Annotated in this window: 98 protein-coding genes and 1 pseudogene (2 of these 99 only partly in view); 58 read left to right on the top strand and 41 right to left on the bottom strand. The window is 37.2% G+C overall.

Features of this window, described 5'->3' with window-relative positions; translation table 11 throughout:
- From ACP3T3_RS15680 to ACP3T3_RS15630, 11 genes are all read left to right on the top strand, one after another.
- A protein-coding gene (locus ACP3T3_RS15680; protein WP_426476753.1) for a patatin-like phospholipase family protein crosses the window boundary here: on the top strand, positions 1-26 show its end. Its footprint begins 1,012 nt before the window's first position; the window shows 26 of its 1,038 coding nt (coding positions 1,013-1,038); its start codon lies beyond the left edge, outside the window; its stop codon occupies positions 24-26.
- A gap of 231 nt (positions 27-257) precedes the next feature.
- Complete coding sequence (locus ACP3T3_RS15675) at positions 258-428, top strand: hypothetical protein (protein ID WP_426476752.1); 171 nt, start codon at positions 258-260, stop codon at positions 426-428.
- A gap of 229 nt (positions 429-657) precedes the next feature.
- Positions 658-2,886, top strand: a complete 2,229-nt coding sequence (locus ACP3T3_RS15670; protein ID WP_426476751.1) for a M14 family metallopeptidase — start codon at positions 658-660, stop codon at positions 2,884-2,886.
- A 125-nt stretch (positions 2,887-3,011) separates the two neighbouring features.
- Positions 3,012-7,157 (top strand): hypothetical protein, encoded by a 4,146-nt coding sequence (locus ACP3T3_RS15665; RefSeq protein WP_426476750.1) that lies wholly within the window; start codon positions 3,012-3,014, stop codon positions 7,155-7,157.
- 16 nt (positions 7,158-7,173) lie between these two features.
- Positions 7,174-7,515 (top strand): hypothetical protein, encoded by a 342-nt coding sequence (locus tag ACP3T3_RS15660; RefSeq protein ID WP_426476749.1) that lies wholly within the window; start codon positions 7,174-7,176, stop codon positions 7,513-7,515.
- A 61-nt stretch (positions 7,516-7,576) separates the two neighbouring features.
- Positions 7,577-9,670 (top strand): hypothetical protein, encoded by a 2,094-nt coding sequence (locus ACP3T3_RS15655; RefSeq protein ID WP_426476748.1) that lies wholly within the window; start codon positions 7,577-7,579, stop codon positions 9,668-9,670.
- Positions 9,671-9,672: 2 nt separating this feature from the next.
- Positions 9,673-10,251: a hypothetical protein gene (locus ACP3T3_RS15650; RefSeq protein WP_426476747.1), complete on the top strand. Its 579-nt coding sequence runs from the start codon at positions 9,673-9,675 to the stop codon at positions 10,249-10,251.
- A 568-nt stretch (positions 10,252-10,819) separates the two neighbouring features.
- On the top strand, positions 10,820-13,168 hold the full coding sequence (locus tag ACP3T3_RS15645) for a M14 family metallopeptidase (protein ID WP_426476746.1): 2,349 nt from the start codon (positions 10,820-10,822) through the stop codon (positions 13,166-13,168).
- A 221-nt stretch (positions 13,169-13,389) separates the two neighbouring features.
- The gene (locus ACP3T3_RS15640) at positions 13,390-14,310 is read left to right on the top strand and encodes a helix-turn-helix transcriptional regulator (RefSeq protein WP_426476745.1); all 921 of its coding nucleotides are present in this window, start codon (positions 13,390-13,392) and stop codon (positions 14,308-14,310) included.
- Positions 14,311-14,363: 53 nt separating this feature from the next.
- A complete protein-coding gene (locus ACP3T3_RS15635) occupies positions 14,364-14,981 on the top strand; it encodes a hypothetical protein (RefSeq protein ID WP_426476744.1) in 618 nt (205 codons plus the stop codon).
- Positions 14,982-15,413: a nucleoside deaminase gene (locus ACP3T3_RS15630; protein WP_426476743.1), complete on the top strand. Its 432-nt coding sequence runs from the start codon at positions 14,982-14,984 to the stop codon at positions 15,411-15,413. It begins immediately after the preceding gene.
- A 124-nt stretch (positions 15,414-15,537) separates the two neighbouring features.
- On the opposite strand, the gene ACP3T3_RS15625 is transcribed toward ACP3T3_RS15630, so the two are convergent.
- The 5 genes from ACP3T3_RS15625 to ACP3T3_RS15605 all read right to left on the bottom strand — a co-directional run bounded on the left by ACP3T3_RS15625 (position 15,538) and on the right by ACP3T3_RS15605 (position 21,547).
- Positions 15,538-16,065: a GNAT family N-acetyltransferase gene (locus tag ACP3T3_RS15625; RefSeq protein ID WP_426476742.1), complete on the bottom strand. Its 528-nt coding sequence runs from the start codon at positions 16,063-16,065 to the stop codon at positions 15,538-15,540.
- 70 nt (positions 16,066-16,135) lie between these two features.
- A complete protein-coding gene (locus ACP3T3_RS15620; protein WP_426476741.1) occupies positions 16,136-16,894 on the bottom strand; it encodes a type III pantothenate kinase in 759 nt (252 codons plus the stop codon).
- 327 nt (positions 16,895-17,221) lie between these two features.
- Positions 17,222-19,060 (bottom strand): M1 family metallopeptidase, encoded by a 1,839-nt coding sequence (locus tag ACP3T3_RS15615; protein ID WP_426476740.1) that lies wholly within the window; start codon positions 19,058-19,060, stop codon positions 17,222-17,224.
- A gap of 214 nt (positions 19,061-19,274) precedes the next feature.
- Positions 19,275-19,745: a DUF1572 domain-containing protein gene (locus tag ACP3T3_RS15610; RefSeq protein WP_426476739.1), complete on the bottom strand. Its 471-nt coding sequence runs from the start codon at positions 19,743-19,745 to the stop codon at positions 19,275-19,277.
- A 110-nt stretch (positions 19,746-19,855) separates the two neighbouring features.
- Positions 19,856-21,547: a DUF6909 family protein gene (locus ACP3T3_RS15605; RefSeq protein WP_426476738.1), complete on the bottom strand. Its 1,692-nt coding sequence runs from the start codon at positions 21,545-21,547 to the stop codon at positions 19,856-19,858.
- A gap of 303 nt (positions 21,548-21,850) precedes the next feature.
- On the opposite strand from ACP3T3_RS15605, the gene ACP3T3_RS15600 reads away from it, so the two are divergent.
- Together ACP3T3_RS15600 and ACP3T3_RS15595 are read left to right on the top strand one after the other, a co-directional pair.
- Positions 21,851-24,046, top strand: a complete 2,196-nt coding sequence (locus tag ACP3T3_RS15600; RefSeq protein WP_426476737.1) for a glutamine synthetase III — start codon at positions 21,851-21,853, stop codon at positions 24,044-24,046.
- A gap of 338 nt (positions 24,047-24,384) precedes the next feature.
- The gene (locus ACP3T3_RS15595) at positions 24,385-25,095 is read left to right on the top strand and encodes a C40 family peptidase (protein WP_426476736.1); all 711 of its coding nucleotides are present in this window, start codon (positions 24,385-24,387) and stop codon (positions 25,093-25,095) included.
- Between the two features lie 175 nt (positions 25,096-25,270).
- Here ACP3T3_RS15595 and ACP3T3_RS15590 read toward each other — a convergent pair whose 3' ends face one another.
- From ACP3T3_RS15590 to ACP3T3_RS15565, 6 genes are all read right to left on the bottom strand, one after another.
- A complete protein-coding gene (locus tag ACP3T3_RS15590; RefSeq protein ID WP_426476735.1) occupies positions 25,271-25,852 on the bottom strand; it encodes a pentapeptide repeat-containing protein in 582 nt (193 codons plus the stop codon).
- A 115-nt stretch (positions 25,853-25,967) separates the two neighbouring features.
- Entirely contained in the window at positions 25,968-27,197 is a 1,230-nt protein-coding gene (gene rodA, locus ACP3T3_RS15585; protein WP_426476734.1) for a rod shape-determining protein RodA, read from the bottom strand.
- A complete protein-coding gene (locus ACP3T3_RS15580) occupies positions 27,194-29,239 on the bottom strand; it encodes a peptidoglycan D,D-transpeptidase FtsI family protein (protein WP_426476733.1) in 2,046 nt (681 codons plus the stop codon). Before ACP3T3_RS15580 ends, rodA begins: the two co-directional genes overlap by 4 nt.
- A complete protein-coding gene (locus ACP3T3_RS15575; protein WP_426476732.1) occupies positions 29,236-29,742 on the bottom strand; it encodes a rod shape-determining protein MreD in 507 nt (168 codons plus the stop codon). Before ACP3T3_RS15575 ends, ACP3T3_RS15580 begins: the two co-directional genes overlap by 4 nt.
- On the bottom strand, positions 29,735-30,589 hold the full coding sequence (gene mreC / locus ACP3T3_RS15570; protein WP_426476731.1) for a rod shape-determining protein MreC: 855 nt from the start codon (positions 30,587-30,589) through the stop codon (positions 29,735-29,737). Before mreC ends, ACP3T3_RS15575 begins: the two co-directional genes overlap by 8 nt.
- A 28-nt stretch (positions 30,590-30,617) precedes the next feature.
- Positions 30,618-31,643, bottom strand: a complete 1,026-nt coding sequence (locus ACP3T3_RS15565; protein ID WP_045491741.1) for a rod shape-determining protein — start codon at positions 31,641-31,643, stop codon at positions 30,618-30,620.
- Between the two features lie 404 nt (positions 31,644-32,047).
- Between ACP3T3_RS15565 and hemA the strand changes: the two genes are divergently transcribed.
- The 4 genes from hemA to hemE are packed head-to-tail and all read left to right on the top strand — an operon-like array spanning position 32,048 to position 36,036.
- A complete protein-coding gene (gene hemA, locus ACP3T3_RS15560; RefSeq protein WP_426476730.1) occupies positions 32,048-33,322 on the top strand; it encodes a glutamyl-tRNA reductase in 1,275 nt (424 codons plus the stop codon).
- Positions 33,309-34,217 (top strand): hydroxymethylbilane synthase, encoded by a 909-nt coding sequence (gene hemC / locus ACP3T3_RS15555; protein ID WP_426476729.1) that lies wholly within the window; start codon positions 33,309-33,311, stop codon positions 34,215-34,217. Before hemA ends, hemC begins: the two co-directional genes overlap by 14 nt.
- Positions 34,218-34,273: 56 nt before the next feature.
- A complete protein-coding gene (locus tag ACP3T3_RS15550; RefSeq protein ID WP_426476728.1) occupies positions 34,274-34,957 on the top strand; it encodes a uroporphyrinogen-III synthase in 684 nt (227 codons plus the stop codon).
- A gap of 47 nt (positions 34,958-35,004) precedes the next feature.
- Entirely contained in the window at positions 35,005-36,036 is a 1,032-nt protein-coding gene (gene hemE, locus ACP3T3_RS15545) for a uroporphyrinogen decarboxylase (RefSeq protein WP_426476727.1), read from the top strand.
- Between the two features lie 87 nt (positions 36,037-36,123).
- Here hemE and ACP3T3_RS15540 read toward each other — a convergent pair whose 3' ends face one another.
- Positions 36,124-36,942: a T9SS type A sorting domain-containing protein gene (locus ACP3T3_RS15540; RefSeq protein WP_426476726.1), complete on the bottom strand. Its 819-nt coding sequence runs from the start codon at positions 36,940-36,942 to the stop codon at positions 36,124-36,126.
- Positions 36,943-37,090: 148 nt separating this feature from the next.
- Between ACP3T3_RS15540 and ACP3T3_RS15535 the strand changes: the two genes are divergently transcribed.
- On the top strand, positions 37,091-37,216 hold the full coding sequence (locus tag ACP3T3_RS15535) for a GNAT family acetyltransferase (RefSeq protein WP_426476725.1): 126 nt from the start codon (positions 37,091-37,093) through the stop codon (positions 37,214-37,216).
- Positions 37,217-37,265: 49 nt separating this feature from the next.
- On the opposite strand, the gene ACP3T3_RS15530 is transcribed toward ACP3T3_RS15535, so the two are convergent.
- From ACP3T3_RS15530 to ACP3T3_RS15510, 5 genes are all read right to left on the bottom strand, one after another.
- The gene (locus ACP3T3_RS15530) at positions 37,266-38,486 is read right to left on the bottom strand and encodes a cysteine desulfurase (protein WP_426476724.1); all 1,221 of its coding nucleotides are present in this window, start codon (positions 38,484-38,486) and stop codon (positions 37,266-37,268) included.
- A gap of 257 nt (positions 38,487-38,743) precedes the next feature.
- A complete protein-coding gene (locus tag ACP3T3_RS15525) occupies positions 38,744-39,397 on the bottom strand; it encodes a 50S ribosomal protein L25/general stress protein Ctc (RefSeq protein WP_426476723.1) in 654 nt (217 codons plus the stop codon).
- Positions 39,398-39,453: 56 nt separating this feature from the next.
- On the bottom strand, positions 39,454-40,392 hold the full coding sequence (locus ACP3T3_RS15520; protein WP_426476722.1) for a ribose-phosphate pyrophosphokinase: 939 nt from the start codon (positions 40,390-40,392) through the stop codon (positions 39,454-39,456).
- An 85-nt stretch (positions 40,393-40,477) separates the two neighbouring features.
- Positions 40,478-42,040 carry a G-D-S-L family lipolytic protein gene (locus tag ACP3T3_RS15515; protein ID WP_426476721.1) on the bottom strand — a complete coding sequence of 521 codons (1,563 nt, stop codon included), beginning with the start codon at positions 42,038-42,040 and terminating at the stop codon, positions 40,478-40,480.
- Between the two features lie 12 nt (positions 42,041-42,052).
- Positions 42,053-43,291, bottom strand: coding sequence for an OmpP1/FadL family transporter (locus tag ACP3T3_RS15510; RefSeq protein ID WP_426476720.1), 1,239 nt, complete (start codon positions 43,289-43,291; stop codon positions 42,053-42,055).
- 435 nt (positions 43,292-43,726) lie between these two features.
- On the opposite strand from ACP3T3_RS15510, the gene ACP3T3_RS15505 reads away from it, so the two are divergent.
- The 6 genes from ACP3T3_RS15505 to ACP3T3_RS15480 all read left to right on the top strand — a co-directional run bounded on the left by ACP3T3_RS15505 (position 43,727) and on the right by ACP3T3_RS15480 (position 51,829).
- Entirely contained in the window at positions 43,727-45,115 is a 1,389-nt protein-coding gene (locus tag ACP3T3_RS15505) for a PSP1 domain-containing protein (protein ID WP_426476719.1), read from the top strand.
- The gene (locus ACP3T3_RS15500; RefSeq protein ID WP_426476718.1) at positions 45,108-45,572 is read left to right on the top strand and encodes a gliding motility lipoprotein GldH; all 465 of its coding nucleotides are present in this window, start codon (positions 45,108-45,110) and stop codon (positions 45,570-45,572) included. The genes ACP3T3_RS15505 and ACP3T3_RS15500 overlap by 8 nt, the downstream gene beginning before the upstream one ends.
- Positions 45,573-45,578: 6 nt before the next feature.
- A complete protein-coding gene (locus ACP3T3_RS15495) occupies positions 45,579-47,957 on the top strand; it encodes a transglycosylase domain-containing protein (protein ID WP_426476717.1) in 2,379 nt (792 codons plus the stop codon).
- Between the two features lie 75 nt (positions 47,958-48,032).
- Entirely contained in the window at positions 48,033-49,574 is a 1,542-nt protein-coding gene (locus tag ACP3T3_RS15490) for a protein adenylyltransferase SelO (RefSeq protein ID WP_426476716.1), read from the top strand.
- Between the two features lie 85 nt (positions 49,575-49,659).
- On the top strand, positions 49,660-50,475 hold the full coding sequence (locus tag ACP3T3_RS15485; RefSeq protein WP_426476715.1) for a T9SS type A sorting domain-containing protein: 816 nt from the start codon (positions 49,660-49,662) through the stop codon (positions 50,473-50,475).
- 76 nt (positions 50,476-50,551) lie between these two features.
- The gene (locus tag ACP3T3_RS15480) at positions 50,552-51,829 is read left to right on the top strand and encodes a DUF6080 domain-containing protein (protein ID WP_426476714.1); all 1,278 of its coding nucleotides are present in this window, start codon (positions 50,552-50,554) and stop codon (positions 51,827-51,829) included.
- A gap of 51 nt (positions 51,830-51,880) precedes the next feature.
- On the opposite strand, the gene ACP3T3_RS15475 is transcribed toward ACP3T3_RS15480, so the two are convergent.
- The gene (locus tag ACP3T3_RS15475; RefSeq protein ID WP_426476713.1) at positions 51,881-52,438 is read right to left on the bottom strand and encodes an SPOR domain-containing protein; all 558 of its coding nucleotides are present in this window, start codon (positions 52,436-52,438) and stop codon (positions 51,881-51,883) included.
- A 184-nt stretch (positions 52,439-52,622) separates the two neighbouring features.
- Between ACP3T3_RS15475 and ACP3T3_RS15470 the strand changes: the two genes are divergently transcribed.
- The 15 genes from ACP3T3_RS15470 (at position 52,623) to ACP3T3_RS15400 (ending at position 70,821) form a co-directional block, all read left to right on the top strand.
- Entirely contained in the window at positions 52,623-53,981 is a 1,359-nt protein-coding gene (locus tag ACP3T3_RS15470) for a c-type cytochrome (RefSeq protein ID WP_047426932.1), read from the top strand.
- 23 nt (positions 53,982-54,004) lie between these two features.
- A complete protein-coding gene (locus ACP3T3_RS15465; RefSeq protein ID WP_426476712.1) occupies positions 54,005-57,064 on the top strand; it encodes a TAT-variant-translocated molybdopterin oxidoreductase in 3,060 nt (1,019 codons plus the stop codon).
- A gap of 25 nt (positions 57,065-57,089) precedes the next feature.
- The gene (gene nrfD, locus ACP3T3_RS15460; RefSeq protein WP_034691792.1) at positions 57,090-58,487 is read left to right on the top strand and encodes an NrfD/PsrC family molybdoenzyme membrane anchor subunit; all 1,398 of its coding nucleotides are present in this window, start codon (positions 57,090-57,092) and stop codon (positions 58,485-58,487) included.
- Complete coding sequence (locus ACP3T3_RS15455; protein ID WP_034691794.1) at positions 58,474-58,995, top strand: DUF3341 domain-containing protein; 522 nt, start codon at positions 58,474-58,476, stop codon at positions 58,993-58,995. Before nrfD ends, ACP3T3_RS15455 begins: the two co-directional genes overlap by 14 nt.
- 1 nt (position 58,996) lies before the next feature.
- A complete protein-coding gene (locus tag ACP3T3_RS15450) occupies positions 58,997-59,686 on the top strand; it encodes a c-type cytochrome (protein WP_167027527.1) in 690 nt (229 codons plus the stop codon).
- Between the two features lie 8 nt (positions 59,687-59,694).
- Positions 59,695-61,026: a quinol:cytochrome C oxidoreductase gene (locus ACP3T3_RS15445; RefSeq protein WP_426476711.1), complete on the top strand. Its 1,332-nt coding sequence runs from the start codon at positions 59,695-59,697 to the stop codon at positions 61,024-61,026.
- 126 nt (positions 61,027-61,152) lie between these two features.
- Positions 61,153-63,135, top strand: a complete 1,983-nt coding sequence (locus tag ACP3T3_RS15440) for an N-acetylmuramidase domain-containing protein (protein ID WP_426476710.1) — start codon at positions 61,153-61,155, stop codon at positions 63,133-63,135.
- Positions 63,122-63,787 (top strand): hypothetical protein, encoded by a 666-nt coding sequence (locus tag ACP3T3_RS15435; protein WP_426476709.1) that lies wholly within the window; start codon positions 63,122-63,124, stop codon positions 63,785-63,787. The genes ACP3T3_RS15440 and ACP3T3_RS15435 overlap by 14 nt, the downstream gene beginning before the upstream one ends.
- 346 nt (positions 63,788-64,133) lie before the next feature.
- On the top strand, positions 64,134-65,333 hold the full coding sequence (locus ACP3T3_RS15430; protein WP_426476708.1) for a hypothetical protein: 1,200 nt from the start codon (positions 64,134-64,136) through the stop codon (positions 65,331-65,333).
- A 3-nt stretch (positions 65,334-65,336) separates the two neighbouring features.
- The gene (locus tag ACP3T3_RS15425; protein WP_426476707.1) at positions 65,337-65,873 is read left to right on the top strand and encodes an adenine phosphoribosyltransferase; all 537 of its coding nucleotides are present in this window, start codon (positions 65,337-65,339) and stop codon (positions 65,871-65,873) included.
- A 228-nt stretch (positions 65,874-66,101) separates the two neighbouring features.
- Positions 66,102-66,809, top strand: coding sequence for a tetratricopeptide repeat protein (locus ACP3T3_RS15420; protein WP_426476706.1), 708 nt, complete (start codon positions 66,102-66,104; stop codon positions 66,807-66,809).
- A 3-nt stretch (positions 66,810-66,812) separates the two neighbouring features.
- The gene (gene ribH / locus ACP3T3_RS15415; protein ID WP_291935633.1) at positions 66,813-67,331 is read left to right on the top strand and encodes a 6,7-dimethyl-8-ribityllumazine synthase; all 519 of its coding nucleotides are present in this window, start codon (positions 66,813-66,815) and stop codon (positions 67,329-67,331) included.
- 167 nt (positions 67,332-67,498) lie between these two features.
- A complete protein-coding gene (locus tag ACP3T3_RS15410; protein WP_426476705.1) occupies positions 67,499-69,577 on the top strand; it encodes an LTA synthase family protein in 2,079 nt (692 codons plus the stop codon).
- A gap of 65 nt (positions 69,578-69,642) precedes the next feature.
- A complete protein-coding gene (gene ypfJ / locus ACP3T3_RS15405; protein WP_426476704.1) occupies positions 69,643-70,503 on the top strand; it encodes a KPN_02809 family neutral zinc metallopeptidase in 861 nt (286 codons plus the stop codon).
- An 18-nt stretch (positions 70,504-70,521) separates the two neighbouring features.
- The gene (locus ACP3T3_RS15400) at positions 70,522-70,821 is read left to right on the top strand and encodes a hypothetical protein (protein ID WP_426476703.1); all 300 of its coding nucleotides are present in this window, start codon (positions 70,522-70,524) and stop codon (positions 70,819-70,821) included.
- A gap of 44 nt (positions 70,822-70,865) precedes the next feature.
- Here the strand turns inward: ACP3T3_RS15400 and ACP3T3_RS15395 are convergent, their stop codons facing one another.
- Together ACP3T3_RS15395 and ACP3T3_RS15390 are read right to left on the bottom strand one after the other, a co-directional pair.
- Positions 70,866-71,723: a GLPGLI family protein gene (locus ACP3T3_RS15395; protein WP_426476702.1), complete on the bottom strand. Its 858-nt coding sequence runs from the start codon at positions 71,721-71,723 to the stop codon at positions 70,866-70,868.
- 12 nt (positions 71,724-71,735) lie between these two features.
- Positions 71,736-72,662 (bottom strand): GLPGLI family protein, encoded by a 927-nt coding sequence (locus tag ACP3T3_RS15390; protein WP_426476701.1) that lies wholly within the window; start codon positions 72,660-72,662, stop codon positions 71,736-71,738.
- A gap of 212 nt (positions 72,663-72,874) precedes the next feature.
- Between ACP3T3_RS15390 and ACP3T3_RS15385 the strand changes: the two genes are divergently transcribed.
- The 6 genes from ACP3T3_RS15385 to sufD all read left to right on the top strand — a co-directional run bounded on the left by ACP3T3_RS15385 (position 72,875) and on the right by sufD (position 77,773).
- Positions 72,875-73,204, top strand: coding sequence for a HesB/IscA family protein (locus tag ACP3T3_RS15385; protein WP_045491822.1), 330 nt, complete (start codon positions 72,875-72,877; stop codon positions 73,202-73,204).
- Between the two features lie 83 nt (positions 73,205-73,287).
- Positions 73,288-74,736 carry a Fe-S cluster assembly protein SufB gene (sufB, locus tag ACP3T3_RS15380; RefSeq protein ID WP_426476700.1) on the top strand — a complete coding sequence of 483 codons (1,449 nt, stop codon included), beginning with the start codon at positions 73,288-73,290 and terminating at the stop codon, positions 74,734-74,736.
- Positions 74,737-74,742: 6 nt separating this feature from the next.
- Entirely contained in the window at positions 74,743-75,246 is a 504-nt protein-coding gene (locus tag ACP3T3_RS15375; protein WP_426476699.1) for a GNAT family N-acetyltransferase, read from the top strand.
- 18 nt (positions 75,247-75,264) lie between these two features.
- Positions 75,265-76,008, top strand: coding sequence for a Fe-S cluster assembly ATPase SufC (gene sufC, locus ACP3T3_RS15370; protein ID WP_426476698.1), 744 nt, complete (start codon positions 75,265-75,267; stop codon positions 76,006-76,008).
- Between the two features lie 30 nt (positions 76,009-76,038).
- The gene (locus tag ACP3T3_RS15365; RefSeq protein WP_426476697.1) at positions 76,039-76,431 is read left to right on the top strand and encodes a four helix bundle protein; all 393 of its coding nucleotides are present in this window, start codon (positions 76,039-76,041) and stop codon (positions 76,429-76,431) included.
- 34 nt (positions 76,432-76,465) lie between these two features.
- A complete protein-coding gene (gene sufD, locus ACP3T3_RS15360; protein ID WP_426476696.1) occupies positions 76,466-77,773 on the top strand; it encodes a Fe-S cluster assembly protein SufD in 1,308 nt (435 codons plus the stop codon).
- A gap of 74 nt (positions 77,774-77,847) precedes the next feature.
- Here sufD and ACP3T3_RS15355 read toward each other — a convergent pair whose 3' ends face one another.
- Together ACP3T3_RS15355 and ACP3T3_RS15350 are read right to left on the bottom strand one after the other, a co-directional pair.
- A complete protein-coding gene (locus ACP3T3_RS15355) occupies positions 77,848-78,771 on the bottom strand; it encodes a DUF3078 domain-containing protein (RefSeq protein WP_426476695.1) in 924 nt (307 codons plus the stop codon).
- Positions 78,772-78,997: 226 nt separating this feature from the next.
- The gene (locus ACP3T3_RS15350) at positions 78,998-79,924 is read right to left on the bottom strand and encodes a DUF3078 domain-containing protein (protein WP_426476694.1); all 927 of its coding nucleotides are present in this window, start codon (positions 79,922-79,924) and stop codon (positions 78,998-79,000) included.
- A gap of 241 nt (positions 79,925-80,165) precedes the next feature.
- On the opposite strand from ACP3T3_RS15350, the gene ACP3T3_RS15345 reads away from it, so the two are divergent.
- The 6 genes from ACP3T3_RS15345 to ACP3T3_RS15320 all read left to right on the top strand — a co-directional run bounded on the left by ACP3T3_RS15345 (position 80,166) and on the right by ACP3T3_RS15320 (position 89,167).
- Complete coding sequence (locus ACP3T3_RS15345; RefSeq protein WP_426476693.1) at positions 80,166-80,933, top strand: rhomboid family intramembrane serine protease; 768 nt, start codon at positions 80,166-80,168, stop codon at positions 80,931-80,933.
- A gap of 876 nt (positions 80,934-81,809) precedes the next feature.
- Entirely contained in the window at positions 81,810-84,038 is a 2,229-nt protein-coding gene (locus ACP3T3_RS15340) for a leucine-rich repeat domain-containing protein (RefSeq protein ID WP_426476692.1), read from the top strand.
- 98 nt (positions 84,039-84,136) lie between these two features.
- Complete coding sequence (locus tag ACP3T3_RS15335; protein WP_426476691.1) at positions 84,137-85,777, top strand: leucine-rich repeat domain-containing protein; 1,641 nt, start codon at positions 84,137-84,139, stop codon at positions 85,775-85,777.
- Positions 85,778-86,014: 237 nt separating this feature from the next.
- Positions 86,015-87,124: a DNA-processing protein DprA gene (dprA, locus tag ACP3T3_RS15330; RefSeq protein ID WP_426476690.1), complete on the top strand. Its 1,110-nt coding sequence runs from the start codon at positions 86,015-86,017 to the stop codon at positions 87,122-87,124.
- A 190-nt stretch (positions 87,125-87,314) separates the two neighbouring features.
- Entirely contained in the window at positions 87,315-88,673 is a 1,359-nt protein-coding gene (gene gdhA, locus ACP3T3_RS15325; RefSeq protein WP_062673086.1) for an NADP-specific glutamate dehydrogenase, read from the top strand.
- Between the two features lie 128 nt (positions 88,674-88,801).
- Complete coding sequence (locus tag ACP3T3_RS15320) at positions 88,802-89,167, top strand: iron chaperone (RefSeq protein WP_426476689.1); 366 nt, start codon at positions 88,802-88,804, stop codon at positions 89,165-89,167.
- A gap of 41 nt (positions 89,168-89,208) precedes the next feature.
- Here the strand turns inward: ACP3T3_RS15320 and ACP3T3_RS15315 are convergent, their stop codons facing one another.
- The 4 genes from ACP3T3_RS15315 to ACP3T3_RS15300 all read right to left on the bottom strand — a co-directional run bounded on the left by ACP3T3_RS15315 (position 89,209) and on the right by ACP3T3_RS15300 (position 92,470).
- Positions 89,209-89,514, bottom strand: coding sequence for a hypothetical protein (locus tag ACP3T3_RS15315; RefSeq protein ID WP_426476688.1), 306 nt, complete (start codon positions 89,512-89,514; stop codon positions 89,209-89,211).
- Between the two features lie 237 nt (positions 89,515-89,751).
- Positions 89,752-90,240 carry a YkgJ family cysteine cluster protein gene (locus tag ACP3T3_RS15310; RefSeq protein WP_426476687.1) on the bottom strand — a complete coding sequence of 163 codons (489 nt, stop codon included), beginning with the start codon at positions 90,238-90,240 and terminating at the stop codon, positions 89,752-89,754.
- Complete coding sequence (locus ACP3T3_RS15305; RefSeq protein ID WP_426476686.1) at positions 90,241-91,212, bottom strand: ion channel; 972 nt, start codon at positions 91,210-91,212, stop codon at positions 90,241-90,243. It lies immediately after the preceding gene.
- Positions 91,213-91,477: 265 nt separating this feature from the next.
- A complete protein-coding gene (locus ACP3T3_RS15300; protein WP_426476685.1) occupies positions 91,478-92,470 on the bottom strand; it encodes a hypothetical protein in 993 nt (330 codons plus the stop codon).
- Between the two features lie 210 nt (positions 92,471-92,680).
- Between ACP3T3_RS15300 and ACP3T3_RS15295 the strand changes: the two genes are divergently transcribed.
- Positions 92,681-93,061 carry a group III truncated hemoglobin gene (locus tag ACP3T3_RS15295; protein ID WP_426476684.1) on the top strand — a complete coding sequence of 127 codons (381 nt, stop codon included), beginning with the start codon at positions 92,681-92,683 and terminating at the stop codon, positions 93,059-93,061.
- Positions 93,062-93,130: 69 nt separating this feature from the next.
- Here the strand turns inward: ACP3T3_RS15295 and ACP3T3_RS15290 are convergent, their stop codons facing one another.
- The 9 genes from ACP3T3_RS15290 to hflX form a co-directional block, all read right to left on the bottom strand.
- On the bottom strand, positions 93,131-94,201 hold the full coding sequence (locus ACP3T3_RS15290; RefSeq protein WP_426476683.1) for a calcium:proton antiporter: 1,071 nt from the start codon (positions 94,199-94,201) through the stop codon (positions 93,131-93,133).
- Between the two features lie 66 nt (positions 94,202-94,267).
- Positions 94,268-94,606, bottom strand: coding sequence for a DUF6122 family protein (locus ACP3T3_RS15285; RefSeq protein WP_426476682.1), 339 nt, complete (start codon positions 94,604-94,606; stop codon positions 94,268-94,270).
- Positions 94,607-94,632: 26 nt separating this feature from the next.
- A complete protein-coding gene (locus ACP3T3_RS15280; protein ID WP_426476681.1) occupies positions 94,633-95,868 on the bottom strand; it encodes a hypothetical protein in 1,236 nt (411 codons plus the stop codon).
- Positions 95,869-97,887 carry a hypothetical protein gene (locus tag ACP3T3_RS15275; protein ID WP_426476680.1) on the bottom strand — a complete coding sequence of 673 codons (2,019 nt, stop codon included), beginning with the start codon at positions 97,885-97,887 and terminating at the stop codon, positions 95,869-95,871.
- A 17-nt stretch (positions 97,888-97,904) separates the two neighbouring features.
- Positions 97,905-98,573, bottom strand: coding sequence for a hypothetical protein (locus ACP3T3_RS15270; protein WP_426476679.1), 669 nt, complete (start codon positions 98,571-98,573; stop codon positions 97,905-97,907).
- 133 nt (positions 98,574-98,706) lie between these two features.
- The gene (locus ACP3T3_RS15265) at positions 98,707-99,423 is read right to left on the bottom strand and encodes a DNA alkylation repair protein (RefSeq protein ID WP_426476678.1); all 717 of its coding nucleotides are present in this window, start codon (positions 99,421-99,423) and stop codon (positions 98,707-98,709) included.
- Between the two features lie 24 nt (positions 99,424-99,447).
- Positions 99,448-100,734, bottom strand: a complete 1,287-nt coding sequence (locus ACP3T3_RS15260; protein ID WP_426476677.1) for a cation:proton antiporter — start codon at positions 100,732-100,734, stop codon at positions 99,448-99,450.
- Between the two features lie 20 nt (positions 100,735-100,754).
- Positions 100,755-101,390, bottom strand: coding sequence for a DUF4919 domain-containing protein (locus ACP3T3_RS15255; protein WP_426476676.1), 636 nt, complete (start codon positions 101,388-101,390; stop codon positions 100,755-100,757).
- On the bottom strand, positions 101,390-102,613 hold the full coding sequence (hflX, locus tag ACP3T3_RS15250; protein ID WP_426476675.1) for a GTPase HflX: 1,224 nt from the start codon (positions 102,611-102,613) through the stop codon (positions 101,390-101,392). The genes ACP3T3_RS15255 and hflX overlap by 1 nt, the downstream gene beginning before the upstream one ends.
- A gap of 192 nt (positions 102,614-102,805) precedes the next feature.
- Here hflX and ACP3T3_RS15245 point away from each other — a divergent pair, with 192 nt between their 5' ends.
- The 4 genes from ACP3T3_RS15245 (at position 102,806) to ACP3T3_RS15230 (ending at position 107,123) form a co-directional block, all read left to right on the top strand.
- Positions 102,806-103,513 (top strand): LytR/AlgR family response regulator transcription factor, encoded by a 708-nt coding sequence (locus ACP3T3_RS15245; RefSeq protein ID WP_426476674.1) that lies wholly within the window; start codon positions 102,806-102,808, stop codon positions 103,511-103,513.
- A gap of 156 nt (positions 103,514-103,669) precedes the next feature.
- Positions 103,670-104,143: a T9SS type A sorting domain-containing protein gene (locus ACP3T3_RS15240; RefSeq protein ID WP_426476673.1), complete on the top strand. Its 474-nt coding sequence runs from the start codon at positions 103,670-103,672 to the stop codon at positions 104,141-104,143.
- Between the two features lie 7 nt (positions 104,144-104,150).
- Positions 104,151-106,700 (top strand): beta strand repeat-containing protein, encoded by a 2,550-nt coding sequence (locus ACP3T3_RS15235; protein ID WP_426476672.1) that lies wholly within the window; start codon positions 104,151-104,153, stop codon positions 106,698-106,700.
- A gap of 6 nt (positions 106,701-106,706) precedes the next feature.
- Positions 106,707-107,123: a hypothetical protein gene (locus ACP3T3_RS15230; protein WP_426476671.1), complete on the top strand. Its 417-nt coding sequence runs from the start codon at positions 106,707-106,709 to the stop codon at positions 107,121-107,123.
- A 106-nt stretch (positions 107,124-107,229) separates the two neighbouring features.
- Here the strand turns inward: ACP3T3_RS15230 and ACP3T3_RS15225 are convergent, their stop codons facing one another.
- The gene (locus tag ACP3T3_RS15225; protein WP_426476670.1) at positions 107,230-107,664 is read right to left on the bottom strand and encodes an META domain-containing protein; all 435 of its coding nucleotides are present in this window, start codon (positions 107,662-107,664) and stop codon (positions 107,230-107,232) included.
- 86 nt (positions 107,665-107,750) lie between these two features.
- Here ACP3T3_RS15225 and ACP3T3_RS15220 point away from each other — a divergent pair, with 86 nt between their 5' ends.
- Positions 107,751-109,955 carry a S46 family peptidase gene (locus ACP3T3_RS15220; protein ID WP_426476669.1) on the top strand — a complete coding sequence of 735 codons (2,205 nt, stop codon included), beginning with the start codon at positions 107,751-107,753 and terminating at the stop codon, positions 109,953-109,955.
- Positions 109,956-110,036: 81 nt separating this feature from the next.
- Positions 110,037-110,477, top strand: a complete 441-nt coding sequence (locus tag ACP3T3_RS15215; protein WP_426476668.1) for a YdeI/OmpD-associated family protein — start codon at positions 110,037-110,039, stop codon at positions 110,475-110,477.
- A gap of 185 nt (positions 110,478-110,662) precedes the next feature.
- On the opposite strand, the gene ACP3T3_RS15210 is transcribed toward ACP3T3_RS15215, so the two are convergent.
- From ACP3T3_RS15210 to ACP3T3_RS15190, 5 genes and pseudogenes are all read right to left on the bottom strand, one after another.
- The gene (locus ACP3T3_RS15210; protein ID WP_426476667.1) at positions 110,663-111,484 is read right to left on the bottom strand and encodes a GLPGLI family protein; all 822 of its coding nucleotides are present in this window, start codon (positions 111,482-111,484) and stop codon (positions 110,663-110,665) included.
- A 110-nt stretch (positions 111,485-111,594) separates the two neighbouring features.
- On the bottom strand, positions 111,595-111,864 hold the full coding sequence (locus tag ACP3T3_RS15205; protein WP_426476666.1) for a hypothetical protein: 270 nt from the start codon (positions 111,862-111,864) through the stop codon (positions 111,595-111,597).
- A 279-nt stretch (positions 111,865-112,143) separates the two neighbouring features.
- Positions 112,144-112,539: pseudogene (tnpA, locus tag ACP3T3_RS15200) on the bottom strand (IS200/IS605 family transposase).
- A 25-nt stretch (positions 112,540-112,564) separates the two neighbouring features.
- Positions 112,565-114,100, bottom strand: coding sequence for a YifB family Mg chelatase-like AAA ATPase (locus ACP3T3_RS15195; protein WP_426476665.1), 1,536 nt, complete (start codon positions 114,098-114,100; stop codon positions 112,565-112,567).
- 436 nt (positions 114,101-114,536) lie between these two features.
- Positions 114,537-115,343: the 3' portion of a T9SS type A sorting domain-containing protein gene (locus ACP3T3_RS15190; RefSeq protein WP_426476664.1), read on the bottom strand. It continues 156 nt past the right edge of the window; 807 of the gene's 963 nt are visible here — the last part of the coding sequence; the start codon falls outside the window, past its right edge — the gene reads right to left on this strand; the stop codon is at positions 114,537-114,539.

The raw sequence follows: 115,343 nt of genomic DNA, 5'->3' as shown, positions 1-115,343 counted from the left end.
AGAAACTCATCAAAAATAAAATATAAGCTTTTAACCTTATAAACGTAAGATATAAGCTCTTGGGATTATATTTAAAAATTAGAAAATCTTTTTAAACACGTCAAGTTTTGTCGTTACGCGCTATTACCTTTGGAGTATCAGAAAGACCCAAAACAACAATCATAAAAACTTTTAAAAAGCCTTTGAATTCAACATTCTCTTATGCTGAACAGCCTGAAATATGTTCAAAATATAACCAACACCTCATCACACAAAACATGGAAACACCAGATCACAAAACAGATATACTCTTCGATGAAGATCTCTATACAATAGAATGGAGCGATATCGAAAATGCTGAGATGGATTATGAAAACTATCTCAATGACATTGAAAATTTCTTCAGGGAAGATTTTGACAATGATATGATTGAACAAAATTCATTTTAAAATATAATTTAATACACGACAAGTTCTGACGCTGTCCGCCATTACCTTTGAAATCTCTATAATACCTATACAGCAGTCTCATTAATTAGCTTCAACACCTTTGAATTCACCATTCACAAAATGCTGGACAGCCAGAACTATGTCTGAAAATGTAAGCACCAGAATGCACCTGTTTCTATAAAAAACGCAGGACACTAAATTTATTAACCAACAAATTACACAACGTTTTATGAAAACAAAACAAGAATTAAAACTCTATTTCGAAAATGGAGATATCCCAAAGCAGGAAGACTTTTGGGAATGGCAGGACTCTTACTGGCATAAGGGTGAAATGATTCCATTAAACAAAATTGAAAACATTGACGCCTTAAGTGTTGGAGGCCTACTAGAGAATATAAAAACAGGAGGTGTTCGCGATTGGGTCCTTGGCTCTTACAAAGCTGGTGAAGTTGTTAAGTATCTTGATGTTTTATGGAAAGCCAAAACAGATATTACAAGTGCTGTTCCAGGTAATAATGCTAATTGGGAGGTTTATTTTCCATTTCCTAAGTCACCGGGTATTTTTACATCACATTCCACCACTTTGACAATTGATGTTGTTACTAATACGGTGAATTTAATTGGGACATCAACAAATAAAATTATTACCAACCAAAGCGTATTTAATGTCCGGGCACAGTCTGTTGATACTTCAGCAAACCCGACATATTATGCAATTGTATATAATACTGTAAGTACAAATGCAAGAGTCGTTACAATTTATGATAATGCTGCAAGACCACTCGGGGTTAATGATTATGTTTTATTTTATGTATTATATTTAAATTCAACACTGCAGGATGTCTTTGGAGCCAAAGGTTACACGTTCATTAATATAGCAGGAACAACTGCTTATCCAATAAAACCTGTCGCACCTGCTGATGTCTTGTATAATAAAACATTTTCAACCTGGCAGGAATCGAGAACGTCAGATGAAAAATTTTGGCTTAGTAAAGCAATCTTAGATGCCGAATTTTATAATGTAAAAGATAATACCGTTGTTACATTATATGGACTTGGGAAAAACGTTACAACCACTAACTCATATCTGGGTTTTATTTATGCAGAAACAGGTAAGCCCGCACTTTTCCTGTATGCAGATGAATTTAACAATGCTTTTTCTATGCCTTATGATCCTGTATTACATGCAGGGGTAAAAACATATTATCTCAGATCGGGGACTAAAAGGGAATCCAATACAACAATATATGGAAAGGTAACAATTGATTGGTCTCAAGTTCCTAACCAGAAGAGAGTAGTTGAAAGTAATTCAGGAGTTAGCAATAATAGTAATTTAAGCAGGACATTATATAAAAGGTCAGAGGTTTTTAATAACCCTTTAGGATTTGTAAAGTTTGCACGGTCCCATAGTTTTAATGACTATTATTCTGCACCAGCGCTAGAGAGTTATGAGGGACCAGATGGATCCGGCATTCCAAGAAAGCCTTATCAGGATTGTAGAGAATGGTCATTAAAGTGGGACGAACTTGTTACTCATGTTCCTCCTGGATATTCAATTATCAAGGAAACGCTTACAACTGATGTTCCTACAGATACAAATGTTGAAAGAAAACTGCCAATTTACGGCTATACTTTCTTACCCAGCAAGTTAACCTCCGGGGATCCCACTGGAAACAATGCCCAGACATTGCCACGTATTATTCTAAACTGTTCAATTCACGGTTTTGAAAAGACACCTTCATTTGTTGCCTATGAGCTCATGAAACAAGTTCTGACAAATTGGAAATCGCATCCGTTTTTAGAATATTTACGATTTAACGTTGAATTCGTGATTATACCGTTCGCAAATCCACATGGATGGAATGCCGGATCCGGCGCAGGAACCCGCAAGAATTTTAACTCGGTTGATTTAAATAGAAATTTTCCGACATTCTGGGCAGGCGGAGGTACTTCTGTTGACTCAACATATCCTGGCCAAGCAGCATTGTCAGAAATTGAATCTCAGGCAATCTATAGATTCATGCAGGAAAAAATCACATCAAACACGATAATGGGTGTGGATTTCCACAATTTCCATGGCACACCACAGGCAGATCCGAAAAACTATAATATGGCATGGGTTGTGAATCTTGGCTCCGAATTAGGTCAAAGTTCAGCAAATATTTTAATGAAAGAACTATCGGCAAAATACAAGACTAAATCTTTACTAATTCCACAATCTGATGATTATTGTATCGGACAGTCGAATAACTATAACGGCCCGGGCTTTAGTGGTTCTGCTATGAAATCTTTGGGCGCTCTTTATGCTTCAACGTTTGAAGTCTGTCAGAACTTCCGGTTCAATCCCGTTTTTAAAAGCCACGACAGTGATGCTATTACTTTTGGCTTGGAAACATTTACCAACTATTTACGAATTTTTCTTGCTGAACATTTAGAAGAATATAACAGGACAAAGTAGGAAATAGTTTCTGTATTTGGTGATTTAGGCCTTGGAGATCCTGGCATTCTGCATACCTAAAACTTATATTAACCCTATAATAATTCATTTACTCTAACTCTTGAGTACACAAAAAAATAAACAAAATGCCAACAAATAATACATCGAAAAAATCCGCATTTACCGTCGGAAAATCCTTAATAGGAGAAGGAATTATTAACTATAAACAAACAAACTTTATGAACACAAACAATCCATCACAAACACTTTTCAGATTCGTAAGCTTAAGAAACCCGCAATTACCTGATGAAGATAAACAAAATAAAAAATTCATTACAATTCCGGATTCTTTAAAAAGCGACAATACATTTTATATCCCTGTAGCTTCAGGAACAAGGCCTAAGCAGGAATTGTTGAAAGAGAGAGCTGCTGTTTTTGCCCAGAATGCCAATTGTATTGCTGATATGGAAGCAATGAAACAAACATATGGTATTGTGTACGACTACGCACTATGGCTTGCAAAAAATAAAAATACATGTACTACCAATCAGTACATGACTAAATCCAGTGAAGTAAAGGCATCTCCTTCGTATGCTTTTCCTAATCTGATCAATTTATGGAATAATTTAATTTATCAGGTAGCCACACAAAAAGATTTTTATTTGAAAGAAGCATTGATGCAGATCTTACTGGCGGCTCATACTCTTCAAACTGCTCCATCTGCCTTTAATGATGAAGAACTTAGGGAACTTCTATCTGCACGAGTAGTTATTCCAAAAGAGCTTATGCTTGATACTCCGGATGCTCATCCCATTGGTATTGCTTCAAAAATGGCAGAACAAGAATCCGGAGAAGTAACATCACCCTCCTCTTATATGGAAAAGCAGCAAAATATCCAGGAGGCCCAGGCTCTTCTTAAGAGATATGAGGTGCTAACAAAAGAGATGTCTCTTATTGAAAACAGCTATAAAAAAGAATATACGAGAGAATATAAAATCAATGAAGAAAAACACAATGAATCCACCCAATCTATCCTTGATGAATATTATGCCCGTGTAGAAGAAGCAAGAAGAAAATATTGTGAGATCAGAAATCCTGAACTCCCTTATAATCCCGAAGATCCCTGTAACAAACCAGAAGAAATTCCTTATCCGAAGCTTCCTAAATTTGAGTTCTCGTTCCGCCCTGAAGTTGATGCAAGAACTCTTGCGAATGCCCTGAAGCCCGATAGTATTGATACCATATTATCTCTTTTAGATTATGATTTTTCAGTACCGGATAAAGCAATGCTTGACAATACTGAAGTAATTGACAGTCTGCTGGCAGGAAGAAATACATTCAATGAATTAAAGGACATTATTTCAAATGCCACAGAAAGAGCCAATAACATTGTTCTGGATAATATCATGGATAATTCAGAAAGCTATACAAGTATTGGTGGAGTTATTCTTCCTGTCTCAAGAGTAGAAACGATTCCTTTTACCTATCAGTTATGCCCAAGGCATATTTTAAGAAATACGTGCCTGGACTTATCTATCGATGTTCCTGATGCTTCCTGGAATGTAGCAAGTATGAGCTATACTTTCTATACCAATGCAGGACCACTTTCCGGCACCTATTTTGAAAAAAGCCGTGTTGGTAATAAGATTTTCTTAAGCAAATTATTAGGAAGCGCAACAACAGACGGTGTTTACATTTCTCAAACGGAGAACTTTACGATGGATGTCAAAATCACCTTTACCAATGGTAAGGTAACAACTTTCTTCCCAAGAATCATCACGATGAAGTCTTGCTATACTTCATCTTTCGAATTTACTAACGAAATTAAAGATCCTATTCAGGAACCTGATGACTCTTATATCCCTTCCGGATTTGGATTTAAGCAAATCGGTATTGCTGATTATCTTAAAGTAGAACAGACTACCCATGCTTACGTAGAAGGAGAAGTGGCACATATTGAAAATGTAATGGCCCGTGAGTACCGTGAAAAGGCGACAAGAAGACTGAGAAGAAGCGAAAACACGACTACCACCTCTTCAGATACTGAAAGGGAAAAACTTACGGATACCACTACTGCAACCAGATTTGAGATGCAGACTGAGATTGCCAAAATGATGCAGGAATCCAGAGATACCAATGTACAGGCACATTTTGATGCCAGCTGGAAAATGACAGGAGGTGCATCTATCAGTACAGGAATTGCAGGCGGATATGCCACCCATTCTTCCAAAGAAGAAAGCACAAGACAGGCGCTTACACAAGCCCAGGATGTTACAGCCAGAGCATTAGACAGAGTGGTAACAAAAGTTCATGAGGAAAGGATTGAAAAAATCATTGAAGAGTTTGAAGAAAACAATAAACATGGTTTTGATAATACAAAAGGTGATAAGCATGTTGTAGGAGTTTTCCGTTGGGTCGACAAACTTATGAAAAACCAGATCTATAATTATGGAAAACGCCTGATGTTCGAATTTATGATTCCTCAGCCTGCAAAGCTTCATACACTAGGAATGACATTGGATAATTCAGCAACGAAAAGTGATCTTGTAAAACCAGAAGACCCAAGAAAAGCAAGCTATTTACCGTTGGAAAATTATACCGCTTTAGGTAACGAAGCTGCCTTAAAATATTGGATAAGTAAATACAATGCTGAAATTGATGAGAGACCTGCAGAGTTTTTTGCTATAAGTAAGTCATTCAGCGGGCGTGATGGAAACTTCGGAGGAAAAGATGATGACAAGGTTCAGATTGTAAACGGAAATGGAGAAGTTGAGGTTCCGGAAGGGTATTTATTAAAAACTGTTGATTATACTTTCCAAACCTATCCACACAGCTTTAAAGGTGCTCACCAGGCTTTCATGACTATTGGAGGACAAGGTACTTCCTGGATCTCTTCACCGATCAGTACACAGGTAAGTGGAATAACGACAACCCTGAATATCAAAAATAAACTGGAATTTAGTTTTGCTACCGGAGAAAGCCCAATTATGCAGGGAACTTTGAAGCTGAACTTAGAACTTACTCCAGAAGCAAGAAATGCATGGCTTCAAAAAACATTCAAAGCAATTATTGACAGCTATGAAAAGGCTTTGGCAATTTACGAACAGAAAATAGCGGAAGAAAAAGCTACCGGCATCCAGATTAAGGGATCCAATCCAGGATTCTACCGTCAGATTGAAAATACGGTACTTCGTAAAAACTGTATCTCTTACATGATCAACAGAGCAGCCAATTCTACTCATGGCTATGGTATGGCAGGACTAACCACCGGAAGCACTTTTACAGATTATGAGACCGACCTGTCAACAAAACTGGATAAATATACTGCCTTCTTAAAATTTATGGAACAAGCCTTTGAATGGGAAAACCTTTCTTATTATCTGTATCCTTATTATTGGGCTAATAAAACAGAATGGACTAATCTTTACCAGACTGAAGATGTGGATCCATTATTCAGAGCATTCCTGCAAAGTGGTATGGCAAGAGTGGTTGCTACCGTTCGTCCGGGGTTTGAAGATGCTGTTCAGTTCTATATGGCAACGGGTAAAATCTGGAATGGAGGCGAAGTTCCTGTCATTGGGGATTCTCTTTATCTATCTATTGTAGATGAAATGAAACAACCTAAAGGTATAAAACAAGGAAAAGCCTGGATCACAAGACTTCCAACTTCATTAAATATCCTTCAGGCTGAAAGCATCGGATTAAAAGTAGCACATGCTTTACCATTCAGTGCCGAAGATCCTAATGAATTTGAAGTACCGGGAGATGTTATCACAGAAAGTAACTTCGTAAAAGATAATTCCTTAATGGGAACTAAGTCAAGCACAAAGCAAATCCAGTTTTCTCTAAAAAAGCTAGACAGAATGAATGATTTTAATACCATTGATGATTTAGACCAGGCCGGTGAGTTTCCAAGAAAATATTACTGTATGGGACAAACCATTGAAATTGTAAGAGATGCCACATGGGCAAAAACAGACTCCTTGATAAAGCTCTATGATGCTTTGGCTGATGGACTTTCTACAATAGATGGCATTGAAGCATTCGCAAACAATGAAAATGGTGTTACCATCCGGGTGGATATAGACAAAATTAAAAATTTCAAATTTGTCAAACCTCCTTATACTGATGCCTCAGATACGATAAGTTTTACCACAGACGGGCTGACTTATTTAAAATTTGGCAATGACAATTTTGTAGGTTCTGCAAACAGACTTTTCGACAAAGATGACAATCTGATTGATTTTCAGGAATATACTGATAAAATCTCCTTGTCAAAATTCTTAATTTAATTCTTAAACTTAAACCATGAGCCGAGTAAAACTCGAGGCTATTTGGCAGCACGATAAAGTGCTGCCTTATATCCTCACAACCCTAAAGGACAAGATTGATGATATTACTGCTGTTGAAAAGATATTTCTTTTTGGAAGCAGAGGACGGGTACCTTTTGATGAATGGAATACTCTCGAAGGAAAAGACTGGGATGTTTTGGTACAAGCTAAATCTAAGCTTAAAAATGTCCACGTACTGGTTGACAAAGATTATTATTTGGACCTTCTCGTTTTTGATGAACAAACAATTAAGGAGCATTATTCCAACAATAAGCTTGCAATGATTTTCCCGGAAAATGAACTCAATTGTAAATCATAATCATTTAAAAACAATCAATAATAACAGGGTTATGCCCTGTTTTTAACCTTAAAATCACAAAATGAGTTTAGATATATTAAATAATAAAGGGAGTAGTAATCTGAACGGATCTAAGCTCCTAACTGAAAATGACATTCAAAATGAATTTTTTAAAGAAACTTTTTTCACCAGTAAGACAACTTCTTTCGATGAAATAAGTGCATTTAAAAACAGTCCATTTGGACAATACTGGAATAAATTTTTGCCAGCATGGGCTGTAGCAGACTATGGTCCTGCCAGAATCCTGAACGAATCTAATTTTAGCATCATAGATCTTTTACAAAAATTCAATAATGCAAAAGCATCATTTTATAATGATTTGATTAGTGAAAACTGGGATGAAATAAAATTTAAAGTGTATGCCAATCCAAACGGTCAGGAGGTTTTAAAACAATATGCTAATACTGATTTTAAACCGAATGATGATGAGGTTCTGTTTCTTATTGAAACTGACGATGGAAAATTTGACTTTGGAAAAATTGTCAGAGTAAAATTAGGAAAGAAAGCAATAGAAAAACTTCAATTTCAATTTCCATTTCTAGGGCAGACTAACGAAGAAAATCTTGCTGAAGAATTTTTAAAACGTCCTTTTGAAATAAGGAATAATTCAAGTTTCGACTTTGTTGAAGCGGGTAAGGAAGTAAAACTTGATCCCAAGGAACTAAAAGATCTTCTGGCAAAGGCCATTAAATATGATTTTCAGCAGAAAAAATTTGATGACATGTCTTTATTTCTTGTATTTCTTCAGGGAAGTGAATATCTGGGATTAAATATTCCAAAAAAAATACTGGAATTTTCACACTGGATGAGATCAAAGAAATATAATGAGGAAAAATACTGGAATGCTCTTTTAAATAAAGGATTTACTCCTGCTTTTCTCCCCAATGTTATCGTTACTCAGAATAGAGAAGAAATAAAAGAGTCTATAAAGAACAAATTAAAAAAACAGATTGATGATGTTTCAAAATTCAATCAAAATGATGCAACTATAGAAAAAATATTTAAAGAGATCCTGAACAATCTTTTATTATATTTGTTTGAAAAATTTTCTTCTTTACTGGATGAAGGATTAAAAAAATTTGATGAGGTTTTACCGGAAGGAGAAATACTGAATGAGATATATAATCTCAATGCTTTTTTAGTTGGTCTTTGGAATGGATGTTTAGAATTTGCCGCAGGACTTATAGATTTAGTTTCTTTAGTCATGATGATTGCCAGAGATGGCCTTGGTTTCACGCTTACCGATGCATTGGGAGAGGCTTTTGAAAATCTTTTAAATGAGCTTGTTTTTAACTTTGAGAATTTCATCAAAAACCTTTGGACAAAACTTATTACCGCATTAAAAGAATTTCCTGACTGGTATTTAAAGTATGGAACCAATCAATATTATTGGTATAAAAAACTTGGAGAGCTTACTCCTGATATACTTACTTTTCTTGTCCCAGCCTTGAAGGCCGGAAGAGCAGCAAAAGCCGCTGAAGAGGCTTCTGTATTAAAAAAAGCAGCGACTACAGCTGAAAAAGATTTAGAGTATCAAAAATATTTGGATGGGTATTATGAATCACTAAGAAAGCAATCAGATGATTTTTCTAAGAAATTAGAAGAGCAGTCAGCAAGACAAGAGGCTAAAGAAGCTTTTGATAATGCAGAGGACGAATTAGATGAAATTGTTAAGGTACCTTTTGAAAATTTACAAAAATTCCATTTAATAACTAATAAATATCCAAATGATCCATTTCCTATAGATGGGAAATTATATGGTATTGCAGAAATAGATAACGGTTTACTAAAAATAGATGGCAAGCTTATATCTTATGATAATGTGAATTTTGTTATAACAGAAAAAGGTGAATTAAGACTCGGATTTAGACATATTTTTCTTGCAAATGGAGATGAGGTTATTGCCGCTGGTGGCCTTAATATAAAAAGAGGTAATATTAAGAATATAACAAATATGTCTGGCCATTTCAGGCCTACATTAGACGAAGCCAACAATTTTCCAGAAATATTTGAAACAATAGGAGTTAATTTAGATAAAACATGGTTACGTATAACATATGAAACATCTGAAACAATTGACGGGACAAAAACTATTCAAAGAAAAATTAAAAAATAATTATGAAAGCAATAAACATCATTGACGATCTACAAAAAAACGATCAAGATTTAGAAAAATATAAGGATTATTTTAAACATCTTGATAAAGCTAGTAGAAAAAGTTTTTGGATAGAATCTTTTTCTATTGATAACATACTTTTAAAAGAAGATCTATTTTTAGATTATCCAGAAATCTGGGTTAATTTTGATAAACAGGATTGGGTAGATGTTTTAAGGAAAAACTCACCTAGACCTCTCATTCTAGAAACATCTGATTCTAAAATATGGGATATAAATAATTTTAAAGATTTAATTGTACTTAATAAGTACCTAAAAATAAATCCATTTTATTTATTATTTGAAAATAAAAGTTCATTTTTAACTGAAGATATAAAAAGTTGCTTTAATTATGGAATCTTATTAAGTGGTTTATTTTATGAACCCGAAGAATATATTAAGGAGTTACTTGAAGACACAAACCTAAAATATTCCAATCTTATAGAAATTTCAAATAATCTAAAATTTCAAGGGTGCCAAGAAAGGTTAAGTGATCCTGAATCACTAAAAAATTGGTTGAAAGAAAAATTGAGTATTATGTGATTATAGTTTTTCATCTTAAATCTAAAGAAAGAATTTCATTTGTTTTTATGAACAGATATGAAAATATGTTGTATTGCTTTAAAAGATGCAAAGTTTAAAAGATGAGAAAGTTCTTCAGCTGCTTATTCCCAGCTGGAGGACTATTTTTTAAACTCTATTTTTTTTCGGGATACAAAAATGTGAAGTATATTAAAATAGTCAGTTTTATTTATGGCCGATGGCAGTCAAGAGAAAATCTTTTGAGAAAAGTATTTTGAATTTTGTTGTCCGCTCATTACTGACTTTTTCCAGTAAGAAAATTATTGAGGGTGAATTTCATTCTTACTTCATAAACCTATCATTAAATAAAACACGTCAAGTTTTGTCGTTTTCCCGCCCTACTTTTGAAGCACAAATAGAGAAACAAAAAACAATCATAAAATTTTGACTAATCCTTAAACTCAGCATTCACGACATGCTGAACAGCCACAACTATGTCTGAGAGTCTAAACCTTGAAACATAGCCGGCTTTAAAGACTGAACCTCTCTAACTTAACCTATTTAATACAAAAAATCACCCAATTTTATTATGAAAACAAAAGAAGACTTAAAACGATACTTCGAAAACGGAGATATTCCAGTACAGGAAGAATTCTGGGAATGGCTGGATTCTTACTGGCATAAAAATGATCTGATCCCATTAAACCACATTCAAAATAGTGATCAATTAATACAGCAAAACAGCAGTTTTAATGATTATATCAATCCAACGCTGGAAGTTGGTGCACTGGCAATTTCCGGATCTGCCGGATTTCCCACAGGATCAACCATAAGAGGAAGAACGGAGTCTTTTTTAGATATCAGCTATGCCGCTCAGATTGAACTTCTGGGAGATATGTTATTGCAAACTATTTTCTATTATACCGATACAAATGTTTTTATTTCAAAACAGGATATAAACGCAAAAACATTTACGCCAACCATTCCTGCAACAGCAAAGAAATGGAAGGTTTCCCTGCATCATACTGACAAAACGCAAACAGTTACCCAACCCGAATTAAATGCAATTAAGATTAATTGTTACTCATCTAAGTCAATCACATTTAATGATATTGTAGAAAATGCAAAAGCTTCTATAAAAGTCATATCAGAATACAATGATTTAGAAATTAATTTAGGAGAAAATATTCCTACAGAAATCGGCAGGATAGCAGTAAATAATGGTTTCAATTCTACCTCTGATACAGGGATAAGAACAGCTTTAATTCCGGTAGTTTCCGGTAAATATTTGATTAGCCAGAAAGCAGGATATAAAATTTCCCGTGTTGTTTTCTATAAGGATGGAATATTCGCTAACCAGAATGTTACGACCAATGACTTTTCAGTAGATAATGCAAGCGCTAATCAGGTGAGACTCGTTTTCGAAAAAAATATTCCAACGGATATTATCACAGAGCAGGAACGTCTTGATTTTACATACGTTGTAAAGAATATCAGTGCCAGTAAGTACGATCAGTTACTAAATGAAAGTAAAAAAAGTAAACCTCTTCCAGCTGCGATTTATACGATCAACGAACAGGTTGGCATCCTAAATACCAATGACACCGACATCAACTTTGATTTAGCTAATCGTAAGATCATAATTTCCGGTGGAGCAGTCATTGACACGGGAAACACAACTGTAGGGAGAATTAGTTTGCCTGCCTCAGCTTCGGGTATAGATATGCCTTCTGCTATAACAGCCGGCGTTGTATTGTATAATAAAACCAACAATACAATCATTGTTCAAAGCCAGACATCTGCACCTTTGTTAAACCATTTGGTTTTATTTACTTACCGGTATAGCGGTTCATTTGCTGGTTTTTACGTTACCGGCCTGAAAAATTATTCTGTAAACGGAGTTCCCGTATCTCAAAAGGATACACGGCAGATGAATAAATTTGCAGTCGATAATTTCGGAATTAAATATTGGAATGCTCCGGTTTATACCGCCTTCAATCCTTTAACTCTTACATCAGATGTACTTTACCCCATGTATGATCGTATAATAGCGCCTTTCTCAAATCATGTTACAAAGACAGTTATCGGTCAGACAGAAGGGCCAATACCTTATGACATTTTGCGGATTGATATTTCATTTAACAGAAAAACGCCGCCAACACAAAGGCGCAGAAAGCCCCGTATATTTGTATGTGCAGGAACACATGGGGGTGAAAAATTATCTGTTTATACAACCTATTTATTCTTTAAACTGTTGCTTGAAAATCCTAATAAGGATGAGATGATAGATGCGTTACGTACTAATTATGACTGGACATGTATTCCACTGGTTAATCCATATGCATTGAACGTTGGAAACGTTGGTGGTACAGAATCAGTAAGATGGAATCATAATGGCGTAGATATTAATAGAAACTTTGATTACCGATGGTCCGAATATGCTGACGGCGGACCTGGCTCACAATCTTATAAAGGTACTGCTCCGTTTAGCGAAAAAGAATCACAATTGGTGAGGGATACTTTTAATGCTGTCAAAACAGATACGGTATTATTTATTGATTGCCATAATTTCGGATCAGGAGTTAATATTGATTATCGGGCTGCCTGGTTTGCGTCATCATTCAATACTGTTCAAAATGCCATATACTCATTGTGCGACAGATTAGATGCTGAAATAAGAAAACGATATAGTTATTTAGCAGATAAAGATCTGCTTGCTTTTTCCGATATTGACGGCAGCTCTCCGATGTCTCAGGCCTGGATGGGAAACCAGCAAATCGTAGCAATGACAATGGAAACAGATCAGGGAGACTTTTACAACCCGACAGATTCCTCATCATTTAACAGCAATGTTATTACAAGAAGCATAGAGACATATGTAAATACATTTTATTCTTTAGGTAAATATGCTGTTGATTTTTATAACAACAGGACATAGTAAATGACGTACCAAAGAAATAAATTCAGATATATTTAAAGTACTACTTTGCAGAATTGTATGATCTGCAGAAGGTTGTACATTGATTACCTTAAGGATATTTTCATATAAAGTTTCCACAAAAAAATAAAACACGACACGTTTTGTCGCATGAACCGCATATATTTGTCTTATAAAACTTTACCATGAATGCAGCCCTGCTGCACCCTAAAAATAGAGAAATGAAAAAAGATTTTTATCTGACAAGATATGCCTTAATTATTAAAAGATTAGAAAGTTCTCCGGCTACTTATTCCCAGCTGGAGGACTATCTTTTAAACTCTTTTGAATTCCAGGATGCAGGAATCAAGAGTTACTCTATCCGTACCCTGCAGAGGGATATCCGGGAAATTTCCGATCTTTTTAACCTCTCTATTCACAACAAAAAAAAGGGTGACAACCGGTATTATATTGAGAGCCGCCCCATTATGGAAGTGGATGAATACAATCAAAAACTTCTGGAATCTTTCCAGGTGAGCAATGCCCTGAATCTACATCCCGATTTTTCAGATTTTATCTTTTTTGAAAGCCGTAAACCTACGGGTGTAGAACATTTTTATGACCTGTTCTTCGCTATCAGAAATAAAAGAGTGGTAAGTTTTGAACACTATAATTACAAAAACAAGTTGATGACTTCCAGAAAAGTGCATCCTTTAGCTTTAAAAGAATCCAAAGACCGGTGGTATCTCATTGCTATTGATACAAAAGACAAAGTTTTAAAATCATTCGGGCTGGATAGAATCAATTATCTTGATGTGGCCAAAAATCAGTTCAGGGAGAAGTATAAATACAACTTCAGGGAGCATTTTAAAAATGCATTCGGAGTGATGAATCTAGCAGAGCAGAAACCACAGAATATTGTATTGAAATGCAGCCGCCATCAGGGAGAATATATCAGAAGCTTTCCTCTTCACCAATCACAGAAAGAGACCAAAGAAACTCCGGAAGAGATCTATTTTGAATTCTTCCTCCATCCAACTTATGACTTTATGCAGGAGCTTCTTTCTTATGGAAAAGAAGTAACCGTTCTGGAACCGAAAGGTTTAGTTGATGAGATCCGCAATCATCTGCAGGAATCTTTGAACCGCTATCTTGAAAGCTGATTATAAAAACCATATTTCATATTTTTTGTTATATTTACATAAATATACCCTTATTGAAAACTTTATTCATTGGCATCAGCTGCTTTATCTCTTTCTTTTGTCTTGCACAGCAGAAAGAAGAGTTCAGACTTGTAAAGAGCTATTATAACCAGCACAGAAATATGCTGAATAAAGAGTTCAAAAAGAAATTTGACGCAGAATCCAGCACAGTAAAAAAGGCTGCGATAAAAGGTGACTTTCTCTTTTTTATGAAAAAAATGGACAGCATTGAAAACAATGCGCTGATCGGAGCTTTATTAAAAGTCAGAAACCTGGAAGATCTCCAGACCATCAAAAATCCCGGATTTACCTCATCTGAGAAGCTTTCAGATGCTGAAAAGATTGCAGATTATCCTGGCGGAATCAATTCGTTAAGGCAGGAAGTAGCCAATCTGCTGTATGTTGACGGGGTATATTCTGAAGAAAAACTGGTAAAAACAGATGTTGCTTTTATTGTAGAAAAAGATGGTACTGTCAGCAATGTTCATGCGCAGGGTAATAATTTCACATTCAACAGGCAGGCAGAAATAGCATTGTATTCTCTGGCAGAAAAATTTTCTCCGGCAATGATAAAAGGTGGTCCTACGATCTATCGCTTTAAACTTCCCCTAACTTTAACGATAACAGACTAAATGTTTACCGACGAATATTACATGAAAATGGCGCTGCAGGAAGCAGAGGCCGCTTTAGAAAAAGATGAGGTTCCTATCGGGTGTGTGGTGGTTTCCAATAACAGAATTATTGCAAGAGCCCACAATCTCACTGAAACACTGAACGATGTTACCGCCCATGCTGAAATGCAGGCCATCACTTCAGCAGCCAATTTTCTTGGAGGAAAATACTTAAAAAACTGTACACTGTATGTAACGATGGAGCCTTGCGTGATGTGTTCAGGTGCACTTTCCTGGTCGCAGATTTCTAAAGTAGTCATCGGAGCGCGTGATGAACAGAGAGGTTTTATCAATAAACATCTTTCTCTGCACCCTAAAACAGAAGTTATCACAGGAATCATGGAAGCTGAATGCTCTTCTATTGTGAAAGATTTTTTTAAAAGTAAAAGATAATCTGCACATCCAACGAAGAAATGATAATAGCAATATAAAGAGGCTGTCTCAAAAGCCAAATAATTTTGGTTTCTGAGACAGCCTCTTTTTTATAGAATCCGGAATAATTTCATATTCCTTCTAATTAATCTTTAAAAACAGAATACCTTACAATATCAAAATATTCTCCGTCTTTTTTCATTTCCTGTTTCAGAACAGCTTCCTTCGTCATTCCTATTTTCTCCATAATTCTTCCTGATGCCGGATTATGGAGGAAATGGGTAGCAAAAATTTTATTAAACTCTAATTTTTTAAAGCCAAAATCTACAATCGCTTTTGCCGCTTCTGTTACCAATCCTTTATTCCAGTAAGGAATTCCGATCCAGTATCCCAGCTCTGCTTTATCATCATCCCTGTCATGCAGCCCAATAGCCCCCATGATCTGGCCTTCCTTATTCCGGATAGCAAAAGTATATCCTGTTTGATTATCAAAAGCTTCTTTTGCCATTTTCAGCCAGGATCTGGCATCATTTTCCACGTATGGATAAGGAATATTGGAGGTAAGATCAGAAAAAATCCTGTGCTGAAGATATTCAACGATAAAAGGAACATCTTTTTCTTCCAGTTCTGAAAGAATCAGTCTTTCTGTTTGTATGATAGGAAATTTTTCCATGATATGAGGTTAAGGTTGTGGGTAAGACTAAAGTATAAGCTGGACAAAATCTCAACCTTAATCATTTAATTTATAAATCTTTTCCGAGGAAATAGAGTCCTTTTAATGTATGGAGCCTGTCCATCACATGAATCTTATCTGTCAGAGGCTTGTAGACATGGGAAACCCCTCCGGTTGCTACTACAAAGCAGTCATCATTCACTTCTTCATTGATGCGGTCTACAAAACCTTCCACCATTCCCAGAAAGCCATACACCATACCGCTCTGCATACAGGTTACCGTATCCAGTCCCAAAACAGATTTTGGCTTTTTCAGTTCAATATCCGGAAGCTGTGCCGTCTGGTTGATCAGTGAATTCAGAGAAGTAACAATTCCCGGAGCAATAATTACCCCCAGAGTCTCCCCTGTTTCCGCTACACAACTCGCTGTAAGAGCCGTTCCGAAATCGATCACTATTTTTTTCCTTCCCGGATACAGATTGTGTGCAGCGACAAGGTTGGCATAGATATCCGTACCCATCTGCTTGGATTTTGCCTGTACCGCTGAAGGAGTATTCCTATCGATGATCACAGGAGTAGTTCCGTGGATTTTTTTAATTCCAGAGCTCATCACTTTGGTCAGCTGAGGGACTACCGATCCGATAATGACCTTATTGATTTCTTTAGGTTCGATTTTATAGGTCTGATAAAGCATCAGCATCTGTACATAAAGTTCATCTGCTGTTCTGTAAGGTTTTGTATTGATGACCCACGAAATATCACAATTATCGCCATTGAAAAGCCCAAATCTGATATTGCTGTTCCCTACGTTGATTACGATTGAATTCATTGACATATTTTTCAGAAGAAATTCATGATATATAATTTGAAATTCCTGCTTGATTTTAAGGGACTAAATTTAATCATTTTTATAAAAACCAGCCTCCAATCTCTTATAAATTAAGCCTATCTTAAAAATTATTCTATAAAAACTTTTTTATACATAAGAGGTTCCGCTTGACAACAGCATGGTAAAAGGTATCAAACCCATTACAGGAAATCAAATACGATGTATTGAAACATGAAACAAGTATTTTTTTAAAAGCGGATAGTCTTTTTAAATTAACCGGCGCGGAAATAAAATTTCCGCGCCGGTTATATTATGATTTTGTATGGATTATTTCACTTCTACAAAATTATTCTCCATATTCACATCTGCAATTCTCTGGCTGAAGTCAATTCCCAGAGCAGACAACTGAGATTTGGTGTAAGGAATGGTAAGGGTATATTCTTTCTGAGTCCATGGCCAGTAAGGCATTGTTTTAAAATCACCGTAAATATCTTTTTCTTTCCATGTATGTGTCATATTCAATGGAATCTGGTAAGTAACAATCTTCTTATCCGTTGTCATCACACTGAAATCTACCGGCATCGGGACCTGACCATTATTGACTAAGGTAATCGTTGTAGATTTTGCATCGTATTTTACCTCTTTAATTCCATAATCAATCGTTTTTGTTGTATTGATCCAATAATTATGGAACCATTTCAGGTCCATCCCGGAAACTTTCTGTGCAATGTGAAGAAAATCCCTGTCTGAAGGATGCTTCATGCTCCATTGATCATAGTATTGTTTTAAGGTTTCCGCAAGATTCTGCTCTCCCATAATATACCCAAGCTGCACCAGGTATAACTCCCCTTTTACATAAGAAGCATAGGTATAAGCTGTACCATTATCATGGTGGTCTCCCAACCACACAGCCGGTTCTTCAATTCCTTTTTTAATAAAGTTTCTGTAGGCATCCACTGTTTTTGCAAACGGATTCGGCAAATCTTCTGGGAATAACTGATACATGGTATATCCTTCCGCATAGCTTGTGAAACCTTCATCCATCCATGGGCGTACAGATTCGTTAGTGGCAAGCATCTGCTGATACCAGGAGTGAGATCCTTCGTGAGCCATTAAACCCATTAAGCCTTTAATATCCTTCGCTTCACCTAAAATCATCGTACACATTCCGTATTCCATGCCGCCGTCTCCTCCCTGGATAAATGCATAGGTTGGATATACATACTTTCCAAAGTGGGCATTCATAATCTGGAAATACTTGGTGATATAAGGCTGTGATTCTCCCCAGGCTTTTGTTTTATCATTTTTCTGATATACCAGATATACTTTCGGTCCTTCGGGAACATTAAAGCTCTCTACGGAATAATCCCTGTCTGCACTCCATGCAAAATCAAGAATGTTTTTTGCCGTCCACTTCCAGGTTGCCTTTTTATCCTTTCCTGTCTTTATTTTAGCATTGGCATCATAGCCTTTTACTTCTGCAGGATTCTCAAGAATACCTCCTGCTCCCACTACATACTCTTTATTGATTGTAATGGTAACATCAAAATCGGAGAACGGTGCGTGGAATTCTCTTCCCAGATAATCAAAAGTTGCCCACCCGTCATAATCGTATTCTGCAATTTTCGGATACCACTGCGTCATCGTCATATCTACACCTTCCCTGTTGTTTCTTCCGCTTCGTCTGATCTGCTGGGGAATCACAGAATCCCAGTCCATCGTAAAGGTAGTTGTGGAATTCGGTTTGACAGGCTCTGCCAGATATACTTTCATAATGGTTTCCTGAACTTCAAACTTCAGATCTTTTCCATTTTGTTTAATCCAGTGGATATTCTGGGCACCTTCCTGGTCTTTAGGAATGGAAGCCAGCCTGGAAACTCCGTCTTTCTGCAGTCTTCCGTCACCATTTTTCCCTTGGGAAGCTACTCTCTGATCCATCATAGAATTCGGTTTGAAAGCATTCCAATATAAATGGAAATAAACCACTTTCAGCTCATCCGGCGAATTGTTGGTGTATTCTATAGTTTGTTTTCCCTGATAGGTAAATTTTTCAGCATTGACATCAATATCCATCTTGTACTTCGCAGCCTGCTGATAATAAGCTCCTTGCTGAGCCTGAAATTGTGAAATGATAAACGCAAAAATGATTGCAGCCGATTTTCTCATTTAAAATTTTATTTTTTTTAAAGGTAGGTAATTTAGACAAAACCCTCAAATAGGAGTTATTCTGGAGTTTTATTCTGTTTGCTGTGGTTTTAGATGGATTTTAATCTGATTTGTTAAATTCATTTTTGAGCTTTCTTGAAATGATCCTTGTCAAGGTTTCAAACCTTGACAAGGATCACCGATTCACAGCTTTCCAAAGATGTTTCGTCTATTTTCAGACGCTTTTTAATAATTTTTTGATTAGAGTAACCTGTCCCAGATGATAATAGCTATGCTCAATCATCCCATCGATATTTCTTCGGTAGGTACCGTATTTTTCATCAACGAAAACCTCATCAAGTTTAGAATCGGGCATCTGTTCTAATAATACGGCAAACTTTTCAGAATCTGCCCAAAGCTTATTCAACAACTCTTCCCATTGATCCTGAGATTCTATGGGAGGAAGATCAAAACTGAATTTATCTTTGATCTCAAGACCGCCGCCTTCAAAAACATTGACAATTCCGGCAATATAATAATCAATATGAAAAGTGAGCATTGCAATGGTGTTTAAAGAATTTATCTTTGTCACTGCCTGTTCCCAGCTTATATCCGAAAGCTGATCTTTAAAATTGGTATTGGCAATCCAGAGACCATCCAGCAGAACCTCTCTGAATCTTTTTGATAATTGTGACACTGAACTCATAGTGATATCATTTTTGTCTTCTAAGATACATAATAATGATTCTCCTCAGACACAAAAAAGCCTCAGGCACAAAATGCATCTGAGGCTGATATTATAATTTTAAATTACAATTATTTTTTAGCAGAAGCTTCTTTTTTACCGCTTCTTAAAATCTTTTCAAGGATTCTTAACGTAATCAGATAAGTCGGTTTTACTCCTGTAAGTCCAAGACCTCCTGAAGATAATGTACTTCCTGTTTCCAACGGATTATCTGATGCATAATAAGCATAACATACAAAAAGATCTGGTGAAATATGATGCCTGATTTTGGAAGCTACCTGAATGGCTTTCTGATAGTGCGCTCCCTCCATTTCAAGACCGATTGCCTTCCAGGAAGTATTCATAAAATAGGAAAGGATATCTTTATTCTGCAGGGAAGTTCCAAGAACAGTAATCATTGGCCCCTCAAACGCCTTCAGCTCATCATCTACAAAATCTTCCAGCTTTAAAGCATTTTCAAAAGGATAATTATCAGCAGTTCCTTCAAAAATATGAGAAGTAGGAATCATGATATCTCCTTTTGCTCCGTTAAGAATACCTGCCTTACCCATGATGGACACAGATTTTACATGCATCATGTATACTTCTCCTTTATGTTCAAAAGGTCTGAGAAGCTCATCCATTACTTCGAAAGCCTGTTCGCCAAAAGCGTAGTCGAAAACCATCATGACATCATCTCCGCCGAACTTGCAATCTGCAAATGGTGTGTTTTTTAAATCTGTTTTGCTGAGGTCAATAATCTGAACATCAATATTACTTCCACTCTTGTCCGCAATATAAATCAATCCTTCATCCAACGCATATTTCAAAACCTTATCACGAAGTTCTTTTTTGTTGGAAATCTCTTCATACAATTTATAGTCTACTTCATGATGCTGTTTCTTTTTAAGTGCATTATTGGCATACAGCATATTTTTCACCGAGTGCATATTGGCAGAAATAATATGCAGCGGACGCATGTGAAGGTTGTTTTCAAACAAAACCTCTTTTACTTTATGGGCCCATTTTTCACCAAAATAATGGTGTCCTACTCTCTCCTTTAATATAGCACTGAAATGAATTTCTCTTTCTCTGCTTCCTTTTGCATCCTCAAGACTTACTTTTGCTAAGTTGTAGATGATTTTGAATAAACGGTCAGGATTATGATCATCCCCGAAAGTATTATAAGCTCTTAACGTTTCATCAAAAGATCTTCCTATTAAAGAAGAAAGATGAATAAGTGCCACCTCTTTTTCTTTTCTGCTGTATTTCTTTTCACCCTTTACTACCTCTTCAATAATTTTGAAGGCACGTGTCGGCTTCCAGTTTTCATCCTGGATAAATGCCAGGTTACGGATTTTATCAGCTTCTATAAACAGGAATGTAAGGTGTGTAAGAATGTCATAAATTTCGGAACGGCCCAAAAGAACCTCAATATTCATCTGGTGTTCGTCTATTCTATAACAGTTTCTTCTTCTTTTCTTGGGAACAATAGGTTCGAAACTTCCTTTATCAAAACCTTCATCAGATGTAAGATGAATAAAAGCACATTCTTCAATTCCTTCAGGAAGCCTGTCCAGTACATACATCAAACCGTCCAGCTCCAGTTTGCTTGGAATATTCATGGTTCCATAAATTTCCGGATTGATGGTCTTTAACAAACTTCTGATACTCTCTCCTGAAACTCCTCCCGGCTTGAAAAATCCTCTATAAAATAAGTGTCTCATAGAGATATATAGTCTTTCAATAGCCTCTGTGGTTTCTCTTGCTCTAGAATTTGTCATAAAATAAATTTCACACAAATATACAAAATCTTTACCCACTTTATTTTAACTGTCTTTTAATAAGTCGCTTAATCCCACAGAATTATTGTAAATTGTACACCATATAATATATTTACTTTATACTGTCCAAAACAAGCTTAGAATCTCACATTTTAAGTATTAAATCTCCAAACACCCCACTCAAAAAACACCAAACAACTGTTTAAGTTGTATAAATTTTCATAACACCCCTTAAATTTTTAGGGTTAAAACATTTTCAATTCATTTTTTTTGTAAATTTGCCCTGTAAAAATCAACCCAATTATGTCAACCTTAAGATTCAAAGCATTAGAAACCCTGCCATTTAAGGATTTCAGAAAAGACAACTCTGTGGAAATCCCTGCGAAATTATCAGAGCTGTTCTGTAAAAATGTTTTCTCAGAAGAAACCATGAGAGAATATTTAACGAAAGAAGCATTCGGTTCTATTATGGATGCGATTAAAAAAGGAACTAAGATCCAGAGACACATTGCAGACCAGGTAGCTGTAGCAATGAAAGACTGGGCAATGAGCAAAGGTGTAACACACTACACGCACTGGTTTCAGCCTCTGACAGGCACTACTGCAGAAAAGCACGACTCATTCTTCACTCCAATTGAAGGAGGAAGAGCTATCGAAAGATTCAGTGGAAACATGCTTATCCAGCAGGAGCCCGATGCATCGTCTTTCCCTAACGGAGGTATCAGAAATACTTTTGAAGCAAGAGGATATACAGCCTGGGACCCTACATCTCCGGCATTCATTATGGGAACTACATTATGTATTCCTTCCATCTTCATCTCTTATACAGGAGAAACATTAGATTATAAAGCACCTCTTTTAAGAGCGCTGAACGCTGTAGATGAAGCTGCAACCAATGTAATGCAGTATTTTGACAAAAACGTAACTAAGGTAACTCCTACTTTGGGTTGGGAGCAGGAATATTTCCTTGTTGATTCAGCTTTATATCAATCCCGTCCGGATCTTGTATTAACAGGTAAGACACTACTAGGACATTCTCCGGCAAAAGGACAGCAGCTGGATGACCACTATTTCGGCTCTATTCCTACAAGAGTAATGAACTTCATGAAAGAGCTGGAAATTGAGTGTATGAAATTGGGTATTCCTGCAACAACAAGACATAATGAGGTTGCACCCAACCAATTCGAGCTGGCACCCATGTTTGAAGAAGTGAACGTTGCGGTAGACCACAACTCTTTGTTGATGGATATTATGGCTAGAGTAGCTCACAAACACCACTTCCACATCCTGTTCCACGAAAAACCTTTCGCAGGAGTAAACGGAAGCGGAAAACACAATAACTGGTCTTTAGCAACAGATACTGGAGAAAACCTGTTAAGCCCTGGAAAGAATCCAAAGAAAAACTTACAGTTCTTAACATTCTTTGTAAACACCATCAAAGCTGTTCACGAGTATGCAGATCTTTTAAGAGCAAGTATTGCTTCTGCAAGCAACGACCACAGACTTGGTGCCAACGAAGCGCCGCCGGCAATTATTTCCGTATTTATCGGAAGCCAGCTGTTCAGAGTTTTGGAAGAACTTGAAAAGGTAACGAACGGAAAATTATCTCCGGAAGAGAAAACAGAATTAAAATTAAATGTAGTTGGAAAAATTCCTGAAATCCTATTAGATAATACGGACAGAAACAGAACTTCTCCATTTGCATTTACAGGAAATAAATTTGAAATCAGAGCGGTGGGTTCTTCTGCAAACTGTGCAGAGTCTATGACGGTAATGAACACTATTGCTGCAAAACAATTAAATGATTTCAAGAAAGAAGTTGATGCTTTAATTGAAAACGGTCTTAAGAAAGACGAAGCAATCTTTAATGTATTGAGAGAATACATCAAGCAATGTAAAAACATTATGTTTGAAGGTGACGGATATTCTGATGACTGGGCAAAAGAAGCTAAGAAAAGAGGATTAAACAACCTTAAAACAACTCCTGAAGCTTTAAAACAGGAAATGGATAAGAAATTCCTGGATCTGTATGAGGAGATGGGAATTTTCAACCACAGAGAAGTTGAGGCAAGAAACGAAATTAAATTAGAAAAGTATTCTACCGTTATTGATATTGAAGCAAGAGTGTTAAGTGATATCGCAAGAAACCACATCATTCCTTCTGCATTAAACTATCAGAACAGATTAATTGAAAACGTAAAAGGTCTTAAAGAAATCTTTGGTGACAAAGAATTCAAATCTTTAGCAAAGGAGCAGATGAGCTTAATTACAAGTATCTCTGAAAATGTTTCTAAAATCAAGCTTGGTGTTGAAGATCTTATCAAAGCCAGAGAAGCCGCAAAAAGCATATCAGACAGCCAGAAACAGGCAGAAAACTACTGTAACAAAGTAAAACCATTATTTGACCCGATCAGAGAAGCTTCTGATTCATTGGAAATGATGGTTGACGATGAGCTTTGGCCAATGACAAAATACAGAGAAATGTTGTTTACAAAATAACACCTGTAAAGTTCCATATTAGTTTAAATTCCTCGGTTTTCCGGGGAATTTTTTTGTTTTATTAACAGTCTTGTAAATGAGGGCTTTAAATTATAAAACCTGATATATAGAAGAAATTCGATTGGGTTTGTTAAAGAATCTTAATAAAAAAAACCGCACACTTACCAAAAACAGGCCGTTGCGGTTTATTTTTCTTTAACATATGTAAATTATATGTTAAAATGTGTTAAAATAAGATCCTGACAATTATCATATCAGGGGTCTTTTGTTCGGAATCTCTACTTTTGTAATGCTTTTGAAAATAAATATTCCTTTTTAACACGGATAATCAAATATATATGAAGAAAAGAGTTTTGTTTTATTTAGTTGCTTTAGTTACTACAGTTTCATTGCAATCGTGTGCTACAAATTATGTGGTTTCAAAACCAGCAACTTACACAAAAGAATACAAAACAGATGCCAAACTAGCTTCTATAGATAACAAAAAAATAGAGCAGGATAAGCAGAGACTTATTGACTCTTTCCTTGCGGAAAAGGCGGCATCTATCGCTAGTGCTAAAAAAGCAGTTAAGAATTCTGAGATTGCAAAAGCAGTCAAATATAATAAAACCATCGACGGTATCCTTGAAGAAGCTGAAACATACCTTGGAACTCCTTACAGATACGGAGGAACAACCAGAAACGGTATAGATTGTTCAGCTTTTGTTCTTTCCGTATTCGGGGCAGCAGCAGGTCTTAGCCTACCAAGAGTAGCGGCATCTCAGGCGCAGGAAGGTGAAAGAATTGAAAAAGGAAATCTGCAGAAAGGAGATTTGATTTTCTTTTCTCATGGAAGAAGAATTTCTCACGTAGGTATTGTAGAAAGTGTTTCTGAAGAAGGAGAGATCAAATTTATCCACGCAGCAACATCAAAAGGAGTAATGATTTCTTCATTGAATGATTCTTATTGGGGACCTAAATTCAGATTCGCTAAAAGAGTGATTAACGAAGAAGGAGAAGCTTACAATAACTTAGCCTCTGCCACTCCCGCTACACCAGCAAATTTTTAATTTTATAAATAATTGATTTAAATAATGAAGCCATCAGAAACCTGATGGCTTTTTTATGTACGTTATGTAGGATAAGTTGTTTCAGCTAACGTCTTGTGGGTAAATTATTAAAAAGACCCACTCCTATTGAATCAATATTTATATTTTATGAGCAATCGATACACGGCCGAAGACATTAGCTGCTCTTATCAATTTCAATATCCAGTTTATACAGCAATCCATATATTTCAGAAAGCGAAAATTTAGCCTTTTTAAGCCTGTTTAAAGCTGGATCTATCGAATAGCTGACCGAAGACCTGAAATCTGCCTTTTCGAGGTTTGTACCGTCAAAAACAGCACCTGACAGATCGCAATTACTGAAAACCGCATTTGATAAATCACATTCAGTGAAATCTACCTCAACCAGCCTGGAATTTTTGAAAATAGTTTTCTTAATAGATGCCTGATAAAAAACCGAGTTATTTAAGGCACTTCCTTCAAATTTAAAAGACAATCCGAACGGATTACAATCTGTAAACTGCAGACCGAACATTTTACATTCTTTGAAAATCACATTATGAAAGGCTGTCTTCACAAGTTTTGCCATGCTGAGGTTGCATTCGATAAATTCACAGTCTGTAAAGCTGAACCCGGACAGGTCTGCATATTCAAAATTACAGTTTCTGAACATACAGTTTTCATACTCGCTCTTTTCTACAGAAGGTTGCGTGAAATCTTTGCTCTCGAAATTTTCATCTGAGAAATAGAATTGTTTCATAAAATGTATTGATGAGATTTATATTTTCTCTCGTTGATTTTGAGATGGTTCCGATTTATTTTGAAATGATTTTTAAACAAAATAATGGCAATCTTCCATCATCCAGCTTCTTTTTCTACACCAAACTGTTCTTATCTGAATAATTAAGTTTAAAGAAAATAAAAGTCATCATCGAGAAAGCCAATAAAGAACTGCCCCCATAACTGAAATACGGAAGAGGAATCCCTACGGTTGGGAAAAGCCCCATAACCATTCCTAAATTGATTGAAAAGTGCATTAACAGAATCGAAGCAAAGCAATATCCGAATACGCGGTTAAAAGTAGATTTCTGCTGCTCTGCCAGATAGTATATCCTGCCGATATACACCATATAACACAGGATAAGCACTGCACTTCCTACAAAACCCCATTCTTCACCTACCGTACAAAAAATATAATCCGTTTCCTGTTCCGGCACAAATTTTCCCTGAGTAACGGATCCCTCACGGTAACCTTTTCCCCAGATTCCACCCGATCCGATAGCTGTTTTGGAATATAACAGGTTGTATCCGGAAGTATCTCTGAATGCCTTTTCACCTTTATAAAGAACCTCAATTCTTTCTCTCTGATGCTTAGGCAGTTTTTCTAAAATATAAGGAGATCCGAAAGCCAGCCCGCATAACAAAAGAATGGATCCTAAAATTCCTGAAATAGAAATCACATCCCAGGACATCCTGTGATAGTTCATAGCAATCAGAACACCGGCAATTACTAAAACCGCTATGGCAACATAAACAGGAGGAACAGCCAATGATATCAGAAAAACACCGGCAAAAATAAATCCGACAGTGAATAAAAGACCGCTCAGCCCTTCTCTGTATAATGCAATGAAGAATGCGATAAACACAAGCATGGATCCTACATCCGGAATGGCAAGAACTACTGCTGCCGGAATCCCAATAATGGCCAGAGTAGTCCATAAAGACTTTCTGTTCTTAAGATTAAAATCAGGTCCGGAAACATAGTTGGCAAGCATCAGCGCTGTTCCTATTTTTGCAAACTCTACAGGCTGCATGGTAAAGCTACCGAATTTGTACCAGTTCTTCTGTCCCAGGATTTCTTTACCAAACGGGAAAAGGCCTATCAGCAGCAAAACTCCGCCGATATAAATAATCCCGGCCATATTCTCAAAGAATTTACTTCTGCTAAAGAAGATGATAAGTCCCACGAATAACGAGATACAGAAAAACACTAATTGTTTTTCACCCAGTTTCTGGTCAACACTGTAAATATTTGCAATCGCAAAAATGCAAAGCAGGAAATACAGCCCAAGGCCCAGTTTATCTATTCCTTCAGTCCATTTCATTGCTTCACAGGTTTTTTAGCAGTTTTATTTTTTTTAGCGTCCTCTTCTATTTTTTTTTGTAGTTTGGCTTTTTGCTGTTTCACCAGCTCCAGACTATCCTTTATTTTTTTCTGTTTAATTGAATCAGGTTTAGGATCAACGTACAAACCTTTACGCTTCAAATCGGCGATCCACTGTCTTTTATATTCCGGCATAAAGCTCGAGGTGATCATTTTTTTGTAAAGATTTTCTCTTTTCAAATCACCGGTAATATACTTTTCAGCAATCACCGTACAGGCCGGTCCTGCCCATGTAGCTCCGAATCCTGCATGCTCCATTACTGCAACGACTACAATTTTAGGTTTTTCAGCAGGGGCAATCAATACAAAGATAGAATTATCCTTTCCCTGTGGCACCTGCGCGGTTCCTGTTTTGGCTAATTGTGTAAAGTCGTTGGATTTCAAGCCTCTTGCTGTTCCTCTCAAAACTACGGCTTCCATACCTTTTAGTACGGGCTCAAAATGTTTTGGATCAACCAACGTTTTATGCTTAACCTTAAATCTTGGATCAGGATTAGGTTTTCCATCAATACCTTTTACAATGTGAGGGGTATAATACCAGCCTTTATTAGCAATGGCTGCAACATAATTGGCCAGCTGGATAGGCGTCACCAAAACATCACCTTGTCCCATCCCGTTATAAATAGCACCGGTAGACATCTCATCCCAGTTTTTAAAATCCTTTCTCTGGGAACCGCTGGCTTTCATGATGGCTTTAAACCTTTTTTCATAAAAATCACCCGATGGTATTCTTCCTCTTGCTCCCACAGCAAAGTCATTATTTAAAAACTCCCCAACCCCAAAACTGCTCATGATCTTTTTCCATTCATCAACACCTTTTGAAGGATTTCCAGGGTACTTTTTGATTATGGCAATAAATGCATAGGTAAAAAAACAGTTACTGGAGACCTGAATGGAAGGAATGAGCGGATCTGCTCCACCATGGCCTTTAATTCTTTTACCTTTATAGAAAAATCCGCCGCCACAAGGGAAAATAGTTTTTTCATCCATTACTCCCATCTGCATTGCAGCCAGGGCAGTCAACAATTTAAAAGTTGACCCCGGAGGATATCCCGCCTGTAAAGAACGATCAAAAGTGGGTTTATTTTCATAAAGCGTATCTTTTGATAAGGCATATAAATTTTTTGACTTATTAGGACCGGTGAAAAGATTCGGATCAATATCCGGTCCGGTTGCAGCAACCAATACTTCCCCGTTATTAGGATCTAAAGCAACAATTGCTCCGTGTTTGTTCACAAGCATTTCTTCAGCAGTTCTCTGAAGGTCATAATCAATAGTTAATGTAATATCCTTACCCGTAACTACATCTTTATCCAAAGCCCCGTTTTTATAAGAACCGATATTCCGGAGTCTGATATCTTTTTGGATATATTTCACTCCTTTTACACCACGAAGTTCTTTTTCGTAAGATTTTTCAACTCCCGTTTTTCCAATGAAATCTCCCGGTAAATAGTATACAGAATCTTTTTTTATTTCGCGTTCATTGACCTCACTGGTATATCCCAAAAGGTTCCCTGAAGTAGAAACTTCATATTGACGCTGAGGCCTTTGTACGATAGTAAAAGCCGGATATTTAAAAATAATTTCCTGAACTCTTGCAATATCTTCTCTGCTCAGATCCTTCAGAAATGTCATTGGAGTCAGCTTGGAATAATACTTCTCCTTTTTAATAACATCAATTCTTTTGATAAAATCAGCTTTGGAGATCTTCATCAGACTACAGAATCCCAATGTATCAAAATCAGGCCGCATTAAAGCCTGTGTAAAAGAGATTTCATAAGCAGGCTGATTTCCTACCATGATTTTACCGTTTCTATCAAAAATAACTCCACGCTGGGGAATGACATATTCGGTTTTGATGGAAGTATTCGCTGCATTTAATGCATAGCGGTCTGTAAATAACTGCAAATAAGCAAGCCTCGCCACAAAAATAAGGGCGATGACAACAAGGATGGAAAAAATTTTTAAATAACGTGTGTTCAAACTTTTTGTTTGATTTTAAATATTAATGCGTAGATGACTATAAAGATAAACGAAATTACGCTTGTCACCAACACATTAAATAATATTTCAAAAAACCTGCTAAACTTAAAGAACTCAATATACTGTACTAAAAGCTGATGCAGGAAAATACTTGAAAATAAAAACAGTAAAAACTGCGTCCATTGAAGGGACTGAAAAGAGAAAAAATCCGTAGAGGTATCTGTAGAGGTCCTGAAAATCAACGTCCTGAAATATGCAATCAGTGTTGTTGCAAATGCATTGATTCCCCATGTAGAAAGAAAGCCGTCAATAGCCAGCCCTATTAGAAAACTCAATGCCAGGAACTGAAATTTATTTCTGAAAAACGGATAGAACATGACAAATACGGGATATAATACCGGAGTATATTTCCCGAATAGCGTAATCCTGTTCAATACAAATATCTGTAATGCAACAAGAAAAATCATGATCAATATATCGGTAAATAAAGTCCTGCTAATCATTTTCTTTTTTTATTACAGCCTGCATAGTATCCTGAATCTTCTGCACTTCTGCTTTCTTAAGATTCTTCACTACATACACTTTACTCAATGCACCCATTTTTTCACTCAGCTCAACGGATATATCCCAGAAGCCGGTTTTATTATCTACAGAATATCCTGCAATAGTACCAATGGTAACTCCTTTAGGGAAAATTGCAGATTTACCGTCTGTAACAACGGTATCACCTACTTTTAGTGCAACATATTTTGGAATGTCTGCAAGGTGCATCACCCTGGAGTTGTCTCCATTCCATGTTAAAGTACCGAAATATCCTGAATTTTTGAGTGCTGCATTAATTCTGATCTTGTTTACACTTAACACGGACTGCACCAGTGCATAACTGTCTGTAGAATTAATCACAATTCCCGCAATACCTCTTGGCGCCATTACTCCCATTTGAGGAAAGACTCCGTCTCTGCGGCCACGGTTGATTGTAAAATAGTTATTTCTTCTGTTGATACTGTTGAAAACAATTTCTCCATCAACAAAAGTATAGATCTGCCCCCCGCCAATGGTATCATGAACTCTCCTGAAAACAGGATTTTTTGATCCGTCTTTTCCATAAAGCTCAGTCATAAGGGCTTTATTCTGAGCTACAAGATCTTCGTTGATCTGTTTTAGCTTCAGATAAGAAACTCCTTCATCAATATATCCGGAAACCCAGGAATTGAAAGCAGCAGTCTGCCCCGCAATCCAGGATTTCTGCATGGCATTTCTGGAGAATATCAAAACCAGAGCAATAATTTGCAGGAATATAAAGAAGACGAAAAGAGTATTCTTCGAAAATAATCTCAGCAAAAATCCCATTCAGATATAAAGTCGTAAAAAGTTAAAATTATTTAATTAAGAAATTGAACTTATCCATATTCTTAAGCGCAATACCTGTTCCGCGAACTACAGCTCTTAACGGATCTTCAGCAACAAATACAGGAAGACCTGTCTTTTTATGGATTCTGTCCGCAAGACCTCTTAATAACGCGCCTCCTCCTGCAAGATAAATACCTGTCTTATAAATATCAGCAGCCAGTTCCGGCGGGGTAAGAGAAAGTGTTTCCATTACAGCATCTTCGATTCTGATAATCGATTTGTCTAATGCACGTGCGATCTCTTTGTATCCAACCATAATTTCTTTAGGCTTACCTGTAATAAGGTCTCTACCCTGTACCGGGATGTCCTCGATATCTACATCAAGATCTTCCACTGCAGAACCTACTTCAATTTTAATTCTTTCAGCGGTTCTCTCTCCGATATAAAGGTTATGGTGGGTTCTTAAGTAATAAGCAATATCATTGGTAAATACGTCTCCGGCAATTTTTACAGACTTATCACATACAATACCTCCCAAAGCTACCACAGCAATTTCCGTAGTACCACCACCGATATCGATGATCATATTTCCTTCAGGTTTCTGTACGTCGATCCCAACTCCAATTGCAGCTGCCATTGGCTCATAGATCAGTCTTACTTCTTTTGCGTTTACTTTCTGAGCAGAGTCTCTTACGGCTCTTTTTTCTACTTCAGTAATACCAGAAGGGATACAGATTACAATTCGTAATGCCGGCTGAATGAATTTACCTTTGATCCCAGGAATTTTTTTGATAAATTCCTTAATCATATGTTCAGAAGCGTGGAAATCAGCAATAACCCCATCTTTCAAAGGACGGATGGTCTTGATATCCTCGTGAGTTTTACCTTGCATATGCTTAGCCTGTTCCCCTACAGCAATGGGTTTACCCGTAGAACGTTCAATTGCGACAATTGACGGTTGATCTATAACAATTTTATTATTATGGATAATAAGGGTATTAGCCGTTCCCAGGTCTATCGCAATTTCTTGCGTAAACATATCAAATAAACTCATATTTTTCTTCTGATTTTAAGTTTACAAAGATATAAATTTAACACTACTAAAGAAATTTCCCACTAACTTAATTTGGTTAAAATTTTATTAAAATTTATAATTCTTTATTAACTTTCAGTTTAGACATTTACAGACATTGAGTTCAACTAAAATTAATGGGATGTTAAAAGGGTAAAAAAGAGCAATCATGAAAGCACAAAAAGGCCGGCAAAGTCATGAGTTTTAAGACAAAAACATCATCAAGTGATAGAGGAAGCTGTTTTACATTTTATCATGCTGTCTTTCTGCCTCACAAACCGTTTGTGGATCTTTGCTTCCCTTAACTTTTATAGTTTTTTACGATAATTATCATATACACTATCAGAGAATGATTAATTAAAAAAATCGTAAATTTGCGACTGCTTATGTTACAGTATTCCAACATTCATCAAACGTCAAATTTTGCCGTGCTTTCAATAAGCTACGAGAAAGCCGACGTAGAAACCAGAGGAAAGTTTGCATTCTTTGATGAGAATATCAAAAACTTCGTTTCCAGGGTCCACCAGGAAGACCTGGGGGATGCATTTGTGGTTTCTACCTGTAACAGGACTGAAATCTACACCACGTCTCCCAATTATCTTTTGGTTGCTGAAGAGTACTGCAAAACGATTGGGGTACAACTTACGGATTTTCTTCAATTTGCCAATATCCTTACAAAAGAAGAAGCATTGATTCATCTTTTCAGAGTTGCTGCCGGTCTTGAAAGTCAGATTATCGGAGACTTTGAAATTATCGGACAGATCAAAAAAGCATACAGCCGTTTCAAAAAAGAGAGACAAAATTCAAATCCTTATCTGGAAAGAGCAATCAATGCAGCTATTCAGATTTCGAAAAGGATAAAAAATGAAACCGGTATTTCCAATGGCGCAGCTTCTGTTTCTTATGCTGCAGTTCATTATATTTTAAACAGCCAGAAAAGGATCACTGAAAAAAATATCCTTCTTTTGGGAGTAGGTGAAATTGGACAGAACACGGTTGAAAACCTGGTAAAACATGTCTATCAGCCGAAAATTAAAATTGCCAACAGAACTCAGGAGAAAGCTGAAAAGATTTCCCAGAAATATAATATTCCTCACGTTGATTATTCTGATTTTGACCAGGAATTAAAAAATACTGATATCCTTATTGTAGCAACAGGAGCGAAGCATCCTATTGTCAACCAGTCGCATTTCCCGAACGGAAAAGAAACGCTGGTCATTGATCTTTCTATTCCCCATAACGTTGAAAAGAATGTTACTGAAAACAAAAATGTAACATTGATTGATGTAGACGAGCTCTCAAAACAGATCCAGGAAACAATTCAGCAGCGCGAAAAAGAAATCCCAAAAGCTGAAAAAATTATTAAGGAACTGATGAAAGACTTTCTTGAATGGGAAAAAAAGAGAAAGCTGGCACCCAATATTCATCATTTCAAAGCGGTTTTAAAAAATATGGAACGCAATGAAATGCATAATTTTTACAAAAAAAATAAATACATAAACATCACGGACATGGAACTTTCTGACAAAATGATCCAGAAAATCACCAACCGTTTTGCAAAATATATCATCGACAATCCTTTAAAAGCCGAAGAAATTAGTAAATTAATGCACGAAATATTAGTTGAACAACCAAACAACGAATTCAATGAAAAGCATTAGAATCGGAACGAGAAATTCCGCACTTGCACTTTGGCAGGCTAGAGAGGTTGCGAGGCACCTTCAGAACAACAATTATTTAACGGAAATTGTTCCTATCGTTTCTTCCGGCGATAAGAACCTTAACCAGCCACTTTATTCTTTAGGAATTACCGGGGTTTTCACAAGAGACCTTGATATCGCCTTATTGAATGACGAAATTGATATTGCCGTTCATTCTTTAAAAGACGTTCCTACTCAATTGCCTCAAAATATTGAGATGATTGCTTACCTGGAAAGAGATTATCCACAGGACATCCTGATCAGAAAAGAATCTGCAAGGAATAAAGAGTTCCATGAGCTTAAACTTGCCACCAGCAGTTTGAGAAGAAGAGCTTTCTGGCTGAGAAATTATCCGACTACTGATTTTTCGGATATCCGAGGAAATATTCAAACGCGACTTCAAAAACTGGAAGACGGAGATTTTGACGCAACCATTTTATCTTTGGCCGGAATCAAAAGAATGAAAATGGAAATCGATTATGAAATGCTTCCATTAATGATTTGCGCTCCATCTCAGGGTGTAATTTCTGTGGCAGGACATACCGGCAAACCGGAGATCAACGAAATTGTACGCCAGATTAATCATAACCAGACTCAGATCTGTGTAGAAATCGAAAGAAATTTCCTGAGCACTTTAGAAGGAGGCTGTACTGCGCCTATCGGAGCATTTGCAGAAATCATCGGCGACCAGATCCGCTTCAAAGCAGCACTTTGTTCTCTGAATGGGAAAAACTGCATTGCTGTGGATGAAAACTTTGTGTATACTCCAACAGAAAATTTTGGAGAAAAGTTTGCAAAAGTTGTTCTTGAAAACGGAGGAAAAGAATTAATGGCAGAAATCAAAAGCCAGATCTAATACTTCAGACTGTAAATTTCTTTAACCGTCCTTTTCATCTTCTTAATTTTACAGACATGAAAATCTTATTTACCAAAAATATAGACCAAGCTATTATACCCAAAGAATTAGGAGGGGATATCCTGGTTGATTGTGTTGAGGTAATTAAGACCAGCCCTATCATAATCAGTCCTTTCGACCTGAAAAACTATTCTCTGATTTTCACCAGTGTCAACGGAGTGATGTCTTTTTTTAAAAACAGATTTAAGCCCAATGAGGATTTCACTGCAAAAAACTACAACAAGATCTATTGTGTTGGTGAAAAGACAAAAAGAGAATTAAGAAAGCATGGCTTTGGCACATTTAAGGTGTTGAAAAATGCTGAAACGCTTTCCAGGTTCATTATTGGAAAATGCCAGCATGAACAGTTTCTTCATTTCTGCGGCAATCTTGCCATCAATGTTCTGGACAATGACCTTCCGCTTCAAAACATTAAGTACAAAAAAGTTACGATTTATAATACTGAGGAAATCAATCCTGTAATAACTGAAAAATATCATGCTGCAGTATTTTTTAGTCCGAGTGGAGTTCGTAGTTTTGCAAGGCGAAATTCTCTGGAAGGGATGAAGCTTTTTTCAATTGGCGAAACCACTTCCGGCGAATTAAAAAATTATACGCAGGAAAAAATTTTCACTTCTGGGGAAAATACCCTAAGTTCAATCTTTGAGCTGATAAGAAAAGAAATCAGAAGTAGAATTTAGAATATCTGTTACCGGAATACTGCCGGTAATATTAGTTTAAATAGATTATGATTAAAAACGACCTATATTTAAAAGCACTTCGCGGAGAAACCGTTGAAAGACCTCCTGTCTGGATGATGAGGCAGGCTGGAAGATATCTGCCGGAATTCATTGCCTTAAGAGATCAATATGATTTCTTTACAAGATGTCAGACCCCTGAGCTTGCAGCTGAGATCACGCTGCAGCCTATCCGTAGATTTCCTTTGGATGCAGCGATTCTGTTTTCTGATATCCTGGTAGTTCCACAGGCAATGGGGATTGATTTCAAAATGAAGGAATCTGTGGGGCCCTGGTTAGATACCCCTATCAGAACAATGGAACAGGTTCAGAATATTGAAACTCCGGATGTGAATGATACTTTAGGTTACGTTTTTGATGCTATTGAGCTTACTCTTCAGAAACTGGACAATGACATTCCATTGATCGGTTTTGCGGGTTCTCCATGGACAATTCTTTGCTACTGTGTGGAAGGAAAAGGAAGTAAGACATTTGATATCGCAAAATCGTTCTGTTTCCAACAGCCTGAAGCAGCACATCTATTGCTGCAAAAGATTACAGATACTACCATCGCTTATTTAAAGAGAAAAGTAGAGAAAGGAGTTTCTGCAGTACAGGTTTTTGATTCATGGGGAGGAATGCTTTCTCCTACAGATTATCAGGAATTCTCTTGGCAGTACATCAATCAGATCGTTGAGGCATTAAGCCCGCTTACTCATGTGGTGGTATTCGGAAAGGGATGCTGGTTTGCCCTGGAAGACATGACCATGTCTAAAGCTTCTGCTCTTGGTGTTGACTGGACTATTAAGCCGGAATTTGCAAGAACACTGACGAATCATACGATGACCCTGCAGGGGAATTTTGATCCTGCAAGACTTCATTCAACGCCTGAAACGATTAAGAAAATGGTGAATGAAATGATCAACCGTTTCGGAAAAGACAGATATATTGCTAATTTAGGGCACGGAATTCTACCGAATGTGCCTGTTGAAAATGCTGAAGCATTCATCAGAGCGGTGGTTGACTGGAAACCGAATTTATAAGATTATTTCTTTTGAAAATATAAAAAAACCTTATAGGATATTCTATAAGGTTTTTTGTGTGATTAAGTTTGCTGCCTGGTTGTCAGCTTATTTCTTGAGAACCTTCTTCTTGAGAACTTCTTTATTAGTAGTGATCATAAGAACATAAGCACCTTTAGGAATATCTGATAAATCATATACATCAGACTCTTTATTAAATGTTTTTATTAGTTTTCCGGACATGTCAGTAATACTGATTTTTTCAATCCTATTTTGAGAGGCTAATGTAATATGAACATTATCTTTTACCGGATTCGGGTATATTTTTACATCATCTGAATGCAAAGCTTCTGAAGCTGCCAAAACGCCACTGGTAATTTTCACATTATCTACTACAACCCCATAGGAATAGTCTCCGGCATCGTCATAAACAAATCTTAGTTTAAAAGCCGCATTGGCGTAGGGCGTCAAATCTATATTTGCTGCCTGGGCATAGGAAGTTATTATGTACGAAAAGGTATTAAAATCAAGATCCCATACTCCTGCTTCACCTGAAACGGTAAAAACCTGAATCCACGAAGTTCCGTTAAACACCTCCACTTTTAAAGTAGAGTCAAGATCATAAATCATATTAGCATAATTAAACGAAAGTTTTGGACTTGAGGCTCCGGTAAGATTAATCACGGGAGAAGTCAGCCTGGCATTCGTATTAACTCCTGTCGGGCCTGCGTCGTCGTCATCAAAAAAAGCCGCCCCATCGGGAAAGCTTGCAAAACCATTCTGTGCACCCACGTTCCAGTTATAAGCAGTATCCGGATTTTCTACCGTCCATCCGGTCGGCAGGGCATTACCGTTGAAGTTTTCAGAAAAAACCTGTGCGTCACATACTCCACAAATGGATAAAAATAAAATAAATAATTTTTTCATAATATATTATTTGATGTTTATATAAAATTAATAAATAATATTTTACAAAATATAATTATACATAAAATCAATGCATTACATAATTTTTAAGAAATATCTAAATTTCATCTATTATTTATACATTTATATCTAACCAAAAAGGTATCACATGAAAAAACTAAACAAAGAAAAAATGAAAAGCATTATGGCAGGAGGAGAAATCTGCCTTGAGTGTGCAATCGGATATTATCAGGTCATTATTGATGGCCGATGTTATTGTGTACCAATGGACTAATAAAAAAGCAGCCATTTGGCTGCTTTTAACTTATATAATAAGATATTGATTAACTCAACATTCTTTGTGCTTTCTTAACCCCTTCTACGAGAATATCAATTTCCTCAAAAGTATTATAAACCGCAAAACTTGCTCTTACTGTTCCTGCAATATTAAAGAAGTTCATAATGGGCTGTGTACAGTGATGCCCTGTTCTTACAGCAATTCCCATCTTATCAAGGATCATCCCTACATCAGAGGCAATCCCCACTCCTTCCAGGTTAAACGAAACAACACCTGTTCTCTTAGCTTTTTCACCATAGATCTTAAGACCTTCTATTTCCAAAAGCTGTTTTTGAGCATATTCTAATAATGCATTTTCATGATTCTGAATATGGGTATGCCCTATTCTGTTCATAAAGTCAACAGCAGCACCTAAAGCAATATTTCCACCTACATTGGGGGTCCCTGCTTCATATTTGAATGGTAGACCTGCATAAGTAGTTCCTTCGAAAGAACATGTTGCAATCATCTCTCCTCCTCCATGGAATGGTGGCAAAGCTTCTAATATTTTACGTTTCCCATATAAAATACCCGTTCCCATCGGAGCATACATTTTATGGCCTGAAAACACAAAGAAATCACAATCAAGTTTCTGAACATCAATCTTGAAATGCGGCGCAGACTGAGCCCCGTCTATAACGATATATGCATCCGTATTTTTTCTTGTTTTTGCAATAATTTCTTCAATAGGATTCACAATTCCTAATGCATTAGAGACCTGGTTTACAGAAACAACCTTTGTCTTTTCACTTAAAAACCGGTCAAAATGATCCATCTGAAGAATTCCGTTTTCATCAATAGGAATCACACGAAGTTTTGCACCGGTTCTTTCACAGAGCATCTGCCATGGAACAATATTGGAATGGTGCTCCAGATATGAAATAATGATCTCATCATCTTTCTTCAGTTTCTGTGTTAAAATATAAGCGATGAGGTTTAGACATTCTGTTGTTCCTTTTGTAAAGATGACCTCAAAATCATGTTCAGCATTAATGAATTTCTGGATTTTCCTTCTTGAAAGCTCCATTTCTTCCGTTGCCAGCTGGCTCAGCGTATGAATTCCTCTGTGAACATTTGCATTAAGTTCGGTATAATATGTATGACAGGCCTCCAAAACCGAATTTGGCTTTTGGGATGTAGCTGCATTATCCAGATAAACCAGGGGCTTACCGTTCACTTCTCTGTCCAATATAGAAAACTGGCTTCTTATTTCCTGAATGTCAAACATTTATTTATTTTTTAAATTAAACCGTCCTTATTTAGAACCCTTCAAATTTACGGCTTTTTTTTCGAAAGGAGGTACGAGGTTAGCTGCTGATATTGTTCAGCTGATAGAAATATTCAATGATGTATAACAAAGAAAGCTATAAAGATAATACTAAAGGAATATAAAGTGGCAAGCTTACTCATCAGCACATTCTTTTTGACTAAAATAAAAGACCCGCCAAAAATTGACGGGTCTTATATTGTTTAAATAAGCAATTCTTATTCTGCAGACTTTTCTTCTGTTGTTGGAACATCAGGAGACTGAGTTGCAACTTCTTCTGCTTCCTCTTCATCTTCATCATCCATTGCAGCTGCACCACCTTTCATTGCATTTCTAGACATCTTAACAGCAACTACTACTGCATTGTCCGGGTGCATGAAAGAGTAACCTTCTGCTTTGATCCCACCGATGTAAAGTTTGTTACCAATTCTTAATGGAGTAACATCTACAACGATTTCGTCAGGTAGGTTAGCAGGGATAGCTTTTACTTTTAGTTTTCTGAAAGACTGACGTAAAACACCACCAGCAACAACACCTTTTGAACGTCCGATAATTCTTACAGGAACCTCCATGATAACTGGCTTATCGTCAGATAACTGATAGAAGTCGATGTGAAGAATTTTGTCAGTGATCGGGTGGAACTGAATATCCTGAAGAACAGCTGGAATTGTTTTTCCGTCAACCTCAATAGATACCGTGTGTGCTTCAGGAGTGTATACTAATCCTTTGAAAGCTCTCTCTTCAGCAGAGAAGTTCAAAGGTGCTTCACCTCCATAAACAACACAAGGAACTAATTCAGCATCACGTAAAGCTTTTGTAGACTTTTTGCCCACGCTTTCTCTTTTTGTACCTTGAATTGTAATAGATTTCATTTATAAAAATTTTAAAAAATTGTTCTGATTTTAATTTGCAAATTACTTAAAATCAATTAAATAATAAACTTACTGCTAATTGATTTATGTTCATGAACCATCGTCATAACGTCTGCAAATAATGGGGCGCAAGATAGCACTTTTATTTTAGATGACAAATTATTTTTAACAGGAATTGAGTCAGTTACAATAACTTCCAACAGTTTTGAGTTCTCAATATTCTCGTAAGCCTTACCTGAAAGCACTCCGTGAGTAGCCATAGCTCTTACTGTTTTTGCTCCTTTTTCAATCAAGATATCTGCGGCCTTACAAAGCGTGCCTGCAGTATCAATCATATCATCAATAAGGATAACGTTCTTACCTGTAACGTCACCGATAAGGAACATTTCTTCTACAACATTTGCCTTTTTTCTTTCCTTATAAGCAATTACTACTTCGGCACCCAGATGGCCCGCATAGTTTTTCGCTCTTTTTGCACCTCCCATATCCGGGGAAGCAATGGTAAGGTTATCAAGGTTCAGAGATCTGATATGGTCTACGAAAACAGTAGAAGCATACAGATGATCTACCGGAATTTCGAAGAACCCCTGAATCTGATCTGCGTGAAGATCCATAGTCATGATTCTTGTTGCCCCTGCTGCAGTAAGAAGGTTAGCAACGAGTTTTGCACCGATCGGCGCTCTTGGTTTGTCTTTTCTGTCCTGTCTGGCAAGTCCGAAGTAAGGAATTACTACGGTAATGCTCTTTGCAGAAGCTCTTTTTGCTGCATCAATCATTAGAAGAAGCTCTAAAAGATTGTCTGCAGGAGGGAATGTAGATCCAATCAGGAAAACTCTTCCTCCTCTTACAGATTCATCCAAAACAGGCTCAAATTCGCCATCGCTGAACTCCTGAAAGTTGATTTTTCCTAATTCTTTCCCATAACTCTGGGCAATTTTCTCTGCCAAGTCCCTGCTGGTTCTTGTACAAAATAGATAACTTAACTGATCGGCCATTTTTACTTTTTAAAAGATTTTGCAAATTTAAAAAAAAACCACAAGATTTACTCCTGTGGTTTCTAAGTTTTTATTTTATCAATTATTAAGGGAACTTAACTCCTGAATATTTGTTCGGATCTACCTGTGGAAGTGTAGACTTGTATTTAGCATTAATCGCCTTAATAAATTCATTGGCAACAATACCATATCCGCGTCCTGTAAGGTGAACTCCATCTAAAGAGAAAGCTCCTCCTGTAACAAATTTCGCAGTATATCTTACTCCGTTAAATAAAATTCCTGACTGCGCATTCAGTTCAACCATTTTACTGTTTGCATCTACAAACGCAAGTCCATAGGAATCAGCAAGCCCTTTTATAGAAGCATTATACGCCGTTGTTGCAGTTTTCACATAGCCGGCCTCTGTTTTTGTCAGCACATGCTGGTTTTGCAATGGATAAGAAATTCCATACACATTTACCGGAGCCGGAGCTCCTGCTGCAGTACTTCCAATCACAGAACTAGTCGTAAGCAAAATATAATCATCTGCTGTTGCCTGTCTTGCCTGTCCGAAGATCTGACCAAAAGCAGCTGCCGTAAGTGCGCCCAGAGATGGAGTTAAAGCAACGGTAAGCTGAGCTGATAAATCCGTCAGAGCAACATCTTTAATTAAAACAGGGTTTGGACCGGTTGCAGATAGTAAATTAATTCTATCTCCAGCTCCAAAAGCAGTAAGCGCCTGCTTCAAAGGACCATACAGGCTTGTGTTAAGAGTTGTCAAGTTTGAACCCAAAACAGCAGGTGTCAAAGGATTATACGGAACTGTTGTAAAAAAAGGTACGGAAGTAACTGAAGGAATGTTAGCAATAACACCTTTTGTTGTTCCTACACTTTTAAGACCGTCTAAAACCGCTTTAATAGATCCGGCAACAAGTGCAGGATCGGAGATATCATTCGATTTATAAGTTGTCGGGTTTGTATTTCCTGTCTGAACCGTGGCAGCAGTATACGTTGTAACCCCTCCTATTGTCTGGGAGTTTGTTCCTCCGTTGGTAGCATAGGATAATACATCATTATTTCCTATCCAAAGAGAGAAGAATGTCGCTTTCTGAGCCATGGCATCAGCCAGCACACTTGTTGTAGCAGAAGAAGCGAATCTTACAAAATAGGGATTAGCCGTGCCGGTTGCAAGACCTGCCTGACTACCATAGCCAGGAGCCACCAAGTGGAATGATTTCGCACCCGGAACCCCCATATTATTATAAGAACCACCGCCAGACAATACATCTAATGCAGCAGCAGGAGCGCTTGGTACCGGAGACAAAGACCCATTAACCACCTGAAGGGTTAACTTTCCAGGAAATCCCGGAAGATTGTTAAATCCGCCTACATCATTAGGCATCAATGGCTGTTTAAAGTCTCCTCCACCCGCAAGCTTCATCTGCGCAGCAATCATGCTTGGATAAGATTCATTCTGGCCGCTGCTGTACAGGGCGCCATCACGATAACCCGAAGTAAGCGAGTTTCCTAATGATATATATTTTGAAAAATCTGCTTCTCCTTTTGTTACCGGAATATCTTTCACATCCGTATCGAAATCCGTATTACAGCTTGTTACTGTAAAAAGAAGTGCAGAAACTGCAATTGTCGATATTATAATTTTTTTCATAGTCTTCTAAAATTAAAATGGATTATAAGATAAACCTAACCCTAAGTAGAATGCTGTTGCTTTAGACTGTCCATAGAAACCTAAATTAGCATTATTTACATTTCTGTATTGAGGCATTGCATATCCTCCGGCGATATCAATTCCGAATTGTTTCAGCTTAAAGCCTATCCCTCCTGTTACCACATACGTATCATACGAAGGTGTTTCCGGAATAAAATTGTCAGTAGTATAAGGTGCTTCATCATAATAAGCTCCTAAGCGCCCGTAGATCATATTGGTAAACGCATATTGAGTTCCCAGTCTGAATGTTTTAGAGTTTCTGAAGTTCTTAGGATTTGTAAGAACAGTTGGATCTGACGGATTATTTCCAATAGGGGCGTTGTCGAAATCTAAAGTAAGTTTGCTGTATCTTTCCCATCCATGATAGTTAAAATCTGCAGAAACCTGCCATTTTGGCGTCACTTTATAAGTTAAACCGATTGTATATTCTTCAACCAATGGAAGTGTTGCTGAAAATCCGTCCTGTCCGGCAGCATTCAGCTTCAGCTGGTTGTAAATAGATTGAGATGGGAACTGGAATGTAGCAGTCCCGTTTTTAGCTTTCATATCTATTGCTGAACGGTAAGCAATACTTACGTCTAATTTCGGATCAGGTCTGAAATAGAAACCGAAACCATATCCGTGTCCGCTTGCTTTTTTATCATTGATATTAACCTGTCCTCCAAATTGTGTTACCGCTTTATCCCAGTCTACAACTCCTTTTGCATAAATATAGCTGGCACCAAAAGATACCCAAGGAGCTAACTTCACAGAGATCATAGGCTGGAAGTAGAAACTTTTCAGTTCTAATTTCTGAACCATTTCTTTACCTTCCCAGTTTTCAGGCCATTTGATTGTACTTCCAAAAGGTGTTGTTACACTAAGACCCACGGTAAGCTTCTCTATTGGTCTATAAGTAATCGCAGCATAGAACGGAGTTCCTACAGGGTTATCTGTTTCTGTACTTTGCAAAGTATTGAAGTTTTGAAAAGTAACCTTGTTACTTGCAGCAAACCCTCCTGCCACTACACTCAGTTTGGAAGGGATGAATGACATACCCGCCGGGTTAAAGAATGTCACACTCGCGTCTTCGGCATGAGCACTAGTATGCGCCATTGCCAATTGTTTTACCCCTTGCAGGGAAACTCTGAAGCCTCCTGCGTAAGATAGAACTCCCGCCAATAAAGCAGTTGATACTAATATTTTTTTCATAGACTATTATTATATAAGCCAAATATAAAATTATTTTGAATACGCCTGTTAATATTTGCTAATATTTTAAACAATATCTTAAAAGAAAACTATGTTTAAAATAATACCTTGAAAGAAATAAAGGAAAAACAATCATTATTAAAGGGTTAAAAACATTTAACATAAACATTTGTTTTACTGTTTAATTTCAAACAATTGTTTAATATTAAGCTGTCGCGCACCCAAAAAACAGAACAGAAGAGTAAAATGGTAATAAATGTTAAATAAAAAAATGCACATTCTTTTATCCCCTTATTTCGGGCTTTATCCAGCCTCAAGCGTTCATTCTTCTTCGAAATACAGAAATGTTTTATCTCGAATCCAGGTTATTTAAGTATTTTAGAATGGCATAAAGATAAAAATACATAAATTTGCAGATTAATAAATAATAGTAATATGAGTTGTGGATGTAAAACATCCGGCGATTCTGCACATTCTTGCGGCCCTAAAAAAACCGCAAATGGCTGTGAAAATGTAAATACCTGCGGGAATAGTTATAAATTAAGTGTTTTTGACTGGCTTTCTAACATCAACAATCCGGCACCAAACAGGTGTGATTTTGTAGAAGTTAGGTTTAAAAATGACAGAAAATCGTTTTATAAAAATGTAAATAATATTCCTTTACATATTGGCAGCGTAGTTACAGTAGAATCAAGTCCGGGACACGATGTAGGCGTTGTAAGCCTTACGGGAGAATTAGTAAAAATTCAGATGAAAAAGAAAAAGTTTTCTGAAGAATTGGCACTTAAAATATACAGACAGGCCAACCAAAAAGATCTTGAGGTATGGCAGGAAGCAAGAAAAAAAGAAGAGAGTGTAAAACTTGAAGCAAGAAAAATAGCACAGAGATTAGGGCTTGAAATGAAAGTTACCGATGTGGAATACCAGGGTGACTCTTCAAAAATCACGTTTTATTACACCGCTGATAACCGTATAGATTTCAGGCAATTAATCAAAGATTATGCCGGCGCTTTCCGTACCAAGATCGATATGAAACAAATCGGTTTCAGACAGGAGGCAGCAAAAGTAGGCGGAATCGGATCTTGCGGACGCGAGCTTTGCTGTTCTACATGGCTTACAGATTTCAGGTCTGTAAATACAAACGTTGCAAGATATCAGCAGCTGAGTATCAACCCTCAGAAACTGGCAGGACAGTGTGGTAAGCTTAAATGCTGCCTTAATTATGAGCTGGACAGCTATCTGGATGCTTTAAGCAATTTCCCTTCTTCTTCTACGACTTTGGAAACAGAAAAAGGAAAAGCATTCTGTATCAAAATTGATGTTTTCAAAAAGAAAATGTGGTTTGCCTATGTAGATAGCTCTATGGCATGGTATGATTTTGATATTGATCTTGTTAAAAAGCTGATTGCAAAGAACAGAAAAGGAGAGAAAACACTTCCTCTCGAAGATCTTAAACAGCCTGAAACTTCTGTCCACACTATTGATTTGATCCAGGAAAACAATGTGGATCGTTTTGAGAAGAAAAACAGAGGAAACAGGAACCGAAACAATCAGAACAAGCAAAATAACAGCCCACAAGGACAGGGACAGGGACAAAAAAGAAGCAGACCGGAGAAACAGGAAAGACCGGAAAGATCTGAAAAAACCGAAAACCCAAATGCTCATTCTGCAAATCAGACCAAACCACAAAAGCAACATCCACAGCAGAAAGCACCTGTGGAAAAAGCAGTAAATAATTCTGATGCCGATAAAAAGCCACAGAACAACCCAAACAAGAAGAAATTCAAAAAGAAATATCCTCCAAAAAAAGATAATAATGCGTAAAACTTTAGGATTACTTTCACTTATCCTTTTCTTTAGCTGCAACTCTTCCTCAGGAGGAGACGTCATCATGAACTCCGTTGACAACAAGTGGAATAAGAAAAGTGAGCAAAAATTTAATCTTGAAATTTCAGATCCGCAGAATCCTAAAAATATTATATTTGTCGTAAGAAACAACAATAATTATCCTTACAGCAATATAAGGTTTATAGTGAATTTCACCAATCTCCAGAACAAAAAAAAGGAAACAGACACCCTGAATTATGTACTGGCAAAACCAAATGGAGAATGGCTTGGTACAGGGTTTGGTGATACGAAGGAAACTTTGTTTCAGTATAAATTAAATTACAAATTTCCGGGAAAAGGAAAATATGAAATCGGTCTTACCCAGGCGATGAGAAATGATAACCTTCCGGGAATTGAGGATATTGGGGTAAAAATAGAAACGGCTAAACCGTAACGATAAATGGAAGAAAACAAAAAAAATGCAGGAAATAAGGGGAAAACATTTCCTCTCCCTCCCAAGAAAAAGAAAGATACCTCCTGGAGAAAATGGGTCTCGTTCATTTGGATCGGACTTGTTGCAGTAGTTCTGGGAATTTCAGGACTTTTCTTTTCGGTTTCTCAAGGATTTCTTGGGGAAATGCCTGATGTAAAAGAACTTGAAAACCCGGATATCTTTGTTGCTTCTGAGATCATTTCTTCAGACGGAGTAACCTTGGGTAAATTCGAAAAAGAAAAAACCCAGCCCATCGTTTACAAGGATCTTCCTCCTTATCTTATTTATGCCCTGCAGGCTAAAGAAGATGAACGTTTCAAAGAACACTCGGGAATCGACTTATATTCTGTTGCCAGAGCCGTAGCTTATGGGGGCGGACGTGGTGGAGGTTCTACCATCACTCAACAGCTGGCAAAACTTCTTTTCACAGGAAACGCTTCTCAGAACAAGGTTCAGAGAGCATTCCAGAAACTGAAAGAATGGGTTGTAGCAGTAAGTCTTGAAAAAAGATATACCAAAGAAGAGATCATCACTCTTTATTTTAATAAGTTCGATTTCCTTTTCAATGCCAATGGGATTGAGATGGCTTCCAGAGTGTACTTTAACAAGAAGACTTCCGAGCTTACATTACCTGAAGCCGCCACCTTTGTAGCGATGCTTGAAAACCCAAGAAAAAATAATCCTTACAGATATCCTGAAAAGGCTAAAGAAAGAAGGAATGTAGTATTGGACCAGATGCAGAAAACCGGATATATTGATGCTGCAACCTATGAAAAAGCAGCCAATACCCCGATAGAAGTGGATTTCCATCCTATCAAAAGTATCACAGACGGATATTCTGCTTATTACAAATTCTATCTGAGAAAAGAGATTGATAAGTATCTTGAAGCTCATGAAAAAGAAACCGGTAAAAAGCTAAACCTTTATAAGGACGGTTTAAAAATATACGTTACCCTTGATTCTAAAATGCAGAAATATGCAGAAGAGTCAATCAGGGAACACTTAACTGATCTTCAGAAGAGATTTGATGCAGAACAGAGAGGTAGAAAGAACAGACCTTTTTATTATCTGAATGATAAACAAATCAAAGACGTGATGGTGCAGGCTATGAAAAGAACCGGCCGTTATAAGCTGTTGAAAGCTGACGGAATGCCTGAAGATTCTATCATGATGGAATTCAAAAAACCTATCAAAACTTCACGATTCACATGGAGCGGAGAAGAAGAAGTGGAAATGTCTCCATGGGACTCTATCAGATACCACAAACAGATTGCACAGGCAGGTTTAATGTCTATGGTTCCGGGAACCGGAGAAATAAAAGCCTGGGTAGGAGGTATAGACTGGCAGCACTTCCAGTATGACCACATCAAGCAGGGTAAGAGACAGGTAGGATCTACATTCAAACCTTTCGTATATGCCACCGCTATTATGAAACTGGGAATGACGCCGTGTTCGGCTGTTTCTAACGGAACTTATGATCATAACGGATGGCATGTACCGGGAAGAGGCGGAATGCTTACGCTGAAAGATGCATTGGCACACTCCCAAAACCCTGTTGCGGCAAGACTTATTGAAATGACAGGAGTGGATGCTGTAATCCAGACTGCAAGAGATCTGGGAGTAACAGAAGATATTCCAAGAAACAATACCATCGCTTTAGGTTCATCAGACATTACAATTTACGAAATGCTGGGTGCTTACAGTACTTTTGCCAACTATGGTAATTACAATAAGCCGGAAATGATCTGGAGAATTGAAGATGCCAACGGTAGAGTAATCAAAGAAGTCAATGTAGAACCGAAAGAAGTAATGAATCCAATGTATGCATACACCATGATCGAACTGATGAAAGGTGTTGCACAATACGGAACGGCTTCCGGAGAGTTAGGAAGAAGAGGAATCTCAAAAGCAGTAGAAATTGCCGCTAAAACAGGAACCACTCAGAACAACTCCGATGGATGGTTTATGGGAATCACACCAAAACTGGCAACCGGAGCATGGGTTGGATGGGAAGACAGAGCAACCCACTTCTTTGGAACAGGGGAAGGTCAGGGTGCTAGAATGGCATTACCTATCTGGGCTATTTTCATGAAGAAAGTATGGGCTGATAAGAGCTTAGGTGTTACTCCTGATGATAAGTTTGTCAAGCCTTCAGACTGGAAAGACGGATGCTCAAATCTTAAAGGACTAAGCGGAGGATATGGAGACGATGGAAGTCTTCAGACGATCGATGAGATCAAAAATCCAAGACCGGCAGATCCAACTCCTAAAAAACCAACAGAAAAGAAAGAGGACAATATCAATGAAAATCTTCATTCCAATGATGAAGTAGATTTCAATAAATAAATTCTCTTTTAGAAATACACAAGACCTTTCAATAATTTGGAAGGTCTTTTCTTTTATAATTTATACCTTTGAAGGATGAATATCGAACGTATCAGACAGCCATTTATTGAGATTTTCCCCGGTGATTTTTCCAACAACCCTATGCAGAGAAATACTCCGAAGGTTTTGTTTGCCACGATCAAGCCTGCCGGCTTTGATAAACCTGCACTGATTGCCTATAATGAACCATTATCAGAAGAAATAGGATTAGGAAAATTTGAAGATAAAGATCTCGGCTTTCTGGTTGGAAATAGCCTTCCGGAAAACGTTCAAACCTATGCCACAGCCTATGCGGGACATCAGTTCGGAAACTGGGCGGGACAGCTTGGAGATGGAAGGGCCATCCTTGCTGGTGAAATAACCAATGAAGCTGGAAAAAAGACGGAAATACAATGGAAAGGAGCCGGAGCAACCCCTTACTCCAGGCATGCTGACGGAAGAGCCGTATTGAGATCTTCTGTACGCGAATACCTGATGAGTGAGGCCATGCATCACTTAGGAGTACCTACAGCAAGAGCACTTAGCCTGGCCTTTACCGGTGAAGATGTAATGCGCGATATCATGTACAACGGAAATCCAAAGTTAGAAAAAGGTGCGGTGGTTATCAGAACTGCTGAGAGCTTTTTACGTTTCGGACATTTCGAGCTGATGTCTGCCCAAAGAGAATACAATACTCTTCAGGAGCTTGCCGATTTTACCATAGAAAACTATTTCCCGGAAATTACATCTGCGGACAGTAAGAAATACAAAGAATTCTTTGAAAACATCTGTACCCGGACCGCTAACTTAGTAGTTGAATGGTTCAGAGTAGGCTTTGTACATGGCGTTATGAATACAGATAATATGTCAGTTCTGGGATTAACTATCGATTACGGTCCTTATTCTATGATGGATGAATATGATCTGAATTTCACTCCCAACACAACAGACCTTCCGGGAAGGAGATATGCATTCGGAAAGCAGGGCCAGATCGCCCAGTGGAATCTTTGGCAGCTTGCCAATGCTCTTCATCCGTTAATCAAAGATGAAAAATTTTTAGAGGATACTTTAAATAATTTCGGAACGTATTTCTGGGAAGCTCATGATCAAATGCTTTGCAAAAAATTCGGGTTTGACCAGCTTCGAAAAGATGACGAAGAATTTTTCACCCGCTGGCAGGGATTGATGCAGGAACTCCAGCTGGATTACACCTTATTTTTCAATCAACTTGCAAAACTAACTCAGGATACTAACATATCAGAGCATTTTAAAGCGGTGTCATATAGTATTCTGAATGAAGAAAAGCTGGCAAAACTGACTAATTTCATGAAGAATTATGAAGCAAGATTAGCCTTAAACTCAATTTCAAGAGAAGCTTCTTTAGCCATGATGGAAAAAACAAACCCCAAATTTATCCTCCGGAATTATCTTCTTTACGAATGCATTGAAGAGATCGGTAATGGCAAAAAAGAAATGCTGAAAAAGCTTACAGAAGCCCTTGAAAATCCGTACCAGGAAATATATCCGGAATTCTCTGTTAAAAGACCTTCGGGGTTCGACGATATTGCAGGATGCTCTACGCTTTCATGCAGTTCGTAGTTGACAAATTTTCATAAAATATTAAAAACAAGTAATTATTTTCATTTTTTTATTATTTTTACTATCAACTTTAAACGTAAACCAAATGAAAACAAAATTACTATTCATCTTCTTAGTCTCTTTTATATTTGGGAATGCACAGATTCTCTCAGAGACTTTTCAGGGTACGATATTTCCTCCAACAGGATGGACAACAGGGACAAACGTAGCATCAAGACCTTGGGGATTTACTACAATCATATTTAATGCAACCGGACAGGCTACATTTAATATCACAGGTGGAAAATCTGCAGGTATCGGATGGATTGCCGAGGCTCAGGACGCACATTTAACAAGCCCTTCTTTTAGTCTGGTAGGAACTACTAATCCTGTACTAAAATTTAAGGCTAAAATAGGGTATGAATACATGGTTGATCCTAATCCTAACGGAGATTTAAAAGTAGAGATATCCACAGACGGAGGTACCACATGGAATCAGGTATGGGTTGAAGAAAACTATGGTGTTTATACAGATTATGAAACACTGGATATCACAGTTAGCTTAACTCCATACGCAGGGCAGGCTAATGTTAAATTCAGGTTCCATTACGTAGCCAATGACGCAGACAGTCTTTCAATAGACGATGTACAGGTTTTATCAAGCGCTACACTATCTACTCAGGAAACAAATGCTAAAGTAAAAGAAATTACTGATATTTATCCAAATCCAACAAAAGGAGAAATCAATATAAAAACAGACAAAAAAATCAAATCTGCCACTGTATTTGATGCAAGTGGAAAATCTCTGCTTACCAATACTTCGGAAAGATTAGATATTTCCTCACTTCCAAAGGGAACTTACCTGTTAAAAGTAGACTTCGCAGACGGAACATCTACCACAGAAAAAGTGATCAAACAATAATAACGTTTATACAATCTTTACATAACCACCAACTTTTGGTGGTTTTTTTATTTTACTTTTGCAAAAAATCTGACACGTGTCTTTTATCAAAACAAAAATCACCCATTTTTTTAAACTGGTTTTTCCTTCCACCTACACAGAACTGGCTGTATTCCTGTTTTTCCTGATCTGTTATGGAATTCTGGGATCTTATATTGCCCTTCATTACAGGATTATTTTTGACAACAGGATTCCATGGGATGCTTATTTCAGTTTTGATAATAAATCGGTCCTCATGACCGGAGGCAGCTTTGAAAGGCATCCCCTATCCTACTATTTTTTTAACTGGATAAGAGAGTTTTCATTATGGATTTCAGGAGGAAAAATGGATGCCGGCTTCAGGCTCACTCTGGCGTGGCTGAGCAATATTATCATCACATTGAATATCATTCAGGTTTTCAAATATTTAAAGAACATCATCTGCCTTCCATTATGGTTAAGCATCCTAATCATCTTATTCTTTGGAGCTTTTTCAACCAACATTATCCTGTCTTTTACTCCGGAAAACTTTACCTACACTTTATTTTTACTCTCATTATACAACCATTATGCAGCAATAAAATTAAAGAAAGAAGAGAAAACGCCCGCAACAGCTTTATCACTGGCAGGCATTACTATCGGAGGACTTACCATCACCAATTTTGTAAAAGTTTTTATTCCTCTTCTTTTTGAAAAAGACCTTTTCAGAAGCCGGAAAAAATTCGGAAATGCTGTATTGAGAGTAATGATCGCGGTGATCTGTTTTGTACTTCTTTATCTGAATAGAATTGATTTTAAATATCAGAATATTTTTTCAAAAACAAATCAGCAGTATGAAAAATTCTCAAATGTAGAATCAATGCCGGCATGGGACATGATTCTTTCGTTCTTTTTCGGAGGTAATATCCTTTTTCCCGGATTTATTATGTCAGACAAGCATAATATGAAAGGTTTTAATTTTAAAGGTCTTTATATGAGCCTTTATTCATCGCCACTTCCTTACTTTTTTATAGCCGTATTATTGATCCTTATAAGTTGGAGTTATCTTAAAAATTTTAAAAATAAATGGGTTCAGGTGATAGCTCTTTCATTTTTGGTGGATATTATCATCCATTGTCTGATGAGGTTTGGCCTTCACACTTCCTATATCTACGGAGGACATTTTGTTTTTGTATATCCTTTGCTTTTAGGATGGCTTTTTTACGCTTACAGATCATCACCAAAAATCATGTCCTTTTTAACATTAACCCTGGTTATATTATTCACATATCTGCTGGTCAACAATATTTTCAGAATGACAGAATTTTTCTGGTTCATGGAAAATTATTACCAATAAAAAAACTGAGAAAAAAATTCTCAGTTTTTTTTATATTGAAATAAATCATGCTTATTTTGCTTCGGCACAGAAGATCCTGTACTGCACTGCTACTGCAGATTTAAAATATTCCCTTATTCTGGAAAGATCACCGGCGGCACTTTGTTTTGTGAAATAACTTCCGGCAAGAATCTTGTAATTCGGTCTTAAAGACGCATCTGTTTCTACCTTCAGGTTAGGAAATCTTTTTCTGAAATAAGACTTTACCTCATTAGCTTCTTCATTACTTTTTACTGTTGTAATCTGAATTTTGAAACCTAAAATTCTAGGATTTTTTCTACAAATTTCAGCATTTGTAAGTTCTCTGCTTGGCACAAAGATCTTAGGGGGTTTTGTATTTATCCCTGTAGAAATTCCACTATCGTTATTACTGGAATCTTTAGAAGAATTTGTTGGGGTAACTTTTGCACATTTACCTTCTACTCCTTCCAAAGCAGCATTTATTTTGGAATCCATCGTGATGACAAGCTCCGTTCCTGACAGGGTATCCTTTTTAACAACTTGTTGTGCCTCAATATTATAAAATCCAAATAATGATAATATCGAAAATATTTTGATTAGATTTCTCATTTAAACTTGTTTCCGCAAATTTATACAAATTAAAAAACTATACCAAACAGGTTATTTAGAATCAATACAAATTAAACGTAAATGATATTTTCCCTTTTCGATATACCGTTAAATTCCTGTTAAAAATATTATTTTTGCGGAATTGATTGAATGTTCAATAATTTACTAACATAAGATAATTTAAATGATTAGTTGGAGAAAGCATTATAAAAAAACGTTGATCGCAATAGGCTTATTGCTATCAACCAGTGCTTCATTTTACGGGCAAGACGGCGATCCTAAAAACGGAGAGAAACTTTTCAAAGCGAATTGTACTGCATGTCACGCGCTGGACAAACAAGTTGTAGGCCCGCCATTAAAGGGGGTTGTAGAACGTGTAAAGACAGAAGGTGGTGTAGACAAAGATTGGCTTCACAAGTGGATCAAAGACAACAAAGCTCTAAGGGCTTCTGGGGATAAATACGCCAATGAGATTTTTGAAAAGTTTAACAAGACTGAAATGCAGGTCTTTCCAAATCTTACAGATAAGGATATTGACGACATTTTAGCTTTCACAACTAACCCTCCTGCTCCGGAGGAGAAAAAACCGGAAGCAACTCCTGCAACTGACGCTACTGCGGCAGCTCCTGCAGACAAAACTACTACAAACGTTGTCATCATTTCACTTTTAGCAATCGCAGGTTTACTGGTTTGGATCTTGGTAAAACTAAGACAATTGGTAAAACTGGGTCAGTCTGAGGACTTAGCCGGACTTAACGAGACAAGAGTTCGTTCTTTCAGTGAAATGTATGAGAAGTTCCACTTCATTGGTAAGGGTTTATTGGCAATTCTTGCTATTTTAGCGGCTTACGGGGTATGGAACTGGTTAATGTGGATCGGGGTTTACAAGGGGTACAAACCAGAACAGCCTATCTACTTCTCTCATAAAATCCACGCTGGAGAACAGAAAATTGACTGTCAGTTATGCCACTCCAGTGCTAAATACGGAAAAGTATCTGAAATTCCTTCTATGAACGTTTGTATGAACTGCCACAGAACAATTTCTGAATACAACGCAGATCACTACATGGAGCCAGGAAAAGACAAGGCATTCTATGACGGAGAAATCCAGAAGATCTACGCAGCAACAGGTTGGGATCCTGCAAAACAACAGTACACAGGAAAAACACAGCCGGTGGAATGGACAAGAATCCACAACATGCCAGATTTCGTTTACTTCAACCACTCGCAGCACGTAATTGCTGGAGAACAAGCGATCATCAATTCTTTCAACAAAAAGAATCCTAACAACAAAATTGATGTTGTATGTAAAGCTTGTCACGGTAAAATTGATACAATGAATGTTGTTCAGATGGCTAACGACTTTACTATGGGATGGTGTATCGAGTGCCACAGAACGACTGAAGTTGATATGAACAACGGTTATAATAAAGAATACTTCAAAAATCTACATGACAAGTTGAAAAAACAATATCCTCAGGATGGAGGTAAGATCACTGTAGATGCAATTGGAGGTCTTGAGTGTGGTAAATGTCATTATTAATAACTAAAAAATTAGAAGTATAAATGGCTTCAAACAAAATACAATTCAGAAGTATTCATGAACTTAAAGATCCGGCTTTGAATAATAAGCTGGCTCAGAAAGAGTTTCAGGAAGAAATTCCGGTAGAAGATTTCCTTGGAGATGCTGAGAAAAACGGATCAAGTACTTCAAGAAGAGACTTCCTTAAATTACTAGGATTCTCTACAGCAGCAGTTACATTAGCTGCCTGCGAAGCTCCGGTAATCAAAACGATTCCTTATGTGGTAAAGCCGCATGACATTATTCCGGGAATCCCTAATTATTACGCTTCAACCTATTTTGACGGTTTCGACTTTGCTAGTGTTTTGGTAAAAACCCGTGAAGGTAGACCCATCAAAATTGAACCCAACCCGGCTGGTGGTGATTTAGGTAAAACTAACGCAAGAGCTCAGGCAAGTGTACTTTCTCTTTATGATAACGATAAAGTAAAACAGCCTAAACTAGACGGTAAAGATGAAACTTTCGACAAAGTAGACAGTTTCGTTATCAAAGGTTTGGAAGAAGCTAAAGCGTCAGGCAAAAAAATTGTGGTTTTATCACACTCTTTTGCTTCACCAACTTTCAAAAAGTTATTCGCTGAATTCAAAGCTAAATATCCTACAGCTGAATTAGTAACTTATGATGCTTTCCCTTACTCTGCACAATTAGATGCAGCTCAGGAAGTATTCGGACAAAGAGCATTACCTGTTTATGACCTTAAAGGTTCTGAATTGGTGGTTTCTTTCCAGGCTGATTTCTTAGGAGATTATAATGCTTCAAGCTTAGAAACTTCTTATGCAGCGGCAAGAAAGCCGGGACCAAACATGCTGAGACACATCCAGGTGGAATCTAACATGTCATTAACCGGTGCTAATGCTGACTCAAGATACAGATTAAAACCAAGTGCTGTAAACAAAACATTAGTTGAGGTTTACAACGCAATCGTAGGGGGTGGTACTTCTGATAAGACTGCAACCGAAATTGCTAATGAATTGAAAGCAAAAGGAAGCAAAGCTGTTGTTTTTGCTGACGGTTCTAAAGGAGCACAGGTTTTAGCACACTTAATCAACCAAAAATTAGGTTCAGTAGCTTTCACAGGGAAAGCAAACTTCCTGAAAGAATTTGACGGTGCAAGATACCAGGAATTCTTAGGATGGGTAAACGGTGGACAAGTTGGTGTATTAATTACCAACAACGTAGACCCTATCTACTCTCATCCAAAAGGAGAAGATTTCAAGAAATCTTTATCAAAAGTTCCTTACGTAATTGCTGTAGCAGATAAGAAAAATGAAATGTACAAAGCAGCGAAAGCTGTAATTCCGGTAGCTAACTGGCTGGAGTCTTGGGGAGATATCGAACCACAGACAGGAGTATATTCATTAATGCAGCCTACTATTCAGAAAATCTACAAATCAAGACAGATTGAAGAGTCTCTATTGGTTTGGAAGAATGGTAAAAACAATGCAGCAAACAACTACTACGATTATTTAAAAGCAAGCTCTGCTTCTCTTTTAGGTGGTACTTCTTTCAATAAAGCATTGTATAACGGTATCAACGCTTCTACGAATGCAACTTCTCTTGCTTATGCAGGTGGAAATGCTGCTCAGGCTGTTGCTGAACTAGGAAACTTTAAACCTTCTGAATTAGAATTAGTATTATACACTAAGACTTCAATGGGAGACGGTACTCAGGCAAACAATCCTTGGTTGCAAGAATTACCTGACCCGATCACAAGAATGTCTTGGGATAACTACCTTACAATTTCTCCTAAAGACGCAGAGAAATTTGCAATTGACAACGATCTTAACGCGAGAATGCAGCTGGACGGTTCTATTGTAAATCTTACTGTAAACGGAGTTAAAATAGAAAACGTTCCTGTATTCGTACAACCAGGACAAGCTGAAGGATCTGTAGGTCTTGCACTTGGTTATGGTAAGAAAAATTCGGGAGCAACTGCAGATACCGGTGTAAATGCTTATCCTTTATTCGATGGTTCCAACCTTGTTCTTTCAGGGGTTAAAATCGAGAAAACAGGAGAAGACCACGAATTTGCAGGTATTCAGCTTCAGAATACATTAATGGGTCGTTATGAAATCGCGAAGGAAGTTCCTTTGGCTGAATTCATTAATGTAGCTTTTGATGATGAGCACAAAGGATGGAACAAGCCTTTGGAATACCATACGATTAGCGGAGCACTTCCGGCAAGAAAAATTGACCTTTGGGATGCTTTCGATGATACAGACGGACCTCACTTCAACTTATCTATCGACTTGAACTCTTGTACAGGTTGTGGAGCATGTATCATTGCTTGCCAGGCTGAGAACAACGTTCCTGTAGTAGGTAAAGAAGAAGTAAGAATGTCCAGAGATATGTACTGGTTAAGAATTGACCGTTACTACTCTTCAAGACAGAAAGTTGAAGTATATGAAGGATTAAAAGAAGGAATGGCTGTACCTGAATTGTATGGTACTGCATTCGGAGATGGAGGGGCATTGAATCACCCGGCTGATAATCCAGATGTAATCTTCCAACCAGTAATGTGTCAGCACTGTAACCACGCTCCATGTGAAACAGTATGTCCGGTAGCGGCTACTTCACACGGTAAGCAAGGTCAAAACCATATGGCTTACAACAGATGTATCGGTACAAGATATTGTGCAAACAACTGTCCGTACAAAGTAAGACGTTTCAACTGGTTTACGTATAACCTAAATGACAAGTTCGATTTCAACATGAACAACGATTTAGGAAGAATGGTACTTAACCCGGACGTAGTTGTAAGAACTAGAGGGGTAATGGAGAAATGTTCAATGTGTATCCAAATGACTCAGAATACTATTCTTGAGGCTAAGAAAGAAGGAAGAAGAGTGAAGGATGGAGAATTCCAGACTGCCTGTTCTAAAGCTTGTTCTACTGGTGCAATGACATTTGGAGACATGAATGATAAAGATTCTTCAATCAGAGAGCAATATGCATCTAACAGAAGATATTATTTACTAGAGGAGATCGGAACAAAACCAAACGTGTTCTATCATACTAAAGTAAGAAACAGAGTAGAAAAATAAAGTTTAAATAATAAATAGGTAAAAAATGTCAGGACATTACGAAGCTCCGATAAGGGAACCTCTAATTATTGGTCACAAAACTTATCACGATATTACAGAAGATATCGCACGACCTATCGAAGAAAGAGCAGGTAAATTATGGTGGATCTCATTATATGCTGCACTAGTTCTATTCCTCTATGGATTCGGCTGTATCGCTTACACTATCGGGACAGGTATTGGAGCATGGGGGCTTAACAGAACTATTAACTGGGGTTGGGATATTACCAACTTCGTATGGTGGGTAGGTATCGGTCACGCCGGGACCCTAATCTCCGCAGTATTATTATTATTTAGACAGCGTTGGAGAATGTCTGTAAACAGATCTGCAGAGGCGATGACGATCTTTGCGGTTGTACAGGCAGCAATCTTCCCTGTAATCCACATGGGTAGAGTTTGGGTTGGATACTGGGTATTCCCTTTACCAAACCAATTCGGTTCTCTTTGGGGGAACTTCAACTCTCCTCTACTTTGGGACGTATTTGCGATCTCCACGTATTTCTCAGTATCAACGGTATTCTGGTTCATGGGACTAATCCCTGACTTTGCAATGATCAGAGATAGAGCTAAAACTCCCTGGACTAAGAAAATTTATACATTCCTTGCATTCGGTTGGGGTGGTAAAGCAAAACACTGGCAAAGATTCGAAGAGCTTTCTTTGGTTCTTGCAGGTTTGGCAACTCCACTTGTATTCTCAGTACACACAACCGTATCTTTTGACTTCGCAACTTCAGTAATTAAAGGATGGCACTCAACGATCTATCCTCCTTACTTCGTTGCCGGTGCAATCTTCTCAGGATTTGCAATGGTACAGACCCTATTGCTGGTTGCAAGAAAAGTGTGTCACTTAGAAGAATATATTACCATGTATCATATCGAAATTATGAACATCGTAATCATCTTAACCGGTGGTATGGTAACGGTAGCTTATGCAACTGAATATTTCATCGGATGGTACTCAGGATCTAGATTTGAAGACTTTACATATCTTTCTCCGGGTGCTGCTGTAGGACCTTACTGGTGGGCATTCTGGTCATTGATCATCTGTAACCTTGTTATTCCTGCTTCTTTCTGGTTCAAGAGACTAAGAACGAACATTATCTGGACATTCATTGTTGCATTGATCATCAACATCGGTATGTGGTTTGAGCGTTTTGATATCATCGTTATCAACCTTTCAAGAGACTACTTACCAGGATCATGGACTATGTTTAAGCCAACGATCATTGATGTGGGTGTATACTTAGGAACAATCGGATTCTTCTCTGTATTATTCTTATTATACGCAAGAACATTCCCTGTAATTGCACAGGCTGAATTAAAATCGATTTTGAAAATCTCAGGTGAAACTTATAAAGCAAAAGAAGGAGATGAGCACCACTAAAATTGTATACGGACTTTATGCTGACGACGACGATTTAATGAACGGCGTTAAAGCATTCAACGATAAAGGAATCGCAATAAACGAGGTTTATACTCCGTTTCCGGTTCACGGGCTAGACAAAGCTTTGGGTTTAAAGAAAACCAGAATTTCTGATGCCGCATTCTTATATGCTCTTTATGGGGTTACTATCGGTGCTACATTAACCTGGTATGTAATGAACCACGACTGGCCTCAGAATATTGGTGGAAAACCAGCTTTTGACTGGGGACACAACATGCCGGCATTCGTAGTTCCAATGTTCGAATTAATGGTATTCTGTGCCGCTCACATGATGTCTTTAACTTTCCTGGTTAGAAACAAAATGTATCCGGGAGCTCCGGCTCAGAATCCTGATCCAAGAACTACTGATGATAAATTCATGATGGAATTTGTAACTGAAGATGTAGAATCTGTAAAGCAGTTGCTTATTGAAACTGGAGTTGAAGAAATAACTGTTAAAGACGCTTAAAATGAAAAAGAATGTATTAAAAATTACAGCAGTTTTAGGTTTAACAACAGTTTTACTTAACTCTTGCGGACCAAAGGAGAACACTCCGCTGGTATATTTCCCGGATATGTATTTTCCGGTAGCTTATGATCCATTGATGAAAGCTCAGGATGCTTATTCAGATCATGAAAATGAAATTCCTGCTTTTGTTAAAAATAATGGTGCAACAGGTCTTTCTCCGGTAGAAGGATCAGTTCCTCAGAATAAAGACGGTGTTTTTGAAGAAAGCTTATTACCTAAAAATGTTGACGAGTACAACGCTGGGTATGATGCTTCTAAAAAACTTACCGTATCTCCTTTGAATCCGGCTAATGCAGCGAAGGATCTTGAAAGAGGTAAAATATTGTTTGATCACACTTGTGCGGCATGCCACGGGACGGGAGGTGATGGACAAGGGCCTATCGTACAAAGTGGAGCATTTTCTGGAGTCCCCAACTATGCTGACAGAGAAATTACTGTAGGATCTGTTCATTATGTATTAACAAACGGTAGAAATGCCATGGGATCTTATGCGGGACAATTGAACGCAGGAGACCGATGGAGAGTAGCCATGTATGTGATGAGTGCTTTCAAAAAAGGAGCAGCAGCACCGGCAGCAGCTACAGCGGCGGCACCAGCAACAACTGAAACGACTACCGAAACTAAAAAATAAGAAAAGAAATGTATAGTTTTTCACCAAAATTAAAATCAACATCTATAATACTTCTTGTTGTAGGTTTAGTTCTTTTCGGTATTGGTTTCTTTTTGAACAAAGGAATTTCTACTGAGAAAATAGAACAAATGATGGAAGCTGTTCATGCTTCAGGTCATACTGCTCCTACACACTCAAGTGAAATGGTTGGACCTCAGGATCACGCTGCCCACCTTGAGCACGCTACATTGCAGGTACACAACCAGCCTTTAGCAGCAATACATTTTGTAGCTGTATTTTTCTTTGGAGTAAGCTGCTGCGTATTGTTCTTCTATTCTATTCAGCACGCTGCCCACGCAGGATGGCCGATCATCATTACAAGAGTAATGGAAGCTATTGCTTCTTACATCCCTTATGGTGGTGCGATCTTAGTAATCCTGATGATCCTAAACATCACTCATAATGGTCATTTATTCCATTGGATGGACCCTGAATTGACAAACCCGGATTCTCCGCATTTTGATGTGATCTTATTCGAGAAGAAAAAATTCTTAAATATTCCTTTCTACGCAGTAAGAACTTTAATCTATGTGATTGGTGCTTCTTTCTTCGCCTGGAAATTAAAAGCTCAGTCTAAGAAAGTAGACGAAACGAAGTCTAAAGTAGAGTATCAAATGCTTTACAGATGGGCAGTAGGATATATCGCATTCTTCGGATTTGCTTCTGCAGCCTGGGCTTGGGACTGGTTGATGTCTATTGACCCTCACTGGTATTCTACAATGTATATCTGGTATTCAATGGTTAGCTGCCTTTCAAGTGGTATCGCTGTAATCATTTTATTAAGTGTTTATCTTAAGAAAAATGGTTTCTTACCACAGTTCAATGATAACCACTTACACGATTTAGGAGTATTCCTTTTCGCTACAAGTATGCTTTGGACCTATACATGGTTTGCTCAGTTCATGCTTTACTGGTATGCCAACGTGCCTGAAGAGGTTAACTACTTCTTCGGTAGATTCCAGCACTACTCTCCTACTTTCTTACCGATGCTGATCATCAACTTCTTATTACCACTATTGGTATTAGTAAGCAGCAGCATCAAGAGAAACTACAAAGTAGTTACCACAATGGCAGTCGTAGTGATCTTAGGACACATCTTAGACTACTTCAACATGGTAATGCCGGGAACAGTAGGACCATACTGGAACACTCCTGAAGTATTCCTGTTAATCCTTGGAGCAATCCTGTTCGTAGTTGGATTATTTATGTTTACTGTACTTTCAGCTTTATCTAAACTGAAGTTGATCCCTACAGGAAACCCATTCTTACACGAATCTGAAATTTATGAGTATCCTTTCTAAGGACTTGTAACAAAATAAGCAAAAGGTTGATCATTTTATGGTCAACCTTTTTTGTTATAATAAAACAGATATAAGATCTAAGGTCATGAAATAAATCCCTACATTTGGATAAAACAAACACAAATCATGTCAGAAAATAAAAAACTTATCATCATAGGAAGTGATAAACCTGTGATAGGAACAAAAGAAATGTACACCATTTCTTCAGTAAACGACTGGCTGGATCTCCTTAAGCCCATCAAAAATCCATTGGAGGTTTCGAAAACACACTGGGAAGTTATGATACATACCAAAACAGGTTGGAGAAAAGGAGGAAGTGATAAAGAGGGACAAACCGTACCTTTTACCTTTGGACAGAAAAGCCTATTGCATAGAGGAATAAAGATCATTGCACGTCAAGCAGAGGATTATGCAGAGCTTATTGTACATCCGCAACGGGCAAAAGAACCTAAAATAACTAAGGTGGAACTTCTCGATGTCAATTATAAAGCTATTCCAAAAGGAAAAAAGTTAAGCTATAAAGATACCATTATTGCAAGGGCATATTGTGTAGAAATGTTCGAGATGAATATTGCTTTTACTCTTTGGGAAGATGATGCTCAGGGAGAAGGACACAATCCTACAGTAAATGCGTTGAATAGAATTAATCCTGTTCCTGTACTTAGTAGAGTGAATGAGAAAGGGATAGCAGAAGTTGTTTTCAGATTACCTTTCTATACGATGGCTGTACTGATTGCCAATACACGCACTGCAGCAGGTGATAAAAGTGAAGGAGCAACCCACGAATATTATGTAACGGCTGATGTGGTTAGTAAACATATACAAAAAGCAAGTCCAAACGTAAATGTAGTTAATCCTACTCACAACCCAGAGCCTCCAAGACAAAGACAATGGCCTAAAGGGCACACTCCCTCACCAACCAAACTTGACTCTGAGAAACCCAAACCCCAATCCGATTCTTCAAAATTCCCGGTAACTACAGGCGGAAAAAATAGTGATGACCCCCAAGGAAAAATCCTGAGTGCTGAATTTGTAGATAACAATGGGAACAGGCTTCACTCTTCGAAAATAGGAACTACTGTAAGAATAAAGATTGTTGCCAAGGAGATGAAAGACAAAAAAGTGAAGGTAAAAATATGGGAAGAAGATAATATCAAATGGGCTAATGATTTGATCTTTGAGAAAGATTGTATTTTAATTGGTGACAACAATTACATCAATCATGTACAACTTACAAATCCAATGTTTGATAAAGCCAAAGATGGTGGCACTGACAGCAGCAGGCAGGATTATTTTATTGAAATAATCCACCATGATACCTCTGTGACATCTGAGGTAATACCTGTGAGTGCAGATGCAGAGCCTACAAAGGTGGAGAGTGGAAGAAGTGCAACGATGGTGAAAGAACCGAAACAAGAGAAGAAAGAAGAAAAGAAAAATACTACTAAATGTTATTGTTATTTGCAAAGTGTAGTTGATACACCTTGTAATGGAAAAGGAAATGCTGTTACAGATAAGCATTTTGAAAGTTTGGCTAAAGACATTGGCGTGGAAGCAAAAGTTTTTAAAGCTGTTGCAATTGTTGAGTCAGGAGGAAGAAAGTCCTTTCTAAATGTAAATGGCGAACAAAAAGCAAAAATCCTTTATGAAAGACATTATATGTATCGTTTTTTGAAAAAAATAAAAACACAAGAAGAGCTAAATAATTTGAAAAAAAACACGCCTGATTTAGTACACAATATCGGTACATATAAAGATAAAAATGCAAGTTATGGTTCTGAAAAAGAGCAATTTGAAAAATTGAAAAAGGCAAAAGAAATTGATAGTGACTCAGCAATAAAGAGTTGCTCTTGGGGAAAATTTCAGGTAATGGGTAAATATTATAATTATTTATATACTTCTCCTATTGAAATGGAGAAAGCTATGAATATGTGTGAAGTACAACATTTTGCTTATTTTAAAGTTTATTTAAAAGATGTTACAGGTGCTTCTATGATAAAGGCAATGAAAGAAAAAAACTGGGATAAAATAGCTGAACTTTATAATGGACCTGATTATGAAATAAATAAATATCATACAAAAATGAAAAATCAATATGAAAAATTATAATATAAAAATCTTACAATTTACACTACTTCTTACTTCATTAACTTTATTCAGCTGTAAGAAAAAATTTAATTTATCAACTAATGATTCAATTATTGAGAAACATGATACTATTAGTATCAGTATATCAGATAAATATTTGTTAACAATTAATAATAACGAAACTATAGATTTTTTTCAACCTATTAAAAATAAGTTAATTACCGAAGAGATTGATGCTCAAGTATTATATGAAAAAAACTATATTATCTTAAACTTAGAAATAGGTAATAATGCTAATTATTATGAAGATATTTATATTTATAAATCTCTGCCTCTTATTATTGAGAAAAGAGTATCAACGACTATTATAAAAAATACTTCAACACCTGAAAAATTAGAATGTATTGAAATTATTAATGAACCATTAAATAATACTTCTAGATATAAATACTCAAAATCGAAAGATAAAAAATGTAAACAAACTATAATAGCTTCCAATGGCTTTCCTAAAAATGAAATTTTCCATTTAATTACTTGTGGGAATAACAGATTTTCAATTCACATAGATGATAATCGTTACGAGATATTAGATAGGGAAAAGATCATTTCTAGAGGTAATATACAAGGTGAGACGACAAAAAATGAACGTTTTTTTACGTCTATATTTTTATAATTTTCAACAACTATATTATCTTCATAAAATACTGCCTCAATTTTCCCTAACTTAATTTTTTGTTCATTTTATACAATGTAAATCTGAAAAATTAACTTTTTATAAACAATAAATTCATAGAAAAAAGAATGAATTTTCCTATAATCAATCAATTATCATTGGACGCTTAGTTGAACTCTAAGAAATTTGAAGTAACATCAAAGACAATGTAATTAATCTGATATTTTATCTACAAATGAACTAAAAGTGAGAATAACTGTATTTCTAAAGACTAAGACAAGAATATGAAAAATAAAAATCCAGTATTAATAAAGGTTTTATTAAATTTGCAACAAACCAAATAAAAATGAAAAAGTTTTCTTTTCTACTTGTTTTCAGTCTGTTGCTTTTTACAGCATGTAAGAAAGATCATGTAGATGCTACGAATACTAAAACACTGCAGTCAAGTATCAATGATATGACTTCCAGTTTACCTACCATTAAGCAGATTAAGTTTAATGAAGCTCTTTATATCCTTAAAACATTTGGAGTAGAGGCAGATGGTGATATTAATGAGCTAAAAGCCCTTGGAAAACTGATCAACGGAAAAAAAGTTCCTGAGATCATGTCTCTGGCAGACGAAGTTGCACAGAAAAACGGAATAGAATGGGCAAGTACAGCCCCTCCATCACTGGGAGAAATGAATATCTTCGGAGATGATAAAGCTAAAGAAAGCGACCCTAACGATGTAAAAGCAGGATCATTGAGTCTCGTGACAAGACCTACAGGAGATGACGGAACCGGAGCGCCTACAGCCATCCAGATTGTTCCAAGACTTGTAGATGCAGCCGGAAATCCGGTATCATTTACAGGAGCTGGTCTTGAAGCCACTCTTGAAGTATTCAGCAATGGTGTAAGACTGGCAACAGCTAAAAACCTGATGCAGGACAATAATTTTAAAGGATTTAATTTGAAATTCTCGTCTATTCCTGCTTCAAAAGTAATAGACAACAAGATCGACATTACTGTTTCTGTAAAAACTACGGCCAAAACTTTCAAAATGTCAAAAATAGGTCTTGATGTGAATGCTGCAGCCCTAAAAGTGCCTGCTGTTCCAAAAATGGATTCTACGGCCGTGTCTGAGCAACCAAGCGCTGTTGTCGATCCAAGCAACCCAACAGCTCCTTCCGGAACAACTACAGATCCTTCAACAGCTACTCCTGCAGCACCAGCTGCTCCGAAACAGCCGTCTGCAGATCCCAAGAATACGGTAAGCAAATTTTTGAACAGTGTAAGCTCTCAAAACTTAAAAGCAGCATACGAAACTGCCAGCAACCCAAGCTGGGGAAGCTATGAGTCTTTCTCAAATCCTACTTCAGGTTTCGGATCTGTGAAGAATGTAAGCGTAAAAAATATTACAACTAACGGTGCCTCCGCCAACAGCGCCAGTGTAAACGCTACCTATGATGTGACGGATAAAAGCGGTAAGACTACTTCTTTAAAAGTAACTTTCGGGCTTAAAAATGTAAACGGAGACTGGAAAATTTCCAGCTATAAAATCAATTAATAAATGGCTTCAGCAGAACTGATCAAAAAACTGGAAGAAACAATTGAAAATATCCCCGATTTTCCCATTCCGGGAATAAAGTTCAAAGATATTTCACCCATCTTTTTGAACCCAAAACTTTATGAAGATGTTATTGCAGATCTTGCAGCCTTCAGTAAAGGAAAAATAGATGCAGTCTGCGGTATAGAAAGCCGTGGTTACCTTTTCGGAATCGCTATCGCTGTGGCATTGGAAGTTCCGTTTATCTTAATCAGAAAAGCCGGAAAACTTCCTCCCCCTGTTATTTCAGAAAAATATGACCTGGAATATGGGAGCGCTATTATCGAAACCCGCGAAGGGCAGCTAAAACCAGGACAGAGAGTATTGATTCATGACGATCTTCTGGCAACAGGCGGAACTACTGAAGCCGCGGCTAAATTAGTAGAAAAACAAGGAGCGGTTGTCTCACAGTTCAGTTTCCTGATCGGCCTGAAAGACTTAAAGGGTGATGAAAAGCTGAAAAAATTTGGTGCTGAAATTTACCATATTTTAGGATATTAAGATTTAATATAATGCTTCGACAGGCTCAGCATGACAACGCTAATCATTTACTGTGAGATTAAAACAGGTAATATTAGAAGAGCCATACTGAACCTCTCGAAGCATCTTTTTTTTAATAAATTCATCATTCACGAGTAGCAATTCACAAGATTTCATCAATAATACTCACAAAGTATTTTGTAAATCTCTCAGAAACAATTAAATTTGCATTTCAATTTTTAAAAACTTATGGCAAAATTGGGAAAGAGTGCTCAGAACGAGCAAGAAGGTAAAGAAACGGTTGAGTTCTTTAAAGACCTTGACAGAGAAGCTTTAAACACTGAAAGATTTGTTGAAAAATATTCAAAGCCGCTAGGTTTTGTATTTGGAGCATTGATTTTAGGGGTTTTAGGATTCTTTGCTTATAAGCAATTCGTAGTTGCTCCAAAGAACACTGAAGCTGTGAAAAGCTTCCTTGCTGCTCAGAAAAGCCTTACTGAAGGTAAAGATAAAGATGCTTTGGGTGGAAAATCTGCAGCTAATCCTGGTTTTATAGGTACAGCTAACGAGTATTCTTCTACTGATATCGGTAAACTTTCTGCTTACAATGCCGGTTTATTAAAATTCAAAGAAGGAAAATTCCAGGAAGCATATGATCTTTTGGATAAGTTCTCTTCCAAAAACAAAACTTTGATGGCAATGAAGTATGGAGCGATGGCAGATGCAAAATCAGGTCTTAACAAAAATGACGAGGCTTTATCTTTATTAGACCAGGCAGCATCAGCATCTGATGATCCTTATACCACCTATTATTTCACAAGAAAAGCAGGTATCCTTGCATTAGGATTAAAGAAAAATGCAGAAGCTAAAAAGTACTTCTCTGCAATTGATGAGAAATATCAGGACTACGACAACGGAATGTCTGATTCTTATATTGAAATGACTAAATATTATTAAAAAATGGCAACAGTTAATCTTTCCGATTACAAGCCACTTCATATAACTAATGCCGAGGATTTTTCTATCGGCATTGTTTTTTCTGAGTGGAATGATTTTGTAACCTACAATCTTCGTGATGCAGCTTTGGAAATTCTTGAAAAAGAAGGAGTAAAGTCTGAAAACATCAAACTTTTCCCTGTACCCGGAGCTTTTGAATTAAGCTATGCAAGCATGCAGCTTTGCAAAGAAAGAAAATATGACGCAGTAATCTCTATAGGATGTGTAATCCGTGGAGAAACGCCTCATTTTGATTATGTATGCTCTGCAGTAGCACAGGGAATTAAAGACTGCAATATTATGACTGATACACCGACTATTTTCTGTGTATTAACAGATGATAACAAGGAACAATCTATCGCTAGAAGCGGTGGTGATCTTGGAAATAAAGGGGTTGAAGCAGCAGTAACAGCCCTTAGAATGATTGATTTCAAAAAGAAATTATCAGATAAAAAAGGAAATATCGGTTTTGGACACTCTTAACCTGTAATTCAATTTGACAATAAAGAAGGGCTATTTTTAATAGTCCTTTTTTATTGGAATATAAAATAATTCACAAATCTTATTAATAAAAGGGATGTTTTTCTTTTTTTCTACCAAAAGTTATCTACAAAAACTATCTTTGTGAAAACTATAAAAACAGTCAGTACATGTTTTTAAAAAAAATAAAACCTTTTCTGTATTTAGGAATTTTCTATCTTATTATTTCGCTGATAATAAGAACAGTATTCTTTTTTCATCCTATTACTACAGCCAGTTTTGGATTCTTCGAAGTCGTAAAAGTTCTGCTGATTGGTCTGGTAAATGACATTTTTGTTTTCATATTGGCCAGTTCCATTCTCGCACTTTACTTCCTTTTTCTTTCCAATTCGAAATATAAAAAACCTTACGGTTACATTATTTTGGGGATGCTGGTTCTGTTCTTCCTTTATATCTGGCTTGTTCCCAACAATATTTTCAAGCAATATGGAGGATCTGTCATGGAAATAGCTCTTGCTTTCGTAGGCATAAAAACTCTTTTCTTTGGATTGATGCTATTCCTTCCTGCTCAAAGAACTAAGATTCGCAATGTATTATATTTCATCACATTACTATTATATGTTCTTCTGATTATTTTCAATGGAGTAAGTGAATATTTCTTTTACAATGAATTCGGGGTACGTTATAATTTTATTGCGGTAGATTATCTTATCTATACGAATGAAGTGATTGGAAATATCATGGAAAGCTACCCTGTTATTCCGTTATTTTCCGGGATAATGATTGTTACGCTTGCCATTACGTGGTTTATTTATAAGAAAACAAAAAATGAGCTTCTGGAGCTTCCTGACTTTAAACAAAAAATGGTGCTTCTGGGAAGTTTTATCGTGCTTTGTGCCCTGAGCGCTCTGGCGATACCTTCCTTGATGCAAATCAGATCAGACAATGTTTTTGCTGATGAAATTGAAGCCAACGGACTTCCCAAGTTTTATTGGGCATTTACCCACAATGAGCTGGATTATTTCCAGTTTTATTCACAGATTAACCAGCAGCAGGCTGAAAAGAACTTCCTAAGCCAGTATCCACAGCATACCTTATCAAGGACAATTGTTGCAGAACAGCCTGAAGTAAAGAAAAATGTAGTGCTGATCTCTATAGAAAGTCTTTCTGCAGATTTCATGGAACATTATGGGAATACACAAAAAATCACTCCGTTTCTGGACAGCCTTGCAGAGAAGTCACTGATGTTTACTAACCTGTATGCTACCGGAAACAGAACGGTACGCGGACTGGAAGCTTTAACCTTGTGCATTCCGCCAACTGCAGGAGAAAGTATCATCAAAAGAGATGACAATAAGAATAAATTCACAACCGGAAGCGTCTTCAAATCCAAAGGATATGATGTGAGGTTTTTATATGGCGGATACAGCTATTTTGACAATATGCAGGATTTCTTTGCTGGAAACGGCTATGGTATTGTAGACAGAAACAACTTTAAACCGGAAGAAATCACATTTGCGAACGTTTGGGGTGTTGCTGATGAAGATATGGCCAGAAAAGCCATTAAAGTAATGAATGCGGAAGCCAAATCAGGGAAACCGTTTTTCAATCACTGGATGACCGTTTCCAACCACAGACCATTTACTTACCCTGACGGAAGAATAGATATTCCAGGGACAGCAAAATCACGTGAAGGGGGTGTAAAATATACAGATTATTCTCTTAAACTGTTCTTTGATATGGCTAAAAAACAGGATTGGTATAAAAACACTGTTTTTGTAATCATTGCAGACCATTGCGCATCCAGCGCCGGAAAAACAGAGCTTCCGATGGATAAATACAGAATTCCTGCGCTCGTCTTTTCAGAAGGATTCGTTCAGCCTCAAAAATTTGATGGCCTTATGTCTCAGATAGATGTGATGCCTACCGTTTTGGGACTATTGAATTTCAATTATCAATCCAAATTCCTGGGACAGGATGTTTTCAAAAAAGAATTCCAGCCTAAGGCTTACATTGCAACATATCAGGATTTAGGCTTTGTGAAAGACGGACGCCTGACCATTATTTCTCCGGTAAAAAAAGTGAAACAGTATTCTTTGGAACTGGAAAAAAGTGATTTACCACCGGCATTCAAGCTGTATTACGACGAGGAATTGTTAAAAACCCCGGATCAGAAACTGGTAGATGATGCTGTATCAGCATATCAGTCCACTTCTTACTGGCTAAAAGCGAAACAACTTAACAGATAAATATCTAGATATTTTCGCTTATAGTTTGGCGTAAAATATTTAAATTAACCCATAAATTTATTAATATGAAATGGACAGACGACAGAGGCGGAAACGTTGATGACCGCCGTGGTTCAGGAGGCGGAGGCGGTATGATTGTAGGAGGCGGACTCGGAACTTTAATTATAGCAGCCATCGTATTCTTTTTGGGAGGAGATCCGTCCGGTATTTTGAATTCCGGCAGTATACAGCCTTCCGGAAATTCCGGAGAACAAAGAGAACTTACAGAAGGCGAAAAGCAAGTAGGGCAAATGGTTGACATGATGGCCAAATGGAATATTCTTACCTGGGATCAGATTTTTAAAGAAAACGGAATGACTTACAGTGCACCTCAAGTTGTTCTTTTTGAAAATACAACAGAATCCGGCTGCGGAACTGCACAATCTGCTATGGGACCTTTCTATTGTCCTGCTGATCAGAAAGTTTATATGGATATGAGCTTTTTTGGTGAGCTTCAGCAGAAATTCGGAGCTAAGGTGACGGAATTTACAGTAGCTTATGTTCTTGCACACGAAGTAGGACATCATGTACAAACGCTTTTGGGAACAACTCAGAAAGTGGATGCCTTAAGAAGAAGCGGAAGATATTCTGAAGAACAATTGAACAGAGTATCTGTTGCTACAGAATTACAGGCAGATTTCTATGCCGGAGTCTGGGCAAAAAGAACCAATGACAGCAAACATATCCTTGAACCTGGCGACATTGAGTCTGCAATAGATGCTGCAGAGGCTGTAGGTGATGATAACATTCAGAAAAGGGGGCAGGGATATGTGGATCAGGAAAGCTTTACTCACGGGTCATCTGCACAGCGTAAAGAATGGTTTATGAAAGGTTATAACACCGGAGATATAAGACAAGGTAATACATTTAATCAGCTTTTAAAATAAAATTTAACAAAAAACACAATGAATCGGGGAATAATAAATGTAGTTGTTGTCGCTATATTTTTCATCTGTACATATGGTTCAACTTATCCAGCGCAACAAAATGAAAGTTCCTTTTTAAAAGTAAAGAGGATTGCTACCAACGATTATATCAAAAAGAAAATGAAATATTATCATTTTGGTACGCTTCCATTGTCTGAAAGAAATAAAGCATTACTTACCAAAAACAATATACAGATTATTAATAAAAACTGTATAGCTATCCCAGAATTAATGTATTACAATAAAATAATCCTGGAAAAAACACACATAAAATTATAACTCTGAATAAAAAATGCGGTCTTATTTTGAGACCGCATTTTTATTTATTGCAATTCAATTGGATTTGAATTTTTCTTGGCTTCTTCTTTTACTCTTTCTTCCATTCTTTTTCTCATCTCTGCCGGGTTTTGATTTCCACCGCCACCTCCAGAGCCTCTTCCGCCTCCGCCACCTCTCGTTGGAGCGCTAATACCTCCTGCACCTTGGTTCATGAATGACATTGGATCAGTTTTAAACTTTTGCTGCTGCTTTAAGTAATCTGTTCTTTTTACTTTTAACGTATTTCCAAACTGATTCAAAGCAGGAAACTCAGCGATTTTATAGTTTTTCATTAAATCGAAAGAATAATCTCCCTTATCATCTTCCACTTTTACGATCAGTCCCGGAAGTCCTCCAAACTTGTATGGCCCGTCCTGATAAGGTAAGTCTGTTGTAAACCATGCCGTCCATTTTCTTCCGCCAAAATCAGCTTCAGCTTTCTGCACTTTATATTCACCTATTTTTCTGGTTTCCGATTCAATTTTCCAGTTCAGCGGTCTGTCTTCTTCATATGAATAGATATCGCGCCCGATTCTGTCTTTAAAATACGTCTTTTGGTTTGTTTTATCCTTTTCTACAGAATAATTGATATTCGTTCTCAATCCTTCCATCTGATCCCGGTTGATACTTGCTCTTCCGCCTCCCCCTTGAAATGCTTTTTGCATGATAGAATCTCTTTTGATCCTGTTTTCAGAATAAAATATAGATTTTTCAGGAGAAATATCCAGGTAAGCATTTTCAGTTTTAATATCTGTTTTATTTTCTGCATCCGGCTTCATAGTCACCTCATACACAAACCTGTTTGTCTGTGCAGAAACATTCTGTATAAAGAGTGCCAATGCGATAACACCTAATTTTTTCATTGATATTTTTATTTATTTTAATTCAATTGGGTTCTGAGCTATACTGGTGAAAGAAGGAACTTCTACAGATGAACCTTGTGACATCGGCATTCCCTGATTGTCACCGCCTCTTCGCCTTCCGCCACTCATGCCTCCCCCATTCATTCCGCCGTCCATGCCGCCACTATGTCTTCCTCTTCCCATAATCATATTTGCTCCTCCGCTATTTCCGGCCATTACCTTTCTGTTTTTGCCAAACTCCAGTTCCAGAGCAGCTTTATCACCATGGAAGTTAACCCTTGTACTTTGTTTAGCATCAGAGTTGATTTGTTCTTCAAAAGCATTTTTAACAGTAATTTTTTTAGCAAGATCGAATTTATAATCTCCTTTGTCATCCTCCAGCTTTACAATCAGTCCCGGCAATCCTGAAAATTTATACGGGCCGTCAGAAACAGGGATATCTTTTGTAAACCATGCGGTCCAGACTCTTCCTCCAAATTCTGTAACGGCTTTTTGGGCAGAATATCCATTTTGCTTTTCCACAACATTGGTTACTTCCCATTTTACAGGTCTGTCTTCCTGGTAATAAATTTGTTTTCCAGCTGCTTTTTCATAATAATATACTTTCTGATCCGGAATACTTTTAGAAATAAAATAGCCAAAGAAAGTGGGTTCAAAATGTTTCTTACCTTCCAGCTTTGAAAAATCTTTTTCTTCTTTTTTATCATTTTCTTTCGCTGCTGATCTTAGAGAAGTAAAAAGAGAGTCTCTTTTCAATTTATTTTCGCTGATAAATAAGGAGCGGTCTCCTTTAATATCCAGAAAGGTTCTTTCGCTTTTCATGCTTACCAGATTAATAGAATCCGGGTTTACCAGTGTTTCGTACACAAATCTTATTGTCTGTCCGTAAGACACTGCGGTGAAAAACAACACAAAAAAAGCAGTTATTTTTTGTTTCATTGCCAATTTTATTTATAGATATGAAATACGTTTCAAGGTTAAAAGAGAAATAAAATCTTCACATAAGCATAACAAATTTATCTTATTTTAACATAAATCCTCGTCTTTAACCTTGCTATTAATATCAGAATCATTAAAATAGATATCTTCGATTTGAGATTGCGGAAATTAGTTCGTATTTTTGCATCATTAAATCATTCTAAATAAATACAATGATAAAAGTATCAGACTATGCAAAGGAGAAAGCCATTCAGTTGATGACTGAAGATGGTTTTAACCCTGCTGAAGATTATATACGAGTAGGGGTGAAAAGCGGCGGATGCTCTGGTTTAGAGTATGTTTTAAAGTTTGATAACCAAAAAACAGACGCAGATCAGATATTTGAAGATAATAACATTAAAATTATTATAGATAAAAAATCCATCCTTTATCTGGCAGGAACCACTCTTGAGTATTCAGGAGGATTGAACGGAAAAGGGTTTGTTTTTAACAACCCGAATGCATCCAGAACATGTGGATGCGGAGAATCATTTAGTCTTTAGAGAAAAGACATTAGATCCTAGATTTCAGACCTCAGAGCTATTCTGAATTCTGAAATCTAACATCTGAAATCTAAAAAATAATAATGAGTAAATATACAGAAGACGATTTAAGAGTCGATCTAGAAAATAAAAAATATGAATTCGGTTGGGAGACGAAGATTGATTATGAAGATTTCCCGATCGGTTTAAATGAGGATATCATCCGTGCGATCTCTGCTAAAAAAGAAGAGCCGGAATGGATGACCGAATGGCGATTGGAATCTTTTAAAATCTGGTTGAAAATGGTAGAACCCGAATGGGCCAATATCAAATATGAAAAACCAGATTTTCAGGCAATCCGTTACTATGCTGCTCCTAAAGTAAAGCCTGAACTGGCAAGTCTTGACGAAGTAGATCCTGAATTGTTGAAGACATTCGCAAAACTGGGGATTAATATCGAAGAGCAAAAAAGACTTTCCGGAGTTGCCGTAGATATCGTAATGGACTCCATTTCTGTGAAAACCACTTTCCAGGATACATTGGCAGAAAAAGGAATTATTTTCTGTTCAATCTCTGAGGCCATTAAAAACCATCCCGATTTACTAAGAAAATATCTTGGAAAAGTAGTTCCGAGAGGAGATAACTTTTACGCAGCATTGAATTCCGCAGTATTTTCTGACGGAAGTTTCTGTTATATTCCTAAAGGCGTAAAATGCCCGATGGAGCTTTCCACTTATTTCCGTATCAACCAGGCCGGAACAGGCCAGTTTGAAAGAACACTTCTTGTGGCTGATGAAGGAAGTTATGTTTCTTATCTTGAAGGATGTACCGCACCATCAAGAGATGAAAACCAGCTTCACGCTGCGGTAGTGGAACTGATCGCTTTAGACGGAGCTGAAATCAAATATTCAACAGTTCAGAACTGGTATCCGGGTAATGAAGAAGGTAAAGGAGGAGTATTCAACTTCGTAACAAAAAGAGGGCTTTGTGAAAGAAATGCAAAAATCTCATGGACACAGGTTGAAACAGGTTCAGCAGTGACGTGGAAATATCCGTCTTGTATCCTTAAAGGAGACAATTCTATCGGAGAGTTCTACTCTATTGCAGTAACCAATAACCACCAATATGCTGATACCGGAACAAAAATGATCCACATTGGAAAGAATACCAAATCAACGATTATTTCCAAAGGTATTTCTGCCGGAAAATCTCAAAACTCATACAGAGGATTGGTAAAAGTAATGCCTTCTGCAAAAGGAGCAAGAAACTTCTCCCAGTGCGACTCTCTATTGATGGGTAATGAATGTGGAGCTCATACTTTCCCTTATATTGAAATCAAAGACCCTACGGCACAGTTAGAGCACGAGGCAACGACATCAAAAATCGGTGAAGATCAGATTTTCTACTGTAACCAGAGGGGAATTGATACTGAAAGAGCAATTGCATTGATCGTAAATGGTTTCAGCAAAGAAGTTTTAAATAAGCTTCCAATGGAATTCGCTATTGAAGCTCAGAAATTATTGGAAATTTCATTAGAAGGATCAGTAGGATAAGAAAATATGATAGCTACGGAAAGATTAATTTTAAGAAAACCTACAGAAGAAGATTTTGAAAGATTCTTTGAAATTAATCATGATCCACAAACCAATATTCATAATCCAAGCGGTCCAATGAGTTTTGAAAAAGCAAAAAATACATTTGCAAAAATTCTCGATCATTGGGACACCCATCATTTTGGAAGCTGGGCTATTGTTGAAAAGGAAAACCCTGAAAATATATTAGGTTTTGGAGGACTGAGCTACAAACTCTACGGAGACAAAGAAAAATTGAATTTAGGCTATCGTTTTGCTTCCCAGGCATGGGGGAAGGGATATGCCACAGAATTCACAAAGAAAGCTATAGATTTTGGCTTTAAGGAGAACAATGAAGAAATATTCGCAATTGTTCGTCCCGGCAATATAGCTTCTGTTAAAGTTTTGGAAAAGGCAGGTATGATACAAATCGGGACACTTGATGATGTTCCTGGTCAACCTGAAAGTTTAGTATATAGAATTCAAAAATAATTTGTTTAAGCAAATAAAATGTTAGAAATTAAAAACCTTCACGCCAAAATTGAAGATGGCGCAGAAATATTAAAAGGTATTAATCTTGAAATAAAGCCGGGCGAAGTTCACGCTATTATGGGGCCGAACGGAGCAGGTAAATCTACTCTTTCTTCTGTAATCGCCGGAAAAGAAGATTATGAAGTGACCGGTGGAGAGATTCTTTTCGAAGGACAAGATATCAGTGAAGATGCTCCTGAAGATAGAGCTCACAAAGGAATTTTCCTTTCTTTCCAGTATCCAGTGGAAATTCCGGGAGTTTCTGTAACGAACTTTATCAAAGCTGCTTTAAACGAAACAAGAAAAGCAAACGGATTGGAAGAAATGCCTGCAAAGGAAATGCTTGCCTTAATCCGTGAAAAATCTGAGAAACTGGGGATCAAAAAAGATTTCCTTTCAAGATCACTGAACGAGGGATTCTCCGGAGGTGAAAAGAAAAGAAACGAAATCTTCCAGATGATGATGCTTAATCCTAAACTGGCTATTCTTGATGAAACTGATTCAGGATTGGATATTGATGCTTTAAGAATTGTTGCAGATGGGGTAAACCACTTTAAAAATGAAGGAAATGCGGTGCTTTTGATTACCCACTATCAAAGACTGCTTAACTATATTCAGCCTGACTTCGTTCACGTGTTGGCAGATGGAAAAATCATCAAAACAGGTGATAAATCTTTAGCATTAGAACTTGAAGAAAAAGGGTACGATTGGCTTTTAAATTAATTTGAAATTAAATATTTGAGATTTGAAATTATGGCCACTATAAATAATTTTGAGGATTTAGATATATGGAAAAAATCCAGGGAATTATGCCAAAAAATTTTCATCTCACTAATACAAAATTCAAATTGCAGTCAAAATATTAAAAATCAAATCGACCGTTCATCTGCTTCTGTAATGGATAATATTGCAGAAGGTTTTGAAAGGGAAGGAAATAAAGAGTTTATTAATTTTTTATCTATGTCGAAAGGATCATGTGGAGAAGTAAGATCTCAGTTGATCAGAGCATTTGATAGAGATTTTATTAACGAGAATGAATTTAATGATTTGGAAAAAGATTATGCGGATTTATCAAAAATGATTTCAGGTTTTATGAAGTATTTAAAAACCACCGAACATAACGGAAATAAATTTAACCGCCCATAATTTCAAATCTCAAATTTCAAATTTCAAATAAACAATGAGTTTAAAAGAACAAATTATAGAGAACCATAATGAATTTTTGGAGAGTCTTCGTCACAGGTTTCTGGATGACAGTAGAAAAGCAGCTCTTCAGAGATTCGAAAACCTTGGTTTTCCGACAAAAAAAGACGAAGAATATAAATATACCAATCTAAAGGAAATCACGGAAAAAAGCTACAACTTCTTCCCGAAAGAGAACCATAATATTACCAAAGAACAGTTTGATGAACTGCATCTTGGTGAGGAAAATTTCGATTGGATCGTTTTTGTAAACGGGAAGCTTCACAAAGAGCTTTCAAAAGTATCTATTGAAAATGTAGAGTTCCTTTCTTTCAACTATGCATTGAACGATGAAAAGCACAGGGAGGTTTTTGAAAAATATTTCAATACCATTGCTTCCAGGGAACAGGCCTTTACCCATCTAAACCTTGCTTACTGCAAGTATGGTTTCTTCCTTAAAGTTCCGAAAAATGTTGTGATTGAAAAGCCAATCCACGTTTTCTATATTTCTCAGAATCAGGAAGAGAATACATTCTACAACACAAGAAATCTTTTAATTGTAGAAGAAGGAGCAAAAGTAGAAGTAATTGAAAGCCACCATAATTTTGACAGCACTTATGTATTGACCAACTCTGTAACGGAGATCTTTACGTATCCTAATGCAAAAGCAGACTGGCACAAGCTTCAGAACGATAACAACACCACCTATCTTATAGACAACACTTTCGCAAGACAGGAAAAAGACAGCTTAACAACTGTAAATACATTCTCGTTCGGAGGTAAACTGGTAAGAAACAACCTTGATTTTATTCATAACGGATCCAATATCAATTCATTCATGAACGGAATCACCATTATCGGAAAAGATCAGCTGGTAGACCACCATACGGCGGTTCACCATAATTTCCCGAACTGTGAAAGTTATCAGAACTATAAAGGAATCTTCGATGGCAATGCACACGGAGTTTTCAATGGAAAAGTTTTTGTTGACAAAATCGCTCAGAAAACAAACGCTTATCAGCAAAACAACAATGTACTGCTGAGTGAAGGAGCAAGTATTGATACAAAACCTCAGTTAGAAATCTTTGCAGATGATGTAAAATGTTCTCACGGTTGTACAGTAGGCCAATTGAATGAAGATGCCTTATTCTACCTGAGAGCAAGAGGAATTTCTAAGAAAGAAGCGCAGGCATTACTTTTATATGCTTTCGCGAATGATGCCATGCAGAATATTGATATAGAACCTCTAAAAGAGAAAATCTCGAAGCTGTTGGCTGAGAAATTAGGAGTTGATATAGAATTTTAAGACTTATATATTGATAACAAAAGCACTTCTTTTTGAAGTGCTTTTTTGTTGTTGTGACAGATGATATATCTGTTTTATTTCTTAAACCAGCCTTGGTTATCTTTATTATCTGAACGCTTCTTACCATTATCAAAATTGTAAGCCAGCCCTACACCTAATGTCTGCTTCAGCTGTGTTTTCCATATCTGATTATGATCATACAGCAGATCCAGCGTAACATTCGTAGAAATATATTTATTGATTTTCATGCTTAAAACCCCGCTATATCCTAGCACAAGCCTGTCCGGATGGTCAAGGTAGTTTGAGAATACAGACGCTGTATTTAACAGGCTGATGTTCTCCATAATTTTCAGTTTATACATGGCTGTTCCCAGAAAACCGAATTGGAAAAGAGAAGAATCTCCATCATTTTTAAGACCATAAGTTCCCGCTTTCTGAAGATCATTATCCAAAACAAAAGTCCATCTGGCATTCGCCGGACGTAAAGTCACTGTAAGATTGTCATTTGGACGGTAAGTAACTCCGGCTCCTAAATTCAGGTATCCAGGCGCCATAAAATTGGAAATCTTCTTAGCATCAGGATTGTTTCCATCTTCATATCCGGGGGCAAACTGAGTCTGAAGACCAGCTCCTGCTGAGAAATACCAATGCTTTGCAAATTCTCTACCGTAGTTTGTAGACAGGTTAATAACATCCTGAGTTTTTCTTACTCCTGTTCCCTGCGTGTTATTTTGTCCGTAGCCCAGGATAATAATGTTTTCCCAAAGGTCTTTTCCTTTTTCATAAGTAAGATTGTAATTGACACCGGCAAGCCACCCTACATTGTTGGCTCCTCCTCCTACCCAGTTTGAAAAGGCAGCCTGATTAAGCATTAATGTGTTTTGTCCCTGAATAGACCATGCTTTAACAGTGTCTGCTGCCGGAGCATCTGTTTTAGTTTCCTGCGCCAAAGCTATCGCTCCAAAAGAAATGGAACTGATCAATAAAAGTTTTTTCATAAATGACGATTTATTACAAATGTATAAATAATAATCTACGCCTTCATAAAATTCACTTTAAAATGAATTTAACATAATTTATTTTATCCTTATAACAAGTTGAAAACAAATACATTAAACGTCAACTACATATCTTTCAAACTTAAAGAAACTTAAAGTTACCGTATTTTAAAAGCAAAAAAACACCTCATTTTCCGAAGTGCTTTTCATGTTCAAATATATAATTTTATTTTTTGATCCACCATTGACTGTCTTTACGGTCAGATCGTTTCACGCCATTATCAATTGTATAGGCGAACCCGATTCCGAGGGTTTGTTTAAGCTGTGTCTTTTCGATCTGATTATGATCGTAGAGCAAGTCTACCGTTACATTGGAAGAAATATATTTGTTTACTTTCAGATTTAATAATGCTCCATAAGCAAGAACAACCCTATCCGGACGGTCAAGATAATTCGAGAAAACAGAAGCCGTATTCGTTAAGTAAATATCTTCCATTATTTTCAATTTATAAATTGCCGTTCCCAGGAAACCGAATTGTAATAAAGAGGTATCACCATCATTTCTTAATCCGTAGCTTCCTGCAGTCTGAAGGTCTTTATCCAAAACAAAAGTCCATCTGGCGTTGATAGGACGTAAAGTGACCGTCAAATCATCATTGGGTCTGTAGGTGATACCCATACCAACGTTTAGATAGCCGGGGGCCATAAAATTTGAAATTTTCTTTGCGTCAGGATTATTCCCGTCCTCATATCCTGCTGCAAACTGAGACTGCAGCCCTGCTCCTGAAGAAAAATACCAGCTTTTCGAAAATTTCCTCCCGTAATTGGTGGACACGTTGATTACATCCTGTGTTTTTCTTATTCCCAGACCTTTCGTATCGTTCTGTCCATAGCCCAGTATAATAATGTTTTCCCAAAGATCCTTATCTTTTTCATAGGTCAGATTGTAATTCACACCGGCAAGCCATCCTACGTTGTTGCCTCCTCCTCCTACCCAGTTTGAAAAGGCTGCCTGGTTGATCATCAAAGTGTTCTTTCCTACAACTGACCAGGATTTTACCGTGTCTGCCACAACGGAATCTTTTTTCAATTCTTCTTGCGCACTTGCATACATTCCTGTAAAAAAGGAAAGAATCAATAAAAACTTCTTCATTACTCTAAATAATTTCAATGCAAAAATATAATATAATTTTTTTAAGGTAAATTCAGCCTTAAAAAATTCATTTTAGTAAAGTTTAATTACCTGATAAGTTATTTCTATAAAATCAGTGCCAGAATAATGGGTTCAAAAGTTAAATTTGATACCTTTTGTCTTAAAATCAGATTGGTAGAACGCTTTCATCGCCAAATTTTCCGAAATTTATCATTGGCTTTTGATTTGACGTAAAATCCCCATGTTTAAGAATGTAATTTCCAAAAGAGCGGTTATATATCCATTGCTGATGCTTTCAGCAATGTGGTTCGGGTACTTTTTACAAACACAGGGCTTTTTTCAGAGCTGCTTTGGAGCCATTATTCCCCTTTTGCCCGAAGGACTGCTTGGGGTGATTACATCTCCCCTGTTACATGGAAATATTGATCATATAATAGGAAATTCTATTCCGATAGCTGCCCTTATGTTCTTGCTGTATCAGTTTTATCCTTTAGTTGCCAACAAAGTTTTTATTATCGGCTGGCTGGCAACAGGGCTTTTGGTATGGCTGCTTCCTCCTATTGATATTCTTACAGGCGAATATATGTACACCTGTACGATCGGAGCCAGCGGCGTGGTGTATGTGCTTGCCTTTTTCCTTTTCTTCAGCGGGGTATTCAAATGGAATACAAAACTCCTTACTATTTCAATGCTTGTGGTATTGTATTATGGAAGTTTAGTTTGGGGAATGCTTCCCGAAGAACTGTTTTACAATATGCAGGAACCGAGTAAAATTTCATGGCAGGCCCACCTTTCGGGAGCTGTAGTAGGAAGTATTATAGCATTTGCCTTTAAAAATGTCGGAGAAAAAAAGAGAAAATTTATCTGGGAGTTTCCCAATTATTACAGTGAAAAGGATGATAAACTGTGGCAGGAATATAAGGAGAACCACCCTGAAGATTTTATGGAACTTCCCTATAAGAAAAAAGATGACATCTGGGATCACCTGGATGAATTGAGAAAGAGATAAGTTCAACACTTCATATAAAAACCGTCTAATACATTAGATGGTTTTTTTATATCTCTCATTAGCTGATCTTTAATTTAAGATCAAAAAATTAAGCTCATTGTATTTTCTCTTCCTCAGAGAATATCTTTTCTAAAGCCATTATCCCCAATTATTCCTCGTAAAACGAATCCTCACACTGTCTGAAATGATTTACTTACTGATGATTCAGCCTAGATACGTAGCTTTTGATTTACATAGGGCAAATTTTAAATCTACGTAATAATAAATTTATATCTACAAGTAATATTCTGGATTTTGTTTCAATTACATGAAATTTGTTTCACTAACCGAACACCCATAAACCACCTAAAGTCAATACATTCAGCAATGACCGCCATCAGCAAACTATTGAATTTACTGCTCGTTCTGGAATAGAGTCCGATTGTAGAACACAATTCAAAGAACATTAGGATTTACAGGTGCACTTATTCTAAATGCCAGAGCAAAAACTATTAGTGGAAGAAAATAATACTTGTTAAACATTCAAAAAAAACATATGGTTACTGATAAACAATTAAAAAAAATTAACGAAAGAATAGTAAAGGTTCAGGCTAAAACATCAAGGGAGTCGGGTTCATACTCACACTGAGACTCAAACAGAGGTAAGAAACCAGAGTTTTTCCCCTCGCAGATAAGTTTGTTCGGATTTTTAGAATAAAATGAAAAACCAGTGTCAAAGAAATACAATCACCAAAATTAATTTGATAGTAGATATAGATAAATATGTAAACAATCGCAATTTATAAATACATCAATTGCTATTGTTACTTTAATGATATCCTATATTTAAATTGTTCTTTAACGATATGTCCATAACATTTAAAAAAATAAAAATATATGATTAGTGAAGAAAAATTAAGAAAAATTATTGAAAAAATATCGAAGGCCCAGAATGATGGAAGATCCGGAGTAACATCTTTAAGTTTACGTTCATTAGATATAGACACAGAGGTGTTAAAGGAAATAATGCCTCAAATACTAAAGATCAATAATCTTATGAAATTGGATCTATCGATCAATTCAATTACTCAATTACCCGAATCTGTAGCACAGCTATCTAATCTCACTTCGCTTGATGTATCAAACACTTCAATTACTCAATTACCCGAATCTATAGCACAGCTATCTAATCTCACTGAGCTTGATGTATCAAACACTTCAATTATTCAATTACCCGAATCTATAGGGCAGCTATCTAATCTTACTGAGCTTGATCTATCACGCAATTCAATTACTCAATTACCCAAATCTATAGGGCAGCTATCTAATCTTACTAAGCTTGATCTATCAAAAAATTCAATTACTCAATTACCCGAATCTATAGGGCAGTTACCTAATCTTACTGAGCTTGATCTATCACGCAATTCAATTACTCAATTACCCGAATCTGTAGCACAGCTATCTAATCTCACCTCGCTTAATGTATCAAACACTTCAATTACTCAATTACCCGAATCTATAGCACAGCTATCTAATCTTACTTCGCTTGATGTATCAAGCACTTCAATTACTCAATTACCCGAATCTATAGGGCAGCTATCTAATCTTACTGAGCTTAGTGTATCATACACTTCAATTACTCAATTACCCGAATCTATAGGGCAGCTATCTAATCTCACCTATTTATCGGCAGCAGGTACTAGAATTACAGATTTACCTGAAGAATTAGCTAATTTGGAAAATATTATGTTAGATTTTCGGCTCTCCCGTCTTTCTCCGGAAGCTCTTGGGCTTTTGACTCGTATGGAAGGCCGGGGCAATGTTAACGTTTTTACTGATATGTCAGCCCATGATATGCTTGAAAGCCATGAAAATGTATTGAGACGACTGTATCCGGATGACCAGGAGCGGAAGCAGATACTAGCAGGGATAGAAAATTCTGATTTGGATGATACCACTATTATCTATGGTACTCAATATCCGAAGAATAAGTCCGCCAAAGAAATCATAAAGGAATTTTTAAGTAAAGTCCCTCTTAACAGTGGATCTGAATATAATTTGTATGCCCCTACTGTTAAGATACTTTTAGCTAAGTTGCAAGACCTTAACATCAAAAAAGAAGACAGAAATCTGTTACTGATAAGAATGGCTACATCTCTTGGAGACTGCGCTACTCCGGTTAAAGAGCTTTTGATGAAAATGAAGATAGAAGAGCTACTAAAACAAAGTGGTGGCTTATCGGAAGTGGATGAGCAGATGATAGGAAGGCTGGCACTCATGGAGGAAGCAGGCAAGCTAAAAGGTTTTAGGGACAATGAAAAAATAGAAGCAGTGAATGCTCTTGTAGCCTTAGTATATTCACCAAATCGTGTAGATCAGAAACATCAGGCGGTGATGAAGGCCGTTCCTGATATAAAGTTTGTTGGGGAGAGTATTAGAGATCTTCCCCTTATATCGAGTTATCCGGTATTTGGTTTTACGTTGATAAAAGATAAACCTGAATTAATTGAGAAATTTGCTGCTTTGGTTTGTGAAATGAATGGTGATAAACCTGTACAAATATCTGCTGGTGAGTATAAGTTAGATGAGAAAAAGCTAATGAAACTAAAAGATAACCTTTTGCACTTCAATGAATTACAAAACGACTCCATTGCAACAGAACGGAAGAAGTGTATCCAGGAATATCCGGAAGATATGCAGAAGTTTATGGAAAATCCTGATATATCGGATACCCTTTTTTCTGCTGATATGGATGAAGTGGGAGAGCTGATGAACTTCCCTGGCCATCAAGAAGAACTTAGGGGTTTGCTAAAAAATGAGAATAAGGAAGAATCCATAAAGCAGAAATACACAGATTATGTAAAGGAACAGCAAAGTAAAATTGAGGCTTTTGTAAATCAAAAGCAAGCTCCCCAGAACACACAAACAGAGGGGCAAGGACTGTCAACAGAGAACACGATGAGCGATCATAACAGGTATCATCAGATGGCTTCTGCCCAAATTCAACCTCAAACAGGGATACAAAGAAGTGGATCACATATTCTCTCGGGGTCTGCTCAATCTCAAACAGAGGTACAGAGAGAGTCCGCTCATCTTCTGTCAGGCTCTGCCGGACATCGTCGTTAAAAAAGAGATTCCTAGAGCGATTTGGTTCTCAACGAAGACCAAGATAACAATACTTATAAACATTAAAAAATACTTGTCAAACATTTTAAAAAAAACATATGGTTACTCCTGAACAATTAGAAGAAATTAACTATAGAATATCATTGGCCAATCTTGGACCATGGGAAACAAGCTTGGATTTGTTCAACTTATCTATAGATTCAGAGACTTTAGAGCTAGTGATGCCTGAAATATTTAAGATCCAGAATCTTACGGAACTTAATTTAAGTAACAACAATCTTACGAGCTTACCCGACAGTATAGGTGAACTGTCAAACCTTACCCGTTTGTTTGCCACAGATAATGAAATTCAGAATCTTCCAGGCACCTTAGGGAATTTGGGGAATCTTGAAAGCTTAGATTTTAGTGGAAATCCTCTTTCAAATAAATCAGAAAACCATCTGACTCGTATCACACAAACAATACAAGATGTAGCTAATAAGTATGTATATGCATTAAATAAATTGTTCCCGAATGATGATGAACGGGTGGAGATAGCAACACAAATAGAGACTTCTGATTTAGATCCTGCATCTATTACCAGTGAAGCGGTTTCAGGTGATAATATTATTCAGAATACAGTGATAAAATCTTCCAAAAATGCAATAAAACTATTTTTGAGCAAGGTGCCTGTTGATAATGGGTATGAACTGAGTTTATATGGTCCTACCGTTAAAATGCTGCTATCCCAACTGCAGGATCGCAATATTCCCATTGAGGACAGAAATACGATACTGTTAGGAATGACGAGTTCTCTGGGAGACTGTAATACTCCGGTTAAAGAGCATTTGATGAGAGTGAAGATTGCAGAGCTAATAAAATCAGGAGAAAAATTATCGGAAGAAAATTATCTGATGATAGAAAGGCTGGCCCTTATTGAGGAAACAGGTAAGCTGAAAAATCTATTACCAAACGAGAAAACAGAAGCGGTAAATGCCCTGGTGAGTTTAGTTTATTCTTATAACCATATAGTACATTTAGCTGAACAATCAGATATTCACTTAAAATTTATAAATGGGAAAAATGAGAATCTTAGGAAAGATAGAGATCTCCCACCTATATCAATAAATTCAGAACTTGGTCTTAAATTACTAAATCCTGATTTAATTAAGGAATTTATAACTTTGGTTGGTACAGGAAATAATATTGATATACGTCATGAATTAAATGAGGAAAAATTAAAGGAATTAACAAACAATTATTTGACTGGCCTGGGGTTACAAAGCGATACTATTGCAGTAGAACGGGAGAAGTATATCCAGCAATATCCGGAAGATATGCAGACGTTTATTATGGAAGACGACAAAAGATCAGATATACTCCTTTCCCCTGATATAGAATTGATGAAGTTCACTGCCCATCAGGAAGTACTCAGGGAATTGCTAAAAAATGAGAACACAGTAGAATCCATAAAGCAGAAATACGAAGATTATGTAAAGGAACAGCAAAGTAAAATTGAGGCTTTTGTAAATCAAAAGAAAGCTCCCCAGAACACACAAACAGAGGGCCAAGGACTGTCAACAGAGAACGCCATGAGTGATCATAATAACAAGTATCATCAGATGGTTTCTGCCCAAATTCAACCTCGGACAGAAGTGCAAAGAGGGGAATTGGGTCCTGTACAACGCTCCCAACATCAAACCCCAACAGATACACAGCCAGGGGAATCACACTCTCTGCCACGCTCTCCCAGACCTTAAGGCAGAACACTTGGGGTTTCAACAAAGATCAGGATAAAGAATATATGAAGACTAAGAGTAGTGAAAATTAGAAGAAATCAGTTCTCTATAATCGATATTTAGAGAACTGGTTTAACATGAAAACAAAGAGTAATTGTTTCAGAAATATATAATTATAGAACCGAAAAAACCGTGATTTAAGGATACCTATTAAACGTTTAAATAAACTTATTTTACTACATTTGAAAAAAAACACACATGACCTCCGAAGAAAACTTATATGCCATCGCCCTCCGCGAGTGCAGCCAGATTGGTGATATCCATTTTCATAAACTTGTCCATACTTTCGGAAGTGCCCGCGAAGCCTGGAAAAGAGCAAAGAAAGAATATAAAAAACTGGAAGGGATAGGACCAAAGACCGTTTCTGATATTGGAAATAAATCTCATCTGGAATTCGCAGAAGAGGAATTAAATTTTTGCGAAAAAAATAATATTCACATCAGGCTGAAACATCTTAACGAAACTCCTTTCCTTCTGAATCAATGCAATGATGCACCTGCTATTCTTTATCAAAAGGGAAAGATTGATGAGGCGCTGCAGAAAGTAAGCATTGTAGGAACCCGAAATATGACAGCTTATGGCCAGCAATTTATTGAGGATTTTTTTGAAGCAGCCCAATCATCAAAATATACCTCAGTAAGCGGTCTTGCTTTGGGTATTGACAAAGAAGTTCATGAGCAGTCTATTCGTACCCGGAAGCCTACTGTAGGAGTTCTGGCCCATGGTTTCCGATATTTATATCCCTCAAAAAACAGAAAGCTTTCTGAAAAAATTGTGCAGGAAGGAGGCGCATTAATAACAGAGTTCAGTTCTTCAAGAAAACCGGACCGGGAGAATTTCATACAGCGAAACAGAATTGTAGCGGGATTATCTCCGGCAACTATTGTAGTGGAAACCGGGTTTGGAGGAGGATCAGTAAGCACGGCCGCTTTTGCCAATGATTATAACCGCGATGTTTTTGCGCTGCCTGGAAAAATTACAGATATTTCCAGCCAGGGATGTAATCAGCTGATTTACCATAATAAAGCAACAGCTATTTCCACGATAAAAGATCTTATCAGCCTGCTGGGATTTAATGGCCCGAAAGAAAAAATTGGAGAGTTATTTCCTTATAGCGAAATCACCGTACAATTATCTGAAAATCAACACTTAATATATCAATCTATCAAAGAACATCCCCAGATTTCTCTGGATGATCTGGCCCAGAAAATAGATATTTCTACGTACAGAATCCTGCCAATAATTTTAGAATTGGAACTTTTAGGGAAAGTAAAATCATTTTCCGGGAGGCAATTCATTGCAATTTAAGATTTAATGATTTCTTAATATTGCATTATTTCACACATAACATTTAATTTTTAATAAAATTTGATCATAAATTGTCAATTTAATAATATTACGAAACATTATTATTTAATTTTTAACAATGTTAAAATATAGTGTTGTGAATCTTGAAAAAAAAATTAAATTTGTTGACAATAATATTCAACCTTAATATATGGAACAATATAATATTGACCAGAAAATCCAAGAGTTTATTGCAAAAATTGAAGCAAAAAATCCTAACGAACCGGAATTTTTACAGGCTGTAAAAGAAGTAGCCGTAACTGTAATTCCATTCATTGCTACTAAAAAAGAATATACCGGAATGAAGCTGCTTGAAAGAATGGCTGAAGCTGAAAGAATTATTATTTTCAGAGTTCCATGGGTTGATGACAAAGGAGAAATCCAGGTTAACAGAGGTTTCAGAATTCAGATGAACTCTGCTATTGGACCATACAAAGGAGGAATCCGTTTCCACCCTACTGTAAATTTATCCGTTCTTAAGTTCTTAGCTTTCGAACAGGTATTCAAAAACTCTTTGACAACTCTTCCAATGGGAGGTGGTAAAGGAGGTTCAGATTTTGATCCGCAAGGAAAATCTGATATGGAAGTTATGCGTTTCTGCCAGGCTTTCATGACAGAGTTATGCAAACACATCGGTCCTGAAACAGACGTACCTGCAGGAGATATCGGTGTTGGAGCAAGAGAAATCGGATATTTATTCGGGCAGTACAAGAAAATCAGAAACGAGTTTACCGGAGTTCTTACAGGAAAAGGGCTTGCATACGGAGGTTCACTGATCCGTCCCGAAGCTACAGGATACGGTGTTGTATACTTCGCTGAGCAGATGCTTAAAACTATCGGACAGGATTTCAAGGATAAAATAGTAACCGTATCAGGTTTCGGAAATGTTGCCTGGGGAGTTATCAAAAAAGCAACCGAGCTAGGCGCCAAAGTGGTAACAATCTCTGGCCCAGACGGCTATATCTACGATAAAGATGGTATCAGCGGAGAAAAAATTGATTATTTATTAGAACTTAGATCTTCGGGAAACAACAGAGCTGAAGACTATGCTAAAAAATATCCGTCTGCTGAGTTCCATGCCGGAAAACGTCCTTGGGATGTGAAGTGTGATGTTGCATTCCCTTCTGCAACTCAGAACGAATTAGATTTAGATGACGCAAGAAAATTAGTTGAAAACGGATGTATCTGTGTAACTGAAGCGGCTAACATGCCTTCTACATTAGATGCGATCAACTATTTCTTAGACAATAAAGTATTATTCTCTCCTGGTAAGGCTTCCAACGCTGGGGGTGTTGCTACATCAGGATTGGAAATGACCCAGAACTCTATCCGTCTTAACTGGACTTCCGAAGAAGTGGACGCAAGATTAAAGGAGATCATGATCGGTATCCACAAAGCTTGCAGAGACTACGGAAAAGACGAAGACGGTTATGTAAACTACGTAAAAGGTGCAAATATTGCCGGCTTCGTAAAGGTAGCAGAAGCAATGTTGGCTCAGGGAGTTGTATAATAAAAAACAAAGGTTGGGAAAAGCTCCCGACCTTTTTTGATATAGCCCGTTCCCGGGATAATGGGAAAAAAGTAAAAAGTGAAAGGAGAAAGCGCGGCTATATGCTGCGCTTTTTTTATTTTTATGCAATGAGAACCTTTAAAAATATTGATGAATATATTCTTCTGTTTCCGATAGAAGTACAGGAGAAATTACTTGAGTTGAGAAAAGCAATTCATTCGCAGGTACAAGGTCTGGAAGAATATATTGGCTATCAGATGCCGGCATTCCGGTACAGAGGAAAGCCTTTCATTTATTTTGCCGGATATAAGAAACATATTGGAGTCTATCCCGGAGCTGAAGGCATACTTAATTTTGAAAAAGACTTTAAGGAAAGAAAATATAAATTTTCCAAAGGAGCCGTTCAGTTTCCCATCACCGAGGATCTTCCACTGGATCTCATCAGTAAAATGATTCAATTTAAAGTAAGAGAAGCTGAACAAAAAAAATCCTGAAATACAGGATTTCAGGATTCCGACTAGTGTTTGCTAAAGGTCTACTTTTTCTTTTTCTTGTCTTTCTTTTCTTCTTTAGGAGTATCTGCAGGCTTGGTGGCATCTGTAGGTGTTGTACTTACCGATGGATCAGTAGTTGCCGGAGCAGTTTCCATGGTCGTTGCAGGTGATTTTTCCTGTTGACTCTTTGGATCCGAAGGACTTGTAGTCTGTGTATTCGGTTGTTGGGTCTGAGTTGTCGTTGGGTTATTAGTAGAAGTATCGGCCGGCTTTTGTGTTGTTGATTGTGCTGATACTGCGATTACTCCTACTAATGTAAACGCTGCCGTTAAAAATAACTTTTTCATAATGTAATATTTAAATGATTGTTTAACTTAAACGACGCTTCATTTATAAAATTATGTGTAAAAAGCTTATTTAACGTACTTTATAATTATTTAAGAAGATTTTGCAAAAATAAGTTGGGCTAATTTGGCTGGAAGAGTGATGCTGGAAGCTGGAAGTTTATTTCAGTGAAAATATTAACTGAGACGGTTTATTATCAAAACTTCCCTCTGTTATCTTCCTGCTTTCATCCATGAAATCTACTTCATTACATTCTTCATCATTTTTTCCACAAATTCAAATGCTGCCGGACAGATCACTGTATTTTTCAGCATCAAATTATTAATCTGGTAGATCTTCTTCCGGTCTGTATGAGGATATTCACGACAGGCTTTAGGTCTTACTTCATAGATAGAGCAGGTATTATCACTGTTCAGGAAGAAACAAGGAAGGTTTTGCAGTACTTTATCGTTATCTTCATCTACTCTTAAAAATTTAGCTTCAAAATCTGCAGATTTCATCCGGAGATGCCTGGCAATGCGTTCGATATCTTTTTCAGTATAGAGAGGACCGGTTGTTTTACAGCAATTGGCACATTGTAAACAGTCTATTTCATCAAAAACTTCATCGTGGGTTTCCTGCACCATATAATCAAGGTTTTTGGGCGGTTTTTTTTTCAATCCGTCCAGAAATTTCTTATGCTCTTTCTGTTTTTGTATCGCTTGTTTTTTATAAAAATCTACATTCATTTATTCTTTATTTATCGCTGAATCCGGAAGTTGTTCTTTCTTGTAATCATTAATTTTATCCAGATCCAGGACTGTTGAGAGGTTTTCTTTATCAGGATAATACATCGGGACAAATTTAGCTCCATACACAATTTCCCCCGTAGTGTACGAAGACCTTTGAACCACTGTATTTGAAAATACTTCATCAAACGCACGTACCTGCACAATAAGCTCAATATCCGTATTTTTAAAATCTTCTTCGGAAAAGCCATAAAACGGAGAGTTTTCATCAATTTTATGCACTACAGTCCAGTTGAGAGCCAACGTATTAATTTTACTCATCTGGGTATTAAGCCTGTAAAAATTACTTTTGGCAGTTCCGTTTTCTATGATTTCAATGGCAGCGGATAGAATCACATCTGCATCCGTCAAGGCATTATTTTTATACGGAGCCAGCCTGAACATTAATGCTGAAGATTCCTGAAAAGGGGCAATAACTGCAATATCAGAAAACCTAAGGTAGGCCCGCGGCCTTGAAAATCGTCCGTAAAAAAGCCCCGTTGCAATGGCAAAGGTAAGCAATCCCAGAAAAGCTTCAAAAGTAGCCACAAGACTTGCCAAAAAACCTACCGGTGCTATTCTTCCATATCCAACCGTGGTAAATGTCTGGGAACTGAAGAAAAAGACGTCTATAAATTCATTTAGCGGATCGCTCTTATCTATTCCTGTAAGATGTTCCACCCCAATCAGGTAATAGATCATAGCAAATACAAGATTAATCAGGATATAAGCAATAACCAGATAAGAAATAAAGCGAAATGAGGACAAATTCAGCATGATATGATACCAGCTCAGCCTGTTGAAAACATTTACCCCTGTTCTCTTCACATTGGGAAGCCCGTCTTTATTGATAAACCTCCCTGAAGCATTCGTTCCAAATCCACTGTTTTCAGTATTTTTCTGACTGATTTTTTTCCTGAGTCCTTTGGTCATTTTTTAATCATTTTGACTTGTTATATTATGTTCCTCTACAATAAGCCGGCTAAGGATCAGCTCTTCCTTCAATCTATTTTAAAAAGCAAAGTTAAGAATAGAATCTATTAAGATGCTTATGTTTTTTAACATTCATTTTTACCTTTATTCATCCAGATGGCGATTACTTTCCCGGAAGCTTCATGGTACTTTTATTTAAAAGAATGTATAAAAAAACAGCAGAAATCAAAATTTCTGCTGTGTATACAATTTTAAGAAATGAATTTTATATTCTTTGTGCGGGGGATTCCAGTACAGTAACACTTACATTACTGACAGATTTTACAGTCCCTGATTCTCCGTGTACATTGGAAAGAAAATCGGGGAAACTTTCAATAGGAAAAGCCCAGTAATAATGTCCGTCTGCCGGAGAAGGGAAGTTGGCCTGTAATCTTCCGGTCAGCTTCATAGGCACAAAGTATTCAACAGAAGATCCTTTTAATTTGGTCAGGATAGAAATAGTCTTTTTAGAGTGGGCCGGTACAATAGTCTTGTAACTGCTGGTTTCTGTAATTTCTTCAGAATTTTCTGTACCTTCCGTTGTATCTCCTCCTACAACAACTTTAGTGCTTGCTGAGGCTTTTGCAACCAGGGGAATGTCTACGGATACTGATGCCGCCACTTCAAATGAGCCAGATACAGTACGTTTCCAGGAAGTTGAATATCCTTTTTTATAAGAATAGGTTACCGTAATTTCACTTTCTCTGTCGCCATTATTAATAGCTTCCGTGGTGTAGGCATTATCCGGCAAATCTACTCCATCTGTCTTTATGGTTACTTCGGGAGTTCCCAGTACAATGGAAACATTGGGATTAGGAGCTGTATTCCGGGCATCGCCGTCTACGGAAAGATCAGGATTAAATATAAGCCCATCCGGAACCTGGCCAGAGTAAGCAAAAACATTTTTCAGCCTCGTTTTTTCTCCGGAATAACTGATATCATATCCCATATCTTTCAGGTGATTGGCCTTGAAAGGAATTTCACGCTCTTCATTGGGCGAATTATAGTTTCCCCCCAGGTTATTATTGCCCGGCAATTTAAACTCATCTACAATTTTCCAGCCTTTCTCAAGCATCTCTGCTTGTGTCATCGGTGCATTCTTTACATCAGCATAATTTACATTTTCTGAAGCATCATTCATAGAGCTCACTTCATCCCTTGAACATGATACAGAAAATACTAATAATAAAACTAAAACAGAATTGATTTTTTTATTCATTTTAATAATTTTTTAGTGTTTAATACTTAAATTTACAAAAATCGAGCTCTTTTGAGGCATATTTTTGCGAATTAATCAAATTTTAATGTTTCCCAATTTTTTATTTTACCACTTCAGAATATGGTTCAAATCATCAGTAAAATACTGTTTATATGAAATTTATCAATTCCCAAGCTGGATTTTTTACATGAATAACACTACATTTGAACTATGAAAAAGCTTGAATCACGAGAAGACATTGAGCATCTTGTCAACGCATTTTATGCAAAAGTAGTTAAGGATGACACGATAGGATTCTTTTTTAATGATATCGCTAAAGTAGACTGGGACAAACATCTTCCTAAAATGTATTCTTTCTGGGAGTCTATCCTGTTTGGGCAGATGACATATAAAGGAAATCCAATGGGTGTACACTTCCCGATCAATGAGATACAGGCTATGGAGCAGAAACATTTTGACAGATGGCTTGAGCTTTGGCGAACCACCATTGAAGAAAATTTCGTGGGAGAAAATGCAGATATGGCTATTTACAAATCTGAAAATATTGCAAATCTAATGGCATTCAAAATGGAATTAGCCAGAAGACTTTAATCTCATGTGGAGTTCGGGATGCGAAATTCCGGACCTATTCCGGATATTGGATTTGTTTTTCTTTTCTTTCTAAGGAACTATTACCGTAAAGATATAGGCAGCCAGATTCACCAGCAGAACTGTTCCGTACAGGACATTTGTTTTTCCGCGGCTCAGGGAAAGCATAACGATAAATACAGATAAAGAAAGCAGGATGACGTCTTTTTTGTCCAGCCCTAATACCAATGGGATATCGTACATGATGCATACCACAGAAACAGCAGGAATAGTTAATCCTATACTTGCCAGCGCAGAGCCCAATGCCAGATTTAGGCTTGACTGTATTTGATTTGCTCTTGCCGCACGAATAGCGGCCACTCCTTCAGGAAGAAGAACAACGGCTGCTATAATAACCCCGACCAAAGATTTTGGCGCGCCAAGACTTCTTACCATATCTTCAATCGTACCTGACAATCCTTTTGCCATAAGCACTACAATTGCAAGGCAGACAAGCAGAAAAACAAAGCTTATCAGTGTTTTGGCCAGCGTAGGAATATAATGCTCTTCCGGATGTTCATCAGGAACAATAAAATAGCTTCTGTGTCGAACGGCCTGTACCATCAGGAAAACACCATAAATGACGAGACAGGCAATGGATATAAAAATAAGCTGGGCTTCGTTATAGAAAGGTCCGTTAACACTTGATGTAAAATTGGGAAGGACCAGGGTAAGCACCAGAATTGAAACGATACTTACCAGATAAGTAGTTGCTGAAGTTCTTGCAAAGAACTGCTCATGATATTTAACACCGCCTGCAAGGATACAGATTCCCAGAATTCCGTTTAGAATAAGCATTACAGCGGCAAAAACGGTATCTCTGGCCAGCGTGATCGCCTGATCTCCGCCGGCCACCATCAGCGAGATGATAAGCGCTACTTCAATTATCGTAATACAAAGGGCCAGGATAATTGTTCCGAAAGGCTCCCCTACTTTATGGGCTACGACTTCAGCATGATGCACAGCCGACAAAACACTTCCGATCAGTAAAATACCTGCAAGGATATCATAAAGAATTCCCGTTCCCATTAATCCGGAAAAATAGTATCCTACCGCAAGAAGAGGAAAAATATAAGTGTAATGTAAGAATTCTTTAAGTCTCATAAAGTGATTACAAAATACAAAAAATCTATACTATTTTCAATATCAAAAGAAAATATTAATGTTATTTTAATGAGGCCAGAAGTTAAAGTCCTGATAATCTGTCAGCATATGAAACAACAGCCCAATTCCTATAATCCTGATATTTCCTCTAAAAAACAGCATCAAAAAATACACCGCAATGGCATAGTAGGAATGTAAAAAATGGAAACCTATGCTCTGCCTCGACGGATCAAAAACAGGATGGGCAAAAAGATGGTCCAAATCTACCAGCATTGTTGCCAATAATATAAGATACACTTTCTTCCAGTGTTCAGGATAAAAGACCAGCGCTATAAACACCGGAAATACAAAATGCAAAAAATAATGTGTGCATGTTTTGAGCAATTCAATTTCTGATGAAGCCATTGATGGATATATTTTTCAGTTGTATATTACCAGCGTAAAATTAAGGGTAAATCTCCTTTCTTCGCTTTTATTTTCACCCAATAATCCTGTGCTTTATTTCCATACATGATGTAATCAATGTCAGAAACAATTCTTTTTTCAGTGATACTCAATGTTTTCAAAGAAGAATACAGCAGCGCACTGTTTCTGATTACAATATAATTTTCTTTTAGCTGAGGTGGTAATATTACCTGTTTTCTGGTTGATTGTATGACGACTCTGCTATTATTCCGGGTAATTATATTGGGCTGAAAAGGGATTGCTGTGAATTGACTCTCCCCGTTAATCCACTTTTTAGATTGAAAATACGCCCAGGTTTTACCGGGATCACTGCTTTTAATATCAATAATATAGTTGGGCTGTAGAATTTTCTGGATAGTCTTTTTTTCAACCTCGTTAAAATTATCATCATATCCATAACTGATAATCGTATCATTTACCTGCTCAAGATCCGCAATGGCTTTTAAGGAAGCTGCCTGTGAAGAATCCGCTAAGCTCTTATTGAAAAAGCGGGCAAATTTTCTAATATTTTCCTGGTCAAGTTTCAGCTCAAGAAAATGATTTTCTTTCTGAGACTTTGAAGCGACAGTATTAAAAATTTCTGGGTTTGAATTGTTTTTGATCTCAATTTCATCATCATTTAATTCAATAGAAAAATTTTGAATCTCCTGTCCGGAAATAAAAGAAATGCTCCCTGCTGTATTTTGAATCAGCTGGTCTGCATCCCGAACAGAATTTGCAGAAGTCTGAAGAAACTGCCTCTGAATGGCTGCAAAAGCCAGATCTGAGGTTCCTGCAATGCAGCGGTCTCCTTCTATCATAAGGAAAATCTGATCTTTCTGAAAACGGTTATTTCCTTTATCTGCAAAGTTTTGTCTCTTTAAAAAAGCAATAAATTTCCGGGGATCTTTAAGTTCTAAAACGCTATACCATTCGGAGAACTTAGTATTTTTAATATGGAAAATCTGCAGAAAGTCCGGAATTTTGACTCCTGAATCTTTAAGTGAACCCGAACTTTTACCTTTTGTCTTACCAGACCACCTTGAAGGGTGCATTGCTAAGCTGAAGAGGTATTGTCCTGTTAATTTCTTAGTATCAATTAAAACAACTGCATCTGCATTATCAGGAATATACCTGAGGTTCTTATCTTTACGAAAAGCCACAAAATACACGGCAACTGCGAGCAATACAATAAACGGAACAATAATCTTCTTTTTATTCATCTATAAGATTTGTGGCTTCTTTTCTGTTTCTTTTGTTTTAAAAAGCTGATCAAATATGTCAAAGAGATACATTAAGCTGTTCTCTGAAGAATCTTTGATGTTATAATTCATTTCAGTCTGGATGCTTTCTCCCTTTACTTCAGTTTTATAGTATAATTCCCCTACATTTTTTCTGATGGCATCCAATGCTTTTCTTTCTTTAGGGCTTTTGAATTCTTTATCTAAACCGGTTAAAAGTTTCCGGATATCCAATCTTCCGGATAAAGGATATTTTGCTGAATCTTTTGCCCATTTTCTGGAAATACCGGATTGGTTTACCGGTAAGATATTATCTGCAGAACTCATAAGATATACAACTCCATCTTTTACGGTAAAGAACAGCTGATCAATATATCCGCCGTCTTTTTCTTCTTTGAAAGTGTACAGGTTTCCTTTTTTAGAGAATCTCTTAGACAGTTTTTTATGGGTAGCCAGCATATCAAAAATACGGTTCCAGTAGCCTTCATTTTCTGTTGCAAAAGCAAAAGTGAAGTTGGGAACAGCGATCTCTTTGGTTTTCTTTACTTCTTTTTCGTTGAAATCAGCATCATATTCGTAATCGGTATATTCCACCGTTTTGGATTTCAATTCATTCAAAACAAAGATTCCGTTTCCAGGTGCTATTTTCGTAATGGCTTCTTCATCCAGAATAATCTTCATGGTTTCCATGATCAGCTCCATTTCTTTTTTGTACTCATTTTCTCCGGAATTCTGAAGAAGGCTGTACATCATGTCGAAACATTTTGCCCCATTGACGTTCATTGCATAGTAACCAACGCTTTTCTCATTGATCAGCTCCAGCAGCTTTCTGTTTTTCTTCCCTTTATAAATAGCAGAGATATTCTTTTGGATATCCGCATTTTTGTGCTGATAATTATTAACCAGTCTTACTTTATCTTTATCAAAATACAGGTTGTACGAATAGTTGGAATTGTACATATTTTTGAAAATCTGTCCATAACTGTAATATTTCGTCATTTTACCGTAGATTCCTTCATTAACAATTCTTCCATAATCCGTGTAAACAAAAACATCGGAGTTAGCATCTCTGAATGCCAGCATTTCTTTAGGAGCTTCTATTTCTAAATTTGAACTGAAATACTGATCAAAACGGTCTTCAGCGTTCTTTTTTACAATCTTGAAGTTTTCTCTGCGGATAGAATCCTGCTCTTTCCGGAAAGCTTTTTCTTCTTCCTCATCATACGTATCACCAGACATTTCCTCTTCATTTTCAGGACTCCCTGCATTTTCTTTCTCTTCAGGATATTTATGGTGCTTTTGCAGGTATTTGATATCTTTCTGAATTCTTGCAATCTCGTTATTGTTATCTTTAATGCTTTCTTTCAGATACTTAATATCTTCCTTCAGATTTATGATTTCCTCTTTATAATCAAAAGGCTTTTCCGGCTCATCAGTATAAGTGCTGTCTCCTGTATCAGCATACGCTGAGTCAACAGCGACAACCGCAGTACTGTCCGTAACAGCTTCTTCTGTCCAAAGATCTTTATATGGCTTGGTATAGCTGATCATGCTGAGAACTGCCCGGTTTCCGTTCCACGCCACAAAAGCATCATCATTGATATCTACATAAGAATAATTCTTTCTGGTGGAAACCTCCTGTCCTTTTCTCTTTACAGAATTAATGAATTCCTGGAACTTTTCTTTATTATCAATGATAAAATGGGTGTTATAGGTCTTAATGGAATCATTAAAGCTTGCATAATGATACTGAACAGCATCATATTTGATTCCGGTTTTGGAATAATCTGTCCATGAAGGCGCTTCTTTACTTTTTTTGCTGAGTTCATGCAGCAAAGGGTTCAGCTTATTCCAGTTGATTTTATTATTAAGCTGTTTTCCGTTCACTTCCATATAAAATACGGCATCAGACGGAATTTTCATACTATTCTGAGCAAAAACCAGTGTAAATCCAAAGAGTACAAAAATAATTTTTTGTGTTTTTAATAAGATAGATTTCATGACTATAGTTTAGAAATTTATTGAAAAAGAATGGTATTTTGTAGTTGCTTTTTCTGAAGGATCAGATCCAGGATATCAGCTTCCAGTTTAAGAGCCTTTTGGTTAGGAGAAAGCACATACATGTTGTTGGTTTGCGACTTCACCCTATTTTCGAATTGCATAATGGAAGTATATTTTGCATCGTTAAAAACTTCCTTGTCTGCCTTGCTCATCTTGTCATAATCTGATTTGAAAGTATTGACTTTATTCCTTGTGAATGTCTTTTTTTCAAGATTCTGGCTGTAGACCTGTGCTGGAACCATTTTACCCAATATTTTCTGAGCCTTCAGTTTTTCGAGACCGGCATTGATATTTTCAATTTTTTTGAAATTACAGGTCAGCCTGATGATATAATTATCAAAATCCATAGATGTTTTCACATTGCTGATTCCGGGGGTTCCTTTAAAAATTTTGGCAGCTTCGTTGATTTTGTTTTCAATTTCTGCCTTTTTCGGTACTTTTTTTCCGTTGATGGTTTCCATTTTGGAGATGGAAGCCAGCCTTGTCTTACTCTTGCTGGCGTTAAGAATAATAGTATATTCGCCTGTTCCGTCAGCTTTTACATTCACTTTATCAAGAATGTCGAAACAGCTTGTCAGAAAGAGCAAAGGAATAAAGAGAAGAAATAATCTGAGAAAATTTTTCATGATTGGGTTTAAAAGCACAAAATTACTCAATTCCGGCCTCAAATCCTTATAATCTTTAATTTTTTAAATATAAATAGCTGTTTTCCGGTACTTTTTCAAGACAGAAAAAATAAATATCCGGTTTTATTCTTTTTTAAAGCCTCCCTTTCAGATAGTCCTGGCGAAGATCCTCATCCAGCTTTTCAATAGCATACCGAAGACAGGTTCTGGGCATTTCTTTATAATACTGATTCAGGTAGCGGATCAGTTCTTTTTCATTTTTATTTCCCATTTCCCTTAACAGCCATCCGTTTGCCTTGTGCATCAGATCATGAGTATGTTTCAGATTTCTGGTTACAAATTCTTTAGTCAGATCAAACGATCCTTTTTTTATATAATGCATTGTCCCTACAACAGCTATTCTCTTATGCCACATTTCATCAGACTCTGAAAGCGTTCTGAGAAGGCTTTCTTTTTGATTTTCAAAGGCATATCTGCCCAGAATTTTATAACAGCTTGAATCTACAAGATCCCAATTGTTAACATAAGGAAGGTGGTTCAGGTAAAAAGTGATGGCCTCTTCCTTTACCGCTTTATCTTTTGTTTTTTCAAACTTTGACGTCAGCATGAAAAGAGCCGTTAACCTGTGTTCATGATATTTTGAGGAAAGTAATGTACTCAGTTCTTCCAAATTGATTTTCGGATAGTATTCTTTGGCCACAGAGCGCTGATCAGGAACTTTTACACCCAGAAACAAATCACCTTCACCATACTCTCCTTTTCCCGTTTTGAAAAACCTTGGAAAGAATTCTGCTTTTTCCGGGATGGACAGAACGGCTAATGCTTCCTGTATTTCTTTAACAATACTCATATTTCTGAATGGCTGTTACGTTTATTAAACCTTCTCTTCTACAGCAATACTTTCCTGCTCTTCTTCTTCCCTCGCAATTTTATTAGGGTTGGCCACTTTAGCAATAGTAAGGCCCTGAACAATAATTGAAAATACCACCACACAATAGGTAATACTTAAAATAATTTCACTGTATTCGCTTTTTGGAATAGACATCGCCAACGCAATGGAAACTCCTCCGCGGATTCCGCCCCAAACCAGAACTTTCACGGTTTGCGGACTGAAGCTCCTTCTCAGGGAAGTAAATTTTGTAGGCCCCCAGATGGAAATAAATCTTGCAAACAAAACGACCACAATAGCCACCAGACCAGGAATCATGAAATGTTTCAGATCTTTAATCATTAAAAGTTCGAACCCGATGAACAGGAATAATACAGCATTCAGAATTTCATCAATCAATTCCCAGAATTTGATCAGATAATCCTGAGTAACCGACTTCATTTTGAAGCTTCTGTTGAAATTTCCCATAAACAATCCTGCAGCAACCATCGTCAATGGCCCTGAAATATGCATTTGACGGGCAATAAGATAGCCTCCCATTACAACGGAAAGCGTTACCAATACGGAAATAATATAATCATCCACTTCACGCATCAATCTTGAAGTAACCCATCCCAGCAGAACCCCAAGTAAAAGGCCCCCTCCTGCTTCTTTAAGCAAAAGCAGCCCGATGGTTTCAACACTCAGATCCACTTCTTTTCCAATTGCCAGCTGTAAAATCACCGTAAAAACCACAACCGCCATACCGTCATTGAAAAGAGATTCTCCGGCAACCTTTGTTTCCAGTGATTTGGAAACGTTGGCCTGTTTCAGAACACTCAGAACCGCAACAGGATCTGTAGGCGAGATCAGAGCTCCAAAAACAAGGCAATAGATAAAAGGAAGCTTAACCCCCACATAAGGAAGCAGATAAAACATTCCAAATCCTACTACAAAAGTAGAAATAACAACACCTACTGTGGAAAATATCACTACCGGCCTGAACTGTTCTTTCAGATCATTAATATTAATATGAATTCCTCCTGCAAAGAGCAGAAAATTAAGCATAGCTCCCATCAACACCTCCGTAAAGTCGATGCTGTTCATAAGGTTATGTAAATGTCCGAAAGTTCTCGGAAGCACTGTTTCTCCGAACATTACCAGAAAAATAGAAACCACAATGGCGATTACCATAATTCCGATGGTGCTCGGAAGCTTTAAAAACCTGTAATTGAGATAGGCAAATATTGATGCTAATACGATTAATGCTGAAAATGAATAATATAATTCCACTAAGTGTTTTTTATTTAAGATTAATTGGTGAGCTCCAAATAAAGTATTTTAATGTAGATTTTACTGCCTTCTTTTTCCCAGGTATCAAACATTCCGTCCTTGGCGGTTTTTGAACCTCTTGTATAGCCCTGTCCTACATTCAGAATATTCAGCAGGATGTATTCATCGCCTACAGAATTGACGATATAGGCTGTTTTTTCAGATTTTCCGTCTCCTGAGCCTTTTATCCCGTCAGTAAGCGAACGGAACTGATTAAGGTGATGCATAAAGTTGTTCCCATCCTTTAAAGAATCATATGCCCTGAGCAGGATCAGCAAAATATCCAGATTGGTAGGATCTTTATCATACAACGCCCTTCCCTGTTTGACGCAGTCTGCAAAATTATTCTGCTTAAAAGCCTCCACCAGGCTTTTAAACCGGTCTTCTGAGGTGCTTATCTTATCATCTCTAAAGTTTCTTCCATAGTAAAGATATTGTGATTCTATACTGTCCAGAGACTTGGGATATCCTTTAAACTTAAAAATAAGCTTCTCATAATTGTAGGGCGAATCAGAACTTTTGAGACTTTTCTCAATAGCCTTCAAATCAATTTTGAATTTTTGCCCGAAGCCAAAAACTGAAAAAAAGATGAATAAAAGGAAAAAATGATACTTCATTAATTGTTGCTTTCTTCTTCGTCGTTGTCGAAATATTCGAAAAGGAAATCGTTGTATGGGAATCTGGAAATATGAATTTTCATGACCTCATCATAGATCATTTTTTTCATTTCCGGGAAATTTTCCTTCGTTAGGGCAGAAATAAAAACCGTTGGGTATTTTGATTTTGCCATCCATGTCTTTTTCCATTCTTCCAGAGAGATATTTTTACGGGTAGAAGGGGTAAGATCATCCTCATCCTTTTTCTCGTAATTGAAACCATCAATTTTGTTAAAAACCATAATCATGGGTTTTTGATGGGCATTGATTTCCATCAAAATATGATTTACAGATTCTATATGATCTTCAAAGCTTTCGTGAGAAATATCAACCACATGGATCAAAAGATCGGCTTCACGAACCTCATCCAAAGTGGATTTGAATGATTCTACCAGCTGAGTCGGCAATTTTCTGATGAAACCTACTGTGTCTGTCAGCAGAAACGGTAAATTTCCGATCACCACCTTTCTTACAGTAGTATCAAGTGTTGCGAATAATTTATTTTCTGCAAAAACCTCAGATTTTGAAATGGAATTCATCAAGGTAGATTTACCAACGTTGGTATATCCTACCAAAGCGGCACGAACAACCTTTCCGCGGTTATTACGCTGAGTTGCCATCTGCCTGTCAATCGTCTTCAGCTTCTCTTTCAGCAATGTAATCCTGTCACGGATAATACGGCGGTCAGTCTCTATTTCCGTTTCTCCGGGACCCCTCATCCCAATTCCCCCTTTCTGACGCTCAAGGTGAGTCCACATTCTTGTCAATCGGGGTAAAAGGTATTGATATTGTGCCAGTTCTACCTGGGTTCTTGCATAAGAGGTCTGCGCTCTCTGGGCAAAAATATCAAGAATAAGATTGGTACGGTCCAGGATTTTAACTTCCATTTCTCTTTCCAGATTTTTAAGCTGTGAAGGAGAAAGTTCATCATCGAAAATTACAGTTCCAATCTCATTTTCTTTTACATATTCTTTTATCTCAATGGCCTTTCCGCTTCCGATAAAGGTTTTGGAATCAGGCTGAGTCAGTTTTTGGGTAAAACGTTTTTGTACGGTTGCTCCTGCTGTGAAAGCTAAAAACTCAAGTTCATCTAAATACTCCGTCAGTTTTTCTTCGTCCTGATTTTGAGTAATAACACCCACCAAGACCGCTTTCTCATAGTTATGTTCTTTCTTTTCTAACATTAAGTTCTGTCTATGTTTATGATTTTTACAAGTTAATATTTTTCATAAAAAAAACAAAATCAATTTTTATTTAATAGCATATTTTAAGATAAATTTAAGTTTACTGATGAAAGATGTACAAAAAATCAATAACTTTATATAATAAATTTCTGATTTTTAATCATTTAAACCAAAACTAATCTCCGGAATATCATGATTACCCATATTAAATGTATGATTATTGATGATGATGAACTGGACAGGCTGGTTCTTCAGCATTATACAAGACAATATCAGAACATTGAAATTGTCGCCTCTTTTGGTTCTGCAGAAAAGGCAGTTCCCTATCTTGACCTTCCTGTTGATCTTTTGATTACAGAAACCAATTTACAGGGTATGAGCGGTCTTGAATTCCGGAAGCTGGCCCATAAAATACCCGCCTGTATTTTCGTAAGCTCCCATCCAGAAATGGCTGCCGGAGTTTTTGAGATGAACACGCTGGACTTTATCACCAAACCCCTTACCGCTGAGCGCTTTCATTACTCCATGGAAAAACTTGTTGATTTTTTTGAAGTTAAAGAAAAATGCAGATGCTATGATACTATGATTGGAGAAAACTGTATTACCATAAAAGAAGGAGGCCATATTTTTCAAATCAAAATGAAAGATATTCTGTATCTGGAAGCCCTGAAAGATTATACCAGGATTATCACCCGTGAAAAAAATCATTGTATTTTAAATTCTCTGGGAACTCTTCTGCAAAAGAATTTTTTTGATTCTTTTGTCAGAATACACAGGAGCTATGCCGTTCCGCGCCATCTTATCCGCGGAAAAAGCTGTCATGAAATAGAGCTTCCTCATCACATCAAACTTCCTATTGGCAGAACTTATAAGGATAATCTTTCTTTTTTTAATCCTTAAGACTCCAACAAAACATTTAAACATATATGCATAAAAATGCCATTGGTCGATTATTTCTGCCGTTGGTCTATTTTCCTTTCATCCGATTGAGATAGGTGGTAATTTAGTCTTCCCAAATTCCCAGAAAACACATCTATTAATTCAAAACTGTTATCCATGGAAAGAATATCTATTTACTGTATTATTCTGTCAGTCTTTTCCATTCCCATACTGCACGCACAATCTGCAGTTTTGGCAACCGGGCTGGATGCATCAGCAGCTAATGGTTTTGTTTCTTACAGTGTAGGTCAGATGACCTATCTCGAAAAAGGAACAGGACAGGTTCTGGAAGGCGTTCAGCAGCCTTACGAAATCATCACGCTGACTACCCTTGAAAGCTCATCTGAACTGACCGGCATTCTGCTCTATCCAAATCCTTTCAGAGATTATCTGTATCTGGATTTTACCTCAAATAATTTTAAAGGATCAGAATATCAGCTATTCGATGCCCAAGGCAAACTGATAAAAAAGGATAAGATTTCACAATCAAGATCTGAGTTTAATTTCTCCTCGCTTCCTTCTGCTATGTATATCATCAGGATTACCCAAGATGGAGAAAATATTAAAACTTTTAAAATCATTAAAAAATAAAAATACCATGAAAAAAATATTATCACTGTTTTGGATCCTGATGGGTTTCTTTATGGGAATTTCTCAGGTTCCGGAAAAAATGAGCTATCAGGCTGTCATGAGAAATGGTTCCGGGCAGCTCCTGGCCAATCAAGGGGTCGCCGTGAAAGTAAGCATATTGCAGGGATCTCCTGCCGGAGCCACCGTCTACTCTGAAAGACTCACCGGAAACACCAATGCTAACGGACTTGTTAGTCTCGAAATAGGAACAGGAACGGTGCTTACCGGGACTTTCGCTACAATCAGCTGGTCTTCAGGAATTTACTATTTAAAAACAGAAACTGACCCTGCCGGAGGAACCAACTATACTATAGCAGGAACCAGCCAGCTGCTGAGCGTGCCCTATGCGATGTATGCCAAATCTGCTGGCGGCGGCGGTGGAACTTTTACAATCCCGTATACCAATACCGTCAATAATGCCTCAACTTTATTTTCATTAACCAACGATGGCGACGGGACATCTCTGGAAGGGAATAACAGTACTACGACTTCAAATATTGCCGCAGTACGAGGAGTCGTTACCAATACGGCTCCCGGAGGGTTCTCTTCAGGAGTACGCGGCATCAACAATGGCACTGGTGGATTGGGAGTAGGTGTATATGGAAGCCAGGCCGGAAGCGGTTGGGGCGTATACGGTGTTACTCCCAATGGATTAGGCGTATATGGTAATGCCAGCGCCAACGGCACCGGAGTGTATGCCAACAGTAATACAGGAACCGGTCTTACGGCTACCAGTAACAATGGAATTCCTGCGAGTATTTCAATCTTTAATAACGCGAATAATAATATTGCCCTTAATGCATCCAGTGTAGGAAACGGCACGGTTGTGAATGTTACAACCAGCGGCAACGGAGCGGGAGTGAGAAGTTCTACCGGAGCCGGCTTCGGGGTAAATGGAATAACTTCTTCTCAGACCTCTGCCGGTATTGTAGGCGACAACAACGGAGCTGGTGAAGCTGTAGTGGGCCGAACAACAAGTGATATTGCCGGGGCCGTAGTAGGCCGTAATGACGGAGGCGGATATGGAGTGAGAGGCTTTGTTGCTACCAATACTTCAGGGACCGGTATCGGTGTTTACGGACAGGTAGGTTTAAATAACAGCACAGGCCGTGCCGGAAGATTTGAAAATTCTAACCCAACGAATACTACAGGGAATACCGTTGAGGTAGAAACCAATGGAAACGGGAATATTCCTGATAATACTCAGGGCAATGCAGCGTCTTTCCGTGTCAATAACGCAAATAGTGTGGGAGCAGCGGTAAGAGGTGAAGTAAATACTATTTTCGGAAATTTTGGGGCTGCTGCTATCTTTGGAGTTTCTTCAGGAACAGGAGGCCGTGCAGGTTTATTCTATGCATCAAATCCTTCAGGAAACGGAGCTGCATTAATCGCTTTGACTGATGGAAACGGAAATGCTATCACGGCGAATGCAGGTAAAAACGGAAATGGTGTTGAAACCAATGTAGACGGAACGGGTAATGCTCTTTATGCCTGGGTACCTACTTTTTCCACCGGACGTGCAGGAAGATTTAATAATTTTAATGAATCCAATACCAGCGATGTCATTACAGTAACTACTGTCGGAAACGGTACTGCCGGAAGCTTTAAAGTAGACCGGATTACAGGAACTTCCCCTGCTGTAAAAGGTGAGGTGAACTCTCAGTTTGCCAATTTCGGTACAGCAGGAGTATATGGACTGTCCTCAGGAACGGGCGGATATGCGGGGCTTTTCTACTCCAGTAATGCTTCAGGAAACGGACCTGCCGTTTTAGCCTTAACTGAAGGTTCAGGAAACGGGATTACCGCAAATGCAGGCGGAAATGGAGATGGCGTAGAAGCTTCTGTAGATGGTAACGGAAATGCCATTTCAGGTTTTGTTCCTAATTTTGGCACTGGTAAAGCAGGCAGATTTGCCAACTTTAACAGCGCTAATGCTCAGCCAGTTGTACATATCACCAATATCGGAACCGGAACCGGAATACTTATTAACCATCAGGGGTCTTCAGGAGATATTGCAATATACCAGAGTGCTGGTGCCAATATGGCGCGTATCAATAAGGCGGGGCGTGGATTCTTTAATGGTGGTACGCAGAGCAGCGGAGCAGACGTTGCCGAAGTCTTTGATGTGGAAGGGAATATTTCCGAGTATGAAACCGGGGATATTCTTGTCATCTCAACAAAAGCAGACAGAACGGTTGAAAAATCTTCAACACCTTATTCTAATCTTGTTGCAGGGGTGTATGCCACCAAACCTGGTGTACTTCTTACAGAAGAGCATATTGACACCGATATTTCCAATAAAGTTCCTATGGGAGTCATTGGTGTAATCCCTACCAAAGTATGTCTTGAGAACGGAAAAATAAAAAGGGGTGATCTCCTGGTCACTTCATCCAAGGCAGGCGTTGCTATGAAAGCCAACATTAAGAAGGTAAAAATAGGACAGGTAATCGGAAAAGCACTGCAGGATTATGACCAAAAAACGATCGGAAAAATTCAAGTATTAGTCAACATAAAATAAACCGTTATGAAAACAATATATATTATCTCATTATTATTTTTAAGCACAATTATCTATGCCCAGGAAAATAAACGGGCTGCTCCGATAGAAGAAGACCAGACACTGGTTTTAAAACAGGCTAAGGAACAACAGGCAAAACTTATGCAGGAAGCTAAGGAAAGAGAAGAGAAGAAAACTGTAAATTCTGGTTTGGTTTCTGATCACGGGCTGGAAGTTAAAAAACAGGACTCCAAACCCAAAGCCGTTGCAGACAATTCAGGAAAGCTTCTTCCCAATACAGCAACTCTTGAAGACATCAAAAAAACAATCCCTAACAGACAGGCATATTATAACACAAATTCTAGGAACACAAAAATGAACGTTACCGGGCTGCCTAACACGGCAACCCTGGAAGAAATAAAAAAAACAATTCCCAAAAACTAATGACCCTCATAAGCTAATAACCGCAAAAAAGCTATAACCAAACTAGATTTTTCAAACAAAAGAAGTCCGCTGCAATGCGGACTTTTTATATTGTAGAACGGAATGATTAATCCCAATCAGCAGCTACAAACTTCATTGAATTTCCATGTTCATCGGATAAGGTAAGGAAATGCCCTTCCACCGAATATTTGGTCATCGTTTCAATTTTCTTTTGAAAAGATGTTTCAAGCTCCATATTCTGGCAGGCTTTCATGGTGCTTATTCCTCTTGAAATTTTCACTTTCCCTCCTTTTTTAAATTCAGAAACCAATGACATACGGTTGCATCCCATGTAGGCACTTCCCTGAATTTTACCATCAGCCATTTTGGCCGTAAGGTTCATTTCTGCATCATTGGCAATCAATTGATCTTTTGAAAAGCCTTCGAAGGAAATCAGCATCCATGGCCTTTGAAGATGCAGATTTTTATCCGGTACTGAGGAACAATTTAAAACTACTCCTAAAAGTAAAACGGCAAAAAGTGATAATAGTATTTTTTTCATGCGGATTATCATCCCATTTTCATACCAACCCGGGACAGAATCTCGTAAAAATTAGTAAATTAGCGACACAAAAATTATTTTATAAAATGAAAAGACTATTTCTACTATTCACTTTCTTACTGGGCTTTGCTCAGATGAGGGCGGATGAGGGGATGTGGCTGCTAATGCTCATCAAAAGACTTAACGGTGTTGATATGCAAAAAGAAGGTCTGCATCTTACGCCTGAAGAAATTTATTCTGTGAACAATTCAAGCCTGAAAGATGCTATCGTGAGTTTCGGTGGTTTCTGTACGGGTGAGATTGTTTCTGATAAAGGACTTATATTTACAAACCACCACTGTGGTTACGGTGCTGTTGCTGCGGCTTCTACACCGGAAAAAGATTATTTGAAGAACGGATTCTGGGCTATGAAACAGAAAGACGAATTCAATGCAAAAGATCTTTATGTAAGATTTTTAGTGAGAATGGATGATGCTACGCAAAGAATCAATTCTAAACTAAACAACAATATGACCGGGGCAGAGAGAAAAGCTGTTATTGACGCTGAGACTAAAGCCATCCAGACAGAAAACTCTGAAAACGGGAAATATACTGTAGTGGTAAAAGATTTCTTCAACGGAAACGAGTTCTACTACTTTGTATACCAGGATTATAAAGATATCAGATTAGTAGGTGCTCCGCCTTCATCACTTGGAAAATTCGGAGGAGATACAGACAACTGGGAGTGGCCAAGACATACTGCAGACTTCACTGTTTTCAGAGTGTATGCTGATGCTGCAGGAAACCCTGCTGAATATTCTCCAAGCAACACCCCTTTGAAGCCTAAGCATTTCCTTCCGGTTTCTCTTAAAGGAATTAAGCCTGGCGACTTCTCCATGATCTTAGGATACCCTGGAAGAACAAACCGTTACCTGACTTCTTACGGAATTCAGCAGATGGTTACTAAAGATTACCCGGCGTGGGTTGAAGCTTCTAAACTTGCCATGGATGTTATGAAAAAGTACATGGATAAGGATAAAGCAACACAGCTTAACTATGCTTCTCAATATGCTTCAGTAGCAAACTACTGGAAAAACAGACAAGGAACTATCGATGCGGTAGTGAAAAACGGAACTATTTCTGACAAACAAAAGATCGAAGCAACTTACAACCAATGGGCTGCAATGCCTGGAAATGATCAATACAATGGTATTTTAGAAGACATCGGTGTATATTATAAGCAGGTATCTGACAGAAATGTTGAAAGAAACTACGCTTCACAGTTCTCAAGAAATGCAAAATATATTACCCTTGCATTACAGGTAGGATCTGCTCTGAAAGCATATGCTGCTCAGGACATGCAGGGAAGATTAGCGATGAAAGCTAAAACAGAAGCTGCAATCAAATCTGCATATGAAAACTTCAATCCAGCTTTAGAAGGAGAAATGCTTGCTGCTATGACCAGCCTTTATCAGGCCAGAGTTAAAAATCCAGAGGTTGCTTCTGCTACGATATTAGGCTTAGATGCTAAAAATGTTTCTAATCTTGCCTATTCATCAATCTTCGCTAATAAGACTTCTGCAACAAACTTCTTATTGAATCCTGATGCATTGAAGCTTGATGCTGATCCGCTTTGGAAAGCCGCTAACGGAATTATAGCAGATCAAAAGATAAGCACAGAAAGATTTGTTAAAATAGATGACAATTTTGCAAAAAACAACCGTCTTTTCTTAGCAGGTTTAATGAAAGCTATGCCTGAGAAGAAATTCTATCCGGATGCTAACTCTACTATGAGATTAACGTATGGTACTGTAGATAAATTACCCATCAGAAACGACAGAAACTATTTCGGGATTACTGATAATTATTATACTGATATGACCGGTCTTGTTGGAAAATACAAGAAAGGTGATGAAGAGTTTGATCTTCCTCAAAGATTGATCGACCTTTACAACCTTAAAGATTTCGGACAGTATGCTGATGCTGCGGGATACATGCCTGTAAACTTCCTTTCCAACAATGATATTACAGGAGGTAACTCCGGTTCTCCGGTAATTGATGGTGACGGAAACCTTATCGGTATCGCTTTCGATGGAAACAGTGAAGCATTAAGCGGTGATATCGTATTCGAGCCAGAATGGCAGAAAACAATCAACGTAGATGTTCGTTTCGTTCTTTGGACAATCGATAAGTTTGCCGGTGCAAGAAGATTAGTGGATGAATTGAAGCTTGTAAGAGGGGAAAACACTCCGGCTGATACAAAAACTAAAAATCCAGGTACTACAACAACGCCTAAGAAAGCTAAAAAATAATCTTATAGGATCTATTTTGAAACCGTGAAATTTACTTTCACGGTTTTTTTTTATTTTTGACTGTTACCCTATTATTTCATCATGCCTTTTAAAACCATTGAATTTACAGCCCTTATTCAGCAAAACGGAGAAATGAATGCTGCATTTGTAGAATTTCCTTTTTCTACGGAAGAATTGTTTAATAAAAAAGGACAGGTAAAAATTAAAGCCCTCTTCGATGATAAAGTTGAATACCGGGGAAGCCTTGTCAAAATGAAAACGGATTGTCATATTTTAGGTTTAACACAGGAAGTCAGAAAGCAGCTTGGTAAAACCTTCGGAGATCAGGTTTCTGTTTCCCTTATTGAAGACAAAGAAGAAAGAATTGTTGAAATCGCTGATGATATCGCCTCTGTTTTTAATGCAAACCCTGAAGTAAAAGCTTTATTTGATGCAATGAGCTACACCCACAGAAAGGAATATATCCGCTGGATAGAAGAAGCAAGGAAACCGGAACAAGAGAAAACAGAAAGATCAAAATGATCCAGATGATTCTGGATGGAAAAAAGGGAATATAGATTTCCTCATTTTCTCTCCATTGTATTATATTTTTAATTGAAATTCAAGGATTTTTGGAGCCTGAGGATTTAAGAACCAGAATTCAGTGTAAATATTCTGCTTATTGCAGTAAAATAATTATTCTAAATGAATAAGAAGATACATTTTCTCTACTCTAGCTCAATAGGGTTATATCCTTTCTTTTCTGTTTCGCTTATTTTTGGTCTGTTTTGACCATCTGAAAATACAGTCCCCATTTTTTCTAATTCATATTTAATATTCTCTCTGAAATTCTTTGTTGCCTGGACTAATTCATCTTTTGTAACTAACTTAGCATTATGGTAACGAGCTTCATTTATCCTTACACTCTTTCCTTTCAGCTTGGAGCTCGGTACTGATTTTACCAGTTCAAAATCATAGTCTCCCGTTTTATCTGCTATTTTTACAATTAAACCAGGTAAACCACTGAATTTGTATGGACCATAAGCAAAAGGAATTTCAGTTGAATACCAAGCAACCCAGTCTCTTCCTTTATAATGAACCTCTGCCTTTTTACAATTAAAAGAATTAATTACTTTTGTTTCATTAACTAACTTCCAATCACGAATTACAGGACTATTATATGATAATAGGGTCATTCCTGCTGCCTCATAAAATTGTGAATTCTCATTTGTCTGGATAATTAAAAATTTAAATCTTGATGGTGGTAATCCTCTCATATCAATATTAAAACCATTCCTTTTATTATTAAATTGCTCTGCAAAAATAGAGTCAAATTTTAATTTATTCTCACTCGTGAAAAAGGCACGTTTATCACTTATTTGCAATGAAAAAAGCTCTTTAAAAACATTATCACTTAGGGTATTTGGCTTATACTGAAGTAAGTAAGTAAATTCTCCTCTTAATGAATCACTAGTAACTGTCTGTGAAAGCGAAATAGAGAAAAAAAATAAAAATATAATTGCTAAAATTTGTTTTCTTGTAAAATTCATATTGTTTATAGAAAATAACAAATCGTTCAAACAAAAATTATAATTTGAACGATTTTTAATTGTTGATTAATAATCGAAGCTTTTTCTATTTAATCTGAAACATGATTAAGTTACCAAAGTTGACAATAATTTTCTTGAATTTGTTCCATCCAATTATACCATTGAGATGGAGTCCAATCTTGACAAGTGTAAGCTGATATACAACTTGCCTGAAAAACTCCACATTCTACTTGTTTTTTGGCAATTTTCTTTACCTTCTTATTGTTTTTAGTAATTATTGTAGTAACTTCTTTTGCTTTTGAATTTACTTTTTCAACCTTTCCTTTTGCACTTGCGAAACCTACTACACCAAGTGCAGCAATTAATAATAGTTTTTTCATGATTGTAATAAATTTTAAAATTGAATATCAAATATAGGAATATAAGTCAATAAAAAAAGAAATATTATATTATGTTAATTTATTCATTTAATGCATGTTACATGATTTAAATACGAACGTATAATTTATTTAATTATATTTCATTTTCTAATGAAATATTTGGTGTAATGTGGGATTGTTTACAGAATAAAATATTTTCACAGTTGTTGATTTACAGTCGCCATATTAGTAAGACTTTGGTTTTATCCAGAATGTAAAAACCGATTTTTAAATTATTCATTAATAAAATACCCCGGGACAGAGCTCCGAAGTATTAAAAGTCAAAAGTGTAAGTTGAGCTGTGTTTGCGTAATAACCACTTGTCCAAAAATTTCCGCCCCAAAGTTTAGCTTTAACTTCAGGAAAACGTTTGAAAATTTCTTTAGCTGTGATACTTTACATACAAATTTCACTAATTGACAAATTTGGAACACTTTGTATCAAAAAATGAATATGGTTATCTTCATATCTAATTTCTAAAAAATGGATTTCATAGCGATGAGACAATTCAATATATATTTCTTTCAAACCAGTTCCAAATTCTTCGCTAATAATCGAATTCCTGTATTTCACAGGAAAAACAATATGGTAAAGAAGTAAGGTTTTATTATGCCTTTTTAAAATATGGCCGTCCATAAATCAAAGTACATCTTTTTATTCTTTATCCATTCCAGAATTCACGGTCCAGGCTTCTGTATTGTATGGCTTCTGAAATGTGATGAGACAGAATATTCTCAGATCCTTCAAGGTCAGCTATTGTTCTGGCAACCTTCAGGATCCTGTCATAAGCTCTGGCTGAAAGATTTAGTTTTTCCATGGCCAATTTGATGAGACCGAAGGATGTTTCATCCAATTCACAAAATGCCTCAATTTCTTTAGGCCCTATCTGGGCATTACTGCTGATGTTGAGATCCTGATATCTTTTATTCTGAATATCTCTTGCTTTCAGGACGCGTTCCCGGATGTCACTGCTCTTTTCTCCTTTTCTTTTTTCAGAAAGCTGCTCAAATTCTACCTTCTGGACTTCAATATGGATATCAATCCTATCCAGAAGCGGCCCTGAAAGCTTATTCATATACCGCTGCATTTCATAAGCAGATGAGGTATTATTCGGATCATCGGGAAAGAACCCGCTAGGACTGGGATTCATAGAGGCTACCAACATAAAACTTGCCGGATAGTTTACGGTAAACCGGGCTCTTGAAATAGTTACTTCACGATCTTCCAAAGGCTGCCTCATGACTTCCAGAACGGTTCTCTTAAACTCAGGCATTTCATCCAGAAATAAGACTCCGTTATGAGCAAGGGAAATCTCACCCGGCTGCGGGTAGCTTCCGCCTCCCACCAATGCTACATCAGAGATAGTGTGATGCGGAGACCTGAAGGGCCGGACTGTCATCAATGAAGCTTCAGTGCCTACCTTACCCGCAACAGAATGAATTTTTGTTGTTTCTAATGCTTCTTTCAGTGTCAAAGGAGGCAAAATACTGGGAACCCTTTTGGCCAGCATTGTTTTCCCGCTTCCCGGCGGCCCGATCAAAATGATATTGTGTCCGCCGGCTGCGGCAACTTCCATTGCTCTTTTGGCAGTTTCCTGTCCTTTAACTTCAGAAAAATCGAAAGGAAAGTCATTGATTTTTTCATGAAATTCTTTCCTGGTATCCAAAGTCATTTTTTCAAGAGGTTTACCTTCGTTAAAAAAATCAATAACTTCCTTGATGTTTTCTACTCCATATACGTCCAGATCATTTACGATGGCTGCTTCCCTTGCATTTTGCCCGGGAAGAATAATTCCTTTAAATCCTTCTTCTCTGGCCTGAATTGCAATGGGCAAAACACCTCTAATCGGCTGCAGGCTTCCATCCAGGGAAAGCTCGCCCATGATAACATAGTTTTTAATATCCTCCGCCAATATCTGATCTGAAGCGGTTAAAATCCCTATAGCAATGCTCAGGTCATAGGCAGAACCTTCTTTTCTGAGATCTGCAGGAGCCATATTAATGGTTATTTTCTTTCCGGGAATTTTATATCCTACATTTTTCAGCGCAGCCGAGATCCTATAGCTGCTTTCTTTAATGGCATTATCGGGCAGCCCCACCAGATGGTATCCCACTCCGCCGGTATCTACATTTACTTCAATTGTAATGGTCTGCGCAGCCACTCCATGAATGGCACTTCCATAAATTTTGATCAGCATGGTGTGTTTTTGAGGTAAAAATAATCAATATACTATTTTGAAAATCTGGGGTTTATATTAATATCATTCTAGGCAGGCTGAAATATTAAAAAAGATTTTAAGAAAAAAGCTCTCTGGGGAAAGCAAGGTGATTATAATAAAAATCGGTACAAATTTCTTTGTACCGACTCAACCATTATTAAAAACTAACGAAAAGATTATGTCATCTGAATTACAGAAAATATGAGAGGTAAGTCAGGAAGCGGATGCCGGAAAGAGAGCACTCTTTTGGGGTAATTATGACGTCATTAGATTAACAAGGATGAAAATTTATCTATTGAGCGTAAAGTATTACAATAAATTACTTTAGTTCTTCTTCAATATAAAGAGCATCCCTCTCTGACATCCATTCTTCCTTCCCACAATCAATATTTTAGCATCTTCAGATTATGTAATCCTATTTCTTTATAAATCTATTTTTATATTCACTGCCATCTGCACTTTTAGAAACGATGATATAATTTCCAGGCACCAGCTGGCTCACATCAATGGCCTGATTATACCGGTGATCAGTTTTCTTCAGAACAAGCTTGCCGGACATATCTATAATGATAACTTCTTTATAGATTTTATCTGATTCTTTCCCGATATAAAGGTACTGTGCTGTAGGATTGGGATAGAGTGTAAGATTATTGTCTTTGATCTTTGTCTCTCCTGTTCCCAAATTGCTGCAGAATTCCCAGTTTCCGAAATTTACCTCCACAAATGCAAACGGATCCAGCATCTGGCATTGATCCGGACAATATTCTGTGCAGGCATAAAATCCATATTTCCCGGAACTTGTTGCCACATATGTATCTCCTACTACACCGGGGATGATGCAGGGATCTCCTGCCACCGGAGGGTTACTGCCAGGCACACATTTGAACCAGGTATGCTTGCCATATACTACAGGAAATATATCGTCAAACTGTACAGAAGCCCCGTTGCAGACATTCACGGTTCCCATATTTTCTTCATAAGTACCCGGAGTATAAGTGGTCATCATCGCCGGAAGTCCATATACAAACCCGTCTGCGAATACTGCCTCGCTTTCTGCTGTACAGTCTCCATCAGTAACCACTACTTTAAAATAATTCAGCTGCTCGCTTCCATTAATGGTTAACTGTTGTGATGTGGCTCCCGGAATAGCTACCCATGGATTGTTATTAGGGGTCTGCCAGGTCCATGCCTGCTTATACCATTGGTAACTTTCGTAAGTCTG

The sequence above is a fragment of the Chryseobacterium sp. CBSDS_008 genome, assembly GCF_049959325.1.
Classification (GTDB): domain Bacteria; phylum Bacteroidota; class Bacteroidia; order Flavobacteriales; family Weeksellaceae; genus Chryseobacterium.
Note: the sequence above shows the minus strand (reverse complement) of the source record. Positions and strands in the feature narration are given on the sequence as shown.

What these genes read in the sequence shown, in the direction of transcription:
- ACP3T3_RS15675 (WP_426476752.1), top strand. Translation starts at nt 258, where the DNA reads ATGGAAACACCAGATCACAAAACAGATATACTCTTCGATGAAGATCTC.
- ACP3T3_RS15670 (WP_426476751.1), top strand. Translation starts at nt 658, where the DNA reads ATGAAAACAAAACAAGAATTAAAACTCTATTTCGAAAATGGAGATATC.
- ACP3T3_RS15665 (WP_426476750.1), top strand. Translation starts at nt 3,012, where the DNA reads ATGCCAACAAATAATACATCGAAAAAATCCGCATTTACCGTCGGAAAA.
- ACP3T3_RS15660 (WP_426476749.1), top strand. Translation starts at nt 7,174, where the DNA reads ATGAGCCGAGTAAAACTCGAGGCTATTTGGCAGCACGATAAAGTGCTG.
- ACP3T3_RS15655 (WP_426476748.1), top strand. Translation starts at nt 7,577, where the DNA reads ATGAGTTTAGATATATTAAATAATAAAGGGAGTAGTAATCTGAACGGA.
- ACP3T3_RS15650 (WP_426476747.1), top strand. Translation starts at nt 9,673, where the DNA reads ATGAAAGCAATAAACATCATTGACGATCTACAAAAAAACGATCAAGAT.
- ACP3T3_RS15645 (WP_426476746.1), top strand. Translation starts at nt 10,820, where the DNA reads ATGAAAACAAAAGAAGACTTAAAACGATACTTCGAAAACGGAGATATT.
- ACP3T3_RS15640 (WP_426476745.1), top strand. Translation starts at nt 13,390, where the DNA reads ATGAAAAAAGATTTTTATCTGACAAGATATGCCTTAATTATTAAAAGA.
- ACP3T3_RS15630 (WP_426476743.1), top strand. Translation starts at nt 14,982, where the DNA reads ATGTTTACCGACGAATATTACATGAAAATGGCGCTGCAGGAAGCAGAG.
- ACP3T3_RS15625 (WP_426476742.1), bottom strand. Translation starts at nt 16,065, where the DNA reads ATGGAAAAATTTCCTATCATACAAACAGAAAGACTGATTCTTTCAGAA.
- ACP3T3_RS15620 (WP_426476741.1), bottom strand. Translation starts at nt 16,894, where the DNA reads ATGAATTCAATCGTAATCAACGTAGGGAACAGCAATATCAGATTTGGG.
- ACP3T3_RS15615 (WP_426476740.1), bottom strand. Translation starts at nt 19,060, where the DNA reads ATGAGAAAATCGGCTGCAATCATTTTTGCGTTTATCATTTCACAATTT.
- ACP3T3_RS15610 (WP_426476739.1), bottom strand. Translation starts at nt 19,745, where the DNA reads ATGAGTTCAGTGTCACAATTATCAAAAAGATTCAGAGAGGTTCTGCTG.
- ACP3T3_RS15605 (WP_426476738.1), bottom strand. Translation starts at nt 21,547, where the DNA reads ATGACAAATTCTAGAGCAAGAGAAACCACAGAGGCTATTGAAAGACTA.
- ACP3T3_RS15600 (WP_426476737.1), top strand. Translation starts at nt 21,851, where the DNA reads ATGTCAACCTTAAGATTCAAAGCATTAGAAACCCTGCCATTTAAGGAT.
- ACP3T3_RS15595 (WP_426476736.1), top strand. Translation starts at nt 24,385, where the DNA reads ATGAAGAAAAGAGTTTTGTTTTATTTAGTTGCTTTAGTTACTACAGTT.
- ACP3T3_RS15590 (WP_426476735.1), bottom strand. Translation starts at nt 25,852, where the DNA reads ATGAAACAATTCTATTTCTCAGATGAAAATTTCGAGAGCAAAGATTTC.
- rodA (WP_426476734.1), bottom strand. Translation starts at nt 27,197, where the DNA reads ATGAAATGGACTGAAGGAATAGATAAACTGGGCCTTGGGCTGTATTTC.
- ACP3T3_RS15575 (WP_426476732.1), bottom strand. Translation starts at nt 29,742, where the DNA reads ATGATTAGCAGGACTTTATTTACCGATATATTGATCATGATTTTTCTT.
- mreC (WP_426476731.1), bottom strand. Translation starts at nt 30,589, where the DNA reads ATGGGATTTTTGCTGAGATTATTTTCGAAGAATACTCTTTTCGTCTTC.
- ACP3T3_RS15565 (WP_045491741.1), bottom strand. Translation starts at nt 31,643, where the DNA reads ATGAGTTTATTTGATATGTTTACGCAAGAAATTGCGATAGACCTGGGA.
- hemA (WP_426476730.1), top strand. Translation starts at nt 32,048, where the DNA reads ATGTTACAGTATTCCAACATTCATCAAACGTCAAATTTTGCCGTGCTT.
- hemC (WP_426476729.1), top strand. Translation starts at nt 33,309, where the DNA reads ATGAAAAGCATTAGAATCGGAACGAGAAATTCCGCACTTGCACTTTGG.
- ACP3T3_RS15550 (WP_426476728.1), top strand. Translation starts at nt 34,274, where the DNA reads ATGAAAATCTTATTTACCAAAAATATAGACCAAGCTATTATACCCAAA.
- hemE (WP_426476727.1), top strand. Translation starts at nt 35,005, where the DNA reads ATGATTAAAAACGACCTATATTTAAAAGCACTTCGCGGAGAAACCGTT.
- ACP3T3_RS15540 (WP_426476726.1), bottom strand. Translation starts at nt 36,942, where the DNA reads ATGAAAAAATTATTTATTTTATTTTTATCCATTTGTGGAGTATGTGAC.
- ACP3T3_RS15535 (WP_426476725.1), top strand. Translation starts at nt 37,091, where the DNA reads ATGAAAAAACTAAACAAAGAAAAAATGAAAAGCATTATGGCAGGAGGA.
- ACP3T3_RS15530 (WP_426476724.1), bottom strand. Translation starts at nt 38,486, where the DNA reads ATGTTTGACATTCAGGAAATAAGAAGCCAGTTTTCTATATTGGACAGA.
- ACP3T3_RS15525 (WP_426476723.1), bottom strand. Translation starts at nt 39,397, where the DNA reads ATGAAATCTATTACAATTCAAGGTACAAAAAGAGAAAGCGTGGGCAAA.
- ACP3T3_RS15520 (WP_426476722.1), bottom strand. Translation starts at nt 40,392, where the DNA reads ATGGCCGATCAGTTAAGTTATCTATTTTGTACAAGAACCAGCAGGGAC.
- ACP3T3_RS15515 (WP_426476721.1), bottom strand. Translation starts at nt 42,040, where the DNA reads ATGAAAAAAATTATAATATCGACAATTGCAGTTTCTGCACTTCTTTTT.
- ACP3T3_RS15510 (WP_426476720.1), bottom strand. Translation starts at nt 43,291, where the DNA reads ATGAAAAAAATATTAGTATCAACTGCTTTATTGGCGGGAGTTCTATCT.
- ACP3T3_RS15505 (WP_426476719.1), top strand. Translation starts at nt 43,727, where the DNA reads ATGAGTTGTGGATGTAAAACATCCGGCGATTCTGCACATTCTTGCGGC.
- ACP3T3_RS15500 (WP_426476718.1), top strand. Translation starts at nt 45,108, where the DNA reads ATGCGTAAAACTTTAGGATTACTTTCACTTATCCTTTTCTTTAGCTGC.
- ACP3T3_RS15495 (WP_426476717.1), top strand. Translation starts at nt 45,579, where the DNA reads ATGGAAGAAAACAAAAAAAATGCAGGAAATAAGGGGAAAACATTTCCT.
- ACP3T3_RS15490 (WP_426476716.1), top strand. Translation starts at nt 48,033, where the DNA reads ATGAATATCGAACGTATCAGACAGCCATTTATTGAGATTTTCCCCGGT.
- ACP3T3_RS15485 (WP_426476715.1), top strand. Translation starts at nt 49,660, where the DNA reads ATGAAAACAAAATTACTATTCATCTTCTTAGTCTCTTTTATATTTGGG.
- ACP3T3_RS15475 (WP_426476713.1), bottom strand. Translation starts at nt 52,438, where the DNA reads ATGAGAAATCTAATCAAAATATTTTCGATATTATCATTATTTGGATTT.
- ACP3T3_RS15470 (WP_047426932.1), top strand. Translation starts at nt 52,623, where the DNA reads ATGATTAGTTGGAGAAAGCATTATAAAAAAACGTTGATCGCAATAGGC.
- ACP3T3_RS15465 (WP_426476712.1), top strand. Translation starts at nt 54,005, where the DNA reads ATGGCTTCAAACAAAATACAATTCAGAAGTATTCATGAACTTAAAGAT.
- nrfD (WP_034691792.1), top strand. Translation starts at nt 57,090, where the DNA reads ATGTCAGGACATTACGAAGCTCCGATAAGGGAACCTCTAATTATTGGT.
- ACP3T3_RS15455 (WP_034691794.1), top strand. Translation starts at nt 58,474, where the DNA reads ATGAGCACCACTAAAATTGTATACGGACTTTATGCTGACGACGACGAT.
- ACP3T3_RS15450 (WP_167027527.1), top strand. Translation starts at nt 58,997, where the DNA reads ATGAAAAAGAATGTATTAAAAATTACAGCAGTTTTAGGTTTAACAACA.
- ACP3T3_RS15445 (WP_426476711.1), top strand. Translation starts at nt 59,695, where the DNA reads ATGTATAGTTTTTCACCAAAATTAAAATCAACATCTATAATACTTCTT.
- ACP3T3_RS15440 (WP_426476710.1), top strand. Translation starts at nt 61,153, where the DNA reads ATGTCAGAAAATAAAAAACTTATCATCATAGGAAGTGATAAACCTGTG.
- ACP3T3_RS15435 (WP_426476709.1), top strand. Translation starts at nt 63,122, where the DNA reads ATGAAAAATTATAATATAAAAATCTTACAATTTACACTACTTCTTACT.
- ACP3T3_RS15430 (WP_426476708.1), top strand. Translation starts at nt 64,134, where the DNA reads ATGAAAAAGTTTTCTTTTCTACTTGTTTTCAGTCTGTTGCTTTTTACA.
- ACP3T3_RS15425 (WP_426476707.1), top strand. Translation starts at nt 65,337, where the DNA reads ATGGCTTCAGCAGAACTGATCAAAAAACTGGAAGAAACAATTGAAAAT.
- ACP3T3_RS15420 (WP_426476706.1), top strand. Translation starts at nt 66,102, where the DNA reads ATGGCAAAATTGGGAAAGAGTGCTCAGAACGAGCAAGAAGGTAAAGAA.
- ribH (WP_291935633.1), top strand. Translation starts at nt 66,813, where the DNA reads ATGGCAACAGTTAATCTTTCCGATTACAAGCCACTTCATATAACTAAT.
- ACP3T3_RS15410 (WP_426476705.1), top strand. Translation starts at nt 67,499, where the DNA reads ATGTTTTTAAAAAAAATAAAACCTTTTCTGTATTTAGGAATTTTCTAT.
- ypfJ (WP_426476704.1), top strand. Translation starts at nt 69,643, where the DNA reads ATGAAATGGACAGACGACAGAGGCGGAAACGTTGATGACCGCCGTGGT.
- ACP3T3_RS15400 (WP_426476703.1), top strand. Translation starts at nt 70,522, where the DNA reads ATGAATCGGGGAATAATAAATGTAGTTGTTGTCGCTATATTTTTCATC.
- ACP3T3_RS15395 (WP_426476702.1), bottom strand. Translation starts at nt 71,723, where the DNA reads ATGAAAAAATTAGGTGTTATCGCATTGGCACTCTTTATACAGAATGTT.
- ACP3T3_RS15390 (WP_426476701.1), bottom strand. Translation starts at nt 72,662, where the DNA reads ATGAAACAAAAAATAACTGCTTTTTTTGTGTTGTTTTTCACCGCAGTG.
- ACP3T3_RS15385 (WP_045491822.1), top strand. Translation starts at nt 72,875, where the DNA reads ATGATAAAAGTATCAGACTATGCAAAGGAGAAAGCCATTCAGTTGATG.
- sufB (WP_426476700.1), top strand. Translation starts at nt 73,288, where the DNA reads ATGAGTAAATATACAGAAGACGATTTAAGAGTCGATCTAGAAAATAAA.
- ACP3T3_RS15375 (WP_426476699.1), top strand. Translation starts at nt 74,743, where the DNA reads ATGATAGCTACGGAAAGATTAATTTTAAGAAAACCTACAGAAGAAGAT.
- sufC (WP_426476698.1), top strand. Translation starts at nt 75,265, where the DNA reads ATGTTAGAAATTAAAAACCTTCACGCCAAAATTGAAGATGGCGCAGAA.
- ACP3T3_RS15365 (WP_426476697.1), top strand. Translation starts at nt 76,039, where the DNA reads ATGGCCACTATAAATAATTTTGAGGATTTAGATATATGGAAAAAATCC.
- sufD (WP_426476696.1), top strand. Translation starts at nt 76,466, where the DNA reads ATGAGTTTAAAAGAACAAATTATAGAGAACCATAATGAATTTTTGGAG.
- ACP3T3_RS15355 (WP_426476695.1), bottom strand. Translation starts at nt 78,771, where the DNA reads ATGAAAAAACTTTTATTGATCAGTTCCATTTCTTTTGGAGCGATAGCT.
- ACP3T3_RS15350 (WP_426476694.1), bottom strand. Translation starts at nt 79,924, where the DNA reads ATGAAGAAGTTTTTATTGATTCTTTCCTTTTTTACAGGAATGTATGCA.
- ACP3T3_RS15345 (WP_426476693.1), top strand. Translation starts at nt 80,166, where the DNA reads ATGTTTAAGAATGTAATTTCCAAAAGAGCGGTTATATATCCATTGCTG.
- ACP3T3_RS15340 (WP_426476692.1), top strand. Translation starts at nt 81,810, where the DNA reads ATGATTAGTGAAGAAAAATTAAGAAAAATTATTGAAAAAATATCGAAG.
- ACP3T3_RS15335 (WP_426476691.1), top strand. Translation starts at nt 84,137, where the DNA reads ATGGTTACTCCTGAACAATTAGAAGAAATTAACTATAGAATATCATTG.
- dprA (WP_426476690.1), top strand. Translation starts at nt 86,015, where the DNA reads ATGACCTCCGAAGAAAACTTATATGCCATCGCCCTCCGCGAGTGCAGC.
- gdhA (WP_062673086.1), top strand. Translation starts at nt 87,315, where the DNA reads ATGGAACAATATAATATTGACCAGAAAATCCAAGAGTTTATTGCAAAA.
- ACP3T3_RS15320 (WP_426476689.1), top strand. Translation starts at nt 88,802, where the DNA reads ATGAGAACCTTTAAAAATATTGATGAATATATTCTTCTGTTTCCGATA.
- ACP3T3_RS15315 (WP_426476688.1), bottom strand. Translation starts at nt 89,514, where the DNA reads ATGAAAAAGTTATTTTTAACGGCAGCGTTTACATTAGTAGGAGTAATC.
- ACP3T3_RS15310 (WP_426476687.1), bottom strand. Translation starts at nt 90,240, where the DNA reads ATGAATGTAGATTTTTATAAAAAACAAGCGATACAAAAACAGAAAGAG.
- ACP3T3_RS15305 (WP_426476686.1), bottom strand. Translation starts at nt 91,212, where the DNA reads ATGACCAAAGGACTCAGGAAAAAAATCAGTCAGAAAAATACTGAAAAC.
- ACP3T3_RS15300 (WP_426476685.1), bottom strand. Translation starts at nt 92,470, where the DNA reads ATGAATAAAAAAATCAATTCTGTTTTAGTTTTATTATTAGTATTTTCT.
- ACP3T3_RS15295 (WP_426476684.1), top strand. Translation starts at nt 92,681, where the DNA reads ATGAAAAAGCTTGAATCACGAGAAGACATTGAGCATCTTGTCAACGCA.
- ACP3T3_RS15290 (WP_426476683.1), bottom strand. Translation starts at nt 94,201, where the DNA reads ATGAGACTTAAAGAATTCTTACATTACACTTATATTTTTCCTCTTCTT.
- ACP3T3_RS15285 (WP_426476682.1), bottom strand. Translation starts at nt 94,606, where the DNA reads ATGGCTTCATCAGAAATTGAATTGCTCAAAACATGCACACATTATTTT.
- ACP3T3_RS15280 (WP_426476681.1), bottom strand. Translation starts at nt 95,868, where the DNA reads ATGAATAAAAAGAAGATTATTGTTCCGTTTATTGTATTGCTCGCAGTT.
- ACP3T3_RS15275 (WP_426476680.1), bottom strand. Translation starts at nt 97,887, where the DNA reads ATGAAATCTATCTTATTAAAAACACAAAAAATTATTTTTGTACTCTTT.
- ACP3T3_RS15270 (WP_426476679.1), bottom strand. Translation starts at nt 98,573, where the DNA reads ATGAAAAATTTTCTCAGATTATTTCTTCTCTTTATTCCTTTGCTCTTT.
- ACP3T3_RS15265 (WP_426476678.1), bottom strand. Translation starts at nt 99,423, where the DNA reads ATGAGTATTGTTAAAGAAATACAGGAAGCATTAGCCGTTCTGTCCATC.
- ACP3T3_RS15255 (WP_426476676.1), bottom strand. Translation starts at nt 101,390, where the DNA reads ATGAAGTATCATTTTTTCCTTTTATTCATCTTTTTTTCAGTTTTTGGC.
- hflX (WP_426476675.1), bottom strand. Translation starts at nt 102,613, where the DNA reads ATGTTAGAAAAGAAAGAACATAACTATGAGAAAGCGGTCTTGGTGGGT.
- ACP3T3_RS15245 (WP_426476674.1), top strand. Translation starts at nt 102,806, where the DNA reads ATGATTACCCATATTAAATGTATGATTATTGATGATGATGAACTGGAC.
- ACP3T3_RS15240 (WP_426476673.1), top strand. Translation starts at nt 103,670, where the DNA reads ATGGAAAGAATATCTATTTACTGTATTATTCTGTCAGTCTTTTCCATT.
- ACP3T3_RS15235 (WP_426476672.1), top strand. Translation starts at nt 104,151, where the DNA reads ATGAAAAAAATATTATCACTGTTTTGGATCCTGATGGGTTTCTTTATG.
- ACP3T3_RS15230 (WP_426476671.1), top strand. Translation starts at nt 106,707, where the DNA reads ATGAAAACAATATATATTATCTCATTATTATTTTTAAGCACAATTATC.
- ACP3T3_RS15225 (WP_426476670.1), bottom strand. Translation starts at nt 107,664, where the DNA reads ATGAAAAAAATACTATTATCACTTTTTGCCGTTTTACTTTTAGGAGTA.
- ACP3T3_RS15220 (WP_426476669.1), top strand. Translation starts at nt 107,751, where the DNA reads ATGAAAAGACTATTTCTACTATTCACTTTCTTACTGGGCTTTGCTCAG.
- ACP3T3_RS15215 (WP_426476668.1), top strand. Translation starts at nt 110,037, where the DNA reads ATGCCTTTTAAAACCATTGAATTTACAGCCCTTATTCAGCAAAACGGA.
- ACP3T3_RS15210 (WP_426476667.1), bottom strand. Translation starts at nt 111,484, where the DNA reads ATGAATTTTACAAGAAAACAAATTTTAGCAATTATATTTTTATTTTTT.
- ACP3T3_RS15205 (WP_426476666.1), bottom strand. Translation starts at nt 111,864, where the DNA reads ATGAAAAAACTATTATTAATTGCTGCACTTGGTGTAGTAGGTTTCGCA.
- ACP3T3_RS15195 (WP_426476665.1), bottom strand. Translation starts at nt 114,100, where the DNA reads ATGCTGATCAAAATTTATGGAAGTGCCATTCATGGAGTGGCTGCGCAG.